This is a genomic window from Mycobacteroides sp. H003, from assembly GCF_001440135.1.
Lineage (GTDB): Bacteria > Actinomycetota > Actinomycetes > Mycobacteriales > Mycobacteriaceae > Mycobacterium > Mycobacterium gwanakae.
Map to the genome: position 1 here is coordinate 342,495 of NZ_LJYL01000010.1, position 112,029 is coordinate 454,523.

Annotated in this window: 116 protein-coding genes, 35 tRNA genes and 2 pseudogenes (2 of these 153 running past the window's edge); 98 read left to right on the top strand and 55 right to left on the bottom strand. The window is 63.0% G+C overall.

All coding sequences use genetic code 11. The features are described 5' to 3' along the window. Positions 1-942, bottom strand: the 5' portion of a protein-coding gene (gene tcmP / locus AOT87_RS07550) for a three-Cys-motif partner protein TcmP (protein WP_157859005.1). Its footprint begins 180 nt before the window's first position; only the first 942 of its 1,122 coding nucleotides appear in the window; its start codon is at positions 940-942; its stop codon lies beyond the left edge, outside the window. A gap of 383 nt (positions 943-1,325) precedes the next feature. Continuing rightward, a complete protein-coding gene (locus AOT87_RS07555; protein ID WP_057969940.1) occupies positions 1,326-1,586 on the bottom strand; it encodes a helix-turn-helix domain-containing protein in 261 nt (86 codons plus the stop codon). 370 nt (positions 1,587-1,956) lie between these two features. On the opposite strand from AOT87_RS07555, the gene AOT87_RS07560 reads away from it, so the two are divergent. The 4 genes from AOT87_RS07560 (at position 1,957) to AOT87_RS07570 (ending at position 6,107) form a co-directional block, all read left to right on the top strand. Continuing rightward, on the top strand, positions 1,957-2,937 hold the full coding sequence (locus tag AOT87_RS07560; RefSeq protein WP_240483281.1) for a tyrosine-type recombinase/integrase: 981 nt from the start codon (positions 1,957-1,959) through the stop codon (positions 2,935-2,937). 1,120 nt (positions 2,938-4,057) lie between these two features. Next, positions 4,058-4,354 carry a helix-turn-helix domain-containing protein gene (locus AOT87_RS27640; RefSeq protein ID WP_074323850.1) on the top strand — a complete coding sequence of 99 codons (297 nt, stop codon included), beginning with the start codon at positions 4,058-4,060 and terminating at the stop codon, positions 4,352-4,354. A gap of 140 nt (positions 4,355-4,494) precedes the next feature. Beyond that, a complete protein-coding gene (locus tag AOT87_RS07565) occupies positions 4,495-5,487 on the top strand; it encodes an RNase H family protein (RefSeq protein ID WP_237085097.1) in 993 nt (330 codons plus the stop codon). A gap of 11 nt (positions 5,488-5,498) precedes the next feature. Further along, entirely contained in the window at positions 5,499-6,107 is a 609-nt protein-coding gene (locus AOT87_RS07570) for a hypothetical protein (protein WP_057969939.1), read from the top strand. A gap of 94 nt (positions 6,108-6,201) precedes the next feature. Here AOT87_RS07570 and AOT87_RS07575 read toward each other — a convergent pair whose 3' ends face one another. Together AOT87_RS07575 and AOT87_RS07585 are read right to left on the bottom strand one after the other, a co-directional pair. After that, positions 6,202-6,774 carry a hypothetical protein gene (locus AOT87_RS07575; protein WP_074246150.1) on the bottom strand — a complete coding sequence of 191 codons (573 nt, stop codon included), beginning with the start codon at positions 6,772-6,774 and terminating at the stop codon, positions 6,202-6,204. A 785-nt stretch (positions 6,775-7,559) separates the two neighbouring features. Beyond that, positions 7,560-7,742 carry a hypothetical protein gene (locus AOT87_RS07585; protein WP_052525678.1) on the bottom strand — a complete coding sequence of 61 codons (183 nt, stop codon included), beginning with the start codon at positions 7,740-7,742 and terminating at the stop codon, positions 7,560-7,562. A 312-nt stretch (positions 7,743-8,054) separates the two neighbouring features. Here AOT87_RS07585 and AOT87_RS07590 point away from each other — a divergent pair, with 312 nt between their 5' ends. Beyond that, entirely contained in the window at positions 8,055-9,416 is a 1,362-nt protein-coding gene (locus AOT87_RS07590) for an ATP-binding protein (RefSeq protein WP_057969937.1), read from the top strand. A 45-nt stretch (positions 9,417-9,461) separates the two neighbouring features. On the opposite strand, the gene AOT87_RS07595 is transcribed toward AOT87_RS07590, so the two are convergent. From AOT87_RS07595 to AOT87_RS07640, 8 genes are all read right to left on the bottom strand, one after another. Next, entirely contained in the window at positions 9,462-10,223 is a 762-nt protein-coding gene (locus AOT87_RS07595; protein ID WP_131727638.1) for a hypothetical protein, read from the bottom strand. Between the two features lie 223 nt (positions 10,224-10,446). Beyond that, on the bottom strand, positions 10,447-10,734 hold the full coding sequence (locus AOT87_RS07600) for a hypothetical protein (protein ID WP_057970363.1): 288 nt from the start codon (positions 10,732-10,734) through the stop codon (positions 10,447-10,449). 701 nt (positions 10,735-11,435) lie between these two features. Continuing rightward, complete coding sequence (locus AOT87_RS07610; RefSeq protein ID WP_057969934.1) at positions 11,436-12,149, bottom strand: hypothetical protein; 714 nt, start codon at positions 12,147-12,149, stop codon at positions 11,436-11,438. A gap of 112 nt (positions 12,150-12,261) precedes the next feature. Beyond that, positions 12,262-12,504, bottom strand: coding sequence for a hypothetical protein (locus AOT87_RS07615; RefSeq protein WP_057969933.1), 243 nt, complete (start codon positions 12,502-12,504; stop codon positions 12,262-12,264). Continuing rightward, entirely contained in the window at positions 12,501-13,352 is an 852-nt protein-coding gene (locus tag AOT87_RS07620; protein WP_057969932.1) for a hypothetical protein, read from the bottom strand. The genes AOT87_RS07615 and AOT87_RS07620 overlap by 4 nt, the downstream gene beginning before the upstream one ends. A 723-nt stretch (positions 13,353-14,075) precedes the next feature. Then, on the bottom strand, positions 14,076-14,807 hold the full coding sequence (locus tag AOT87_RS07630; protein WP_131727302.1) for a hypothetical protein: 732 nt from the start codon (positions 14,805-14,807) through the stop codon (positions 14,076-14,078). After that, positions 14,804-15,124 (bottom strand): hypothetical protein, encoded by a 321-nt coding sequence (locus AOT87_RS07635; RefSeq protein ID WP_131727301.1) that lies wholly within the window; start codon positions 15,122-15,124, stop codon positions 14,804-14,806. Before AOT87_RS07635 ends, AOT87_RS07630 begins: the two co-directional genes overlap by 4 nt. Positions 15,125-15,138: 14 nt before the next feature. After that, the gene (locus AOT87_RS07640) at positions 15,139-15,960 is read right to left on the bottom strand and encodes an SPFH domain-containing protein (RefSeq protein ID WP_237085099.1); all 822 of its coding nucleotides are present in this window, start codon (positions 15,958-15,960) and stop codon (positions 15,139-15,141) included. A gap of 751 nt (positions 15,961-16,711) precedes the next feature. Here AOT87_RS07640 and AOT87_RS07645 point away from each other — a divergent pair. Both AOT87_RS07645 and AOT87_RS07650 read left to right on the top strand, forming a co-directional pair. Then, positions 16,712-18,418 carry an FtsK/SpoIIIE domain-containing protein gene (locus tag AOT87_RS07645; RefSeq protein WP_237085100.1) on the top strand — a complete coding sequence of 569 codons (1,707 nt, stop codon included), beginning with the start codon at positions 16,712-16,714 and terminating at the stop codon, positions 18,416-18,418. Between the two features lie 154 nt (positions 18,419-18,572). Beyond that, the gene (locus AOT87_RS07650) at positions 18,573-18,770 is read left to right on the top strand and encodes a hypothetical protein (protein WP_049233005.1); all 198 of its coding nucleotides are present in this window, start codon (positions 18,573-18,575) and stop codon (positions 18,768-18,770) included. 147 nt (positions 18,771-18,917) lie between these two features. On the opposite strand, the gene AOT87_RS07655 is transcribed toward AOT87_RS07650, so the two are convergent. The 3 genes from AOT87_RS07655 to AOT87_RS29240 form a co-directional block, all read right to left on the bottom strand. Continuing rightward, on the bottom strand, positions 18,918-19,616 hold the full coding sequence (locus AOT87_RS07655) for an exonuclease (RefSeq protein ID WP_052539044.1): 699 nt from the start codon (positions 19,614-19,616) through the stop codon (positions 18,918-18,920). Between the two features lie 62 nt (positions 19,617-19,678). Beyond that, on the bottom strand, positions 19,679-20,311 hold the full coding sequence (locus AOT87_RS07660; protein WP_057969927.1) for a hypothetical protein: 633 nt from the start codon (positions 20,309-20,311) through the stop codon (positions 19,679-19,681). Beyond that, positions 20,308-21,141 carry a S1 family peptidase gene (locus AOT87_RS29240; RefSeq protein WP_235624467.1) on the bottom strand — a complete coding sequence of 278 codons (834 nt, stop codon included), beginning with the start codon at positions 21,139-21,141 and terminating at the stop codon, positions 20,308-20,310. The genes AOT87_RS07660 and AOT87_RS29240 overlap by 4 nt, the downstream gene beginning before the upstream one ends. A gap of 197 nt (positions 21,142-21,338) precedes the next feature. Between AOT87_RS29240 and AOT87_RS07675 the strand changes: the two genes are divergently transcribed. The 5 genes from AOT87_RS07675 to AOT87_RS07695 all read left to right on the top strand — a co-directional run bounded on the left by AOT87_RS07675 (position 21,339) and on the right by AOT87_RS07695 (position 26,568). Then, the gene (locus AOT87_RS07675; RefSeq protein WP_057969926.1) at positions 21,339-22,166 is read left to right on the top strand and encodes a transglycosylase SLT domain-containing protein; all 828 of its coding nucleotides are present in this window, start codon (positions 21,339-21,341) and stop codon (positions 22,164-22,166) included. Positions 22,167-22,202: 36 nt separating this feature from the next. After that, entirely contained in the window at positions 22,203-24,440 is a 2,238-nt protein-coding gene (locus AOT87_RS07680) for a hypothetical protein (protein WP_057969925.1), read from the top strand. 47 nt (positions 24,441-24,487) lie between these two features. Then, the gene (locus AOT87_RS07685) at positions 24,488-25,858 is read left to right on the top strand and encodes a hypothetical protein (protein ID WP_057969924.1); all 1,371 of its coding nucleotides are present in this window, start codon (positions 24,488-24,490) and stop codon (positions 25,856-25,858) included. 63 nt (positions 25,859-25,921) lie between these two features. Continuing rightward, positions 25,922-26,230, top strand: a complete 309-nt coding sequence (locus AOT87_RS07690) for a hypothetical protein (RefSeq protein WP_005102726.1) — start codon at positions 25,922-25,924, stop codon at positions 26,228-26,230. 38 nt (positions 26,231-26,268) lie between these two features. Beyond that, positions 26,269-26,568: a hypothetical protein gene (locus tag AOT87_RS07695; RefSeq protein ID WP_005102806.1), complete on the top strand. Its 300-nt coding sequence runs from the start codon at positions 26,269-26,271 to the stop codon at positions 26,566-26,568. 80 nt (positions 26,569-26,648) lie between these two features. On the opposite strand, the gene AOT87_RS07700 is transcribed toward AOT87_RS07695, so the two are convergent. The 3 genes and pseudogenes from AOT87_RS07700 to AOT87_RS07710 all read right to left on the bottom strand — a co-directional run bounded on the left by AOT87_RS07700 (position 26,649) and on the right by AOT87_RS07710 (position 30,598). After that, the gene (locus tag AOT87_RS07700) at positions 26,649-27,440 is read right to left on the bottom strand and encodes a hypothetical protein (protein WP_057969955.1); all 792 of its coding nucleotides are present in this window, start codon (positions 27,438-27,440) and stop codon (positions 26,649-26,651) included. Between the two features lie 165 nt (positions 27,441-27,605). Further along, positions 27,606-27,749 (bottom strand): annotated as a pseudogene (locus AOT87_RS29245) (PPE domain-containing protein); the annotation flags it as partial. Positions 27,750-27,814: 65 nt separating this feature from the next. After that, complete coding sequence (locus tag AOT87_RS07710) at positions 27,815-30,598, bottom strand: DNA polymerase (RefSeq protein ID WP_057969922.1); 2,784 nt, start codon at positions 30,596-30,598, stop codon at positions 27,815-27,817. Positions 30,599-31,758: 1,160 nt separating this feature from the next. Between AOT87_RS07710 and AOT87_RS07715 the strand changes: the two genes are divergently transcribed. The 19 genes from AOT87_RS07715 to AOT87_RS07810 all read left to right on the top strand — a co-directional run bounded on the left by AOT87_RS07715 (position 31,759) and on the right by AOT87_RS07810 (position 45,593). Further along, entirely contained in the window at positions 31,759-32,082 is a 324-nt protein-coding gene (locus AOT87_RS07715) for a hypothetical protein (protein WP_005102454.1), read from the top strand. A 41-nt stretch (positions 32,083-32,123) separates the two neighbouring features. Continuing rightward, entirely contained in the window at positions 32,124-33,278 is a 1,155-nt protein-coding gene (locus tag AOT87_RS07720; RefSeq protein WP_057969918.1) for an E3 binding domain-containing protein, read from the top strand. After that, positions 33,275-34,072, top strand: coding sequence for a hypothetical protein (locus tag AOT87_RS07725; RefSeq protein WP_057969917.1), 798 nt, complete (start codon positions 33,275-33,277; stop codon positions 34,070-34,072). The genes AOT87_RS07720 and AOT87_RS07725 overlap by 4 nt, the downstream gene beginning before the upstream one ends. Further along, positions 34,069-34,839 carry a hypothetical protein gene (locus AOT87_RS07730; RefSeq protein WP_057969916.1) on the top strand — a complete coding sequence of 257 codons (771 nt, stop codon included), beginning with the start codon at positions 34,069-34,071 and terminating at the stop codon, positions 34,837-34,839. The genes AOT87_RS07725 and AOT87_RS07730 overlap by 4 nt, the downstream gene beginning before the upstream one ends. Beyond that, the gene (locus AOT87_RS07735) at positions 34,836-36,809 is read left to right on the top strand and encodes a DEAD/DEAH box helicase (protein WP_057969915.1); all 1,974 of its coding nucleotides are present in this window, start codon (positions 34,836-34,838) and stop codon (positions 36,807-36,809) included. Before AOT87_RS07730 ends, AOT87_RS07735 begins: the two co-directional genes overlap by 4 nt. Positions 36,810-36,841: 32 nt before the next feature. Beyond that, on the top strand, positions 36,842-37,837 hold the full coding sequence (whiA, locus tag AOT87_RS07740) for a DNA-binding protein WhiA (protein WP_057969914.1): 996 nt from the start codon (positions 36,842-36,844) through the stop codon (positions 37,835-37,837). Positions 37,838-37,840: 3 nt separating this feature from the next. Continuing rightward, entirely contained in the window at positions 37,841-38,083 is a 243-nt protein-coding gene (locus tag AOT87_RS07745; RefSeq protein WP_049233034.1) for a hypothetical protein, read from the top strand. A gap of 40 nt (positions 38,084-38,123) precedes the next feature. After that, the gene (locus AOT87_RS07750) at positions 38,124-38,342 is read left to right on the top strand and encodes a hypothetical protein (protein WP_237085101.1); all 219 of its coding nucleotides are present in this window, start codon (positions 38,124-38,126) and stop codon (positions 38,340-38,342) included. Positions 38,343-38,984: 642 nt separating this feature from the next. Further along, complete coding sequence (locus tag AOT87_RS07760; protein WP_057969912.1) at positions 38,985-39,434, top strand: hypothetical protein; 450 nt, start codon at positions 38,985-38,987, stop codon at positions 39,432-39,434. Beyond that, complete coding sequence (locus tag AOT87_RS07765) at positions 39,431-39,727, top strand: hypothetical protein (RefSeq protein ID WP_057969911.1); 297 nt, start codon at positions 39,431-39,433, stop codon at positions 39,725-39,727. Before AOT87_RS07760 ends, AOT87_RS07765 begins: the two co-directional genes overlap by 4 nt. A 9-nt stretch (positions 39,728-39,736) precedes the next feature. Next, positions 39,737-40,690, top strand: coding sequence for a DNA-binding protein WhiA (gene whiA, locus AOT87_RS07770; protein ID WP_057969910.1), 954 nt, complete (start codon positions 39,737-39,739; stop codon positions 40,688-40,690). A 55-nt stretch (positions 40,691-40,745) separates the two neighbouring features. Then, positions 40,746-41,588 (top strand): hypothetical protein, encoded by an 843-nt coding sequence (locus AOT87_RS07775; protein WP_057969909.1) that lies wholly within the window; start codon positions 40,746-40,748, stop codon positions 41,586-41,588. Further along, positions 41,585-42,217 (top strand): molecular chaperone DnaJ, encoded by a 633-nt coding sequence (locus AOT87_RS29250; protein ID WP_236738170.1) that lies wholly within the window; start codon positions 41,585-41,587, stop codon positions 42,215-42,217. The genes AOT87_RS07775 and AOT87_RS29250 overlap by 4 nt, the downstream gene beginning before the upstream one ends. A gap of 111 nt (positions 42,218-42,328) precedes the next feature. Next, on the top strand, positions 42,329-42,670 hold the full coding sequence (locus tag AOT87_RS07785) for a hypothetical protein (RefSeq protein WP_057969908.1): 342 nt from the start codon (positions 42,329-42,331) through the stop codon (positions 42,668-42,670). Positions 42,671-42,692: 22 nt separating this feature from the next. Next, complete coding sequence (locus AOT87_RS07790; RefSeq protein WP_052539022.1) at positions 42,693-43,523, top strand: DUF2786 domain-containing protein; 831 nt, start codon at positions 42,693-42,695, stop codon at positions 43,521-43,523. A 1-nt stretch (position 43,524) separates the two neighbouring features. Next, the gene (locus AOT87_RS07795) at positions 43,525-44,055 is read left to right on the top strand and encodes a TIGR04338 family metallohydrolase (RefSeq protein WP_057969907.1); all 531 of its coding nucleotides are present in this window, start codon (positions 43,525-43,527) and stop codon (positions 44,053-44,055) included. Further along, entirely contained in the window at positions 44,052-44,363 is a 312-nt protein-coding gene (locus AOT87_RS07800) for a hypothetical protein (protein ID WP_005100747.1), read from the top strand. The genes AOT87_RS07795 and AOT87_RS07800 overlap by 4 nt, the downstream gene beginning before the upstream one ends. 494 nt (positions 44,364-44,857) lie before the next feature. Next, positions 44,858-45,319: a hypothetical protein gene (locus tag AOT87_RS07805; RefSeq protein WP_234801072.1), complete on the top strand. Its 462-nt coding sequence runs from the start codon at positions 44,858-44,860 to the stop codon at positions 45,317-45,319. Then, positions 45,306-45,593 (top strand): DUF4926 domain-containing protein, encoded by a 288-nt coding sequence (locus AOT87_RS07810; protein ID WP_052525024.1) that lies wholly within the window; start codon positions 45,306-45,308, stop codon positions 45,591-45,593. Before AOT87_RS07805 ends, AOT87_RS07810 begins: the two co-directional genes overlap by 14 nt. A 5-nt stretch (positions 45,594-45,598) precedes the next feature. On the opposite strand, the gene AOT87_RS07815 is transcribed toward AOT87_RS07810, so the two are convergent. The 16 genes and pseudogenes from AOT87_RS07815 to AOT87_RS07890 all read right to left on the bottom strand — a co-directional run bounded on the left by AOT87_RS07815 (position 45,599) and on the right by AOT87_RS07890 (position 56,654). Then, complete coding sequence (locus AOT87_RS07815) at positions 45,599-46,516, bottom strand: hypothetical protein (RefSeq protein ID WP_052525022.1); 918 nt, start codon at positions 46,514-46,516, stop codon at positions 45,599-45,601. A gap of 115 nt (positions 46,517-46,631) precedes the next feature. Then, the gene (locus AOT87_RS07820; RefSeq protein WP_052525021.1) at positions 46,632-46,811 is read right to left on the bottom strand and encodes a hypothetical protein; all 180 of its coding nucleotides are present in this window, start codon (positions 46,809-46,811) and stop codon (positions 46,632-46,634) included. A 1-nt stretch (position 46,812) separates the two neighbouring features. Beyond that, positions 46,813-47,376: a hypothetical protein gene (locus AOT87_RS07825; protein WP_057969906.1), complete on the bottom strand. Its 564-nt coding sequence runs from the start codon at positions 47,374-47,376 to the stop codon at positions 46,813-46,815. Beyond that, positions 47,373-47,780: an SLOG family protein gene (locus AOT87_RS07830; protein WP_057969905.1), complete on the bottom strand. Its 408-nt coding sequence runs from the start codon at positions 47,778-47,780 to the stop codon at positions 47,373-47,375. Before AOT87_RS07830 ends, AOT87_RS07825 begins: the two co-directional genes overlap by 4 nt. Then, positions 47,780-48,082: a hypothetical protein gene (locus AOT87_RS07835; RefSeq protein WP_052525013.1), complete on the bottom strand. Its 303-nt coding sequence runs from the start codon at positions 48,080-48,082 to the stop codon at positions 47,780-47,782. Before AOT87_RS07835 ends, AOT87_RS07830 begins: the two co-directional genes overlap by 1 nt. A gap of 343 nt (positions 48,083-48,425) precedes the next feature. Beyond that, complete coding sequence (locus AOT87_RS07840) at positions 48,426-48,764, bottom strand: hypothetical protein (protein ID WP_005102926.1); 339 nt, start codon at positions 48,762-48,764, stop codon at positions 48,426-48,428. Between the two features lie 112 nt (positions 48,765-48,876). After that, complete coding sequence (locus AOT87_RS07845; RefSeq protein WP_005101637.1) at positions 48,877-49,185, bottom strand: hypothetical protein; 309 nt, start codon at positions 49,183-49,185, stop codon at positions 48,877-48,879. A gap of 408 nt (positions 49,186-49,593) precedes the next feature. Further along, positions 49,594-50,160, bottom strand: a complete 567-nt coding sequence (locus AOT87_RS07850; RefSeq protein WP_016886757.1) for a hypothetical protein — start codon at positions 50,158-50,160, stop codon at positions 49,594-49,596. A gap of 151 nt (positions 50,161-50,311) precedes the next feature. Then, complete coding sequence (locus tag AOT87_RS07855) at positions 50,312-50,950, bottom strand: hypothetical protein (RefSeq protein ID WP_236738174.1); 639 nt, start codon at positions 50,948-50,950, stop codon at positions 50,312-50,314. A gap of 398 nt (positions 50,951-51,348) precedes the next feature. After that, positions 51,349-52,002: an NUDIX domain-containing protein gene (locus tag AOT87_RS07860; RefSeq protein WP_057969319.1), complete on the bottom strand. Its 654-nt coding sequence runs from the start codon at positions 52,000-52,002 to the stop codon at positions 51,349-51,351. Next, positions 51,999-53,574, bottom strand: a pseudogene (locus AOT87_RS07865) (nicotinate phosphoribosyltransferase). Before AOT87_RS07865 ends, AOT87_RS07860 begins: the two are co-directional and overlap by 4 nt. After that, positions 53,571-53,981, bottom strand: coding sequence for a RyR domain-containing protein (locus AOT87_RS07870; protein ID WP_057969904.1), 411 nt, complete (start codon positions 53,979-53,981; stop codon positions 53,571-53,573). Before AOT87_RS07870 ends, AOT87_RS07865 begins: the two are co-directional and overlap by 4 nt. Then, entirely contained in the window at positions 53,978-54,865 is an 888-nt protein-coding gene (locus tag AOT87_RS07875; RefSeq protein WP_057969903.1) for a hypothetical protein, read from the bottom strand. Before AOT87_RS07875 ends, AOT87_RS07870 begins: the two co-directional genes overlap by 4 nt. Before the next feature lie 60 nt (positions 54,866-54,925). After that, positions 54,926-55,381: a macro domain-containing protein gene (locus AOT87_RS07880; RefSeq protein WP_052539034.1), complete on the bottom strand. Its 456-nt coding sequence runs from the start codon at positions 55,379-55,381 to the stop codon at positions 54,926-54,928. Positions 55,382-55,426: 45 nt separating this feature from the next. Further along, complete coding sequence (locus AOT87_RS07885; RefSeq protein WP_075356729.1) at positions 55,427-56,218, bottom strand: hypothetical protein; 792 nt, start codon at positions 56,216-56,218, stop codon at positions 55,427-55,429. A 148-nt stretch (positions 56,219-56,366) separates the two neighbouring features. Then, entirely contained in the window at positions 56,367-56,654 is a 288-nt protein-coding gene (locus AOT87_RS07890) for a hypothetical protein (RefSeq protein WP_005102545.1), read from the bottom strand. A gap of 181 nt (positions 56,655-56,835) precedes the next feature. Between AOT87_RS07890 and AOT87_RS07895 the strand changes: the two genes are divergently transcribed. Together AOT87_RS07895 and AOT87_RS07900 are read left to right on the top strand one after the other, a co-directional pair. Beyond that, positions 56,836-57,612 carry an HNH endonuclease family protein gene (locus AOT87_RS07895; RefSeq protein WP_052539036.1) on the top strand — a complete coding sequence of 259 codons (777 nt, stop codon included), beginning with the start codon at positions 56,836-56,838 and terminating at the stop codon, positions 57,610-57,612. Between the two features lie 56 nt (positions 57,613-57,668). Further along, a complete protein-coding gene (locus AOT87_RS07900; protein ID WP_057969901.1) occupies positions 57,669-58,403 on the top strand; it encodes an LppX_LprAFG lipoprotein in 735 nt (244 codons plus the stop codon). Positions 58,404-58,474: 71 nt separating this feature from the next. Here AOT87_RS07900 and AOT87_RS07905 read toward each other — a convergent pair whose 3' ends face one another. Both AOT87_RS07905 and eccB read right to left on the bottom strand, forming a co-directional pair. Further along, complete coding sequence (locus AOT87_RS07905; RefSeq protein WP_052568964.1) at positions 58,475-62,755, bottom strand: FtsK/SpoIIIE domain-containing protein; 4,281 nt, start codon at positions 62,753-62,755, stop codon at positions 58,475-58,477. A gap of 20 nt (positions 62,756-62,775) precedes the next feature. Continuing rightward, on the bottom strand, positions 62,776-64,506 hold the full coding sequence (gene eccB / locus AOT87_RS07910) for a type VII secretion protein EccB (RefSeq protein WP_057969900.1): 1,731 nt from the start codon (positions 64,504-64,506) through the stop codon (positions 62,776-62,778). A gap of 199 nt (positions 64,507-64,705) precedes the next feature. Between eccB and AOT87_RS07915 the strand changes: the two genes are divergently transcribed. The 53 genes from AOT87_RS07915 to AOT87_RS08170 all read left to right on the top strand — a co-directional run bounded on the left by AOT87_RS07915 (position 64,706) and on the right by AOT87_RS08170 (position 83,120). After that, on the top strand, positions 64,706-65,008 hold the full coding sequence (locus tag AOT87_RS07915; RefSeq protein WP_005102441.1) for a helix-turn-helix domain-containing protein: 303 nt from the start codon (positions 64,706-64,708) through the stop codon (positions 65,006-65,008). Between the two features lie 34 nt (positions 65,009-65,042). Further along, positions 65,043-65,627, top strand: coding sequence for a hypothetical protein (locus AOT87_RS07920; RefSeq protein WP_237085105.1), 585 nt, complete (start codon positions 65,043-65,045; stop codon positions 65,625-65,627). A 103-nt stretch (positions 65,628-65,730) separates the two neighbouring features. Then, positions 65,731-66,087, top strand: a complete 357-nt coding sequence (locus AOT87_RS07925) for a hypothetical protein (protein ID WP_211171317.1) — start codon at positions 65,731-65,733, stop codon at positions 66,085-66,087. A gap of 45 nt (positions 66,088-66,132) precedes the next feature. Then, the gene (locus tag AOT87_RS07930) at positions 66,133-66,390 is read left to right on the top strand and encodes a hypothetical protein (protein WP_057969899.1); all 258 of its coding nucleotides are present in this window, start codon (positions 66,133-66,135) and stop codon (positions 66,388-66,390) included. After that, positions 66,383-66,859, top strand: coding sequence for a hypothetical protein (locus AOT87_RS07935; RefSeq protein WP_237085106.1), 477 nt, complete (start codon positions 66,383-66,385; stop codon positions 66,857-66,859). Before AOT87_RS07930 ends, AOT87_RS07935 begins: the two co-directional genes overlap by 8 nt. Positions 66,860-66,905: 46 nt before the next feature. Next, positions 66,906-67,298: a hypothetical protein gene (locus AOT87_RS07940; RefSeq protein WP_052525000.1), complete on the top strand. Its 393-nt coding sequence runs from the start codon at positions 66,906-66,908 to the stop codon at positions 67,296-67,298. Next, the gene (locus AOT87_RS07945) at positions 67,295-67,933 is read left to right on the top strand and encodes a vWA domain-containing protein (RefSeq protein WP_052524999.1); all 639 of its coding nucleotides are present in this window, start codon (positions 67,295-67,297) and stop codon (positions 67,931-67,933) included. The genes AOT87_RS07940 and AOT87_RS07945 overlap by 4 nt, the downstream gene beginning before the upstream one ends. Before the next feature lie 241 nt (positions 67,934-68,174). Next, positions 68,175-68,450, top strand: a complete 276-nt coding sequence (locus AOT87_RS07950; protein WP_005102200.1) for a helix-turn-helix transcriptional regulator — start codon at positions 68,175-68,177, stop codon at positions 68,448-68,450. A gap of 936 nt (positions 68,451-69,386) precedes the next feature. Continuing rightward, positions 69,387-69,460, top strand: a tRNA-Lys gene (locus AOT87_RS07955). 490 nt (positions 69,461-69,950) lie between these two features. Then, positions 69,951-70,022 (top strand) — tRNA-Gly (locus AOT87_RS07960). 153 nt (positions 70,023-70,175) lie between these two features. After that, positions 70,176-70,260 (top strand) — tRNA-Leu (locus AOT87_RS07965). Between the two features lie 18 nt (positions 70,261-70,278). Further along, positions 70,279-70,350, top strand: a tRNA-Gln gene (locus AOT87_RS07970). 26 nt (positions 70,351-70,376) lie between these two features. After that, positions 70,377-70,448 (top strand) — tRNA-Gln (locus AOT87_RS07975). A gap of 113 nt (positions 70,449-70,561) precedes the next feature. Next, positions 70,562-70,638: transfer RNA gene (locus AOT87_RS07980), tRNA-Thr, on the top strand. A gap of 20 nt (positions 70,639-70,658) precedes the next feature. Further along, positions 70,659-70,733 (top strand) — tRNA-Thr (locus AOT87_RS07985). Between the two features lie 140 nt (positions 70,734-70,873). Then, a tRNA-Gly gene (locus tag AOT87_RS07990) sits at positions 70,874-70,949 on the top strand. A 134-nt stretch (positions 70,950-71,083) separates the two neighbouring features. After that, a tRNA-Leu gene (locus tag AOT87_RS07995) sits at positions 71,084-71,157 on the top strand. Between the two features lie 412 nt (positions 71,158-71,569). Continuing rightward, positions 71,570-71,645: transfer RNA gene (locus AOT87_RS08000), tRNA-Gln, on the top strand. A gap of 297 nt (positions 71,646-71,942) precedes the next feature. Next, positions 71,943-72,017, top strand: a tRNA-Asn gene (locus AOT87_RS08005). 12 nt (positions 72,018-72,029) lie between these two features. Further along, a tRNA-Ala gene (locus AOT87_RS08010) sits at positions 72,030-72,100 on the top strand. 56 nt (positions 72,101-72,156) lie between these two features. After that, a complete protein-coding gene (locus tag AOT87_RS08015) occupies positions 72,157-72,624 on the top strand; it encodes an HNH endonuclease (protein ID WP_052524998.1) in 468 nt (155 codons plus the stop codon). A 44-nt stretch (positions 72,625-72,668) separates the two neighbouring features. After that, a tRNA-Glu gene (locus AOT87_RS08020) sits at positions 72,669-72,739 on the top strand. 137 nt (positions 72,740-72,876) lie between these two features. Continuing rightward, a tRNA-Phe gene (locus tag AOT87_RS08025) sits at positions 72,877-72,949 on the top strand. 6 nt (positions 72,950-72,955) lie between these two features. After that, a tRNA-Leu gene (locus AOT87_RS08030) sits at positions 72,956-73,043 on the top strand. Between the two features lies 1 nt (position 73,044). After that, positions 73,045-73,117 (top strand) — tRNA-Arg (locus AOT87_RS08035). A 30-nt stretch (positions 73,118-73,147) separates the two neighbouring features. Further along, a tRNA-Ile gene (locus AOT87_RS08040) sits at positions 73,148-73,224 on the top strand. 20 nt (positions 73,225-73,244) lie between these two features. After that, positions 73,245-73,318 (top strand) — tRNA-Asp (locus tag AOT87_RS08045). 25 nt (positions 73,319-73,343) lie between these two features. Then, positions 73,344-73,420, top strand: a tRNA-Val gene (locus AOT87_RS08050). Position 73,421: 1 nt separating this feature from the next. After that, a tRNA-Tyr gene (locus tag AOT87_RS08055) sits at positions 73,422-73,502 on the top strand. Positions 73,503-73,533: 31 nt separating this feature from the next. Then, positions 73,534-73,607: transfer RNA gene (locus AOT87_RS08060), tRNA-Pro, on the top strand. Between the two features lie 14 nt (positions 73,608-73,621). Beyond that, positions 73,622-73,694 (top strand) — tRNA-Arg (locus tag AOT87_RS08065). Positions 73,695-73,698: 4 nt separating this feature from the next. After that, positions 73,699-73,777, top strand: a tRNA-Lys gene (locus AOT87_RS08070). A 129-nt stretch (positions 73,778-73,906) separates the two neighbouring features. Continuing rightward, a tRNA-Trp gene (locus tag AOT87_RS08075) sits at positions 73,907-73,979 on the top strand. Positions 73,980-74,045: 66 nt separating this feature from the next. Next, a tRNA-Glu gene (locus AOT87_RS08080) sits at positions 74,046-74,118 on the top strand. Positions 74,119-74,292: 174 nt separating this feature from the next. Beyond that, positions 74,293-74,368 (top strand) — tRNA-Arg (locus tag AOT87_RS08085). Between the two features lie 28 nt (positions 74,369-74,396). Further along, positions 74,397-75,005: a hypothetical protein gene (locus AOT87_RS27670; RefSeq protein WP_082635005.1), complete on the top strand. Its 609-nt coding sequence runs from the start codon at positions 74,397-74,399 to the stop codon at positions 75,003-75,005. A 2-nt stretch (positions 75,006-75,007) separates the two neighbouring features. Then, entirely contained in the window at positions 75,008-75,253 is a 246-nt protein-coding gene (locus AOT87_RS08090; RefSeq protein WP_057969897.1) for a hypothetical protein, read from the top strand. A gap of 388 nt (positions 75,254-75,641) precedes the next feature. Further along, positions 75,642-75,716, top strand: a tRNA-Met gene (locus tag AOT87_RS08095). Between the two features lie 297 nt (positions 75,717-76,013). Next, positions 76,014-76,087: transfer RNA gene (locus AOT87_RS08105), tRNA-Ile, on the top strand. A 250-nt stretch (positions 76,088-76,337) separates the two neighbouring features. Next, positions 76,338-76,412: transfer RNA gene (locus AOT87_RS08110), tRNA-His, on the top strand. Positions 76,413-76,472: 60 nt separating this feature from the next. Further along, positions 76,473-76,721, top strand: coding sequence for a hypothetical protein (locus AOT87_RS27675; protein WP_234809230.1), 249 nt, complete (start codon positions 76,473-76,475; stop codon positions 76,719-76,721). A gap of 124 nt (positions 76,722-76,845) precedes the next feature. Continuing rightward, a tRNA-Arg gene (locus AOT87_RS08115) sits at positions 76,846-76,918 on the top strand. Positions 76,919-76,940: 22 nt separating this feature from the next. Then, positions 76,941-77,018 (top strand) — tRNA-Pro (locus tag AOT87_RS08120). Between the two features lie 46 nt (positions 77,019-77,064). Next, positions 77,065-78,255: an RtcB family protein gene (locus tag AOT87_RS27680; protein WP_082635007.1), complete on the top strand. Its 1,191-nt coding sequence runs from the start codon at positions 77,065-77,067 to the stop codon at positions 78,253-78,255. Positions 78,256-78,761: 506 nt separating this feature from the next. Continuing rightward, positions 78,762-79,949 carry an IS30 family transposase gene (locus AOT87_RS08125; RefSeq protein WP_046191195.1) on the top strand — a complete coding sequence of 396 codons (1,188 nt, stop codon included), beginning with the start codon at positions 78,762-78,764 and terminating at the stop codon, positions 79,947-79,949. Positions 79,950-80,087: 138 nt separating this feature from the next. After that, entirely contained in the window at positions 80,088-80,327 is a 240-nt protein-coding gene (locus AOT87_RS08130) for a hypothetical protein (RefSeq protein WP_052568975.1), read from the top strand. A gap of 42 nt (positions 80,328-80,369) precedes the next feature. Further along, positions 80,370-80,443 (top strand) — tRNA-Cys (locus AOT87_RS08135). Between the two features lie 22 nt (positions 80,444-80,465). Further along, positions 80,466-80,539, top strand: a tRNA-Thr gene (locus AOT87_RS08140). A gap of 26 nt (positions 80,540-80,565) precedes the next feature. After that, positions 80,566-80,639, top strand: a tRNA-Pro gene (locus AOT87_RS08145). 78 nt (positions 80,640-80,717) lie between these two features. Further along, on the top strand, positions 80,718-81,353 hold the full coding sequence (locus AOT87_RS08150; RefSeq protein ID WP_052568977.1) for a helix-turn-helix transcriptional regulator: 636 nt from the start codon (positions 80,718-80,720) through the stop codon (positions 81,351-81,353). 45 nt (positions 81,354-81,398) lie between these two features. After that, a tRNA-Ser gene (locus tag AOT87_RS08155) sits at positions 81,399-81,483 on the top strand. A 361-nt stretch (positions 81,484-81,844) separates the two neighbouring features. Beyond that, positions 81,845-82,246, top strand: a complete 402-nt coding sequence (locus tag AOT87_RS08165) for a hypothetical protein (RefSeq protein WP_049233104.1) — start codon at positions 81,845-81,847, stop codon at positions 82,244-82,246. Between the two features lie 196 nt (positions 82,247-82,442). Continuing rightward, positions 82,443-83,120 carry a hypothetical protein gene (locus AOT87_RS08170; protein ID WP_131727299.1) on the top strand — a complete coding sequence of 226 codons (678 nt, stop codon included), beginning with the start codon at positions 82,443-82,445 and terminating at the stop codon, positions 83,118-83,120. Between the two features lie 314 nt (positions 83,121-83,434). Here AOT87_RS08170 and AOT87_RS08175 read toward each other — a convergent pair whose 3' ends face one another. The 4 genes from AOT87_RS08175 to AOT87_RS08190 all read right to left on the bottom strand — a co-directional run bounded on the left by AOT87_RS08175 (position 83,435) and on the right by AOT87_RS08190 (position 87,274). After that, positions 83,435-84,178: a hypothetical protein gene (locus AOT87_RS08175; RefSeq protein WP_236739329.1), complete on the bottom strand. Its 744-nt coding sequence runs from the start codon at positions 84,176-84,178 to the stop codon at positions 83,435-83,437. Between the two features lie 123 nt (positions 84,179-84,301). After that, positions 84,302-85,528: a helix-turn-helix domain-containing protein gene (locus tag AOT87_RS08180; protein ID WP_052568986.1), complete on the bottom strand. Its 1,227-nt coding sequence runs from the start codon at positions 85,526-85,528 to the stop codon at positions 84,302-84,304. 190 nt (positions 85,529-85,718) lie between these two features. Beyond that, the gene (locus AOT87_RS08185; protein WP_057970287.1) at positions 85,719-86,753 is read right to left on the bottom strand and encodes a hypothetical protein; all 1,035 of its coding nucleotides are present in this window, start codon (positions 86,751-86,753) and stop codon (positions 85,719-85,721) included. Continuing rightward, a complete protein-coding gene (locus AOT87_RS08190) occupies positions 86,753-87,274 on the bottom strand; it encodes an ImmA/IrrE family metallo-endopeptidase (RefSeq protein ID WP_042789470.1) in 522 nt (173 codons plus the stop codon). Before AOT87_RS08190 ends, AOT87_RS08185 begins: the two co-directional genes overlap by 1 nt. 487 nt (positions 87,275-87,761) lie before the next feature. Between AOT87_RS08190 and AOT87_RS08195 the strand changes: the two genes are divergently transcribed. Next, on the top strand, positions 87,762-88,448 hold the full coding sequence (locus tag AOT87_RS08195) for a hypothetical protein (RefSeq protein WP_052524985.1): 687 nt from the start codon (positions 87,762-87,764) through the stop codon (positions 88,446-88,448). 48 nt (positions 88,449-88,496) lie between these two features. Next, positions 88,497-89,837 (top strand): hypothetical protein, encoded by a 1,341-nt coding sequence (locus tag AOT87_RS08200; RefSeq protein ID WP_057970288.1) that lies wholly within the window; start codon positions 88,497-88,499, stop codon positions 89,835-89,837. Positions 89,838-89,950: 113 nt separating this feature from the next. On the opposite strand, the gene AOT87_RS08205 is transcribed toward AOT87_RS08200, so the two are convergent. After that, on the bottom strand, positions 89,951-90,580 hold the full coding sequence (locus tag AOT87_RS08205; protein ID WP_079670060.1) for a hypothetical protein: 630 nt from the start codon (positions 90,578-90,580) through the stop codon (positions 89,951-89,953). A gap of 400 nt (positions 90,581-90,980) precedes the next feature. On the opposite strand from AOT87_RS08205, the gene AOT87_RS08210 reads away from it, so the two are divergent. Continuing rightward, positions 90,981-91,250, top strand: coding sequence for a DUF1778 domain-containing protein (locus tag AOT87_RS08210; RefSeq protein ID WP_053082894.1), 270 nt, complete (start codon positions 90,981-90,983; stop codon positions 91,248-91,250). Further along, positions 91,247-91,744, top strand: coding sequence for a GNAT family N-acetyltransferase (locus AOT87_RS08215; RefSeq protein WP_023363547.1), 498 nt, complete (start codon positions 91,247-91,249; stop codon positions 91,742-91,744). The genes AOT87_RS08210 and AOT87_RS08215 overlap by 4 nt, the downstream gene beginning before the upstream one ends. Before the next feature lie 395 nt (positions 91,745-92,139). On the opposite strand, the gene AOT87_RS08220 is transcribed toward AOT87_RS08215, so the two are convergent. Together AOT87_RS08220 and AOT87_RS08225 are read right to left on the bottom strand one after the other, a co-directional pair. Further along, on the bottom strand, positions 92,140-93,036 hold the full coding sequence (locus tag AOT87_RS08220; RefSeq protein ID WP_046191501.1) for a pyridoxamine 5'-phosphate oxidase family protein: 897 nt from the start codon (positions 93,034-93,036) through the stop codon (positions 92,140-92,142). An 8-nt stretch (positions 93,037-93,044) separates the two neighbouring features. Then, complete coding sequence (locus AOT87_RS08225; RefSeq protein WP_023363549.1) at positions 93,045-93,614, bottom strand: TIGR03086 family metal-binding protein; 570 nt, start codon at positions 93,612-93,614, stop codon at positions 93,045-93,047. A 100-nt stretch (positions 93,615-93,714) separates the two neighbouring features. Here AOT87_RS08225 and AOT87_RS08230 point away from each other — a divergent pair, with 100 nt between their 5' ends. After that, entirely contained in the window at positions 93,715-94,311 is a 597-nt protein-coding gene (locus AOT87_RS08230; protein WP_023363551.1) for an ABATE domain-containing protein, read from the top strand. Between the two features lie 189 nt (positions 94,312-94,500). Here AOT87_RS08230 and AOT87_RS08235 read toward each other — a convergent pair whose 3' ends face one another. The 5 genes from AOT87_RS08235 to AOT87_RS08255 all read right to left on the bottom strand — a co-directional run bounded on the left by AOT87_RS08235 (position 94,501) and on the right by AOT87_RS08255 (position 101,428). Continuing rightward, complete coding sequence (locus tag AOT87_RS08235) at positions 94,501-95,133, bottom strand: class I SAM-dependent methyltransferase (protein WP_023363553.1); 633 nt, start codon at positions 95,131-95,133, stop codon at positions 94,501-94,503. 212 nt (positions 95,134-95,345) lie between these two features. After that, a complete protein-coding gene (locus tag AOT87_RS08240) occupies positions 95,346-98,321 on the bottom strand; it encodes an arabinosyltransferase domain-containing protein (RefSeq protein WP_023363415.1) in 2,976 nt (991 codons plus the stop codon). 329 nt (positions 98,322-98,650) lie between these two features. After that, positions 98,651-99,691 carry a hypothetical protein gene (locus AOT87_RS08245; protein WP_225337107.1) on the bottom strand — a complete coding sequence of 347 codons (1,041 nt, stop codon included), beginning with the start codon at positions 99,689-99,691 and terminating at the stop codon, positions 98,651-98,653. 50 nt (positions 99,692-99,741) lie between these two features. After that, entirely contained in the window at positions 99,742-100,656 is a 915-nt protein-coding gene (locus AOT87_RS08250; RefSeq protein ID WP_023363419.1) for a cytochrome c biogenesis CcdA family protein, read from the bottom strand. 1 nt (position 100,657) lies between these two features. Next, entirely contained in the window at positions 100,658-101,428 is a 771-nt protein-coding gene (locus tag AOT87_RS08255) for a thioredoxin domain-containing protein (RefSeq protein WP_046188139.1), read from the bottom strand. Positions 101,429-101,780: 352 nt separating this feature from the next. Between AOT87_RS08255 and AOT87_RS08260 the strand changes: the two genes are divergently transcribed. The 5 genes from AOT87_RS08260 (at position 101,781) to AOT87_RS08280 (ending at position 105,295) form a co-directional block, all read left to right on the top strand. Further along, the gene (locus tag AOT87_RS08260) at positions 101,781-102,029 is read left to right on the top strand and encodes a hypothetical protein (protein WP_023363423.1); all 249 of its coding nucleotides are present in this window, start codon (positions 101,781-101,783) and stop codon (positions 102,027-102,029) included. A gap of 103 nt (positions 102,030-102,132) precedes the next feature. Continuing rightward, complete coding sequence (locus AOT87_RS08265; protein WP_023363425.1) at positions 102,133-103,023, top strand: alpha/beta fold hydrolase; 891 nt, start codon at positions 102,133-102,135, stop codon at positions 103,021-103,023. A 226-nt stretch (positions 103,024-103,249) separates the two neighbouring features. Beyond that, complete coding sequence (locus AOT87_RS08270; RefSeq protein WP_023363427.1) at positions 103,250-103,723, top strand: DUF417 family protein; 474 nt, start codon at positions 103,250-103,252, stop codon at positions 103,721-103,723. A gap of 233 nt (positions 103,724-103,956) precedes the next feature. Next, a complete protein-coding gene (locus tag AOT87_RS08275; protein WP_023363428.1) occupies positions 103,957-104,520 on the top strand; it encodes a peroxiredoxin-like family protein in 564 nt (187 codons plus the stop codon). A 58-nt stretch (positions 104,521-104,578) separates the two neighbouring features. Continuing rightward, positions 104,579-105,295, top strand: coding sequence for a TetR/AcrR family transcriptional regulator (locus tag AOT87_RS08280; protein WP_307188177.1), 717 nt, complete (start codon positions 104,579-104,581; stop codon positions 105,293-105,295). On the opposite strand, the gene AOT87_RS08285 is transcribed toward AOT87_RS08280, so the two are convergent. The 3 genes from AOT87_RS08285 to AOT87_RS08295 form a co-directional block, all read right to left on the bottom strand. Next, a complete protein-coding gene (locus AOT87_RS08285) occupies positions 105,265-105,900 on the bottom strand; it encodes an RNA polymerase sigma factor (RefSeq protein ID WP_023363431.1) in 636 nt (211 codons plus the stop codon). The genes AOT87_RS08280 and AOT87_RS08285 overlap by 31 nt on opposite strands. Beyond that, positions 105,894-106,193, bottom strand: coding sequence for a zf-HC2 domain-containing protein (locus AOT87_RS08290; RefSeq protein ID WP_306341108.1), 300 nt, complete (start codon positions 106,191-106,193; stop codon positions 105,894-105,896). Before AOT87_RS08290 ends, AOT87_RS08285 begins: the two co-directional genes overlap by 7 nt. Before the next feature lie 118 nt (positions 106,194-106,311). After that, positions 106,312-107,205: a haloalkane dehalogenase gene (locus AOT87_RS08295; protein WP_033718784.1), complete on the bottom strand. Its 894-nt coding sequence runs from the start codon at positions 107,203-107,205 to the stop codon at positions 106,312-106,314. 82 nt (positions 107,206-107,287) lie between these two features. On the opposite strand from AOT87_RS08295, the gene AOT87_RS08300 reads away from it, so the two are divergent. Next, the gene (locus tag AOT87_RS08300) at positions 107,288-108,232 is read left to right on the top strand and encodes an SDR family NAD(P)-dependent oxidoreductase (protein WP_023363435.1); all 945 of its coding nucleotides are present in this window, start codon (positions 107,288-107,290) and stop codon (positions 108,230-108,232) included. On the opposite strand, the gene AOT87_RS29260 is transcribed toward AOT87_RS08300, so the two are convergent. From AOT87_RS29260 to AOT87_RS08320, 3 genes are all read right to left on the bottom strand, one after another. Then, positions 108,233-109,402, bottom strand: coding sequence for a redoxin family protein (locus tag AOT87_RS29260; protein ID WP_023363437.1), 1,170 nt, complete (start codon positions 109,400-109,402; stop codon positions 108,233-108,235). 228 nt (positions 109,403-109,630) lie between these two features. Beyond that, positions 109,631-109,900, bottom strand: coding sequence for a zf-HC2 domain-containing protein (locus tag AOT87_RS08315; protein WP_023363439.1), 270 nt, complete (start codon positions 109,898-109,900; stop codon positions 109,631-109,633). Next, positions 109,893-110,543 (bottom strand): sigma-70 family RNA polymerase sigma factor, encoded by a 651-nt coding sequence (locus AOT87_RS08320; protein ID WP_023363441.1) that lies wholly within the window; start codon positions 110,541-110,543, stop codon positions 109,893-109,895. Before AOT87_RS08320 ends, AOT87_RS08315 begins: the two co-directional genes overlap by 8 nt. A 132-nt stretch (positions 110,544-110,675) precedes the next feature. On the opposite strand from AOT87_RS08320, the gene AOT87_RS08325 reads away from it, so the two are divergent. After that, positions 110,676-111,212 carry a carboxymuconolactone decarboxylase family protein gene (locus AOT87_RS08325; RefSeq protein WP_023363443.1) on the top strand — a complete coding sequence of 179 codons (537 nt, stop codon included), beginning with the start codon at positions 110,676-110,678 and terminating at the stop codon, positions 111,210-111,212. 314 nt (positions 111,213-111,526) lie between these two features. Here AOT87_RS08325 and ssuD read toward each other — a convergent pair whose 3' ends face one another. Next, positions 111,527-112,029, bottom strand: the 3' end of a protein-coding gene (gene ssuD / locus AOT87_RS08330) for an FMNH2-dependent alkanesulfonate monooxygenase (RefSeq protein ID WP_023363445.1). 595 nt of this gene lie beyond the right edge of the window; the window shows 503 of its 1,098 coding nt (coding positions 596-1,098); the start codon falls outside the window, past its right edge; the stop codon is at positions 111,527-111,529.

Below are 112,029 nucleotides of genomic sequence, written 5' to 3' on the forward strand. Positions count from 1 at the left end.
CTGCGCATGGCTGACCAGCGCTGTGAAATCGTGAACGCCGATCTGCTCGCGGAAGTCATCGATCAGGTTGTCGATGTCCGGATCGAGCAGACTCGGCTGAAATGCCGTAGCTGCACTGGCTCCGCGGCCACTTGTGGGATCCGCTGACCACTTGGCGGAGTTCCAGCATTCCAGGCCACCCTGGTGATGTGTAGCAAAAATCAAGGAGTAACGCGTGTACCGACGCGCTACATCGACATCGAACGATGACGTGTGACACCCAAGCGACTCGAGCTTCTCGCAGTAGAGCTTGACGAGCGCGGCCTTCGACTGTGCGGTGGTGAGACCATCGGGGATGCTCTTCCAGGTGTCGTCTCCGTAGAGGTTGTTCATCACCGACGTCATCGCGGAATTAGCGCGGTACCGATGCGCTTCATCGGCCATGAAGGTGATCACGACTTCGTTCTTGGGGACCTTCGCAATCTCGGCGACGATAGACCACGGGATCTGCTTGAGTCCGTACGGGTCGATGATCCACAGCGCCAGCTTTCCCAGCGGAGCGTGCGTCTGGCGCACCTCACCCACGATGTCCTCGAACCTTTTCGGCCCGACAGCGACGTGGCTAATCCTGTCATCTGCCGGAAGAGCCTTCATACGTCCGTCCAGGGCCTCGCATCGCCTCGGATCCAGGTCGTTCGTCACGTAGGTGAGAGGCTGGAAGTTCGGCCGGCAGATGTGTTCTCGGAACAGCTTCGCAATCATGATCGCGCTACCGTCGAGACCGTCGGAATACATCCCCGAACCGGCGAACCCGTCGATGATCGTCCCCGGCTTCGCCCACTTGCCCTGCAGCACCTTTCCCATCCAGCACGCTATGTACCGCCGGTAGAAAGCGTGCTTGAGGCGAGTGTGCGGGTCGGACTCATAGTCCACCTGTTTACGCAGGTCATCCTTGCGCGTCACCAGAGAACCCACATCTCATCGGTGGCCCGTCGTGCATTGATGTACGTCACCCGGCACTCCTCCCCGTTCTCACGCAGCGTATCGGCCAAGACGGACGGGACCGGTCAGCCGCGCCGCGGCGTTTGGCTACCCGAGTCCGACGCTCTGGAGAACATGGTTTTCGCCCGAACGCACCCGCCCCAGGACTCTGCCTATCTGCTCAGGAAGTGTCGAAGACCGGGTTTGTGGCGTTTACTCGCTTCACAGTCCTTGATCCCGAAGCCCGGCCGGTTCTGCGCGATAGTCCCGCCGCGGATCACCCAGGCTCGCAGGTGTTCTCGGTGTGGTGCGCCCGCTGGCCGGGATACCAACGACTGTGAGACGGCGAGGTGGGAGGTCGTAGCTCAGGCGGCATTACGTTCCACGAACTCCTGAAGAGCCACAGTAGAGATAAGTCGGCGGCGCCCCAGCTTCACCGAGGAGATGTCCCCACTTTGGATCCGCGTGTACAGAAACGCACGAGAACAGCACAGCATCGCCGCCGCCTCGTTCACGGAGAGCAGCCTCCTTGGCTCAGGGCTGGGTACCTCCTGCCCCTTTGCGATCGCAGTGATATACACCGCAAGCGCAGCCGCCAAACCGTCTACAGAGTTCGATTCATTCATGCATCTAGCGTGTCAGTTGGTTTCCGGAAGCCGAGCCCACAGTCACGACACGCCGAAATCTGGCAGTTTTTAATGATCGAGATAACTCCACAACGCTGAAACGCTCCAGTGCATGCCAAGACCACCGAAATGGGTAGTTCTCGTCGAGACCCGAGCGGGCAAGAGATACGAGGTACGAACGCACTGCACACGACCAGACGGCACACGCTTCCAGCACAAGCGCAGATTCAAGACTCTCAAGGCCGCAGTTGAGTGGCGTGCCACTTTCCTATCCGAGTTTATGCACGGTAGGCGCATAGCACCTGAAACCTTAACCGTGCGGCAAGCCGTCGACGCGTGGCTCTCAGGACAACGAATTCGTCAGACAACTATGGCCGCATATGTCGCCAGCCTTCGCCCCCTCGTAGACATGCTGGGCGACAGAGCAATTCAGTCGATCACCAAAAATGATATCGAGTCCGTGGTTCAAGCGTTGCGTTCGGGCACCTCGGTGATGGGAGCGTGGCACGGGCCAGAGAAGTTCAAGGCCAAACGGGTGCGGTCGCCCTGGGCCGCAACAAGCATCAACCCTATGCTGGCCCGGATACGGGCTATCATGGCCGACCTTGTCGACCAGGGCGTTTTGACTCGCAACCCCGCCTCACGGGTGAAGTCTCTGCCGACCCAGAGAAAAACGATAAGGACATTGTCAGCAGAGCAGATCTCAACCTTTCTGCAAGCCACAGAGGAATACCCGTTCGGCATAGCCTGGCGGCTGGCACTTTTGGGTTTGCGCCGCAGCGAAATCCTCGCACTGACATGGGATGCGATCGACTTCGAGAAGGACGTCCTAAGTATCAGCGCTGCGCGCCTTGCTGTTTCGGGCGGCTCCCGCATCGGGCCGACCAAGACGCCCTCCAGCACTCGTGACCTGCCGATGCCTACCGATCTCGCCTCAGCCCTGCGCCGAGCTAAGGACCGGAGGGCTAAGACGCAAGAAGCTCTCGGTAGTGGCTGGCCGACCTCAAACATGATCATCCTCGACGAGCACGGAGCTCCCCCACATCCGAACACACTGACGCACGCTTGGAGAGCGGCGCTGGAAGCAGCCAATCTCCCCCGTGTGCGCCTTCATGATGCGCGGCATTCGTGCGCCACGCTGATGCACCTAAACGGCATCCCAGCCGTAGTGATCGCCGCCTGGCTAGGTCACCGGGACGCTGCGTTCACCTTGCGAACGTATGCGCACTCAAACCCAAGCGAGCTGTCCGCTGCAGCCAAGTTCCACGAGAGGCTGACTCAGCTGAGACCGCCTCATCGAAAACTGATGACACCGATAGCCGCGTATCTCAGCAACTCGACGGATCGATAGCGGTAGGTGTAGCCACTACACGAAAAAGCCAATGACAGAGCCGTAATAAGCAACTCTGCAAATAGCGCCACAGGCGAGTATCCCCGCTCGTAGCAATGACCCATAAAAATGGCTAACTCACCTGATCCCAGGGTGGGGAGCTGCAGCCTCACTGCCGCCGCTCCACCAACGCGATCAGTTTCCGTACGCCGAGAGGGTTTAGGTAGCAAACTCATCTGCATCTTGAACGTGAACACGTGTATCCGATCGAGCTGCAACGGAGTTCCGCGCCCAACCGAGATATCGAGCACCTAACCGAGAGAGTCGAATGATCGTGGGTTTGAACTCCCGCGACGATGAACTCAAGGGTGGAACCCCAAGTTCCACAACCTAATTAGCCTAATCTCATCGGTCAGCCAGCGCCTACTCGGGAACTGGCTAGCCAGTTTTCTGACACACACTCGACGCAGGCACATCTAGGCCGGTCTCCTAGGCGATCAATCCACACGGCCGCAAGAGAGCAATCAGTACCTCCCACCGGAATCAGACAGCAAACCTAACACCTCACTTCAAAAGCAAGGGTGGCGAGTCCAGCGCACAGGAAGGTCACCCTAAGACAGCGGACACCGAGTCCCACGCCGTGCCAACAGCCTCGATGCCAAAGTGACGGGACAGACTCCATGGACAACCATGGATAGACAGAATTGGGTCAATTGTGGGTCAAATTCCGAAGCTCAGGAAGGGCAAAATACTCTTTGACCTGCGCTTTCTGGTGGTCCCGGCTGGGTTCGAACCAGCGACCCCTCGCGTGTGAGGCGGCTTGCATGCAGTCTACGCTCGTCCATTCCGAACGTGCTGGTACAAAGCGTATCACCATTTGTCCAGGTAGAACAGGTTTGTCTAACCCTTACGGGTCATCGGTGGGTCAACGGGGGTTGAGCAGGGGCACCCGAAAAATGGGTCATCGGCGGGTCAACGACGCTGGCGCGCGGATTCTCCAGCCATGAGTCGCGAACGAGAGCTTCCCGGCTGCCGACTCGAACCTGAGTCACTGAGAACACCAAGATCCGAATCAGCTGTTTCTCGGCGTGTCGGAACCGCTCACTGGAGACCACCACACTCGCCCTAGACGATCAGAGTCATGAGCAACAACGACCCCATTTCCGAGGCGCTAGGTACTTTGATGCGCTCGGCCTCGCCTGAACAGGTTGAGCAGCTGGCGGCAATATTCCCCACAGCCAACGCGGCACAAGCTGTGTCGGCCACCGATCGTCCGAAGCTGTATCGCGTGGAAGAAGCAGCCAAACAGCTTTGCATCAGCCGAGCCCATCTCTATGCATTGATTCGGTCAGGGGAAGTTAACGCGGTGAAACTCGGACGATCCCGACGAATCCCCACGGCTGAAGTTGAACGGCTCCTTAAAGGCAACGCGGCATAACGGGCAATCGTCAGCGCTAATCCGCGCCGCCTCTCCACTCAAGAGCCGCACGCCGGCGCTCAGATCCGAGTTCCACCGCTGTATCGGCGTGTCGTCTCGGTCGCGGAGAGCGTAGGGCTGATCACTCGAATACTACTGTCATGACGATCCGAGATGGCGTCCAAAGTCGGCGCACAGCAGGCGAATCTGCCTCCCTGGCAGCATCGACCGGAGCTACCTCTGTCGTGATCGCGTTCCGCGGTGTCGGATCGCGCCGCGGATACGCCTATTGCGCGAAATCAGCCACCGGCGTTTGGTCGGGCATCGCGAAGTCCCCGAATCTGCAGACTGCACTGTTCGATGTCATTGCGACTCTGCGGGTTACGCAGCCGACCCATTGTCACCTACAGGTGATGGTCCCACCCCGGGTCGTTTGGGCAGCACGGGCACAACTGACCGCTATCCAATCGGCCTTGAACGTCACCGTAATCAGCGCCGCCGAGAGGTACGTGAGACTGCTGATGGGCGAGGCCGCCCAGGTGCTCGACGAAATCGCCCCCGTTGCGCCTGAAAAGAAGAAATCCCCCAAACCACGCCCACCTGAGACCTTGCTACCGCCGGTCACAGTGGCCACCGATGGGTCGGTCCGCAAAACGTCCCTCGGTTGTGGATGGTTGGCAGACAGCGGCGCTTTCGGGTTGCGCGGATTCCAGCATTCGAATCGTATGCATGGAGGATCGAAAGTCTTGATATCGGAGCTTCGTGGAATCGATGAGGCGTTGCGGCGTCTGGGACGACATGAGCACATCACGCTGTTCACCGACTGCCAAGCAGCGATCGCGATGGCCAATGCCTGGCAGAGAGGAGAGCAGGTAATGCCTGGCGGCTACATCACCGAGCTTGGAGAAGGCGAAGAGGCGGAACTGGTCTCAGCGTTTCGACGTATCCACCGACTCCGGGAACGCGTCGAGATCCGTTGGGTGCGCTCTCACAGCGGGGAACCACTGAACGAAGGTGCTGATGCGTTGGCGCGCCTTGCTTCCCGGTATATGCGTGGAGACAGCGGACTGTCTCGACAGGAATACCGCCAGCGCGCCGCGGCGTTGGCCGAAGCCTTCGCCGGCGCATTCTGTGCCACGACCGCCGCAGCCTGAAAGGACCACGCATGAGCATCAAGACGCACGAGATCTCCAATCGACTCCGACAGCTCGGCGATGCTCCGATCCGAAAGCTGGTGCCAGCAGCCACGGCGGTAGCCGTGTTCTCCCTCGGCGCGATTAGCGGTGCGGCCTACATGCAGCTCCGTGATGACCGTGTCGCGCATTCGTCATCGGTGACGAGCACGGTGTCAGATGGGGAATTGAAATACGCATTTCTGGTGAATGGGTTGCGGAGCCGTGATCTTGGTGAGAAGCGCGATCGGGCAGTGACCAATCTGCGCGCGGCTCGCACACAGACATCGAAATCGCTCTCCGCTGCCTGCCGCGATCCACGCGCGCTACAAGAGCCAGTCACCGGGACCACCACCGCGGCAGAGAGCGCGCTGTACGACGTCGAACGCTACAACGCGGCTCTGCACGAATACGGCACGTCAGCAGACCAGTTCCCTCTCATGACCTATCGCCCGGTAGGGCTCTACACCCGTGACGGTGCGAAGCTGGCCTACTTCACCGATGGATCCGGCCGAGTACAACGAGATCCTGCACTCGACGGAAAATCGTCGCTATACCAACTGGATTGGTGCCGGTCCCTGCGCGACTTCAACGCGGGATAGTTCTATCCCTACTGCTGGCTCTGACCTGATTCCCGACAAACAGCGGAACCTCCTGGCGAATATGGTTACCGCGACCTCGATAAGCGCCTGAATGTCACGTCCCTCTCCGCTGCATCGACGTCCAGTAGCTCGCCGGAACCATCTTGGCTGAGGCCACTGCCCTCAACAGAACAGTGCGGTGTTTGGCGGGATCGAAGTCGGACTCGCCGATCACGACGTCGTTAGGCCCCAGCGCCTGAGTGCCAGCAATGCGCACCCGGATCACGCGCAGACCACGTCGCGCATAGAACCGGTTGCGCATGATGTCCTCTGCGACTTTCTCCGGCGCTCCATGCCAGTGCGCCGGATCGACTTCCACCACCGCGAACGGCTTGCGCAGCAAGATGTCCGGCGTGAAAAAGCGGTTCTTGCCGGCGCTGTCACGTCCCATACACATCAGCGTCCCCTGCGGATAGGTGCGATACCCGGCATTTTCGAGCACCTTGCGCACACGCATCTCGGTCTTGGATGTCGCCGTGGAGCCGCCAAGCGAAAGGTCACCCGGGCGCGCGTTGACGCGGTCCATCTTCGGTAGAACCGGCGGCGTTTTGCGCTGGTGCCACCACATCATCGTCCAGACCGCCAGCAGCGCCATCGGCACCACCGGGTGCAGCAGAAACTCTTTCATGACCGAGACCGTAGGTAGACCCAGCACACACGGGCCGACCGCGGCGCGCACGTTGGGTGGTCGCGCGGCCTAACTGAGCATCGAGCTGCCTCGACTACAGAGCGTGGCGAGCTTGTTCGGCACATATCACCAGGGAGGAGCCGTCTCAATGCACCGGCGAGAAGTCCGAATTCACTCCACCAGTCAGTACGAGCGCCACTGCCGCGCACTCGGATACAAACCAGCCGAGATCACCTTGCTCGTGATCGGATTCCACACCGGATGGGAACAGGGGTTTGCGACAAGTCAGAGTGAATTGCCGACATCGCAACTAGGCGCCGCAGACCACTAGCGCGCGGTTCACCAGCACTCCCCTCGTGCGTCCTCCCGATCCCCGCACATCCCCAAATCCGCATCGGGGTGCATAGCGGCACGGTCCATCTCGGACATCGAAGCTCGAGCTGCTCGCGCCTCTTCGCGCTCAGCGGCATACGGGTCGTCCATCTTGTTCTCCTGTTGTTCGGTCGAATTGCGGTCGTTGAGCCGCAGCGTCTCGGCGTTTGGGGCGAGTTCGGGTTATCCCCCACCTCCGGCCTCATAAGCGAGGCCGAGAGCCTTAAGCGCAGTGAGCGCTTGACCTTCGTCTTTCACTACGAAGTCCTCAAGATGTTCAGCGATACCGTGCGGCCGAACACGCCACCCTTCCGATCCGCCTACAACGGTTTCACTCTTGGCATACGCGAGGCAGGTGCCGGAACCCGCAACATAGAGGCGATACTCGTTGTCCGCCTGGGTGATGAGGTGACTCATGCCGCACCGGCCTGTTCAGTGCGGAGCTGACGCTGAAGACGCATCAGCGACCTGGTCGTGTCATACACAGACTCTGGGTAGCCGCGCTCGTCCACCAACTTGCCCGCGATGGAAACGACTTCTCGCGGTGTCGAGGTCGCGGTGAAGCCAAGTTCGACAGCGTTCTCACAAAGTTCCATTACCCCGCCTTTCAAGTTCTCTATTTTAGAGAATAGATGATTGGGGTGACAAGCCGTCCAGGGGCTCGCGACACGCCGAGAGCCGTCATTTCAACCGATTAGGTCCGATCGCAATTTGGAAGTACGGTGCGGCTGGGGCCAGAACTGCTCCCGCGCCTGGACTCTCGACCAGCTCCGCTCCCCGGCGGCGGCTGACGAGAATCCGCAAGGGCCGAAGAACCTCGTGAAGGTCGCGTTCTGCGTTGCTCTCCCCTTTTCGTGGCGGGCGCGGGCCGGGGACGCACCGCTCGACGGAAAGGGAGGTCTCCTCTCATGGCATCTGCCACCAATCGCACCGAAATGCTGGCCAAGGCGCTCATGCGTGCCCGGCTGGATTTCACGCTGCACAACGCCCGTGTTTTCGCTCGTGCCGTTATCGATGCTCCGGAAAGCGTGTTCGGTGCCAAGCCGTTGCGGTTCCTACCGAACGACACCGACGGTGATGGCCCCGTCCGGTTCGTACTGGACGAGTTCACGCAAGCCGCGATCCCGCATCGGGATGTCTTCGGTGCTGAAACTCTGGGCACGGTACCTCAACCTGCGCCGCGGCCGCTGCCAGATCCTTTGGGAGATTGGGCCACCAGGCAACGCGAGTTCAATCGCCACTGCATACCGGTCCCCGCCGGCGCAGCATTCTTTCGGAACGTTGAAGACGTGTCTGGGTCACTCGCCCCTGTTTCTCCAGCCGAGGCGAAGCCGGGCGACATCGTCACAGTCCTGGGCGGTGGCCACGGACTCTATGTCGGCAACGGCCAGATGCAGGCGCCCTCCATTGCAACAACGAAGTCAACCGCGGCCGAATACGACCCGTCGAAGCCCAACCACTTCTTCGTTGACGCGCTCGGCGACCCGGACACCTGCCGCGGGAATCACAACCACCCCGAGCAGACCAACGAAACCCACATCAGCATCGCGGTCCAGTTGGAACGCGAGATGAAACTTCTCTCGCCACCTTCACCGCATCCGTTACCCACCGCTCCCCCTAGTGCGCGCGAGCGCGCGGCGTTTCCACTCGGGGTGGGTGCTACCGGTGAGCCAGTCACCTACAGCCCCGCCGCGGATGGCCACTTGCTGGTATTCGGCGGCGCAGGCCGCGGTAAATCGATGTTGGTTCGAGGGTTGGTCCGGGACGCGCTAGCCACTAACTGGTGGGGTGCCAGACACCTTAATTCGCGGAAAGATCCGGACGCGGTTCTCGACCAAATCAGGGGAATTCACGCAGAGATAGAGATACGCCGTGCCAATCCGAAACTCCACAAGCCCGAGCTCTTGGCGCTCGACGACGCACTGTGGGCTTACTTCGATGCGGCACAACGCGAGGAGCTACACACCCTGGTTACAGAGCTGCTGTCCATTGGGCGCGAACTCGGTCTCCACCTGGTGCTGATCACCCTGACGCTGGATAACGATGAGAGATTCCCGTCTCGGTGGCTCGACTTGTGCTCGACGGTGCTGCTGACCTCCAAGCCAACCCACGACGACGCGGTAAAGGTCATGGGCGATGATGCGGCTCAGCTTCCGCCATCGGGATGGGACGGTTCTGGAAAGATGCTGCTGGTTCGCCGCTTGACCGGTGTATCGAGGCCGCAACCGCTGTGCGCGTACACGCAAGCCGACAAGTACCAGGGGTACTGACCTGGGAGCGCCCACAGGCGCCGTATCGGGCGCCTGTGGGCGGATTCACGCAGCTGGCCGAATTCTCTTCGCTCGCGTGATCGCCCGTCGCGAAGACGCTAGCTCAGGAGCAGGTAAACGTAGCGGCGACATCTGTTCTTGAACGGTCGCTGCTAGCGCAAGCGGGCGCAGCGCCTCCATTGCCTCATCAGCCTGGTGCATATGCTGTTCGAAATCCGACCAGGCCAGATCCGCACGGAGCCTTGGAACTACGGCCAGCGCGCCGTCTCCACCTTCTTCCGCAGTCCGCGCCGCGAGCGATGCGGCATATCCTTGTCGCATCGACAGGGCCGCACACCGCAAGTGGAAACGCACCTGCTCAGCTTCAGGACTCAGTTCGTCCTGAAACCAAAAGATCGATCGGAATTCGAACACCTGCTCACGAAGCTCGATATATTCGGCTGTGCGTGTGAGTATTTCGTTCCACTGTTCAATCCCTTCGCATTCGAGCGGCTCCGCAAGTTCCCAGGCTGTATGCGCAAGCGAGGGCCATGTGTTCCGAACTTCATTCGGGATCGACATGATCCGGAACACGCAGGCACCAAAAGTGGGAGCCAAGAAGAACAAGAGCAAGACGGCTATTCCAGCCTCAACATCAGTGTGAGCACCTAGCCCCACCACCACCTGAGCCATCAACATGGCAGCTAGCGAGATCCACATCAGCCGCCAGGCATGGGGCCGTGCTCTCGATATTCCATCCGCCGTCTTACCTGAATGGTGTAGACGAACCTGCACTTCGGGTTGCGCCCACAACCGCATCAGAGTCATTGCACGCTGTCCCTTGGGAACCAGACCCCGCACCTGCGGATGCAGATGATCCCTCACGGCTCGCTCAGTTGTGGTCTCGAAACTTCGAGCCCTTTGCATCAATCGCACCGTCGCTGGATCCATCACTATTGCCTTCCGGGAGTCTGCTCGATTTGGTGAAGGATCGGCCACCCGAAGCAGACGACAAGTCAGCGACACGAAAACTGAGCGCCGGGAATGACTGTCACGTCCCCATGGCACTAGCCCACCCCGACCTGTTTGAGCTCGCCCGCTTCGGGCGCTCTTCCCGCGCGATAGCTTCGGGGACCCCCTGCCTGCGCATCGCTTCGACACGATGGTGGCCATTGCGCAGCTGCGCCGGCTCGCCGGGGTTGCGGACGATCTTGATCGGGTGGCGCCAGAATGACTCGACAGCGCGCGGAACATCCGCGGTTGTGGGGCGCCCCGTGGTGAGCGAATCGAGCGCAACGGACATGGCTTGACCCCAGTCGACGCGCATAAATTCGGTCATGTCACGAGAAGGATCACTCGGCGGCAGTTCCGCGACGGGCAGCCGTCGGAGGACCAGAACTATTTTGATTTCGCATGCATCAAGCTCAGCATGGAACTCCACGCACGTGTGCGTCATCGACTTTCGGCGTGGCGGAGCCTCGCGCTAACGCGGATGAAGCAGTCTCCGCATCCGGGCGAGCCACGACCCGCGATGTTGTTGATCTTCTGGTGGCGTGGTCTCTGCGTCGACCGAAAACCTTTGGCGTGAAGCATGGCCATCACCCACAGCCAAGACCTGATCCATGGGAGAGTCGTACCTACTGATGATCACCATCGGATCCGACGCGCCGGCGCGGCTAGCCATCTCCTCGGCCATTCGGTGCACGTCATCAATGAATTGGCGCATAGCCGACTCAGGATCGTCCACGGGTGGGCCCGCCGCAAAGGTGCTCGGAATAACCTGCATCGGGCCGTGACTCGCGCGCAACTCGTAGTGCTCGTCGATGTAAATCTCTCCGGCGGGTTCCTCCGATGGTTCGCGTTCCCCTACCGCGTGGCTTCCAGGGCAGCCTCCGCGGGGCAGGCCGTGCCAGGGCGCACCACATCGGCATGCCGGTACACGCCCCGGCCTAGTCTCGCCCGCGGCTAGCTGACTGTCGATCAAATCGTTGGCTTCCAGCGCGTTGATCTCGGCGATCACAGCGTCTTCAGGATTTCCTTTCAACGGCCCGCATCTCCCGCGTCGCCGCGCTCAATCACCGTGATCTTCGGCCGCTGCAACACGGTCTGCAACTGGCCGCGGTACATGCCGGTTCCGCATACTGTTCCGGTGAGCTTCACACGATCGCCGCGACCGACGTCGTACAGGCAGCCGGCGGTTCCCTTGCACATGAGTACCTGACCGGTCTCCAGCGTGAACACAACGATCTTCACGTACTCGGTATGGCCGGTGTAACCGGTGCGTTCGAAGCCGGCCGAGACAGTCACCGAGGCCTCCAGATCGCGTAGGCGCTCCCCTTCTGTTCCGGCCGGAGTGTTGTTCAGGCCGGCGCGACGCTCCTGCTCGGCATGCGCCGCCTCCCACGCCCAGTCGAATTCGGCGGCACGTCGCGTGGTTTCAGCCGCCTGTGCAGCCGCCGCTGCTTCGTCGGCCAGCTGCTGTCCGTGCTCACGGAACAGCGCCTCCAGGCGTGCATCGCGACGGAACATCGACACAGCACGACTGCGCGACACGCGTCCGGCTCCGTCGCAGCCGAAGCAGGTTCCACCCGCCTGGCCGGTGCTGGTCCACCAGGTGAAGATTCCGCTACCGCCGCACCGGCCACATGCCTCGGTCCAGCAGATGCGATCTGTCGCCGCCTTGCCCGGGTAGGGGTCGACATAGGTTTCCACCGTGAATCGGCGCCCCTGGTGAGTGACGACAGCAGTACTCATACGTCTCACTCTATTCTCTGTTTTAGAGAATTTCAACGGAGAAGGGCGTGCCCCCGTGTCATCACCTATCGAGATGAGCACCACGCGCACCCGTTGGGCTTACACATCGGAGCTATCCGATGACCTGCTGCGTCGACTTGGCCGCCAAAAGCGACAGCTGCGCGATCTGAGCAAGAAGTGCGTCAGAGGCTCCTCGGCTGAGCTTGGTCGGATTGAGGTGCAGACTCAGTCCCACCGAACCGGCTTGTCCGAAATCGAATCGCAAGCGGCCTTCTGCCGGTCCAGAAGCGGTCATCACCTCCAGCGCCGTCGCCAACGGCTGCGAATCCCACCGCGCGGGCAGCCGATCGGTCACTGCACTACTCCTTCAGCCCGCCGGTCCTTCTCGGCCTTCTGGGCTGCAGTGTCGGCTTCGATCGCGTCGAAGGCCGTAAGTAGCCCGAGATGTGACGGCTTATGAAAAGTCTCCGGATCGAGCATGAGCCACCAGCTCGCGTCGGGCCGGCGCTCCTCCAGAAGTGCGCTGATGGAGCGGTCCCACTGCTCTGCCCCTGAAAGGGCGTCGAAGGCTTTTTCGGCGGCCCAACGCTCTTGGTCGCTTTGGCCGTCGGCATAGAAGCCGGCTGCAGCGCCTTGCAGCCAGGAAACGGACACGCCTTGACTGGTGGTGATGAGCGCGGGGCTGCGACTGTCCGACCGGAGCAGTTCGGCGGCGCTCCCCCACCCGGGCTTGTCGCGCAGGATGTGTGCCTGCAGTCCGGCGTCAATGATTCCCGCGAGCCAGGATCGGTCCGGTCCCGTGACCAGCAGCCCCTCCTCTGAGTAGGCGTGAATTCGGGTCAGAAGTGCGATCGGGTCGCTGCCTGCAACCACCGCGGTGTTGATGACGAACCCATCGGGGCGCTCGGTCTTATCTCCGATACGAATGTCTGCCGAACCGTCCTCGTACATCATCCCGGCCATCGGCGCCCAATAGGTGAAGGTTTCGGTTAATGAGGCTGCGTGACCGTGCATTTGGGCGTTGAACTCTGCTTGCCGAAAGAAGATGTCCGGCAAAATACGACGATTGCTCTCTTGCGTGTGCTGGCCGTCCAGTTCCAGAACCGCCGCCGTGAGTCGCGCAGCCAGCGCAGCGCCATATGGTCGTTCGGCGCCTCGGACGGACGCGCTGCCGTCCCGGGTTGTGAAGTCGATACCGCTCATAATTAATCTCCTTGCGCTACTGGGTGATCGGTGTTAAGTGCCCAGGGCTCTGCTGGGTTATGGCAAGCGATCGGTTCCGGTGTGATGTCGAAGCGGCAGCACTGGGTGCATTCGGTTGTCCTGCACAGCTCTTCATGTGGGCACGCACACCCGACATCGGGATCACAGGCATGTTCTCGCGCAGCGGACTCTGCTTCCGGTCTACCCCCGCTGCCCTTGGCGCCGCAGTCGCGGCAGTACCACCCCGCGACACCCACCCAGATGTCCGCGTTCCACCCGATGTCAGCCATGTGTGCACCATTCGTTCGGACATCTCAGCGGCCGTCACCGGGGTATCGGCAGACACGGAATCCGTCGCTGTTGTAGCGCCAGTCCCCGTCAATGAGGATGGTCTTCCCATCAGCAACAGTCCGAAGCACTCGCGTACATGGGACCGAGTCAGCGCCGAATCCACTGACGGGCCGCGTAACTTCGACGGACCACCAATCAGTCCCCTGCCGCACGCGCGTACCCGACCGGCGCGACATGAAATCGTTCAGCTGCTCGGCTGATTTGAACTCAGACCACTCGATACGTTTCGGCGGTTCCCCGTCGATGAAGTGCCGCAGTCCCGGCGCTATGGCGAACACCGCAATGCAGGCCAAGGCTGTGACACCCACCAACTTCGCGACCACTCGAGAATGTTCGGTGGTCAGAACGCGGATTAACATCGAACGCTTCCGTTCATCGTTCACGTTCAGCTCCCCTTTCGCGCAGCTCGACATTGAGGGCCTCTGTGATGGCGGCCCACGTGATTGGATCTAGTTCGGAGACCATCACGTTGAATGCCTCGAACCACTGTGCTCCGTGAATCGTGCGCACCGAGTAGGTCGCATTTCCGAGGACGCAACTGTCAACGGGCTCAACATGCTCAGCCTCCGGGAACATCTCAGCTGGATTGAACGTCCGGTCAGAGACGAAGCTCATGAACACGATGCCGTGTAGGCACATGTTTCGGCCGATCAGTTCGCGGCGTAACGCCACAGCGTGTTGGTCGCGCGCCGGAGACGACAGTGGGGCGATCGCACGTAGCGATTGATTGAACCAGTGGGCGCCCACGTACCCAGAGCTTCCCAGATGCAGTCCGTCGTCGTGGCGACCCGTCAACTCTGAAATCAACCGTGCCAGCAGCGGAGTCGTACCGCGGACTCGTCCACCAATCCACCAGTTTGGGTGGCCTAGCCTCAAGCGCCACACATGGAAGACCTCGTCGTCGGAGACCAGGCGAGCAAGATCGGCGAGTCGATCCGATCCTCCAGTCAATGCAGCGGTGACAGGATCGGCCGAATCCATATGGAGGTGATAGTCAAACCCCGGATTGCCATGTGTGAGCTCGCCGTACCGGACGTACAGCATTTCGGCCCGCCGGCGCGCCTCCACACTTGGAGCTGCGTCAGATCTGCCCAGACGCGTCACTGGCCTCCCTCCGCTGCCTCGACATGCTTCGCCATGAGTTGACCGAGTTGGACTAGATCGCGGTCTTTCTGAGTGGGTAGTGCCGCTATAGCGCGAATGTGCTCGGATGTCAGTTCCTCGCGACTTCTGCGAAGGTGCTGAACACGCAGCTTGATCGGATCTGTTTCCGGTGGAAGGTGCTGATCCTCGGAGATGTCTTTCTCAGATTTATAGATCTGTGGACACATCGTCGCTGCTCGGAGACAGCCGCGCGCGGCCTCGATCTGCTCATCGGCCCACTCGTCGTCATCATCAGCAGCAGCTGCGTCAGCATTCACGACTACCTGGCTAGTCACTTCTGCCCCGGAATCGCGACGACTGCGCCCGCACTACCCGGCCAGCAACCGGCGGGGCTGCCGCCCTTCTCGCGCACCAGATCCAGGCACTTGCTCACCAAGACGTTCGGGTCGTGACTCACCGACTGGGACAGGATGCGGTTCGCTTCAGCCTCTGCCTCCGCGGTCTTCTGCCGCTGCAGCGCGATCTTGGTGTTGGCGATTTCGGTCTGTAGGTTGTTGATCGACAGCTGGGTGCGGTCATCGAAGTGAATGACTGGGATGTTGACGCCGATCACCTCGATGCGGTTGCCTACCTTGGCCTTGAGCTTGTCAAGCACCATGGTGGCCAGCTTGCCGTTGATGGCTCCGTCGCCCTCGCCGACTTGAGTCAGTGGGTTGTACCCGGCGAGTACATCGTTGATCGCGGCAGTGAACTCACGGGTCACGAGGTTGTCGCGAATCGCGTCGAAGCCCCGGTAATCCTGGAACAGGCTGGGCGCTGCCTCCGGCTTCAGGCGCCACACCACGGTCGAGTCGACGCGTGCGGTCGAGTTGTTGCCCAATCGCGCGTCAATGGCGGTCTTCTTATCGCCTTCGTCGATGTGGTTGTCCGTCTGGATCGCGCCATCCAGTTCAGTGACTTCCTGCCAGGGCGCGGTGAGATGCAGTCCGTTGTCGAGGAACTGACTCGGCCGGCCGAAGGTCGTGACCACACCGATGTTCTTGGTGCTTACCAGCGTGATGCTCGACAAGACCAGACTCAGGACCGCCACAAAACCGACGACGGCGCTCACGCACCACGCCCAGAAGCTCGTGTCCGCTTTCTTCTCGTACACGCTCTGGGCTCCCTTCCGTTCTGCGAGCCTGGCCTGTCGGCCCGACTTGACAGCTACAGCGAAAGCGCCGATTGCGGTTAGAAACAGAATGGCGATGAAGATCGTGGTCCCCACGAGAGAACTCCCTTTCGGTTTTCGCCGCGTACATCGCGACGTATCGACCCGATCGTATTCTCTGTTTTAGAGAAGTCAATCATGATATGACTCGCTTTCCTTCGGCGTGCCGCGCAGTCGTGTCGCATTCGTCGGCCCCGGATCTGTGCCCGTAGCTTGCCCGTCAATCGCCGCGCCACGTGGCGGGAGCCGTGACGGCCGGGCCGCGACCCCGGTCATCCCGGCGGTCAGCCCCCATAGGAGCCGTGGCACCGAATGAACCCTGTCCTCTGCGGATGTGGCAGGTGGTCGCGGCGCCAGTAGCCCACTTCCGCGTGAAGCAGGAGGTACATCTCTCATGGTCGATTCAGCACGCCTCAAGAAGAGCGCCCGCGAGTACATGGCAGCGCACCCGGGAGTCAAATATCAGCAGGCTCTCGAAATCGTTCGAGATCAAGACCTAGTTCCGATCGCAGCAGCGTCAGATACGCCGGCAGGCCCGCCGCCATCGGTGGCGGCAACCTCCCAGGCCGGTGGCGGTGATCCGGCCGGCCCGGAGGCTTGGCTGAACGCACTCGGCGGCACCCCAACCGCCGACGAACTCGCAGCCCGCTGGGCCAATTCCGACACCGAACAGAGCCTGCGAGTTCCTCTCGGAATGAGCGTCGATGACAATTTCAAGTTCAGCGATTCCCCAGAACCGGTCTGGCTAGATCTCGCCGAGGCCAAACTGGGCGGCAACGGCCCCCACGTGTTGATCACTGGACGCACCGGCAGCGGCAGGTCGGTTGCAAGCGAAGTTTTGCTCACCGGCCTTGCAGCCCTATACAGCCCCGACCGCCTACAGTTCGTCCTCATCGGCGGCGGTGTGCACCACCCGTATTTCGATCGACTTGCACAGCTGCCCCATACCGCGGCCTGGCTCTCAGATTCATCAACAGATCGAGTAGGTCTGACGGCCCTGTTGGACCAGTTGGATGCCGAGATCGCCCGCCGCGATGATCGAATCACCAGACACGGAGTAAAGGACATAGGCGAGTATCGCCAACTGGTGGAAGCCGGCAGCGCCGATCCGTTGCCGGATCTTCTAGTTGCGATCGAAGAAGTACGTACCGTTGTGCGCAATACCGAGTCGCTCGAAAAGCGCATCTTGCGCGTGCTCAGGGTCGGCCGGTCACTGGGCATACACGTTCTGCTCATCGATCAAGGTAATTTTGATTCCGAACTAAGCCAGCACGTCACTGCGAGCCTGAGTCTGGTTACGGGCTCGCCAACGCGCAGCCGGACATTGTTCGGCGCCGATGCCTCGACTCTTCACGGCCAGCCGATCGGATCTGCCCTCCTCCACACGCTCCCCGCTGTCGGAGCTGACGCCCTTACGTCACTGCGGATCTTCTGGATCTCCTCGCCAGCTGAATATGTACAGGAACTACTCAGAGTCTTGGTATCCATGCCGCGCCCGAGCTATCAGATCGTTCAACTCCCGAAGCGCCGCTGGGGTTTCGACACGTTGATCGGCTTGGACGATTTCAAGGATCAGAGCCGCGCCCTGATCGCCTCAGCACGCATCGAGGCAGAGCTCGTGCGGCGCGGTATGCCGCGCTCCCCTCGTGCCATGAACTTCGCATTCACCGGGCCGTCGGGAACAGGGAAAACACTGGCGGCAAAGGCACTTTCACACGAGCTGTTCCGGGGCGGTGTCACCACAAGGGATAGCTTCGTGCAGGCGAACCGGTCTTCATTGGTCGGCACCGTCGAGGGTGAATCGGCAGTAAAGACACGGAAAGTCCTGGAAGAAGCGCGGGGCGGAGTCATCCTCTTGGAGAACGCGCATGAACTCATACAGCAGCGAGGATTTGGAGGAGACCCCTTCGGCGCAGACGCCTTGAGCGCCTTGCTGGACTTCATGGACGGCAACAAAGGCGAACTTGTAGTGATATTCAGCGGCGATGAACCATCCCTCGAGCGGTTCTTCAACGACAATCCCGGTGTCCGCACTCGTCTGCAGCACCAGATTCGTTTCGCCCCCGCAGATTCCGAACAACTTTGGGAAATTCTCGTTCGGCATGCAGAACAGAGCGGCCGAGTAATCGACGCCGGGGCACGTGAGAGGTTCCTTGAGACCGCTACGAAGCTCCGCGCCACGCTCAACGGTCGTGGATCATCGATGCTCGACGTACTCGGCAACGGGCGCTTCGCTTCCAGCATCTGTGAGCGCGCGCAACATCGTGCTGCGAGTCGACTCGCTGGCGCGGAATTGTTGACCCTGACTGATTTGGATCTACTGCTGCTCACGACTGACGATGTCAACGGCGCCATCGACGAACTGATCCACACATTCAAGATCGATCTCGCCGTTAGCTGACGAAGGACGCTCCCGGTGTCAGGTCCCCTCGGATTTGACACCGGGAGCATTAACTCCCGCTCGGCTGCTATGCGTCAGCTAGCCCAGATGTTGCCCTGCATGCAATCTCGCGCCGGACAGCTGTTTTGGGCCCTGGAGATGCGACTGTGCGGCCATGGCCACATATACCGTCGCTCATCCGGATCTGCCAGCGGATCTGAAAGAGACCACCATCAGCACGCTCAGCGGCCACGACGTCGCGCGGTCACTGGCAGCTGTGCATGTCGCGGGAATTCTGTGGCGCCGCGGTGATGGCACCGCTGTCCACGCGGCTGACCTACTCCCTGGAATCACCATCACGGAGGTGGCATAGCAATGCAGTTCAAGGCGATACACCCGGACTCGGCACACACTGTTCACGTCGAGGCCGAGGATGCGGTAACGGCACGCGCAATAGCCGCTACTGAATTCGGCGAAAGACTCGGCCGCACAGCCGACGCCGTGCTAGATCAGGTGTTTGTCAGCTGATAGGTGTTTCTTGCCCCGAAACTCTGGACAGGGAGCCGATTCCGTACCGCTGGGCGAAAGCCTGGATGATCCCGATGGAGCGTCGACAGTCCTCCACGGTGCGATGACCGGACTCCGGTGTCGCCGCGGCCAACGCCTCATACCCCTGTGGGTCTATAAACCGTGCGAGTTCAGTGAGTGCCGAGGCATCGATCGTGCGATGCGTGAAGCGAGAGAACAGCTTCGGCATATACCGCTCCAGGAACGGCCCATCAAGTGACCTCACGGAGCTGCCCACTAGCGGTACAGGTTCGAGGATCCCTTGCTCGTCGAGGAAGGCACAGAGCAGCGCCGTCGCCTGCTGATATCCCGCGACAACCGTTCGGGTTCCGTCTGCATGGCTTTGCGCGAAGCTCATCGGCCGGTGTAGGTCACGGATTAGCCAGTTGTTCAGGTGCATGGTCTGCGCCACCGATAGCTGCGCTGATCTATCCCATTGCGCATAGGTATGTTTCGCCCAGGCCACATTCGACGGCGATGCGATCAAGACACAGAGGTGCGCAATCTCGTGCAACCTTGCATCGACGATCACGATGCCGACTTCGAGGATTAGATCGGAATCGGGGTCAAGCCCGGTTGTCTCGATGTCGAGTACAGCTAGCCGATCGAAAGCGGGTGTGCCTTGTTCAGCGGTGCCATGTTTTCCACACATGGCAGACAGCCTGCACGAGAGCGTCACTGGCACAAGGCGCCCGTAAGCGACACGCCGAGCCGCTACGGCAAAAGTGCGCGCCAGGCATCGCGATCGATTCCGCGGGTGCGGCGATAAATCTGGTCCCGGGGCATGCCAAGGGTTCGGGCTACCCAGACCATGGGCACGGTCAACTCAACGGCAGCAGCGATGAGGCTCAACAGTGGTTGTGCATCATCACCGTTCAGCCCTCCTTCGCGGAGCTTGACCAGGGCATCGTCGAGGCCAGCGCCGGCCACCCACGCAAGTTCCAGCGTGGCGGCATCCGGGGAGTCGAAGCCTTCGACGAATTGGCGCACTGTGCGCGTCAGTTCAGTCGCCGTACTCGGATGTGGGTGCAACAACCACCTTTCCATCGAGAGGGCCAGTGCCGGCGCCGCGCCGGTGTCGTCGGATTGCGCCGCCAGAACGTCAGCCACCAGGGATGACAACGCCCCCGCACGCCGCCGTGAGCCAGCGCCGTCACCTGCGGAATGGATCAAGGGGTACACCCGGCGCGAGGTCTGGGACCGCACCGGATCTGCTGATGTGAGCGCAGCCACGACCAGCGCGGTTGTCGCCGCGCGCTCGACGGTGTCAAACAGCTGCGTTCGGCGTTGCCCGCTGATCCGTCGCTGGTGACTCGTCACACCATCTGATTCGATCGTTGTCGTCACGAGATGCCCTTCTTGTCGTCGACAATCAGCCGCACCTTGAGCCGCTCCAAGACCGGCGCCAGGTAAGTCGCGAAATTGTCGGTATCGCTCGGCCCGCCGTGCAGCATGCCGATCGCCTGTGCGTCGCCGCTGCTGTTGACGACGAACACCGGCGCACCCGAGTCCCCCTGTACTGCGGCACCACCCCACTCGAGCTGATCGTCTCCAGCAGCGATCAACGGCCCGCATGTCAGACCTGAACGAGAACCATTCATGCACACCGGAGTTCCCGCAGGAAGAGCCTTGGCCGACGGGACCGACATCACGCCACGCAGCCGTATCCCGTCGTTTATCACGGTTCCGTACGCCGCTTCTTGTTGTGCTGGAGACAAGAAGAACAGGGCCGCGTCATACCTGCGGCCGGCGTCATCGACTCCGCGTTCGGCGTTCTGCAGCGGTGAGAGGTTCAGGCGACCAGCGCCTTCAGCGTCGGTGTACATCCACAGGGGCGCACCTTCTTTGCGATCGCAGTGCCCGGCTGTCAGGTACCCGATGTCGCTGCGAGTGCTGACAATCGGCCATGAAATGGTGCATTCAGACACCTGGGTGGGATCGAACTGCTGGACCAAACTCACCCCGGGTCGTGGGTACGCGGCGGCAGTGAATGCCACCGGCGGCCGTGAGCCGCGGACACCGGCGATCGATATCCACGCATCACTGCCGGGCGCCGGTTCGGCATTGGCCGTCGGCTCTGCGACCCAGCTGGTCGCCGTTGCAAGTACGAGCGCGACCGCCCAACCTGCGGCGCGCGCGGCACACCTTCTCCCGCGCCGGGAGCTGGCAGATCTCATGGCCTCTCCTCGCTCGCGAATCTCTGCGTTCCAACGCGCGCAGAATACACAGATGCCGCTTTGGATTCGCTGGCATCACACGCGGTAACAGAACTCCCCGGGGCGCACGCGCCGCAGCCCGGGCGCCTGGTCTGCAGGCCCTATTCTCCGCCGCAATATCGCGTCATCTCGACCGAGATCTTTCAGGAGACCGACTTATGTCCACAGGTAAGCGTCCAGTTCTGTCGGCGATAGTAGCCGCGGCGGCAATCGCTGCGATCGGAGGCGGCGTCGCGCATGCTGACCCCGCATCGGATCCGACTTCGGATGTGGCGACAATCACCTGCGATATGCCGGATTGCGGAACCGAACCGGCAACCGAACCGATTGTCGAGCACCATCTCGTCGACGAAGAGCCTGCGCCTGAGCCGGTCATCGAGGCGACAGACGAAGAGGCCGCCGCCGAACCTATCGACGAAGCACCGCCAGTCGACGATGCAGCACGCGACGAAGAACCGATCACGGTAGAGGAACCGATACCCGGCGCTGCTCCGTCACGTCCCCTGGTGCTCGTGCCGGTTGCTTCGACCAGGCCTGTCACCGAGGCAGCCGCGATCGATAAGTCCAAGATCATCTACACCGCACACCCTGTCCCCCATGTCACCGATGCGGACATCTCGGCTGGGTTGCAGGCCGCCGGCGTAAACCCACGGCTATTTGGGCAATTCGACACCGCCACACGCACGATCATGGGCGGGGAATCCGGTGGCGCAACCAACGCCGTGAACCGCGGAGATTCCAATGCCTGGGGCGCCCGGCAGCCTGACGGCGCACCAGCTGGAAGCTCGCGCGGCCTTATGCAGACTGTCCCAGGGACTTTCGCAGCCAATCATGCCCCGGGCACCTCCACGTTCATCTACGACCCGGTGGCCAATATCGCCGCGGCATGGCGCTACATCGCCGTGCGCTACCACGTTGATCTGCACACCGGCACCGGTTTGGTCACCTTCATGGCGCGCGGCGTCGGCCACGGCGTCGGTTACTGAGTTTCTGGCCCAGTCCCTGCCACGAGTGGAGCGCATATGACCGACCCCATCGAGCAAGCGATCGACCGCTACAACGCAGTCCTGACCCAACCAACCGGCAGACTGTGGGCGCCGGTGTGCCTCAGGCAAATCGAAGACGCTGTCGATGCGAAGTACGGTGCGGGCGCCTGGAAGCGGGACCTCGCACCCGAACTCAGTTCCGAGCTCGTCGCTGGCAAGCGCCTGGATCCGGCCATACTGGTCGCGCGGCTCAAGGACGCGGGATCCCACACTGACCGCACGCCACCAGACTCGAGTTCGCCGGCGCCAGCTGGGACCACACCGGCAATCTCGACGCTGCTGTCGGGACCACCGGACGGTGAACGTAAATGGCTCCAGGGCAACGCAGTTCTCCCCGCATTGGATCCGAGCGACAACACCGCGCTCAACGCGCTCGACGCAGGTATCGAGGCACTCAATCAGTCCTGGTTTGTCGTCGACCCGGCTCAAGCCTGGTTTCCGGACGGCGCGCGTTTCCCCGGCTCTGGCACGAACATCTCCCCTCTGGGCGCAACGTACGATCTGGCCAAGAACCTGATCCCGCAATGGCGCATCGCAATCGATACTCTGCTGAAGGCATTCGAGGGTTCGGGTGAGCAACTGATCGAACAGCAGCTGGTGAAGATCCGAGCTTCGCTCACCACGTTGGCCACCGACGCCGAGTCGTCGAGCGATCTGCACAATCAGATTGCGCGCTACGGGATCGCGGCAAACGACAGTTTTCAGCAGCTGCGCGGCGAGGAGCTGGCGAAACGAAAAGACATCGCCGACACCGCCAGAGAGGTGGCACGCGCGAAGATGAACGTGAGCCTCCCTCAGGGCATCCATGTCACCGACGAAGCAGTGGACAAGGCAGACGTCACCGCCTACAGCTCACGCGGCGAGTTCGTGAAGATCGCCCCCGCCGCGACCACGCTGAGCAAGACCGACGAAGTGACACGCCACGGCGCCGCAATCGCTGCCATCGCCAAACAGATCACCGTCCCGGCAGCCGTGGCACCGGAGCTGATTAGTGCTGGAGCGACCGGCGCAGACAATGGCACCGCGCATGGGACTACGCAGGCTGGTCGCCCCGGATCCTCTGTCGCCGCACCTGGCGGTCGGCCCGGGGCTTCGACTCCAGCCGGAGCGGGCAAGGGCGCCACTTCCGATCTGTCCAAACTGCTCTCTGCACTGGGCACCGGAGGACTCGGTCAACAGCTTCCGGGCGCTATCGCGCCCGCTCAACAAGCCGCTCAACAAGCCGCTCAACCCCTCAATCAGGCTGCCCAACAAGCCGCACAACAGGCAGGGAAGGTTCCCGAAGAGCTGCTCAAGTCATTGAAAAGCGCAGCTCCGGACAACCAGCGCCACACCGGTCTGGACACCGCGGCGGCCAAGGCCGCGGGCAAGGATCGCTCAGCGGCGACCACAGCGACATTCAGCCCGCCCGGGCCGGCCACGCCGAAGTCTGTGGGCATGCCGGGCAGTGACGCGCGTCCGCACCAGCTCGATGCCACCGGGAAGCCAGTGGACAAGGAACACACGGGGAAAGTCGACAAAGACGCTGTCCCCCTGTCCAAGAAGTCGATCAAGCCGTTCGATCTCGCCGTTCCGGCCAACGGACACAACGTGCAGGTGAAGAACATCCCGGACCCCCGCCTGGGCGAGATGATGCTGAACATGGCCGACGCCACCGCAGACAAGCCTTGTTCGGTGCTCGATGCTGCGAAGGCCTCCGGGATGGATCTGACCTCCCTGGGCGATCCCATCGACCCCGAAGACGTTCACGTGGGTGACGCGGTGATCGGTGCCTATCAGTCCGGAATGTACCTCGGTGAGGGGCTGGTGATGACTTCGACTGGATTGATCGAGGACCTCGCAGAGGTGCTCGGCGACAACGGTTTCATCTCCGAGATCCCGCTTCCGGATCTCCCCGATGATGCACCGCTGCCAGACGCCAAGGGCGAAGCACCGGTGGCCAATCCGGCACCTGCTCCGTCTGACTCTGCGGCTAGGGACATGACACCGCTTCCGCCGAATCCCGCGCCGGCCGTACCGAACGCGGCGCCGGCGCCCGCCGCAACACCGGCCAAGCCCGCGGCGGCAGCACCACCACAAGTCGCGCCCACTCCTCCCCCGCCTCCGCCGGTGCAACCCTCTGCACCACCCGCACCGCCGGCAGCCGCACCAGAGGTAGCACCCACGGGCCCGATGCCCCAACAGGTGAACTACCAAGGGCACGCATTGGGATGACGCGCCTCTGGCCATAATTCGGCCCGTGTCCGGGCACCCTGCGCCCCGTGATCAATGAGCAACTTCAGGCGATCCTCGAATCTGGACTGAGCACCACAACCGACGAACAGCCACCCACGTCAGATGCGCTAGCACAGCAAGATCCACCGCTGTCGGAGTTCGGAGACAGTCGTGGTGAATCTGCCCAGGACACAAACGAAGACGGCCAGGCTCGGCCCACCGAGGCGGATAGGCCCAAAGACACGGTTCAAGCGCGCATCCAGGCGGCCTTGACCGCCTATCCAGAGATGGCGCCGATCGCCGAGTCTGCCGGGGCCGATATTCGCATGAACCCTGACGGCACCATCAAAGTCTCCGACGCCATGCGCGCTGCGATGCGTGCGCTGGTTCCGGGACGTGACAAGGCCCCAGCTGACGCGCCCTATCGCAGCATCAACAGCTGGCTCACTGCTGACAACACCGTCACACCGGTGACCGAGACGTCACCGTACTTCACGGTCTCCCACTGGCATTGGCTGGCTGCCAAGTCGATGGTGCGCCAGATCCCGATCGAGTTGGGGCCGACTTTTCCGCATCTATCCACCTCAGAGGCGCAGATTAGTCACGACCTCACGGCGTGGCAGGCCCTCGACGAACACGGCCACTTGACCGACGAGGCCAAGCAGATGTTCGACGCAGTGACAGGTCACGCCGAACTGACTGTGTACTGCACGGTGCTTCTTTACGCACAGCGACGGGCGCCTGTAGAGGTTCCTGCCGAATTGAAGCCGTACGGCGTTCAGGCCGCGGTACGTGATGTCCCCCGTGTGACTTTCGTGATCGGCGTGGGCAAGCGCGAAGTGGTCTCAGCGCTGATCAACAACACCACCGTGGTGTTCAGCCGCCGACTGCGCCGCGATGGAGCCAGCGCCGACGCCGCGGCTGCTGTTCTTGACCTCTTGGACCCTGAAGGCCAATGGCCAGCCTATCCGCTCAAGACCCCGATCGTCCTGCCGGGGGCTGTGGTCGATCAACTCCACTCGGACTCGGATGCCTCGAAACTCTTCGACAGCGAACCCGAGCCGGACGCTGATGAGAAGATTCGTGCCGAAGCTGATGCGGTACGTGAGCGTGCGCGCAAGGCAGCCCGCAACGTACTGAAAGCAGCCAAGACGCCCGCAGGAGCTCAGGCAGCAATTGCGGAAATCGCGGGGTGCACAACCCACGCGCTGGCGACGGTGACGGTCAGCACGAATGATGTCGATGTGTCACGAGGCGAGCCCGGCGCTCTGGCCTTGGCCTTCATGCGGGGCCGGGGAATTATCGCCTCATACCCAAGCGGCTCGGGCATGTTCAAACGCATCACGTTCAAATCCGGCAACATAGACGGCATCAAAAACGGCATCGACGCGCTCAGCAATGCCTTCAGAGGGGCTTAGCGCGGATTTTTGCGCTACCATCTGCCTTGGAATCACCCATCGGCTACGACCATCGGAGAAAACATGGGTACAAGCGGCAGCGTTGCGATCGCTCCCGAAGACGCACTCAAGATCTGCGACAACCTGCAGAACGAGACCGACACTATGCGCCAGGCACTGGGACGGATCGGCAACACCATTGGCGATCTGCAGGCCCACAGCTACATCTCGGACACCATGGACGCGTTCCAGGGCAAGTTTGAGAGTGAGTCCAGCCCCCAGCTGCTGAAGGTCCTTAACCGGGCGGACGCCGCTGTAGCCGGCACGCGTGAAGTGATCCGGGTCCAGCTGGAGCGCCAGGCCAGCGGCGCCCAAGCGGTGCAGCGAGCGTAATCGGCCTCGGACAACCGACTCAGGAAAGGACCTAAACCATGACCAAGCAACTTCACCTCGACATCCCCGGAGCCCAGGGCGACGTCCACAAGCTCGACACGGATCTGAAGATCCTCGACGAAGCCGCGGGCCGGCAGCTTCAGGCATACCAGCAGCTTGCTGGCTCCGTTAAGGGCGTCGGCATGGACACCGCCACCGACTTCTCGCGTGAGCAGAACTCGGCGATCACCAGCGTTCACAGTGTCGTCGAGCATTGCCGGACCTCGACACAGGGCGCCATCAACGAGACGATCGGTTACGACCACAGCGTCGCCGGCGGCAAGATGACCGGGCAGTAAGCCGGATTTCCGGCGCAACAAGAAGGCCCCGCTCACCGAAATGGTGGCGGGGCCTTCTGCTTTGATGAAACAAAATGACTTCACGCGGCCGACAGCGGCACGCTCTGGGAGCCGTGTTCCCGGAGTGCTGCGTCCAGCCAGGCTGGCAGCTTCCGGCATGGGCCCAGGCGCATCACCGGCGCTCCGCCCATCCGCGTAGGAGGGATCGGCACCGTCACCTGGCCGGCGCTGACGATGCTGTCCCCGATCGCTAAGTTCAGTCCGGTAACCGGTGCGTATCCGATGGCGGCGGGGTGCTGGTGATCAGCACCGGTGTCCGGTGTGGTGAACAGGTACACACCACCACCGGGCAGCCCGGGCACCAGTAGCGTTGGCGCGGTGTGAAGCTCGAAGCGGTCACCGCTTGTTTCGGCCGCCCACCTACGCCAATGCGCCAGCGCGGTCCCGTCGGGAACGGCGACGGCGACCATGTGCGAAAACGGTATGTAGATCCCGGCGCTTGGCGTAATCACTCCAGCATCAAGCAAGGCTGGCGCGCGCTGAGCTCCAACGATTTTGGTGATGTGCCGGTAGTAGGTGGTCACACGTGCGTTGATCTGCTCGCCGGTTCTATCCACCTGGCCTTGGCCCGAGAGCTTGCCAGTGGACTCCTCCGGCATCGCAGCCTGCGAAGGGAAGCGCTGAGTCAGTTCCGCCAGCACAGTCAGAGTTTCGTCATCAAGACCGTCGGGAACTACGACGTCCGGACCGAGCATGGTCACTGCACAACCCGCGGCTGCGAGCTTGCGCAGGTATCCCTTCCACACCACCTGCGGTGAACGCGCGTCGAGCCCGGCGCCGAGTAGCGCTGCGATCGGGTCAGATCCGAGCATCATTGCCTCCCTGCTGATTGGAGGGGACGGGTTCGATATAGCGCGGAAGTCCAGGCGTATCTTCGTCACACCAGCTGATGACGCGTGCGTAGCTGCCACTCATGACGTCTCCTCTATCCACTGCTCGTGATGCGTCGTGTCGCTGACAGTGCGCTCTCGGTTCCTGGCCGCGGCCCGTACCCACATACGCACGTAGTCGGACTCGTTGAGCGCAATGGGGACGGTGTTGATCCCAAAGAAGTTCGTGCCGACCAAGACGCCATGCGCGACGTGGTTGGTGGCCAACTCCGCCAGCGTCGGCATGGTCGCGGATGCCCCATGGTGTCCTCCGCGTTCGAGTGCCCCGTGCAGCCGCGCGTACGAATTCTCTTTACTCACACGTACTCCCATCGGCTGCCCATCTCATTGACGTCAACGGCCAAGAACGCCTCGATACCGTGGTACTGCGCCACCGCTTCAAGGAACGGGGGCGGCGTGGCCATGACTTCCGCCAACTCCTCGGCGATCTCCTTGTCCGCCACGATCTCGTCGTGCATCCATAGGTGGACGTGATCAGATAGCCCGCGGCGATCCAATTCGAGAATCGCGTAGTGCATGATGTCCAGCGCCGAGCCTTGGCAGAAGTGATTGGGCGCAATGCGTTGTGCCACATCGCTCACCAGACGTCCGCCCTCGTAGAAGCTGAACTTCTGATCGACCACCCTGCCAGTAAGCGTGGTCACGTGCCCGAATCGTTGCGACTGCGCCTTGAGTGCGTCGATCAGCTTGTACAGAATCGGCAGCGATCCGCGGATCGTGTTCTGAACGAACCGAGCTTGATCCAATGACCAACCATATTGCAGCGAAGCGGCTTTGAGCCCCTGCCCGTACATGTCCGCAAGCATCTTTCGCTTGGCAAGCTTGCGGTCAATACCGGCTGCTTGCCCCACCGGCTCGTACGGATCCATGCCGGCGCGCATGTCAGCGATGAACTGCCTGTCTCCGGCCGCAGTCGCCAGCACCACGGGTTCGATCGATTTCCAGTCCGCCGAAATCCAGCCCTCGGCACCCGAATCAGCGACGATGACTCCACGTGCCCGTTTGGGAAACTGTTGAATTTCCGGCTTGCTCGCACTGTTGCCCGTCAGGTACGGGCCATGTTCGCCCCATGCGGTGAATGTGCCCGAATCAGTTGTCACACACCACACATCGCCTTCTCCGGCATCACTCACAACCATGTTGGCCAGGCTGGAGCGCCCTCGATGTAGCACGACGGCGGCCCCTGCAGGCGCGTCGAAGATCAGGGATCGCAGACCGAGACGATATCCCGCCAGCGCGAAAGCCTCGGCGTAGCGTCTATTGGGTGTCGGCAGCACGGTGACACCAGCGTGACTGGCGTTTGTCGCGTAGTGGCTCGCACCCTCCAGCATGTTCCAAAGCTCATCGAGAGACTTGTCGCACACCGAGTGCAGCGCGGTGTCTCGTGGCGCATGTTCGGGTACCCAGCAGGTTTCACCTTCGGTCTGCCAGCGCTCACGCAGGCTAGTCACCGTCGCGCGCCGCGTCTCGGCTGGACCGCGCAGAGCATCGGACAACTCGCCGGTGCGTTGTCGCGCAAGCTGAACAGTGACACGCCCGATGGTGTACGCGTCGTGCTGCGGGGCGGTCATGGAGTTCCCGCCTCCGCAGACCCCGGGAGTAATAGGCGGCGTGAGACGCAGATGGTCGGATTGCCGGGCACGGTCAAGAGGCTGAACCTTGCGCTTACCGGCGGTGTTCTCGGTAACCCAGCGGTGCTCGGGTGTGCAAATCAGTTCGATTCCGTCATCGAGTGTGTAACGGCGAAGCGGCGCATCGCTGTATCGGTGCACCGCCCGCACCGTCGTCCAGCGCCCGTCTGCATCCAGGGTGCGATCGCCGGTCCGGATCTGGTTCACAGACACGATGCCCCGGCGGGTCAGCAGCCGCTGATTCTCGGGCAGGCACATGCGGCCGGTGGCGCTGGCGCCCAAGATCTTGATTTCTGGATGTAGGCGCCCTGTGGGGCCTGCATTTTCGACTACCTTCTCGACGTAACCGCGGTCCTTCTCGTTGTCGAAAACAGCACGGTGCGCCATCACCAGCGGGTTCTTCAGTGCGTCACTGATGTGCTCACCGGTGAAGACCTCCAAGGCCTTCTTATCGGCTTTCAGGCGGCCTGTGTCGGTACGTGGCCATTGCTGGTGCAGCAGACCGCGGGCATCGAGGGTGTTGACCAGGTCAGAGGCATTGCCCGGGCGGATCCCCGCCTCGGCGAGAGTCGTTGCGGCGGCCCGCGTCTGCTCAGCAGTCTCTTCCAGAAAACGCTGGGGGAACTCTTTGTCGACCGCGTATCCGCGTGCCGTCCGCTCCAGCACTATCGCGTTGACGCGCTGGATGTCCTCAACGAGTGCTTCAGCGTCAGTGGCTGTGAGAACACCATGGCCGCCGTAACCCGCTGACGGGGCCGTCAGGTAGCGAGCGGCCTTGGCCATGATGCCGTGTCCGTTAACGCCGGGGACACCCCAAAGGCGCTTTGTCGCGACGGTGTCGGACAACGCACCCACTACATAGGTCGGAGTGTCGATATCAGTTCCCCGCCAACCGTCGTCCTTCTTAAGTCCTCGAGCGGAGAACACTTCGGTCATCGACGTGCGATCGTCGTCCATCACGCGGAACACGTTCGCGAGGTCTTCGAGTGTGCGGCCGGCCTTGGCGTTGGTCCCCACCATCCGCGCGGCGACCAGCGTGTCGCCGAGCTTGCGAATATGCGCCTTCGCCATGAGCCTGTGGGCGTACAGCGGAGCGATGTCGAAGCTGGCGCCGTGGAAGACCAAGCGGTCCGCGTGATCGAAGACCCGGGCCAGCATTCCGCGGTGTTCAGCGCGGCGCAGAGGATCGAACAACAGCGCCACCATGTCTTGACCGAGTTCGAAGGCCACGGTGACACACGTGATGGTGAACTTGTTGACGTCAAGACCATGGGTCTCGATATCGACGGCCACCGCGGCTGGCGGCGCCGACCGAAGCTCGTCGATCCACCTCGCCATCTGTTTGTCAGCGGTAACTAGATGCGCCCCGACCGTGTGGTCATAGAACTGGAACTCGACCGCGTTGACACGCGGCAGATCGACCACTGGCACGTTGGGCTCATCGGACACGCGGCCAGTCAAGCATCCGATGCCGACATCATTGCCATCTATTCGCCGACACGCCGATAGGCGGCATCGAAATAGGCATATCGCCCATTCGCCTGATCTCTACATCGAAATACCCGCCACTGCTGATCTCGCCGACACCGGCCGCCGCTCGCCACTGCTGCACATTTCCGCCTCTGCGATGTGCACACCTTTTCGTGGTGCGATCGTTTCGGTGTGCACGGTTTCTCGCCGCGTTGACCTGCGTAAATGGTCAACAAGGCGTGCACTTCTCGGCCTACCAGCGGTTTTACGGAGATGCCTTGTAAGTGGGGGGTGCCTCGGCGCGGCTCTGGCTTCATAAAATTGCCCACACGGTAGGTCTATAAAGAAACCCCAGGTAGATATATGTAATTAGTTTAGCTAATTATTTGTTTTACCCGTTACGTGAGGCAAAGCCGGCCAGAACGCGTGTGTACATGTGCACGCCGAGGGCGTCTCCGAGGCACCCCCCACCTACAAGGCATCAACGCAAACACGCAGGTAGGCCAACAAGTACACGCCATGTTGACAGAAACCGCAGGTCAACAGGGAAAGTTACACACCACGACGAACAGATTCACGCCAGCCGCGGAGAGCCGGGGCTGGCGGGTGGGCTGTGAGTCGATGCCGGGCAGCCAGACATAGTTGAGGCCTGGCGCGAGTTTGACGGGAACCCGTCGACCAACCTGCCGAAACTTACTTTCGCACAATGCCCTGGGGACGTGACAGGCAACAACCGGCAACTAGCCACGCGCCGCCCATTCACTCCCCACCGACTTCCCCACACATTTCCCCTGATTGAGAGCTGGATGGCGCCCACTTGTCAGACCCCAGGCGTACAACGACACGCAGAAACAGAAGAGGTGTTGCGTAGGCATCACAACCGGCATTACGCTCACCGAGACGACGGCAATTGCCGGTGATGGAAACGTGGATGATTCGCAAATTCGATTCATCTCCTCCGGATGCCGGACATCCTCGTCACTCGGACCGACCACTTCAAGGGGACCGCACTCATGACCGCTTCACCGCCGTTAGTACCCACGGCTCCGCCTCTACACGGGGTTGCCCCTGCGGGCCTGCTCGCACCACAAGCACCTGCCCCGACTGGTGCCACATCGACTCTGTCGACAGACGAAATCGTGGCGTTCATCGAGGCGTCGGCTGACCCCGCTGCCGAACTCGCACACCTGGTCCTGCAGGTGTCCATGCGCGCAGCCACGGCGACGCGACAGGGCCAAATTCTGAGCTCCGTCAACAGCCGGTGCGCGAAGGCATTGAAGGCGGTCCGCGTCGCGCTGCTCACCGCCGTGGCCAACACCCCTGGCGTCTACGACGGATTCACGGTCACTCAGAAGGCAGGGGCGCGCTCGGTCAAGTACGACCTGTTCGAGGAGCGCTACCCCGATGTGTACGCCGAGCTGGTTTCCGTCGCCGCGCCAACGCTGAACCTCAGCTACACCTGAGGCCCGTTTCCACTCACCCACCACCCAAGGAGATATCCACCATGTCTGCACCAGTAGCCGTTCCCGCACTCAGTGACATCACACACCCGCCCGCCGCCGCTGTCGCACCGCCTGTTGTCGCTCCGGTGGCCGCTCCCGTTGCGCCCGTTGCACCGCCGGCAGCTCCGGCCACACCAACGGTCAGCCCGGTTGCACCCGTTGCGCCGGTCGTACCCTTGAACACCGCGGCGCCGATTGTTCCGGCTCCCACAGCCGTTCTAGATGCCCCGGTTACTTCGTCTGAGCCGGTCCCCGTACCTGCGCCAGCCGCTCCCGCCGTCACTCCAGTGACCGTGGCTGCCGTCGAGCCGGCACCCTCGACTTCCCCGATCGCCGGAATCGCTCCGGTCACACCGCCTCCGGTCGCGCCATCTGTCGCCCCTCCGGTGGCCCTGATCTCTGCACCAGCTGCGGCTGCTCAACCGGCACAGACCGCAGAACCCGCCCCGGCGCCTGAACCGGTCTATGCCCAGGGCACGGTCGTTGGCGCCGTTGATGTGGCACCAGTGGTTGCACCGGTTGTCGCAGCACCGAGTGTCGAATCGGTAGCTGCGCAAGCTGTCTCGGTGCCTGTGTCGGACAGCGTGCGGGCATTCGCAGCCCGGCACAACATCGACCTATCGACCGTGACAGGAACCGGCAGTCGCGGGCGTATCACCCGCAAGGATCTCGAAGCGATCGTCGCAGCAGCTGCGGCACTTAGCTCCGAGGCCCCTGTCGCAGAGCCCGAAGTCGCCGCAGCGCCGGTAGCCGAGCCTGTTGCGCCTCCGGTGGTTCCTGCGCCCTCCCCCGCCTCGGTGGCGCCGGTTATCGTTGAGCCCACCACCACACCGGTGGAACCGGCTCCCGCACCTGCTTTCTCGGCGCCGATCGTCGCCGCCCCGAGCGCCACAGAGGAGCCCGCACCTTCGGCTCTTACACCGGCAGCACCCGTTGACTCATCCCCGTCCCAGGTGGTCAGTGGCGGACTCAATCTGCGCGTGCCGATCGACCTGAGCGCCGGGAACAAATTCGCGTTCGATGCCGGAACCGACTTGGTAGCGCTTGCTCGCGATGTCCTGCCCGCTCTGAACGTGCTGTCGGCGTTCGTCGAGCTCACCGTCGAAGGTCCTGCACTTGTGGTCACCGTGGCCGCGACGACGGCGGTCAGCTTGTGACCGCTGTACCTTCAGACATCCTCGACAGCCGGGCACTGGGTGCGCAAGCACCCGGTGCGCAGCCGATCCTGTTGCCTCGCCCGGTATCTGGCCGCAGCGATGGCCTGATCCCTGTACGTGTTGCTCCCCTGGTCTCGCACGATTCCGAAGAGTCGGGCGCTGCTGCTGAGAAAGTCACCGAGACTGTCATGGACATGCAGCTGATCGTGGATTACACGAACGCGTTGGCCAAGCGAACAGCCGCCAATATCCAGGCTGACAACATCACTGAGCTCGCGCAAGCACACGAACACCCGCAGCAGGGTGCCGCGTGCCTGCGGTGCTCGGTTCTTGGTTCCTCGCGCAACCTGACACTGGGAACCACGCTGCTGGAAATTCTCGCGCGCACCAATGCCGACGAAGAGTGGAACCACAGCCAGGAGTGCACGGACACCAAAATCATCTCGCGGCTGAAGCGATTGGTAGTCAGTGCTACATCCCTGAAAGACATCTACGGCCCCCACTGGGGTCCAGTGATGCTCACATGCCTGCGTATCGAGGCTGCTGATTTCGCACTGCTGCACCATCTCACGCAGAAATACCAACACAGCAAGGTGCTGACCGTGCACACGCGCGAAGCACTGGCGGCGTACCACCTCGCTATGGTGACTTGCCCATTCACGAGCACTGTGCGCGGTACGGCCAATCCGATGCTTCGCAGCGCGGTAGCCGTGCGTCTGGCCACCGCAACCGCAATGGTCGCCGTCGGCAAGCCACCGGTCTGGCTTGATCACCTGCCTGCCCCGGTTCTGTGAACACTCACGCACAGCCGCTCGACACGGCGATACCGACCCCTGACGGATTCCGCCGCCTGGACGATCTCGTCCACGGCGACACGGTGTTTGGTTCCGATGGAACCCCGATACCGGTTCTTGCCGTCAACGACATCGGATCCGTTTCGATGGCGCGTCTGCATTTCGATGACGGCGCCAAGACCGACGTAGCCGCGCAAACTCTGTGGCAGGCTCGTGACGGCGCCACCGGCGCGATCGGCATCTATCGCACCGCTGATATCTGCGCCAATCTGGTGCTGCCGGGAGGTGCACCGCGTTGGACGATCCCGACTGCGGCAGCCGTTGCGTTCCCGGAGGCCGCTGGTCTCCCGGTCGACCCCCTAACCTTCGGGTCCGAACTGCGCAGCGGCGAGGCTACTGACGCAGGCCTTCTTTGGCGGTACCTCACCGCGGACGTCTCACAGCGGCGCGAAACGCTCGCCGGTGTACTGGGCACGCGGTCCAGCATCGGAGCGTCGGCTCCCTCCATGGCGCTGGCCGCCGCTGGCTCTCTGATCCGTTCACTGGGCGGACTGCCCACATGGGTTCGGCACGGAGCCGGATACAGCCTCGTGCCGTTGTGGGGGCGCGACGATGAACTGCGCCGCGAAATCGTTTCGTTCGAGCAGGTTCCCGATCAGCCTTGCCGCGCAATCACGGTGGCCGCAGCTGACGGGCTGTACGTCACTGGCGGTGACTTCGTTCTCACGCTCGGCGCCGCGATCGCCGAACAGCGAGGCGCCGCATGACAGTCACCGACTTGGCTCCCGCCGCAGATCAAGAGCAGATGGCTTTCCCTGTCGCAGCCCCTGCAACCAACGAGCCACGTGCACTGCGCGAGTTTCAGATCGAAGCCGCCGATGCGGTATGCGCTGCCTACAACCGTGGCGTCGTGGGACCGGCGGTCGTGCTGCCGACCGGGACGGGAAAAACGACCGTCATCGCAGAGCTGGCGCGCCGTGAGGTGACCAACAGCGGCCGGGTGCTGCTGATGGCACACCGCGACGAATTGATCAAGCAGATGGCCATTGCCGTCTCAGCGGTGAACCCGGCCGGCCCCGTCCCCTCGCTGATCGGAGGAGACAATCGCGATGACCCGACTGCTCAGATTGTCTCGGCCACAGTGCAATCACTACAGACTGAGACAGCCCTAGCCAGAATCGGGCACCGCGACCTCGTCATCGTCGACGAGGCCCACCACGCGCCCGCCCGGACCTACCGCAAGGTGCTCGACCACTTCACTGCTCTGGGCGCGCGCCGCGCCGGATTCACCGCGACGATGATCCGTCACGCCCCGAGCAGGGACGAGCCCGCCTTGAGGACCATCTGGGAAGAAGTGGTTTTCGAGCGGGACATCAACTGGGCCATCGAAAACGGCTTCTTGATCGCGCCAGAAGGCGTGACCGTTGAACTCCCGGAACTTGATGTCTCGAAGCTGTCCTCCGGTAGTGGCGGAGACATCTCCGACGAGGTCGCTGAAGAGGCGATGATGCGGGAGACCACGCTAAACGCCACTGTCGAGGCGGTGTTGACGCGCACCGAGGGCCGCTCATCCATCGTCTTTGGCGCTTCGTTGTTGCACTGCGAGCAACTAGCCAAGTCCCTTGTCGAACAGGGTGTTTCCGCCGAAGTGGTTGTCGGAGAGACCAAAACCCGCGTCCGTAACGGCATTTACAACCGATTCCGACACGGGAGCACCCAGGTGCTGGTGACGGTCGACGTGCTCACCGAGGGAGCAGACTTCCCTCGCTGCGAAGCGGTCGTGCTGGCCAGACCGACGCGCAGCCAGTCCAGGCTTGTCCAATGTGTAGGGCGCGCTCTGCGACCACACACCTTCGAAGACGGAACCGTCAAAGACACCGCTCTCGTCGTGGACCTCGTGGGCGCCGGATCCCTCGGGCTGATCGTCAAGACCCGCCTGGACCCCGAACACCGCGAGAAGCCGGAGAGCGACGAAGACGGGTTCGGTTGCTTCTGCCAGCAGCCCTGCACAAGTGACGAGTGCGACTTCTCCTGCACCGGAATAGGTTGTGAATGCAACTGCACGTGTGCGAACGAGTCGTCTGAGTCAGGCCCAGCCAGCGACCCCGTGTCCAGTGTCCCCTGCACATGCACATGCACGCTGACCTTCGGACTGTGCCGTTGCGGTTGTGAATGCGACCTGCACCGGGTAGATCCGCTGCGGACTTTCGATCCGGTTACCGGCGACGTCCTAGCCGCCGGAAAACAGCGGCGAGGCGACTCCAGCTGGTCGCAGCGCACCTCCACCATCCGCTGGGTACACCACCCTCGCGGCCTCGTGCGCTCGGTGTACCGCGCCAACGGCCACAAAGGCGTACTGATGCTCGCCGATATGCGTGGTGTCGCGGGGACCGTCGCGGGCCGTGATTGGGCCTTCGGATTCTTCGACAGCACGGTGCACCGCATGTTCTGGGTCGGCCTCGATGGGCAGTGGACCGAACCGGGTCCCAGGTGCTACCTGCAAGGGCTGAGCCTGGCAGAGGCAGACGCGCTGGCGCAGAATATCTTTCCCGATCACATGCGTGATCTCCCCCGCGCAAGGTCCTCCGATGCGCAGATCGACTTCGCGTCGCAATTGGGAGTCCCCGACGCCGGCCAGCTCGACCGCCGTGACCTTAGCGACCTGATCGCACTCGCCCAAGCCGAGAAGTGGCTCCCGGCCTTCCAGCGCCCCGGCGCCGTTGAAACCGCAGCTTGACAGACCGACCACGAAACGCAGGAGGAGGACCGATGTCGATGACGCAGGAAGTGCGTGACGAGTTGAGTCGCGCCACATCAATACACCAGGGGTGCAGGCGTGTTCAGGTCGCAGCTATCGTCCGACTCGCTGGTGAGCTTCGTGTCTCCCGTACCGGGCTGACGGTGCACATCGAGGTCGGCACCGGTGCCGTCGCGCGGTACCTGCGCCGGGAAATCGCAGCGCTGTATGGCCACAAAGCAGTAGTGATCGTGAACAGCGAAACCGGATTGCGCCGTGGTGCCCGTTACACGGTGCGCGTGAGCGAAGGTGGGCGTGATCTCGCCCTACAGACTGGTCTCATCGACCTGCGCGGCCGGCCCGTCACCGGGCTACCCGCGATGGTGGTCGGCGGATCACCGGGCGAGGTCGCCGCAGCCTGGCGCGGCGCCTTCATGGTCGCTGGATCATTGATCGGACCGAGCCGATCCAGCGCGCTGGAGATCAGCTGCCCCAACCCCGAAGTGGCATTCGCGCTGACCAGCTGCGCGCGCCGGCTGGGTGTTCAGTCGATGGTGCGCACGGCTCGTGGCATCGACCGTGTCGTGATTCACGACCATGACAGCATCGGAACGCTCTTGACCCGAATCGGTGCAGACGAGTCGCGCATCTCCTGGGAGCGGCGAATCGCTCAGCGCGCAATGCAGTCGACCGCAATCCGGCTGGTCAACCTCGATGACGCCAACGCGCGTAGATCAGCACGAGCAGCGGCAGCCACGGCGGCCAAGGTGAAGCAGGCACTAGCGATTTTGGGGGCAGAAGCACCCGAGCACCTGGTGCACACCGGACAGCTTCGCCTGGATCACCGCGAGGCATCTCTGGAAGAGCTTGGGCAGCTCGCCCAGCCGCCCATCACCAAAGACGCTGTCGCAGGCCGGTTGCGGCGGTTGCTCATCATGGCCGACCGCCGCGCCGCCGGAGAAGAGCAGGACGAGCTCGATTCAGAGCGCCCCGACGGTGGGGCCGTCCGACTCCTGGCAGGTGCGTAATCCATGGATACCACCGATGTGTGCACCTGCCCTGATGGCCGCAATCACGTGGACTGCCAAGAACATCGGTGTAGCGACATTCGCCAAGCCCTGGACACTCCCATCTGGATTGAGCTCGCCTGGGAGATGGACCTCAACTGGGCGGGCAATGCCGGTGAGTTGTTCTGGCAGCACGGCCGGATCGAGCTGTGGACGTTCGACCAGCCCCCAACCGAGAAAGCACAGGAGACTAAGCATGTTGAGTGACTGGGAATCCCACAACATTCCACCTTTCAAGTTGCCTGATATGAGCCCGCGGCATGCGCCAAAGACCTTGTTTCGGCCGCACACGGTGAACGTTCAGCGCGATCAGGACGCAGAAGTCGTGATCGTCAGCATTTCCGGCAATCGACTGTTCAACGGAACACCGCATTTCGGCTGGCTCGATACGTGGGAATGGGATCGCGATCGTGACCCTCGGGAGCCATGGATCGACGACCTTATCGCCGAGGTGGTGAATCGATGAGTCCACGAAGATGGCCCATTGCGGCCGCACTGGCACTCGTGCTCACCGCCTGCGGGAATGGACCAGCTGAAGGAAAGGTCGTAGACACCGAGTACAGCCCCGCGTGGACCCAGTACGTGCCGGGCACCCCGGGATCAACGACATGCAGTGGGAGCCCGCCACGCTGCAACACATATCCCGGCACGCCGCCACAGTGGATCCCCCACTCGGAATCTTGGCGCCTGAGATTGGACAACGGGAAAGAGATCGGCTGGCGCGAGGTCAGTCGGGAGGAATACGAGGCGTGCACGCACGATCAGCACTACCCCGAATGCGCGAAGGGCGAGACTCGATGAGCTGCCGATACGCGACGAAGCGCCTGTTTCCGACAAGCGAACTCGCCCAGGCAGGCGCACAGGATATCCGCGCGACAGTGGAATCCGCGGGCCGCACTTTCCAGACGCTCCACCCATACAAGTGCCCCGACGACGCGGGGCACTGGCACCTTTCGCACTACCCGCAGGGCTTTGCCACCTGCTCGTGGTGCCGACGTCGCGCGGAGGCCTGGTACGGCGGGAAGTTCTGGGTGATGGCAGCCCACACCAGCGGCGACGAACCTTGCCTGGGCGTTGGCGGCATGGGCAGCGACGGGGGTGACTTCCAATGAACATCGCCATGGCACCGCATGATTCAGCTCGCATGGCCTACGCAAGGGCCGCGTTCCTGCGGGCTTACCAATGGCAACTCGAACTCGACGTGATCGCCGGGCATATCCCGGAGTGGAACGCCAGCTTGAATCTCCATCAGATGCGCGAACGCTGGGCGACAGAGAACATCATCGATTGGGCCAAAAGTATGGGTTTGGCTCCGATCTGGCTTCCGTTGCCGCCCAAACTCGGGCCCGGCTTCCCTCCTCTGAAGGAAAGTCTTCGAAACTACGGCGGTACGGTATTCGCTTCGAGGCGCCACGGCCCTGGCGAGAATCAGCAACAACTGCGCGACGCCGACCCAACCTGCACGCATCTGTGGATGGTCAATATGCGGTGCGGGGTGGAGTGCAACGACTGCCGCGGGTGGTTCGACGGGTGGCGTTGGCGGAGTCAGCTGACATGAGCATCGCCCAGCAGTACCCAGCGCGCACCGACGCCAACGGAAACACCTGGTACCGGCCAGTGCGCCCCAAGGGATTTGACTTCGACCAGTGGGGGTGGACGTCCGACCCCGCGCAGGCCGACCCGAGTTACGCCGCGGCAGCCGTGGTCTGCGCGAAGACGGCACCGGGGACTTCGCTGACGCCGGAGGACCGCGCTGCTGTCTTGGAGTTTCGGCAGTACCTCGCCGGTCTGCCCCTCCCATACGTGCCGGTTCTCGTCGACGTTCCCAGCCACACCACTGATCAGGGATAGGAGTATCCGGTGAATCCACTGACGCAACAGGTCAAATACGAACTGAATCGGGTACTTCCGTCTCCCTGCGACAAGCCTTCGACCAGACGTGCGCAGGTCTCAGCGATGCTGCGCTTCGGCGGCGGGTTTTTCAGTGAGGGCCGCCGCTGCTGGATCGACGTCGAGCTCGATACGCTCGAAGCCGCGGTGTTCTTGCGCGACGAGATCACCAAGCTCTTCGACGCGGCGCCGCGCGCGTTCGAGCTCTCGGCGGGAACCTTCAAGGTGCGCCAGATACATCGCGCCCACAACCTAGCGGTGCAGGTGGGCCTGCTCAGCCCGTCGGGTCGACCGGTGGTAGGGATGGCGCCGACGGTGGTCGCCGGCACACGCGCTGACGCGGCAGCCGCACTTCGCGGTGCGTTCTTGGCACGCGGACAGATCATCACCCACGAGCTCCGCCGACCTCGCCTCGAGGTTGTGTGCCCGACTGCCCCAGCGGCGATGGCACTCGGTGGGTTCGCCCGCCGCCACGGAGTACAGAGTCAGATGCGCGAATACACCCGCGACGGAGTATCTGTCGACGTATTCGAGATTCGCAAGACCCCGGAGATGGGGAGATTCCTCATAGCCGTGGGAGCACCTGAAGCTGCGCACACCCTCATGAGCACGCACCGCGAATCGATGCGCGTCGAGAACCTCGAGGCTGCCAACAGCTCCAGGTTCATCCAGGCGGCACACGACCAAGCCGAATCAGTGGGGCGTGCGCTCCGAATCCTCGGCGATGACGTGCCACCACAGCTGGCAGAGGCGGCGCGACTACGCCTGGAGAACCCGGAAGCCCGAATGAGCGAGCTTGCAGCCAACGCCGATCCACCGATCACCAAGGACGCCTACGCCGGCCGAATCTGGCGCCTGCTGCAGCGCGCAGAAGAGCGCGCGAGGGACTCGGCAGCAGATTCCGACAGTGCCGCCGCTCGATAGACCGCAACCATCACTAGTGATATTCTCTATTTTAGAGAATATGGAAGGGCTCGTTATGCCAGCATTCACCCCTCGACTCGGGCCGTTGACACCGGCAGCTCAGGCTGTCGCTGACAGCGTCTCCGCAAGATTCGCGGGAAGCCCGACCCGGTTCTACCCGTCGATCGAGCGTGACCCCCAAGAACCATACTCGGCGGTCATCGCACAGAGCTCAGATCTGACCTGGCGCAAAGGTCGTGGAAAGTCCCGTAAGGGGTTCGGTCTCTGGATTCGCCCCAGGACCACACCCGCGGTGAAAGCCGTGCCTACCCGCATCCGCGAGAACATCGCTGCCTGCGCCGCACTTGGACTGAGCTACTGGAGCGAAGCGCCGGATCATGGGGCGTTGTGGGCGTTGGACACCGAGACCGTCATTCACATGGTGATGATCACTCGCCATTCGAATACCGCGAAGCACATCTGCGGCACCGACAAGGCGCTGCGCTACGGGGACACTCGCAGGCGTTGCACCGGTACTGGCGAAAACGCCGAGCACGCGGCTACACCTGACGACGAAGGATTGTGGGCGCTCGCCGATTTTCGACCCACCCCAGGTGCCTTCGTTGGCACGGTCGACACACCCGCACAACGGGACCCACGGAAGGCGGTGAGACTCAAGATCGACCAACAGTTGCTGCTGTTCGTTGCTGCTCAGATCCGCGAAAACAACAGCGCCATCACCACCCTTGATGCGGAGATACTTGCCGCTCTGTACTCGACCCGTCAGTATTCGAGCTCCTTAACACTCAGCGTCTCGGTCGCACGCGACCTCATGCCACTCATCGAAGCTGAGATCAAGCGCCGAGCCGAGGCCGCCAATGAATGCGCCACCAACATGCGAGAGGCCGCCATAGCATGAGCTACTATCCCGATCGAATGAAACTGCGCCCCTTAGAGAATTGGCCCGGAACGTTTCCAAGCCTGCACATCCGCTCCCCTTTCTCGGCGCCACTGCGGACGACACTCGAAGAGCTCGACCGTGAGTTATCGTTCCTCGGATCGGACGGCTCGAACGCCCCGTCCGTACTCGAGGTCGCCCTCCGAGAGCGCGATTTCCGGCTCGACGGCCTGCCACGAGCCGATGCGCGGGTGCAGCACCCTGGCGTGATCTTGCATATCGAATCCCGCGTCGGCCCGCTGTCGTACCCCGCGGCGAAATTCAATACGTGGCAGGACAATTTGCGTGCCATCACGCTCGGACTCAACGGATTGCGTCGTCTCGACCGATACGGGATCACCCCGGGAAGCGAGCAGTACACCGGGTGGAAACAGCTTCCGTCAGCGGGACAGTCCGGCGTGGTTGCGACCGCTGATGACGCAGAGCAGATCATCCGCCTGGCAGCTGGTGATCAGGATTCAGCGCTCGACAAGGCCTATCGCGCAGCACGGGGCAACTCGCATCCCGACCGCAACGACGGAGACCGCGCGAGATGGGACCTCGTCGAAGCAGCAGGCGATGTTCTTCGCCGCGCTGGACGGCTGACGTAAACAGCAGCGACAGCCTGCACCTGTGTCCCACCACCCGCCCGATACCTGCTGATACTTACCCGCCGTCGACCCCTCGTTATCGCCAATCACATCGAAAGGACTCGAGCAGCCTTGAGCGACAAAGAGGCACTACCCGCTGGTACTGAAGTCGTCATCTACGGACAACCACTTTGGCTTGGCGTGATCGTGAGTGGTCCGGACGAGAACCTACTAGGCAACGTGTCTTATCGGATCCGTTGTGAGAACGGCGAAATCGTCAAACGGGCACCGTCGATTGTCGTGCCCTGCACCGACTTCGCCACCAGCTGGCATGTCTGGAAAGACGACCAGGTCATCGCCGGCGGCCCAGAAATCTCACGCGAACGAATGGACCAGTATGCCGCTGAGCACGGTGGAGAGGTCCTCTACGGCTGGCCAGAAGGTCATCCGGAAGCGCAGGCACCGGCGCAGTGAACTGAAAGGACTATGAACCACCTTGAGTGACAAGACCATTGCGCGCATCGCCGCGCTGCTGAATAAAGCGGACAACACCGACAACGAGCACGAGGCCGACGCGTTCCTCAAGGCCGCACAGCGCATCGCCACGCTCGAATCGATCGACCTGGCCAAAGCACGGGCACACACTCGGTCCAAGGAATCGACGACGCCGGAGCAGCGGGAGATTGTCATAGGAGAGCGCCGCCAGCGAGGCTTGACCACACTCATCGAGCTGTTCTTGGAGATCGCCGCGGCCAACGATGTGCGCGTAGCCGTGGCACACAACAACACGCGGGTCTACGCCCACGGGTACCGCGATGACATCGACGTGGTGCAGGCCCTGTACGTTCGCCTGCTCCCACAGATGGCCGCGGCTAGCCGCGCGTTCCTGGCGCGCGGGAACTACCAGCGCGAGGAAGTGCCATATTCCGTTCGGGTTCGCGATCGTGGCACCGGCGCCCAGGTCTGGGAAACGCGCTACAAGCCGATGGCCACCATCACCGCGCGGCTGGAATTCCAAGCGGGTTTTGCACGGCGCATCGGCCGGCGGCTCTGGGAAGCCCGACGCGACGCCGAGGCTGAGTCTCGCGCGACCGATCCCATCGACCCTGGACAAGGTGCATCCACAGAGCTGGTTCTGGCAGACAAGCGCAAGGCAGTGGCGGACTACTACAAGAAGTACTCGAACACCGGTCGGCGAACACACCGTGGATACCGCCCCAACACCGTGAGCTTCGTCAGTCGCGACGCCGGCGACCGTGCTGGACAGCGCGCGAAGCTAGGTGCTGATACCGAGATCGCCCACGCCAAGGCCGCGTTGAGCGCCTGACATGTCGACACGCGACTTTCAACGCCAGGCCGTGTACGACGCCGAAATCATCGTGCGCCGACTGTTCGATAATGCCCGCACAGGGCAGAACCCCGTTGTCACGCTCGGGGGCGTCACCCTCACATTGCCGCCCGAAGCGTTGTTCGGTGACCTACAGCGCGCCGAGACGCATGCCAACCGAGTCCTGGCCCTGCCGCAGGTCCAAGAACGGTTCGGAGCCGCCAAAGCGGTGCGGGTGCGCCGTCGGAAAGGTCTGCATTTCGCGCACTACGAGCCACGAAGAGCTGTGATCGCGATACCCGATGAACATCATTGGGCGCTGCGTGAGCTCGTGCTGCTTCATGAGCTGGCACATCATCTCGACCCGTCCCGGAAAGATGTGAGTCACTGCATTCACGGGCCAGTGTTCGTCGACACCTACTTCACCCTCTTGGAACTGGTGATGGCACCCGAAGCCGCGCTAGCGGCACGGATCATCTTCCGCGACAACGACATTGTCCACTCAACCCCTCGGAATTCGGAGGCATCGTGAAGTATCCCGCAGATTTCGTGAGCGCCGATCTCGGCTGGTGCCGTATCCATCGTGGTCACGGTCTGGAAGTGAATGAACTACTGGCGGACCTGACAGAGTGCGGTGGGAGCGCGCGGCGCGACGGTGAGGAGACCATCGTCGAGCAAGTCCACCTGTACTACCAACCGCGCATCAAATGGTGCGGTCGCCACGGCGATCCGTGTGACAACGAAGGCGAATGGCACGGTCACTGGTTCGCGGCTCGTCCGAGCACCGACACAGCGTTCACCCTGGTCTACTGGGGCAGACCAAAGGAGGCAGCCGCGTGACATGCCGTTACAGCGCCGAGCCCGAATTCCCAACACGGAAGGCCGCAGACGCCGGCGCAGAGGCCCGCAAGCGCGAGCTGGAAGCGGAGTTTCAGGGTCGCATTCGGCAGCCGTGGTATCCCTTTCCCTGCCCAGACGGTAACCACTGGCACTTGGCCCTCTCTCCGCAAGGCCCTGCGATCTGCCCATGGTGCCGGCTTGTGAGGACTGCGTGGTACGGCGGCCTGGACCACGAGGCGTGGGTCATGGCGGATCACCGCGGAGTTGACGGGCGGCCCTGCCCAGCTGTAACGCTCCCAGCGCTGCGCATGGTCCCTTTCACGGCCGCCCGTCCTGTCTGGATTCTCGGTTTTGAGGACGTGTTGAGCCGGCATCGCTCAGGCGCTCCGGGGGCCTCCTGTGAGATCGACTTGGCGACGCAGGGTGTAACTCGGTATCTGGAGCCTTGGAGTCAGCGTTGGTCACCGGAGCTCTGCAGCTTAATCTCCAAAGCGGTGAGCGTTGGAATCGATGTGCGCTGGCTGGTTCTGTCGCACCCCGGTGTCGCGGTCCTTCGAGCCTTTACCGACGCCTTGGCAGGTGACCTGCCAGACATCCCGATCCTCACTGAGCTCGATATGCCACGCGAGTATCGACTTCCCCGTCACGGGTTCACCGGTACGGGCATTGAGCCGGGCTGGGAATCTGACGCTGTGATGGCGTTGGTTCCGCAAGCCTCTCCCCTGCTCTGGACTCCAAGCTTTCAATGCGCCTGCGATTCGGAATTTGTGTGCGGCAGTGACCGCGTGGACCGCACCACGAAAAGCGTAGTGCGCCGGCGCGAAGGATCAACCACGGTGATCACTCCGAAATCCATCCGCGGCCGGATAACGTTCATGACCGATCACGACATGAAGACGATCGCTAAATGGGTGCGCTGGAACGACCAGGAAGAAGGGGCAAGTGGGAGCTGTTGATCGTGCTGACGAAGGTCCTCCCAGTGAACTCGATGTCGTCAAACTACGACGCGAGCTCCGCGCCAAAGATGAACGTGATGAAGCCCTGGCATACGCCGATTGTCGCGATGTGACTCTGCCCGCCGGGAGCATCGGAACGGTGCTCGTGATTACCGAGTTGCCCGGTAAACCTACCGGATACCTAGTCGAGTTCTCTGACGATGAAGGCGCAGCCATCGCGATGCCTTGGCTGACTGCCGATGACTTCGAGGTCGTCAAGCCGCACCGTAAGTAGCGGACCTACATGCTGGGTAGCCCGGGCCAGCCAGGAATCGCTTTCTCAGCCTTCGGCTTGGTAACTGTCCACTGCGCTTTAGCTTTTCGAGCATCGGGACCATCGGGCATCGAGTCGCTGCACTGCTGGCGGCGGCGGCCAAACTCCGAAAAACTCTCCGAGTGATCGCTGCCGGCCAGATCCGGGTGAGATTCCCAGCCGCTGTCTGGATCGGCACCGCGGATCCGCCATGGCGTGAACACGTTTTGTGCCGGCTGCGAAGCATCACCTTCCTGATCGCGGGCCGTTACTGCCCCTTCGGCGTCGCTGATCTCGACGTGCCAGAGCCGAATGTCTTTGAGAGGCTCACTGGGTTGTCCTTCCCAGCCGGGCAGGGTCGTCACCGGGCTGTATCTATCGCCGTCATCACGAAACATCTTGTACAACCCATCGCACACGTAGGCCTGCCATCCTCCGGGAACTTTCTTCAACGACTGGATGTGAAGTAACTCATTGCCGTAGAAGCGTTTTGAGGTGTATCGCTGTTGATCACTTCGATAGATATCGCCGTAGGATTCGTCCAATGTCGGCCGTGTGCTGGTCAGCATGTACGGCGGGACCTCGCGGGGCTGTATGAAATTTTCGTAGGTGAGCTCTTGGTTCTCCGGAACTGCCGCCTCAAATCCCGGGTATGCCGCACCCATGTTCGACTCCATCAGCACAACGCGCCAGGACTCCACATACGCACGTAACGGCACCGCGGGCCCGGACGCAAGGTCTATCCCCGGCTCGGCTGTCCACCGGAATTGGAAATCTGCCAGATTCGCCCGCCAGTCCAACGGTGTATCGGGTAGCTGTCCGGGGGTTCGCCACAGCGGCACGCTCCCCACCAGAGCGGCGGCCAGCAGCGCAGCTGCCGCACCTCCAAACACCGTCCTGATCATGCACTCCCCCTCTACGCATTGGGAATGGCCCCTAATATCCGCCCCAAACCGCTCGCGCTGATCCTATCCTCGCCTTCACGACGCAGAACAGGGCCACTCAGCGCCCGGTCTTCCGCTAGTCGGTGACCAGTCGGAGGTGCCGGCCGTCACGCCCCTCACAACGCGCAAGCAGCGCGATCGCGTCGTCGCGGAGGCTGCGGCCAACCGGCGACAGCAGGCGTGGATCGCGCGCGGCAAGGCGCCGAGCTGACGCGAGCATTTGCGCCTCCAGCCAATGTGCGTCCTTGGCACTCACGTCAGCTCTCCTGCGCTCCGGGATGCCCTTCCCCGGATTCAGCCTCCTGGTTTAGATCCTTGGCGATCCGGGCAGCTGCACGTAGACCCATCACGGAGTAGGCGATCACCGACAACCCCCACAAGACCAGCATCGCGTACCGGATTGGGTCGAGGTACTCAGGGCCTGGCGTCGGGATTATCAGTGCTAGCGCGCCGATGGCGGCATATAGCGCAAACGCCAACCCGCGGGAGGTTCGCAGCCATTGCCGACTCGCGAGGAATGGTCCGGCTAGCAGCCCGATACCGAATGCGAAGACGAAGGCGGTCCAGCCGAGCACAGCTGAGAAATCATGAATCATGTCGTAGCTCGACATACCGAAGCGATCACAACCCACACGCCGCGGATCGTCGTACTCAAGTGCGCATAAGAACTCGCTTGTTCGTGTGCGCACTAACCAGCGCAGAGCCATGAACAGCCCGGTCACCGCACTGAACACCAGCGATGCGATGGCCAGGTCCGACGCGGCGGGATCTCGTCCTTCGCCGCTGGATCCGCTTGGAACAACAATGGGAATCGGAATCATTGGGTCTGCCTGCTTTCGCGTTTGGTGTAGATGTATGGGCCAGCGCCAGAATCGACGATCACAGGTATTCCCGCGGCGTCCGCCCGCCTGACGCAGTCCCAGGTACCGCGAGAATCCGCGTCAGGAAAAGCAAGGCAGACGTCGGCACCAAGGTCGACCATCTCTTGGTTTCGCAAGGGGCCAGCGGCTTTACCGTGTACTTGCCACGCCGCTGGATGAGGTTCGACCACGAACCCAAGCCTGTCGCCAATCGCGGCTGCGATGATGTCCGCCCCGCCATAGGGGCATGCACCATGCACCACCGTCACCGTTCTCGGGTGGAGATCGGCTGCAGTTTCGCGGAGGGCGGTTTCGATTGTGGCCTGATCTTTCCAGCGGCGACTGCCGGTAATCAGAATGCGCATCAGCTCTTTCCTGCAATCGCTTTGGCCCGGATAGGCTCACCGTCGTCCGGCTCGGTCACGGCGCGACACAGCAGCTCTTTGAGCACCGAGTCTGCGACGCCATCGAGAACCATTCGCACCACGAAATCAACGTCACCATGGTCGGCGCCGCAGTTCTTCTTGTGACACTCAGGAAACCGCCATTGCACATCCGCGCGGCTTAGCGCGGTCGCATAGATGGCCTGCCGAACGCGTGGCCACAACGCCATATCGCCCACGAGTGGTGGAGTTTTGACCGCCCCGCTGTCGACGCCGCCGGTCATGCTGTGTCCGCTGTGGATTCGCACACTCTGGCCACGCGACGAAGGCCACTGCGGGTCCGGTGTTGTATCACAACTTCGAACGTGAGAAAGAGGGTGCCGATAAAACTTGCCGCTAGTGGCGGAAGTGCCGTACAGGTAAAGGCCAGAAGGCCTATTTCGAGTACAAAGATGCCCGCCTGATTGGCCGCACCGATGCGGCGCCACCGTCGATAGTCCTGAGCTCCGGCGTCATTAGCTATCTGCGAAAGCGCGAGCGTCGCGCGCTCTCGTGGAGTGAGTCGGAATAGAGAAACCGCCACCGCGCCGTCCATGAAAGGCACGAGGCGTGACCGGACGCGGACGCTCACCTGTCACCACCGGCGACCGGCTGCTTATCGTTCCAATCACAGTCGGCAGCAACGCCGTTCACATGGTTGTAGCGGGGGTCGCCGTCATAGGCGTGCTCGTAACACAGCACCTTCTCCTTGCCACCAGGAAGAAGCATCCAGTAGGTGCTGAACCCGCCATCGACATTGGGGGTTTTCGTCTCTGGCGCCGGGACCGGAATCGGCCTCGTCGTTGGTGTAGCAGGGCTCTCGAACCCGGGAAGCAGGGTGTCCGTACTGCACCCCACCACTGATCCAGCCACGCCACCGAAGATCAGCGATGCCGCCACGATGCGGGGGACCAGGCGGCGGGTCACTGGCATATCCCGGCAATCAAAACAGCAGCGATCGCCACGACGATGGCGATGAGCACCGCTGCCGCAGGCCAGCCATGCAAGCTCTGCAATGGTGTGTTGAAGTCCATGTTCCTCAGCCCTTCTCGCTGCGTGGTTCGGACCCCAGACTCAGCAGCGAGGTGAGGTTGAGATCGCGCTGAATGTTCCCGCCCGTCACGGTGTCGACGACGAGCAAGGTCCCGGTCACGATGATGGCGATCAGGGCGACGTGCAGGAGCTTTCTCACGATACCGCTGACAGCAGTGACCACGGCGACAACAACGGCCACCGACGCGGTCGGCCAGTGATTCATGCCAGGCACAAGGGTTGTAGCGGTACCGCCGACACCCGTCGTCAACGCTCCCGCCAACGCCATGCGGCGAAAAGCTGCCGTTCTGAACATGACTACCACCTATTCCAATTTCTCTAAAATGGAGAATAGGTCAGTTGCGTTGCGTAGACAACACTCGGCGCGCGACACGCGCAAACATGGCGGGACACGTTGCCCCCTCCCCTCTCGTCGACTCCCGAGAGCCGCCGGTCACGTCCCCGACAAGTTGCCTGGCTCGCGTTCGAAGCTCATGGGCCTCAGCATGTTTACCCATCCCCTCCAACTTCTTGGCACGGGTCAGGAAGACATCCGCAGCGATTCGATCGGGGGTTCTCGCAGCAGGGTCGACAGTGCGCTTCACAGCGGCAACACCTTTCCGCCCGCGCGATTTGAGGCCGGGCAATGGGGACACAGACCTATGACATGAACAAGGCCGGAGACGGGGGCGCTTCCTGCACCCGCCTCCGGCCTTCCGGTAGCTCAGTCGAACAGGTTTCTCATGTCCCCGATCACTTCGGAGTCGAAGGGATTGGCACCCGCCTTGGCATATTTCTCAGCAGCTGCAGCCCTTTCAGAGTCCGCCTTCGCGGTGTACCGGCGCGCCGCTTCTGCGTTGGTGCGCTCTTCCTCCTGCAGCGCGGCTTCGCTGGCGGTCGTGGGGATTTCGAACTCAACATGGGCATCGACTCGTTCTCCGAAAAATCCCTCGGCCAACGCGGACAGTCGCGGGTCGTCCGGTTCAGCGTCGGTGAGATAGGCGATCACCGTGGAGAACACCATCGGTGTCTGATTCACGCCGCTCTCGTCGGGCTCAATCTCCTGCATGATGCGGATGCGGCCATGCGTGATCGTTGGGCGAATACCGATTCCAAGACGGTCCAGCTCATCGCGTACGTCAGCTGCGAGCTCATCAGTTTGTTTGGCGAGGTCGTACTCGTGAGCGCGCAGGATGTCGAACAGCGCAGCTGTGAAGTACACCGCCAACGTCGGGGCTCCCGTATCGGCATTGATCGGCCGGAGGTAGGTAGTGCTATCGAGGGCAGTCATGATTCAAAGTGCCTTTCATTGGCAGTGATATTCATGCGAGATGCTAGGTCTAATGCGTGGTGCATGCAGAGCGCAACACCTATGACGACAGAAGACCCGCACCCAGTTGCGAGTGCGGGTCTTCATATGCCGTCACACAGCGGTTCGCCGATTAGGCGGCGGACGTCGTCCACCACTGGAATTGGCTGATGGCGGCTTCACGAAGGAAGCCGATCACCTGCTCGACGCTGTATCCAACGGCGGCGTATCCCGAGTTCTGATCGTCCAGCGCTCGCAGAACCTTCGCGTCGTTGTCATTGTTGGTAGGGACCTTGATCGCGACACCGGTAACCGCCTGTTCGCCGCGCTGGAAGCAGGTCACCAGTTCATTGCGGATGTTCTTCTGCATGATCGTGATGTTCTTGGCCTCCGTGAACTGACCGGTGGCCGGATCAAGCACGATGTAGTCGACGGTCGGAGCCATGACCTGCTCCTTCTCGTACTTGCTGGTGCGCTGAGCGATGCCCAGAAGCCGGAAAAGGATCGGCTTGTTGAAGTGCTCTTCCGGAATTCCGCCTCCGCCACTATTCGGGATAACGCCGATGTTGGGTGCGACAGAACTGACGCCCGCGTAACCCGCCGGCAGACCGACAGGAGCGGCGGTCGGCACGGCTGCAGCTGCCACAGGCGCCGCAGCGACGGGGGCAGCGGCCGGTGCTGGAGCTGCGGCCACCGGAGCGGCTGCCACTGGAGCGGGGGCTGCTGGAGCGGCTGCCACAGGAACAGCGGCAGGAGCGATAGGAGCGGTCATGGTAGTGCCTCTTTTCTGGTGCTGTTGAGTTGCTGTTGCTGATCTATGCCGGTGTGGATGCATCGTCGACGGGCTTCCCTACCTGTCGAAGATGCATGCATTCGTGCCGACTGCCTAACTATTTACACCCCATGACCGACAAGCAACCGAGACGGCAAATGCCGGTTTTCTCGGCGTGTCGCGGCTTCAGTAATGCCCCTTACACCGCGCGAAGACCGCTGTGATTTAGGGATCGTTGACGTAACGCACGCGGTGGTCATCGGCCTGGCTGTGCGCCGTTTCAGGATCAGACAAAGTCAGCTCGTGCAACTGGTGAAGCTTCTGCAGCCGTTGCGGTTTGGTCGCAGGTGTGCGCCGTCTATGCGCATCGGCGACCGTGGCCTTGCTCGGCGCAGCACCTACACCAGGAATCGGTATACGTGCCCTGGCCGGCCGGTTGGCGCTGGCTTACGTAGCTCCTCGGTTCGGCGGTATAGCGGTGAGCGGTCCAGGCGCTTGCGGGCTGCGCCTGCGGTTGTCGGGCCGCAGACACCGAGCAGCGCGCGAACTTGGGCGAGGGTGGTCTCGTCGCCGAGCATGGCGCGTGTGGTGTCGCGGTCGACCAGCAGGCGCTCCTCTAGACGCCGGATGGCCGACCTTGCGATCGCCGTGTGGCCGAATGGCATTGCCTCCGGTATCTGGGTCACTGGCACTGCGCCCCTGACCTCGGCGGGGACGCGGGCCACCACGACGATCGATACGGTGTGTCCCCGTTCGTCGCGACCCGGGTCACTGACGACGTCGACGACAGCGATGCCGCCGGTCAACTCAGTGCCGGCTTTGTCGCGCACGATGCGCTGCGCGCACTGCTCGACGGTCTCGCCGTCCCAGGCCGCCAGCAGCCCACCAGGCAAGGTGATTTCGCCTTTGTGTGGTGCACCGGCACGTTCGATCAGCACGATCTTCGGTTCGGGGTCATCGGTGAGGGCAACGACATCCACGCTGAGCCAGGTGCCGTGCACCGGATGATCCCCTGGGCGTACGGCTAGGTTGGATTCACTCATCGATCTCATGATCGCTGCCTCCTCGAGTGGCTGTAACGCTGATAGACACCGGTCTCACGGGTCAACGTTTCGCGCACTTCGGTGAAGCTGTATTGCCGCAACAGCTTTCCATCCTCGAACACCAGCTTCAGTTCGTTGTCGGCTTCCTGATCGGCATCGGCGTGCTCGATCAAGTACGGCTCTCCGCTCATCCAGCGGCGCACCGCCAACCGCCCGGTAGCCGACTTCTTCGATCCGTCATCGGTGACCGGGTCTTTGAGGATGTCCCGGCCGACACCGTCCACCTGAACCCATGTCGCCTTGACGGCCATCTTGAAAGTGTCGCGGGTCTGGTACTGGTAGGTGTAGGAACCGAACCCGAAAACCACAGCGGTAGAGGCGTATCCCTGCACCATCAGGTTCCGGGTGATGGCGTCGGCGCGCTCAAAGGTGATCGAGTCCCCATAGATCGCTCCGACATGCGGGTTCAGCTCGCGGTACCCCTTGGCGTTGGTAACGGTGCCGAACGTCTCGGCCAACAGACTCACCACACCCTTGCGCGCCGGGCTACCTTCGGGCGCACTCGGATCCCCGCACAGGATCAGCTCGGGGTCACCGCTGTCTGCCCGAATCACGAGCTTGCCGTCACGGGCCATGATCTGTTCCTTGCGCGCGGGCAGATACTCGGTGAGCACCCGCCACAGATCCCAGGTGTCGGAGACAACCGACAGAATTCCTTCGGGATACAGGCTCAGCAGCCGATCGAAGGTCGCCAGCTCGCCGTCTTGTCCGCCGGCGCACATCACCGAATGCTCGGTGGCCGGAACTGATGCGCCGATCAACGCGGCTCCGTTGCCGGAGTAGAACCTTTCAACGAAGCGGATGGCGGGCAATCCGTCGGTGCCCGTGAAGCTGATCAGGTGGCCCGCACCTGATGCGGCCGCCGCTGCGTCTCCAGCCATGCCCCGATACGAGAAGTCATGGCCCTGGAACTGCACCGCGGCTTCATCGCCAGACTCAGCAGCGCACTCGTCGAGCAGCTTGCGGTTGTTCCAGGCGATGGTGGCACTGGTGATCGGCTGCCACAGCTCAGCCGACAACTGCGTCTCGAAGTAGTTGGTCAGCCAGAAGAACCGGGGATCGGTGTTCTCCACGGTTAGATACGGAACCCGCAAAGGGTACTAGCGATCCTTCCCGCACCGCCCGCACACGCAGTGGCAGGTAGCCCAACGTGTGCAGGTCGCGGAAGTGCTGAACGCCAACCGTGTTCGGTCCCAGCAGCGCGGTCACAAACCGCTCATATCCGGCCAGCACCGGTTCGAGTTCGTCGGCGGTCAGGTCGAAGAACACCTGCCAGTCTTCGATCAACCGCTGTAGATACGCCTGCAGCCCGAAGAAGACCGTCGCATTAATACCTGGCACCCGCGTGCCGCGCGCGGTGAGGTTGGAGTAGACGAACTCGGTTCCGTCCGGGTACTGGCGCCGGTGATCGAGCTTGTAGGCGTCTGTGGCCAGCAGAGTGTCCAGCGCACGGTTCTGCTTGTCGTTCATCGGTTCCCCCTGGATGTTGGTGTTGTCGGCAGTCCTGGCCTGCGTGTTCATCGTTGGTCCTCTGCTATCCATTGACGGGCGATCTCGCAGAGCGCGATCCACACGGCATCTTTCACACGCTCTTCCCAGCCCAGTTCGTTGAACGGGACCATGTCCGGATGTGTCTTCGCAGCTACATCGCGCACAGGCCTGTATGTCCACCCCAGCTGCTCGTACGCATGCCACCAGCTGTCGTGTGCCTGTTCAGGCGTCGTATACCGGTCGGGGCCCATCATCTTCTCGGTGATTTCCAGGAACTGCGCCCGGAAATGCTCCTCGCGCGCCGACCAGGGCTCCGGTACGACGGGCGCATTCACCGCGGCTGCCTGTAGCCGCGCGGCCTCGTAGATGAAGATGGCTTGTCGCTCAAGCAGAGTGCCTTTGGTCGGCCATTCGATGGCAGAAAAATTCTGAGTCATTTCGGTTCCTCGCTGATGTTGTGCAGGACGTCGATCACGTAGTGGCCAAGTGGGTGGATCTGTACTGCCGCGCCCTCGGGTGATGTCACGGCGGCCGCTACTGCCGAGCGCAGCGAGTCGGTGGTGTGGACGCTGCTGTAGTTGTCGGTGAGCACGTTGGCGCCTTTGGTGAATCCGCCGTGGGTGACCCACAAGTCCAGGTCGAACCCGTCACCCAGTCCCTGAGCCAGCAGCGCGAACGTTCCACCGCCGTCGCAGATGTCATCGACCACCAAGTACCGGCCCGGTCGATCCTGCACCTCGGCGGGGGCTTTGTAGCCCAGAAGTTGTCCGGTGGCGGGATCGCGCTTCTTGTCGGCCACCGACACCGGCAGCTCTAGCTGCGCGGCGACTGTGCTCGCGCGCCGCAGCGAGCCGGCATCCGGACCGATCACCCCGAGGTAGTCGCCAGCGTCAACCGCCGCAGCCACAACCTCGGCCAAGGAGATCATGTGAACGGAAACAGTGGGGTTGACGGCGCGCAGCGTGTCCAGCCACACCGGCGAGTGCGGGTCGATGGTGACGATCCCGGTGATTCCTGATAGCGCGGCCAGGCGCGCGTTGGTGTGCGCCGGGCAGGGCGTGTCTTTGTCGCCGCGGGCGCTGGGCAGGAACGGCATCCCCAAGATTCGGTGCGGGTACTGCGCCGTCAACGCCGCCCAGTTGAACACGACCGTCCAGTCCGGCGCCGCGGTGTGCACCCAGAGCACCTGCACACCCGGGACGAGATCTGCCCCATCGATGGAGCGCACCGTCAGATCACCCATCGGGTAGGCGAATATCTCTATCGCGGCCGCTTTGAGCTGTCCCCCGTCGTAGGCGAAGAACTCGTAGTCGTTCGTCATAGCAGAGAACCTACACCACTTTCGTACAGTTTGTACGTAAGTGGTGTAGGGCTCGGACGATCAGCCGAACAGAACCAGCGTCACAGCGACCGGCGAAGCCTCTGCGACCTCCCGAATAATCCGCTCGGCCACCCCAGGGTCGAGTCCTCCGATGCCGCCGCCGATCAGCGGCAGCGCCACGGAGCTGATCCCCTGCTTATGCGCAAGGTCTAGCCCCTGAGTCAGAGATGCGCGCAGCCACTGCTCGGTCGCATCGGGACCCGGCTGATTCTGACTCGCACAGTGGATGATGGGGCGGCCCAGCCCGGCGTCACGACCCGTGTTACGGGTGAACACAGCCGAGCCGGGAGTGATCCGCCCCTGCTGCGCAAGGATGACGTACTGAGTCATCGCGTCGGGATAGCGGTCCGCCATCACCGAGGCCAGGCCCCCGGTGACGCCCTGGCAATTCACTCCGTGCGCCAATGCCTCAGCTGGATGGGCGAACAAGTCGCCGGTCTCGACGGTGAAGCTCATCGATGCCTCCTTCGACAGAGGGACGTGACGTGACATTCAACCTGATCATGCGGCATCGTGATCCTCATCGTCCTCTTCATCCATTCCGAGGGAGACGGCTACGGGGACTTCCGGGTCGTCAACGTCCAGATCCGGGTGATACGTGTGCGCAGACAGCACCGCTCGAAACACCCCGGCACACGTGAGAGTGACAATCGATGCTGGGTGCTCTCGCGTGTACAGCTCGACGGGTTCCTTGAATACCGCGGCGATGGCGCTCATCTTCTTGATCACGTCCGAGCCGAACGCCTGGACCTTGCCGACCTTCAGCGGTGCCGTCATCTGGTCGTCACCAAGACCGCGCGTGCTCAGAATTTCCTTGGCGCCGCGGGCCGACAGTCGCGAGATCGTCGATGCGATCGGGAAGTCGTCGACGTCTTGCAACGGGATGTAGTGCCGCGAGTCCGCTTCTCCCGGGGCTCCGTCGGTGAGTGTGCGCATGAGCAGCGTGGAGCCGTTATCGACGACCGACAACTCGACATCACACTGGGATTCCTTGTCGATCTTCTTGACGGCCGACGCCGCGTTCTTGGCTGCCGACAGCAACTGGGAAGCCTGATCGGTCGAGAACTTCACCAGAGGCAGCGTTCCGTCACAGCCGAAGATCGCTTGGCCCGGACTGTTTCCGTCCGAGGCGATGAACGCCAAGCTGTTCTGCGTCCCAACTTCGCCGGTCTCGACGCGCGTGGAGCCCAGTACGACAGCAGCATGCGTGGGGTCATCGTTGCCTGCATACGCCATGACCTTGGCTGCTGAGAGTCCTTGCACGAATAGTTGGTTGTCGATAACAACGGTCATGTCCCGTCGTCCTTTCCCTTGATCGAACAGCGCCTGGTTGTTCACGCGTTGTGTCCGCGCTAGATGAAGCGAGCCGCAATCTAGGGCTGATCGACCGACGATCCAGACAGCGGCGCGTTGCCGGAAATGCCCGAGAGCACACCCACGATCACGCATCGCTCAAATCGCCCCTATCAATTGCCCCGCTGACCGGTTTCATCAGCAGATCCGATCCAATGCGGATCCGGGTCGTGGAGTTGTCTCCAACGCGCGTGCGTACGCGCAAGACTGCCGTTGCCCCGGATTCGCTCAATGTCACGCTCAGAGGTGCGCTCAGTGCGTCGATCAGCACCTCGCTCACACGACCAGTCAGAAGCCCGCTCAAATCTGCAGTCAATGCTGCGATACGGACTAAACCGCCACGGCGGAACAGCTTTTCGCGCTCCTGCACGATCACCGCTCAGATGTCCGCCCAGGCTTTACATCGCTCAGCTGCATGCTCAATTCGACGATACGAAACCTCCAGCCGCGGCCCGGCGCACGAAGACCGTGAATCGGGGACGTGACATGCATAGCGACGCGGCCACTGTCGTGTCGCGTGCGATCCGTTTCCGGGTTCCGCCGCACACTGCGCCACCATGAGCTCGCTGAAATCTCCACCCGAAAACGACAAGCTGCTGAGTCAGCTCCTACAGACGCTGTTCGCGCTGGCCGCCGTGGCGGTCATTGTGGTGCTGATCGTGAACGGCACCTTGTTCGGCAAGGACAACCCGATATCGTCGGAGCTCAGCAAAATCACCGGCCAGGAACAACGCGATGACGGAGCGCCACCGAGCGCATCGACGATAAGCGGTACCGGAACTCCCAGTCCTGATCCATCGACACTGACCGTCGCTGCGCCCGGATCCAAAGATGGATACGCCCGAGCACGATTCGGACAACCGTGGACAGATGACGTCGACATCGAAGGTGGGCACAACGGATGCAGCACCCGGGACGATATTTTGCAGCGCGACCTGACCGGCATAACCCTTTCCGGCTCATGCAAAGTCATGTCCGGAACACTTGCCGACCCGTACACCGGGCAGGTCATTTCATTCGTCTACGGCAAGAAGACATCCGCTCTCGTACAGATCGATCATCTGGTGAGTTTGGCGAACGTCTGGGTCTCCGGCGCAGCGACCTGGGACTTGCCCGAACTCAAGAAGATCGCGAATGATCCACTGAATCTGCTTGCCGTCAACGGATCTTCAAACGAGAGCAAGGGCGAGAAATCAGCCGATCAGTGGCTGCCGGAAAACACAGCTTTCGACTGCACGTACGTCAAGCGGCAGGTGATGGTGAAGAACAAGTACCGGCTGACAGTGACGGCTGCCGAGAAAGCCACCATGCAGCAGTTCTACGGCGCCTGCTGAACGGCTCGACGTGCCGTACCCTTCGGCCTCATTGACCGGGATCTACGGTGCCCGCCATGACAAACACACTTACGCGTTTAGCCGCTGTCGGGTTCAGCGCCGCCGTCGCGCTCCCGGCTGTCGGATGCCAACAACAGCGGCCCAGCGAGAACACGGCGGCCAGCGCTTATGTTTCCGCGACGGCAGGAGCCGAAACCCACCTTGATGTGAACCAATTGATGAATGCTGCGATAGCAACAGCCCGGGCGATGCGGTCCGCACACCTGATGTTCTCCAGTACTGGAGTTACAGATCTGCTGGCGAAGGCCTACGCCGCTGACGTGACCCTCACCCCGACCGTTGCAGCGCGGGGAAACGCCACGCTGAAGATCAACGGAGACTACAGCCAGACGCAGTTCCAGACCGTAGAGGCGGATTTGTGGATCCAGGACGCCAACGGCACATTCGTCGATACCGGGCCGGCGCAGGGCACTCTGAACCCTGCGGCCCTCTTGGACCCACAACACGGAGTCGCCAGTGTGCTCGCCGCCGTGGCATCTCCTGTAATTGTCGATCCCAAGGCACACGCCGGTCCGGACGAGGCTGTGAAAGTCGCTGGGACTTTGTCCGCAGCGGCAGCCAGCGTGCTGGTGCCGCGGTCCTCGCTGGGAGCGGCTACAGAGTTTCCGGTGGCCGTATGGTTGGCTCCAGTCGACCCGCATCCCCTTCTCCAGATAATCGTCACCGTCGGTGAAGGATCACTGACCCTCAGAGCCGATAGGGCCGAGCCTTTCGCCGTTGCGGTTCCATAGACGGATCCGAACGACACAGCGCCCCGGGGCCTTTCACAGGTACCGGGGCGCTGCGCTGAGCAACATCGATGCTATGCAGACTGCCGAAGCGCCTGCTGCTCTTGCTGCAATCGCCGGGCCACCGCGTCGACGTCGATTCGTGCGGTCTGCACCATCACGTAGTCGTCGGCGTCGACGATGATCCGCCCCTGTCCGGCACGCCAGCGCATCGGCTTGAGGTGATACGCCTGACCGATGGGATCGCCGGACGACGGCGGGCTGGCCAGCTGCAGGATTGGCGCCATCATGTTCTCGCGCAACGCCACCAGGAACTCAGATGACTTCACCCTGCCCGCGAACCCGCTGCTGCTATCCGAGACGATGAAGTGCACGCCGAGGTCCGTTCCGGTAGCGAGCAGTTCACTGACGCTCACGCCGCCGTATCGCACCTCATCGAACACCGACTTGGCCGAGTGCCCCTTGGACATGTTGGCGAAGTTGTCGACAAACACGTATACCTCGGGTCCGGTGAAGAACGTCCGCGAGCTCAGTTGCTCGGCGGTCGCATCATCGGTGGGACGGCGCGACCCCATCAGCTTGACCAACATCTCCGCCGTGTCAGCGATGTCCTCGGCGCTGGTGACATATCCCGGTGGACGTATCCGCTCGCGAACCATCGCTCCGTCGCGCTCCACTTCCCGGAACTTGGCGGGCTTGACGAATCCTCGCTCGTACAGACGATCTCGTTCTCCAAGGTGCTGTCGCAGCGGATCGATCACAATGATGATCGCGTCCTTCGGGGTGAATTGACGCATCACCGACTCCATGACGCTACGCAGCAAGTTGGTCTTGCCGGCGCCCTTCTCGCTGTAGACCAACAGGTTCTGCGAGAAGTTCGGGACCGGAGCCAAGGACAACGTGTCCATCCGCACGCCCAGCGGGATGATCGTGTTCACAGGGTGGCGGTCCTTGTCGCTGAGCGGAGCGAAGGCAGACCACACCTGCTCGTAGTCGATCACCGGGTCTGCCGGCAGCACCCTGACCACGCGCTGCTCGGCCAGTTCAGCTGACAGATGCAGGCACAAGTTCCGAATCTCTTCACCATGATCGTGGATCTTGAAATCCTTCATACCCTTGACATAACCGTCCTCTTCGATCTCCCGGAAGATCGGAACAGCGGTGCGGCACTGCAGCAGTGTCAGCGGGTCCAAAGACCGACCAGGCTGATCCACCGGAATACGCTCGCTCAGGGTGAAGCGCACTTCGGAAGAAACCTTGGCCCCGGCGTAGTCCGTCGACGGCAGCTGAACACCGCCGTTGACCTCCGCGGTGTAGTGAGTCACGTTGCCCGCGTTACCCGACCCTCCCGAGTCCGCGGTGTACACCAGGTGCACACCCACAGCGGCACCCTTATCGAGGATCGGGCGCAGCAGCTGCGCACGCACAGCGCGGTCATCCTTCTCACCGAGGAATCCACCAATGCCGTCAATGGCCACAATCACGTACCCATACGGGTCATCTGCCACAGGGGCATTGGCCTTGGACGCCAAATATGCGTCAACCGAGGATGCTTGGCGGTCAACCATCTCGCGGCGTCGCACTTCGATCAAGCGTGAAGCCTCACCGAGAATGCGCGCGGTGGTTTCGTCGTCTTCCGGTCGCGCGTACGCCGCGACATTGGGGCTGTCTTTGACCTCTCCGAGCTTGCCGGTGCCGTAGTCGGCGAGCATGAATGCCAAACGCTCCGGTCCGTGTTGAATGCAGCCGCACACGACCAGTGTCTGAAGCAGCGTGGTACGCCCCGACTTGCCTGCACCGGCGATCACCTGGTGCGGGATGTTCCCGCCGAAGTCCATGAACCACGGCAGTCGCGTGTGCTTCTCGGGGGCATCGAGGTCGCCCACCCTGATCTTCAGCCCCTTGACTTCTCGGGTCAGATTGAGCGTCGGCAGCGACAAAGGCTCGCGCAGCGATGGCTTCCACAGGTCCAAGGTGCGCATATCGGACAGTCGCGAGGCCTTCTCCAGGAGCACGTCGGCCATCTTCTCGCCGAATTGTTCCTCGGTGACCTCCACCGTGTCTTCTTCGACCTCCGGAGTGAATCCCCGGGTAGTGAACAGCGTGAACGGAACTACAGGCTCTGCAACTGCACCTGAGCCGTCCGCCCGGGAGCGGGCACGCTCTGTCACGGTTCGTCGGATGTAGGGGGCCTCGTGGTGGAATGCAGCCACTTCGACGGGAGCTGCGTCAGTGGTGAACTTGCGCAGGATCTTTCCCTTGAGTCCACCCTTCTTGCCCACCATCGTCGCTGCGTCGTCGGTACCGAGCATCGCGATGGAATAGCTCGCACTGTTGACCGACAGCGAGTAGCGGAAACTCAAGTGCTCAAAGAGGTCACCGATCACGTCCTTGTTGATGAACTGGCTGCACATCACCAGGTGCATGCCCAGCGAGCGACCAACGCGACCAACACGGATCAACAGATCCAAGTAGCCGGGACGCTCCTTGAGGAACTCACCGAACTCGTCGATGATGACGATCAAGTCCGGAAGCGGAGGCCAGCTTGGATCGTTCGGGTGCTTCTTCTGCTGCTCCCGGTAGTCGAAGATGTCCTTGCAACCCTTTTCGGTGGTGATGAACTCCTCGCGGCGATTCACTTCGCCGTTGATCACCGCACCGAGTCGGTCGACCAGCTCCATCGTGTTCTCAAGGTTGGAGATGGATGCCACGACATGTGGCAGCCCGTCCATTCCCAGGAACGTTGCGCCGCCCTTGAAGTCGGCCAGGATCAGTGCGACTTTGTCCGGGCCGTACATGGCGATGAGCGCCAGCACTATCGCGCGCAGGAAGTACGACTTACCCGATCCGGTACGTCCGGCCACCGCGCCGTGCGGGCCGTTGCCGTCGCGGTTCTCCTCGTAGAAGTTCAGGTAGGTCAGCTCTGAGGTAAGTTCGTCGCCCTTGCGGTAGTAGCCGAACGGAACCTTGATTTCATCGGTGTAGGCGTTGCGCTTCCACACTTCGATCAAGTCGTGGGTCTCGATATCGCCGATCTCGAGTACTTCGAAGAAGTCCGGAATGTGGTCGGGGCGATCGTCAACCACAGCTCCGTTGACGCCGTAGTTGCGTGGGCGCCACTTGTACATGGCCCGCGCGAATACTTCGGCTTGCGCGATCGTCACCGAGTCCGCGGCAGCCGCGTCGTAGTCGTCGACTGTTGAGACGCGACCGTCCTTGAGCAGAATGCGGCTCTTCATCTTGACGGGGTCGGTGACCAGGTCTTGGCCGTAGCGCACCACGAACCAGGTCATGCCGTTGACTCCGCCGGAGATGTTCGCCGGCCAGGACACCATCGCGTCGGGCAGATCGATGATTAGCAGCAGGTGTGGTGGGCGCTCGTCGCTGTCCTCGTTGCGCATCCGCTCGATCTGCGCCGCGTGCATCGCTGCGAATTCGTCGAGGCTGCGCCATGTGAGCAGCCGCGCGCCCAGCCCCTTTTCAACCCGCGTCACATCTTCGGTGTGTGGCAGCCACTTCACCCATTCCCACGTCTTGGGGTCGTTGGTCACCACGCCGATGTTCAGATCACTGGGCCGATGGTTGAATGCCAGCGACATAAGCATGGCCCGTACAAGCCCTAGCCTGCCTTCCTCGTCACCGCGCATCGCATAGGCAGGAAACTCGTTGAGCCGCACATCGATCGGAAGGTTTGCCACTACAGACAACGTTTTGGTGGCGCGGTCGTAGCGCACCATTGTTGCTGGTTCCTGCATCTCGGGGACGACGTCGTCCGCCTGGATCAGCTTGGGATACAAGGGCGCCACACCGATCCCGACACGGGCACGCAGGTATGGGTTGGACGTCAGATTCTTGACGTCCGGGTCCGATTCATCGGCTGGCGCAACTACCCGGCCTATGTCGAGATTACGGTCGGCCTGCCACATCTCGTGAGTGCCGACCAGCGACAGAAGGTCAGCCGGATGCGGGAAGCACATGGTACGTAGGTCGTGCATAGCGCGGCCCTGGTCGTAGATCTCGAAACGCCTCTCGCGCAGTTCGAGATCGTATTCCTCTATCTCTTGGTCGATGTCGCCCCCGCTGCTGCTGCCCTGGTTGCGCATCTGCATGGCGTACATCAGCGGCATCATGAGCATGAGCGGCATGCTGGAGAGCATGGTGACGATGGCGCGCTGACCGGTGACCAGTGACATCACCACCATGCCGATCATCGCGGCGACCATGATCAAAGGCATTGCGCGAAGCCAAATGGGCCGCTTGTCCGGAGCGGGCAAGCCGAGCGGTTCCTTGATCTGCACACCGGTGGGCGACAGCTGAACTGACTCTCGCGGCGGTGCCCGGAAAACGGTAAACATGAGTGTTCCTTCCTTGGCGGTCAGCGACCGGCAGTTGAGGGATCGTTGACGGCGGGCACAGGCGTGGCGGTCTCACCGCTTGCATTGGCCGCGGGATCAGCGGTGGGCGGGCCCGGTTGTTGTGGGGACGAGGGTTCTTGCTCTTCTTCTTCGGAAGGCGGGGGCGGCGGCGGTTGCCCTTGCGTAGAAGGCGGATTCGGAACCTGGGATGAGGGGTTGATGGTTCCTTGCATGACTTGGGCGTTCTTGATCGACAAGGTCGCGCCAGGGGCATAGAGCTTGGCAACAGCCGCCGGAATCGGTGTGGGCGAAATCGAATCGAATCCCAGCGCTTTGACGGTTGGGTCATACGAGACTCCGCCGTTGCGCGCGATTACCACGTCGATGGGGAATCGAGTTCCGTTGGGGTCGATCCACAGCAGTTGCTCCGCTGCAACTGAATCGGTGCTGTCGCCGGTGATGCGCGCGTACCAGCCGTAACCGGGACGGGTGATTGAATCGGTCGCCTGATCAGTGGTTCCGTTGTTCGGCAGTAGGTGTACTGCCGCCACCCGACCCGACTCGGTAACTGGCATCCGCGAATTGGTGAAAATCCGGGTATGAGCTGTGAGCTCACCAACTGTCTTGGTCCAGCTCCAGCACAGAGCGGGCTCACTGACCAGCGTCGGCACCTGCGCGGGGAAACGTGAATCGTCCACGATTGCGATCCGCGGCATCGCCTGCACCGAGGCCGGGTCGTCGACGAGCTTCTGTGCGGCTCCGGTGTTGATCATCATCTGCGCGAGAACAGGACTGACTTGCTGTACTCCCCCAGACCCGACCAGGTAAAAGGCCCGCGCCCCTGAGGCGGTTGTCACTGTCAGCACATCGCCGATGGCTGAACCGTTCACTGTCGGGCTGGGCTGGCCCTGGTTGACGAGCCTTGGCGCGGTGAGCACCGGCGAGGGAGCGATCGTGGCGAGCAGCGAGGGAGAGACGGTCACTGCGGATTCGATCAGCGATGGTGTCAGGCCCAGCGCGGCCTGGGCGGCATAGTCGCCGCGACCGACTTCTGCCCGAGTGTCCCGATACAGCAGCCACAACCGCGTCGGGTCACCAGCGGGTTTAACCAACACCGCGCGGGTGTTTCCCAGATCAGTTCCACCATCGAGCATGTCGTCTCCGGCGATCACAGCTGTGGTGATGTCGCCGGTCTTGAGCAGCGAGAGCGGTACCGCGGTGTCACGCCAGTCGCACACGGTCCACACCGCTGTTTCATCAGTTCGGGGCGACAACAGATTCGGCGCGCTGGGGATGCCCATGAGCGGGCCGGTGGGCAGCGAACGCAGCGCTGCGTCGGTGGCCACTTTGGCTTCCTCTGGCTTGCCGACGATCAGGCGTGCCGAAGCCAGGTTGGTTACTGGGTGCAGCCGGCCGTTGAACTGAACGAAGATGCCGCCGGAACGAGTTGTCATGATCGCGGCGACGCCCGAATCGGGCTTGGGGTTGATCAGCGAGACGATGAAGGCTGCCACGAGAACAAGCACGCCGCCCACGAGGCTGACCGACAGTGACCCTCGCAGACGAGTCAGGGGCGAGCCGACACCGCGCACATCCTGACGCGACAGTGCTTCGTCGATGCGATTGAGTTCACGCTTGTACCCTTTGATCTGGCGACCGGTGGTCACGTACCAAGGCACTGCTGTATCGGTGCGATTGCGTGCATGCTTGGGCCCCTCGGCCTGTCGGCCATCGGCAGAATTCCCGGCCACCGCAACTCCTTCTTCGCCAAGCCAGCCGGCCAGGCGGCCGGTCTCGATGCGTGGGGAGGGTGGCAAAAACCAGCGGCTACAGCAGCCCGCGGCGCGAGGTGCGACAAAAGGGCAGCCGCGTCTGGCACCGCTGTTCAGACAAGCCGTGGTGTATTCTCCGTTTTAGAGAACTTGCGTTGTATACCAGGAGGCATGCCTTATGCGCACCGACTCCGCCACACCCAAGAGGGCAGGCGGCCCACTATTGCTGACGGATTCAGCCATCGGCGCAGCAATCCGCAGCCGCCGGGGCGAGGTTCAACAAGGTGAAGTGGCTAGACGCGCAGGGCTCAATCTCAGCGTGTACTCCCGCATCGAGCGTGGCGAACGGCCCTGCCGCGTATCAGAAATGGTGAGCATCGCCAAGGCGCTCAACACCCCTGAAGACGAGATGCTCAAACTGATCAGGGAGCACGTCGCCGAGCAAGAGGCAGCGAAAAGCCTCAGGAAAAGCAACGGCTGACAGCGCACTACACATCGGGATCGACATCGACGGAGTGCTGGCCGACTATATGGCCGGAGTCGCCGCCGTTGGCCAGAGCATGGGGCTGACGATGGACGGATCGGCGAGCGGACCCACCAAATACGGCCTAGTGGAGCTCGGTTGGTTTCCTGACGATGAATCCGCGTCGAAGGCAATGGCCCAGTTGCGCGACAGCGGAGGCCTGCGCAAACTAGCGCTGCTTGACGCCGGAGCCGCCGCGGCTATCAGGCGCTTGCGCATTGCCGGCCATCGCGTATCGATCGTGACCGCCCGGCATTCCGGCGGACGCTACTCACAGTCGCGCGACGAGCAGCGCATCGCGCGCGAAACCATCGACTGGCTGACAGAACACGAAATCTTGCCCGACGACCTGAGATTTGAGCGGCGCAAGAGCGTGGTCGGCTGCCAGATCTACATCGATGACGCACCACACATCATCGAGGAACTGCGCCAGAACGGTCGCCGCGCCGTTGTCTACGACCAGCCGTACAACCGACACCTGCCAGGTGAGCGCGTATCCAATATGACTGAATTCGCCGAATTGGTCCTGGCCGCAGCCGATGATTCCAAAACCGCAGGTGCGAAAGCATCGTTCTAGGCCCACGAACGAGTCTGCTGCCCCTAATCGCTGGCGAGCCCATCGGCCAGAGATGTCAGAGTGTCCCGATATTCTCTAAAATAGAGAACTCGATGAGGTGGTCATGAAGCAACTAGCTCGCCAAGAGAGCAGCACTGAGAACACGACAACTCAGCCCTCCTTCATATGTGGGTTCGACGACGGAGCGAGGTCCACTGCGTGCACCAATCCGGCTCCCGACGATGCCAGTTATTGCAGCCAGCACGACCCTGAGGTAGTCACTATCGAACGCAGCTACCTGGTCCGAGTGGTACAGACCTACACCGGCAGACTCCCCGAAAGCCGGGAGGAACGTACTGACGATGTCGACCAGTTCATTTGCGACAACTTTCTTTTGGTCAGCGACGAAACCGAGACCGTCGACGAGGACGAACTTCAGGTGATCCTGCGACACCCCGATGGATCAGCCGAAGCACTCTGAAATCTCCATTGACGCCACATCCACAACCCGAGAGGAATTCGGCTCATGGCCAACGCAACGCACACGGTTCGGACAATCACTGAGCACCGGTTCACCGTGCCATGCGAATCGCCTCACGGCGGGAACTGGCAGGACTTCGACGTCGCACGCGCGATGGCCGAGAACGTCGCACGTGAGCAGGGCATCAACACCGAGACCGACGGTTGGTCTCGGCTGCGCTGCGAAGATGATCAGTTGGTGATCGTCCTGACCATTGAAGGGCCGGACGAACTACCACCAGCTCATAGGCCTGGCAATGTCTGAGCCCCCAACACTGCCCCCGTTCAGCGGTTATCCGCTGGATATGTTTGCGCCCATTGACATGGAGTGCCCCGGCCTCCAGCCACCGGACACTCCCCTGGTTCGCATCCTGCGCCGCGGCCGCTCCGCCTACGAAGGTGGAGCTGTCAACTGGTTACATGAGGCCCGCGACGAGGTGAGCCGCCACAGTGAGACGGACTTCTTCGAACGATCGACTCAGCAGTGGGCACACCCACCCGACCCCGATGGTTGGTTCTACAGCTACTGGAGCTATCCGGTACACAGTTGCGATCACGGCTGCGACGAGGAGCCCTTCGTCGATGTACGTGCCGTGCGCTGGGTGAACGCCGACCAGATCCCCGAGGGCGAACGCCACGTCGCGGGTCGACCGCTGAACCCAGATGGAACGCCGCATCAGCGCGGGCCCCAATCGACTCGTCGCCGCGGCTTCGCCCAAATCGCAGTCAACTAGACCCGCATTTTCTGCGTATCCGCAATTTCTGCGGTATTGTATCGCCATGGATGACAGATACGACCAGATTCGCGAGGAGCTGCGCCAGGCCGAAAGCGCCACCGCTGCCGGCTCTCTGCCGCATCTTCGCGTTGCGGTCGATTTGGCGAGCCAGCTGATCGACGAGCACATGGCCGAAGCTGTTATCGACGGGAAACTCAGCATTCGCGCTGCCGGCGCCCAGGTCGGGCTGACCGAGAACTCGGTGGGACCGCGGCTGGCGCGAACCCCACAACTGAATCCCTACGCACGCGGTGACGGGCGGGTCACCGCGTCGGAGATCAATCGGGCCCGCTACGACCGCGAGGCCGGAATCCCCGCGCCGACACCAGCGGAGCAGCCCGAACCACTGCGATTCAAACCGCGCCGCAACAACACTCAACCCAAGGAGACGAAATGACCAACCCTGACCTCACCTGGATTCTGTTCCTACTCGACCGCTCCGGATCGATGAGGCGGATCAAAAAGGCCACCGAAGAGGGTTTCGATGCCTTTATCGCCGAGCAGCGCAAGGCGCCCGGCCAGTGCGCGGTAACACTGGCCCAGTTCGATACCGAATACGAGGTTGTCTACTCCCAGAGGCCACTCGATGAGGTTCCGCCGCTGACTCTGGTACCGCGCAACAGCACGGCTCTGCTCGACTCGATGGCCAACCTGATTGTGGAATCTGGGCTTCAGCTCGCAGAGCTGCCCGAAGCAGAGCGTCCAGGCACAGTGATCGTGGCGATCATGACCGACGGGCTGGAGAACGCAAGTCGCGAGTGGACGCACCCCATGCTCAAGGAGCTAGTTCAGCAGCAGACCGAGCAGTACGGCTGGCAGTTCCTGTACATGGGAGCCAACCAAGACGCGATCGAGGAAGGCGCCAAGCTTGGAGTGTCTGGTGACTACTCACTCGATTTCGCCGGGGCCAACGTGGGGCAGGCGATGACTGTCACCTCGCAGAATGTCGTGTCATATCGATCGGCGCGGTCTACCGATCTGACCGCGTCGATGCCGACATACACCGCCGAACAGCGGCGCTCGTCAAAGTAGGCACACACAGCGACCGGCGTCTGGGGGTAGACCCCAGGCCCGGTCGCTTCTGCATGGTCAGACATGGCTCCTGGGCACAGCATCTGCTGCGAATTGATCCAGCTGCGACCTCGCTGCTCCAGGTGTGAATAACAGCAAGAGACATCACGATGTTGTCACGTCCCTGGCGTGGTTCCCTTGGCTAGCGCGCTACCAGGGGATATTCTCCGCATTAGAGAATTTCTGGCCCCGAAAGGACCCTATGCCTGTCTCTCCGCAGCGGAAGTTCGAGCTACAGGATTCAGCTGTCGGTGACGCCCTCAACGCGGCGCGCCGGAAGGCTCAGCTCGAGTTGCAGGACGCGGGCCCGCTCGCCGGCCTTGATTGGCGAGTCCTTTCACGCATCGAGCGCGGCGAGCGACCCTGCCGTGTGACCGAGCTCGTGGCTCTCGCTGCCGCCTATTCACGCCCGCCGGAAACGATCCTGCTCGCAGCGACCGGGGACCCAGAAGCATGGAAAGAGCTTCTCAACCCGTAGCAGTCCGATTCCCCGGAACACGGCACTAACCCAATCTCGCCGATCACATCGTCGATGGTTCCAATTAAATCGCCTGCAATCTCGTTCGATATCTCTATAACCGAGAACGCATCGATTGCACCAACATCTTTAGCGGTGACCAGACGCTACACCGCCTGATCAGCTGAAACCACACTCTGCGGCCAAACGCAGCGCCTCACCTCCCCGAATTTAGCTGGGCAATGTCGCTGACCAGTGATACCGTCAGCTCGTGACTTTGATACGCCTCGACCAGCGAGTTGCCGGGATGCAGACAGCATCACCGGCGGCTTTGTCGTGGCTGGAATCGGTCATCAAGACCCAAGAGCTCTCCACGGCCACGAGCCACGATTTCGGCCAGCCCAGATGCTTCCGGTCACCCCGATATGACCTATCCGCCCTCCCTGTGGGCGAGCGCCCCGATCGGAAGCAAGGGCCAGGGAACAAATCTCATAAAAATCTCAATATTTGCGTTTCTGCTGCTAGGGATGTCCGCTGACACTCCCTTAGTTCAGCACGCTTTGAATTACCTTGCTGCACAGCCGATTTAGATAAACTGTGCTTTACAAGACTCGTATTCCGTAGCACCATCATGTTCAGCACGAACGAGAAGATCGCTCGATTCGCTGTCGCACGCGGGACGCTAAGGCGTTCTCCTGCCAGGACTTTGAAAACTCCAAAGTGTGTGATGCACCGCCCCTCACGAGGGTCGATGAACAAGCCGTCTCGGCGCCCGGGGCTCCCAAGAGAGTCAATGACCGGTCAGCCAGTCGAGCATGCTCATCCTCAATCCTCCTGTCGGGGCGGTCCGCCGGGCGCCGCCATGCGCCCGGCCCTCATGCCAGCTTTCCGTTAGGAAGCAGGTATGAGTTCCGTTTGGTTGGATTGGTGTCAAATCCATTGCAACCAAACGGATATGCGCCTCTAGCTCATCTGGCCAGAGCACCTGACTCTTAATCAGGGGGTACGGGGTTCGAGACCCCGGGGGCGTACGTACGTAGCGTGACGTGCGGTGGAGTAGACCGCACACGTACCAGCGGGTGGTGCCGGGTACTGGGTACGCGGCCAAGGTGCCGCAACCGACCACCAATCGGCTCCTACCCGCTCGCAAATTCTTCCGGTGTCAGAACCGGTTGGGGTGTCGCGGCGGCACCGATAGGCGCGAGATATACCGCCAACCGTCCACGGCTCGATTGCTCCGATCCCACTCCTCCTTCGCAAGGCGGAGCGGCGCGGCATCTCACCGCGAAACGACAACCCGTTCACCCAGTAGGGGCACCCGACGGTGAGCGGCACGGTGCAGGGTAAGACACCTTCGAGTGGGTCGAATCAGAGAGGGACACCGGCACACCGGTGTGGCGCCGTGGACAGACACGGGGGCGATAATGCAGCCCTTGACGGAGCAGGAGCCGCCTCGTTCTGGCGGCAGGCTAGAAATCCGAACACCGAGTGGTCCCGTCGGGCGCAACAATCCGGGACGCTGCGAGCGTGGTCCAATGGCTACGACCTCAGACTTCCAATCTGATGATGCGGGTTCGATTCCCGTCGCTCGCTCTTGGTGCCCACGACGGTGGGTAGGGACAGAGGACGGTCCCTTCGCCACGGGGTTCGATTCCCCGCGTTGGCTTCGGCCCGCGGTGCGGAACTGGTGATGCCAGCTGGTCGGTGCCAGGTACCGGATCACTGCCGACCTTCTCCAAACATCTTGGCCCTGTGGCGAAACATGGCAGCCGCGCCGGATTCAAACTCCGGTGTCCGACAGGACGTGTGGGTTCGATTCCCTCCAGGGCTACCGCGTCCGAATGAACAATGCCTTGTGGGGTAATCGGCAGCCCACTGGATTTTGGCTCCGGGAGTTCAGGTTCGAGCCCTGGCGAGGCAGCAGGTCGGCGGACCCGAAACGCACATTGCCCGGTGGTCTAACGGCAGGACTCCTGATTCTGGATCAGGTCGGTGGAGGTTCGAATCCTCCCTGGGCAGCATCGCGAATTCCACTGTGCGGAGTTAATCGCCCGCGTGGCAGTGGTCTTCGCAGGTGGCGTTCCAGGAGCATGTTCGACGCTATGGCCCCATTCCAGGATCGCCGCCACAACGCCCTGATAGCTCAGTCCGGCCAGAGCGGCTGCCTTGTAAGCAGTGTCCGTCGCCGGTTCGAATCCGGCTTGGGGCTCTCCTGCGCCTTCGGGTGTTGCCGCCATAGCTCAGTGGCAGAGCGCTTTCTTGGTGAGAAAGAGGTCTCGGGTTCAACCCCCGATGGTGGCTCCACGGTTGTCGGTGACCAGCCCGCTGCGCGAGCGGCACGCGGAACCGTCAGACTCGGCACTCCTCTGCCCACGCAGGGGTCATTGGCTGGCTAAGCCGCACCGAGCAAGTCAGCTGCAGCTGGCCGAAAGGCGTGGGTGTCTGTGGATGTAGCGCAGCTGGTAGCGCGTCTCGTTGCCAACGAGAAGGCCGCGGGTTCGAATCCCGTCTTCCACTCCAGCACTTCTCCCCTTCGCGGGAGGTGTGGGGGCTGGTTCCGGCCCCGGCGTCAACGGAGGGTTCGCGTGGACCCTGTACCGCCCGATTGAGGTTGGCGGACGCAGAGCGCAGGTAACCCCTGCGGCAGGACACATGCCCCTCTGGCCCAACTGGCAGAGGCGTCGGCTTCAGGTGCCGAAGGTTCCCGGTTCGAATCCGGGGAGGGGTACAACGAGGCATGGCTCGATAACCGGAGGTGACTCCGGGAAAGGTGGGTGTGACACCCCGCCGCCACATCTCTACGGGGATGTGGCACACCATGCACGGCTCCCGCAAGGAGTACCTGGGCAACCGGGTGCCACAGCGGTCCGAGTTCGGCGACAGAAGGGACGGCGAGTGCTCACCTTCGCGCCGGCGCCACGCAGCGCCGGCACCGCCACGTGAACGAGGACTGCCAGCGGGGTGCGGGGGAACACCAGTCCGAGCTCGCCAGGCGAGGGCGGTTCCCATGACCTCGGAATCCGGTGGGCGCATCGGTGCACGACGAAGAGCGCAGCGGCTTGGCGGCCAAGCGCGAGGGTGTGAAGCATTCTGTGGCTCAAAAGGTTACGGAACTTCGCGGGAAAGCACATCCTCAGTCACAAGCACTAGCTCAATTGGCAGAGCAATCGTTTCTGGAACGGTAGGTCGCCGGTTCAAATCCGGCGTGTTTATCCAAGCGAAAGACTTTCCCTGCCACGGCTCGAAAGCGCCGTAATCCTCGGCCCTGCACAGGGAATCGAGGCAACCGTGAACTCGCAAGGTGATCGGATGTCCGTGAGGCAGTAGAGCAATACAGGGGTTAGCTCCCCCTGTGCGAATCGAAACCTGCGGAGTAGATCGTGGCATGACGAGTGGCTGCCGCAAGCAGCCCGGCGTGACGGTTACCAGGGGAACCTGGATGGATAAATCGGGAAACCATAATCCGATGAGAGACCGTTGCTTTGGGGCCTAATCTCAGCCCCAAATAACCAATAGCTCGTAGCTCAATTGTGGCAGAGCGCGCGACTGTTAATCGCGTAGTTGGAGGTTCGACTCCTCCCGGGCTAGCGCTTCATATTTGGGGCTGTAGTTCAACGGTAGAACAGGGCTTTTGCACGGCTCTGATCGGGGTTCGATTCCTCGTAGCTCCACGGGCGCATCCGCGCCATTCCGGCCCGCCCACAACACGGAAAGGAGGCGCGGCGCCATGACGACGATCGTGCCCGCGCCTTCCGTGCGGGTGTTCAACGCCGACTATTCGTTCCTCGACACCGTACGCTGGCAAGACGCGGTCGGCATGCTTCTACGTGACGTGGCATACGCGCTGGAGGCGCACGTGCCCCCGCGCATCGTCCGCTCGCCAAGCGCCGAGGTGGAGGTGCCCAAGTCGCTTCTGCTGACTCGGTACGCCCCTGTCCCCTACCGGCGTGATCCGGAGTTCGCCTCGCGTGCCGAGATTCTGCGCAGGGACAACTACCTGTGCCAGTACGTCGGCTGTGGGGCCAAGGCCACCACGATCGATCACGTGTTCCCGCGTTCGCGCGGCGGCGCACCGTCAACGTGGACGAACCAGGTAGGCGCGTGCGAGCCGTGCAACGGCCGCAAGGCAGACCGTACACCGGAGGAAGCGGGTATGAAGCTGATCCGCGAGCCTTTCCGGCCAGCGCACATCTGACGACGGGGAACAGACCCGTGACGGTTCGGAGAGACGAGCTTCATGGTCCGTTCGGTTAGTGGTAGGCCCCGGGATTCTCAGTCCCGTTACGCGGGTTCGATTCCCGCACGGACTACGTTGAGTGGCGTTGAAATCGGTTTGATTCCCGCAGGCCGACAGTGTGCCTTGGTTGGTGTGGTGCCGCGCGTCATGTGAGAGCCGTGCGAATCGGCGAAAACTCTACCGCTGCCGAGGAATCGGCAAGTAGAGCATGGTCCCGAAGCTGAACTGGTTCAAGCGCTCGGTTGAAGCCCAAGAGAGGTCGGTTCGATTCCGGCCGGGACCACGCAATGTCGGTGTGGCGGAACGGCAGACGCACCAGCTTGAGGGGCTGGCGCCCATTACAGGGTGTGCAGGTTCGACTCCTGTCATCGACACCAAGCCGCGGTAGCTCAGTGGAGAGAGCACCTGCCTACGAAGCAGGGGGCCGGGGGTTCAAATCCCTCTCGCGGTACAACGGTCCAGAAGACCGAAGATCTCAAAACGACCTGTAGCTCATCTGGTTAGAGCGCCGCCCTGATAAGGCGGAGGCAGTTGGTTCAAATCCATCCAGGTCGACCACGCGGCAATCCGCCGCGAATGCCGGTGTAGAGCAGCTGGTTAGCTCGCCACCCTGTCAAGGTGGAGGCCGCGGGTTCAAGTCCCGTCACTGGCGCAAGCGGTGCATTGGGCACCGTCTCAGTCTCGTAGCTCAGTTGGAAGAGCACCTGGTTTACACCCAGGGTTGTCGGGGGTTCGAATCCCTCCGGGACTACCATGCCGGCACGGCGCAGAGGCGAGGCGCAGCGGCCTGTAAAGCCGTTCTTTCGGGTGAGTGGGTTCAATTCCTTCTGCCGGCACCGGGCCCGCGGCGGCCTCAACGACGCGAAACGGGATGTGGCGCAGCTTGGTAGCGCATCTGCTTTGGGAGCAGAGGGTCGCACGTTCAAATCGTGTCATCCCGACAAACAAGATTTCAGCCCGCGTAGCTCAGTGGATAGAGCGCCTGCCTCCGAAGCAGGAGGCCCCGAGTTCAACTCTCGGCGTGGGTACTTCGCCTCCATAGCTCAGTCTGGTCCAGAGCCACCGACTTTTAATCGGAGGGTCGCAGGTTCAAATCCTGCTGGGGGTACCAGGCCGCACCGCCGGCCGAATCTTGGAAGATGAACGCGCCCGGCGCGCGCACGGCTTCGAACACCGTTGGTCGCTTCGGCGATGGGGATCAGGGCCTCCGTCTTCCGCTTTACGGGTATCTATCCCCTATGCGTCCGTGGTCTAGCGGCTAAGACGCCGGTCTCCAAAACCGGAAGACGCAGGTTCAAGTCCTGCCGGGCGTGCAAGTACCCGACCATCGAACGGTGGTCGGATCCAGAGGTCGCGACGACAGTCGCGGTCTCGTCCATGGCGCTGTGCTGTGATGGCTAGGCACCCGGGCTTTCATCTCGGGACGCGCGGGTTCAATTCCCGTCGGCGCTACTCGATTTTTCGGCGTGTCGCGACGCCTGGCTGGCCCTTGACGCCGACGTCGAACAAGCTGAATGCGCGAGATCCCGTGTCAACGCCAACCCCCCGTTATCACCTGGCGAAGGCATCTCCACGACGCCGCATAGTCTCGGACGAGAGGTGACCTGCACGGGATCTCGCGTATATGCCCCTGTAGCTCAGAGGACAGAGCGACGCGGTCCTAACGCGACGGCCGGCGGTTCGAATACGTCCGGGGGCACCATGGCATCAATCGCAAAGGAGCAGCAACCGTGGACAGCTCTCCCCGCCTGTTACCGGCCGGAATCGGGTCCGTGTTCATCGTCGACGTCGAGGCCACCTCGCGCAAACCGTTCAGTGGTGTGATGACGGAGTTCGCCGTGGTCCATCTGGTTTCGGGCACTTCGTTCTACGGGCACACCTACCGCAACCATCCACATCCGGACAATCCCGCGATCCCTGTTGCAGATCTCGACGGCGGGGGTGACTACATCAGCGAGGCGTACTGGATTATGGACGGCAAGGACGTCGCAAACTCGGTGGCAGGTTCGGAACCGGCCGATGTCGCTAGCGCACTGCGCACATGGCTCGACGGATTCGGTTTACCACGCCGGGTACTGGTCAGCGACAACAACGGCTACGACGCGATGTGGCTGAACTGCTTCACTGACCTCTGGACGGGTGAGGTCTTTTTCGGCCACTCGTCGCGGCGCATCGGTGACTTCTACGCAGGCACTCGGCAGAAGTGGGCTGATCACTCCTCATGGAAGAGTCTGCGCCGCACACGACACACCCACCATCCACTCGACGACGCACGGGGTAACGCTGAGGCTCTGCGCACGCTGCTGGGCATTGATGTCGATCGCAAAGGCGAGGATTAACCATGCCGACGATGACCCTGTACACCCTGTGGTGCGAGAGATACGCCGCCACCGGAGAGCATGGACGCGCGCGTTCACTGGGTACCTGGGCCGCGGAGTCATTCGACTCTGCTGTGGAACTGTGGAATGCGACCAAGAACCGAAATTCGATGTACGGAAACCTCGTTCACCACGAGAACGGTTCCTGGACCTTGTGGGGCTGCCGGTTATTCGACAACGAGGCCGATGCCCGCCGAGCGTTCGGATGAACGGCTCCAGCTGACAACTAGCGGTGTCGGCGTGTCGCGCGGTCACAGTGGATTCGAGAGTTCTTGCAGCAGAGGCTATATGCCAGTGCTCGAACCGCACCAATCGCCGAACCTTGGAGGGCATATGAAACTCTGCGTCACCGCTGTGATCGCGGCGGCACCCTTGTTGATCTTCGCTCCATTCGCCAGCGCGGGGCCGCGCTGCCTCCCAGACCAAACAGCCTGCTGCCCCAGCGGCTACATAGTGGCCGAACACTCCAGCGGTGCGATGACGTGCTCTCCTGACGTCGATGTCCACTCCGCCGCCCGAAACAGCATCCCGATCTGATCGGTAGACACTCCACCTCCGCAGTGTGCGCCGCTGCGATTCAGAGGTGTCAGGCGCAGGAGCGGAGTAGGGCAGCTTGGTCAGCCCGCGTGGCTCATAACCACGAAGTCGCAGGTTCGAATCCTGCCTCCGCCACAATCTTTGGACCGATGTGCTGGAGCTGTGCCCGTGAAAGGTGTATCAATGCGGATCATTGATATGGTCGACAGCCCGGGCTTCAACCCTGCCACGCAACAGGATCGCGGAGATTGGTCACTACGTGACGTGTCCGCCGCGCAGGTCGGGTTGGCTGACGACGGAAAGCCTGCATGCATCGATCACGGCGCAATGAATTGCGTAAACATCGAGCGCTCGATATGGCGTTGCCTGATGTGTGGACGATCCTGCTACGCGATCTGGTGAGACCCCCGGCCAGCACTGCGGAAAAATCATTGCTGTGTAGCTCAGTTGGCAAGAGCCCCGAACTCATAATTCGGTAGTCGCGGGTTCGAGTCCCGCCACAGCTACGACGCGCCATTCCAGCCGGAACGGCGCATTTGGAAGGTACGCGGCCGGCGCCGCACCCCGCCTTGAAAGCGGGTGGCCGCATCAGCGGTGGGGATCGACACCTCTACCTTCCGCGCAACCCAACCGGCTCACAACTGGAAGGGAACCGCTCGGCTGAGATGCCGGGTGCGGATGGCTCCGCCTGCGTGACTGTGGACAGACGGCGCGCAGATAGCGGCCCGGGCTGGGCCTGTCCCCCGGCTCGACATGGCGTCGTTAGCTCAGCGGTAGAGCCCCGGTTTGTGGAACCGGTAGTCGTCGGTTCGATCCCGACACGTCGCCCCATCGGCTGCGGCACCGCGTCGCGTTCGTCCGGACGCGGTGCCGCGGCCCAACATCGTCGACATGAGTGACACTCGTAATGACCCACTCGACCTTCGTCTTGCCGCGGCTGGCGGGTCATGGGATCCGCGGCTTCCTGAGCATCACGGTCCGGACCAGGACTACATCGCACCCGGGCGACGAGTAGCGCACCTGCCCGGTTTCAGCTGGCCGAATACCCCAGAGAAGTGCATTGCGGGCCACCTCGACACAGTTTGGGTTCTCGACGGGCAGCTTCTCCTCTGCACGGGTTGCGGGCTGGACGGAACCTGATGCTGAACGTTGTCGACCTCGCGGTAACGACCAGGGTTAGTGCGCTAGGCGAGGATCGGGCGCAGTGCTGCTGGGTGGCCCTGGTGACAATCTCCAGCTCAACATGACAGTTCTGCACGAACATGCCTCCGTGGCGCAATGGATAGCGCACCGGTTTTCTACTCCGATGGTTGCCGGTTCGAATCCGGCCGGGGGCACCGACAAGCTTCGAAAGATCCACGGGCTGTGGGAAAGTTTGGTCAATCCGCCTGGCTGGGGGCCAGGAAATCGCGCGTTCGAATCGCGCCAGCCCGACCACCGTGGCGGAAAGCCCGTCGCGCGAAAACACACGAAGGGAGGAGCCGTGAGCACACAATTCCCCGTCACGATGCGCGGGGCAGACAACGTCGCACTCTGGGCGTACGAGCATGAGATCGAGCCGGCCGCCCTGAACCAGTTGCGCAACATCGCCGCTCTCGGGCCGGTTGCTAAGGTGGCAGTGATGCCAGATGTCCACTTGGGCAAGGGCGCCACGGTCGGATCCGTCATCGCGATGCGAGATGCGGTCTCCCCCTCGGCGGTCGGCGTCGATATCGGTTGTGGTGTCTGCGGCGTCCGAACGTCTCTTTCAGCCCACGATCTCCCGGATGATCTGTCCGGGCTGCGCTCCGCGGTGGAGGCAGCGATTCCGGTCGGATTCAACTCGCACGAGCGGGCCGTGAACGTCCAGCGTCTCGGGCTGCGTACTGCTGACCACGATCGACTCTGGCAGTCGGCCAAGGCGATTCACGCCAACGTTGACCCGTTCGGTGGTCGTGCCCCGCGCCAGCTCGGCACGCTCGGTGGCGGCAACCATTTCCTCGAGGTGTGCCTGGACGGCGAGGACCGCGTATGGCTTACCCTCCATTCAGGATCGCGTAACGTCGGCAAGGAGCTGGCTGAGCGACACATCACGGTCGCAAAGGGCCTGCCGCACAACGCAGATCTACCGGATCGAGACCTGGCGTTCTTCTACGCGAACACCCCGGAGATGGACGCTTACCTCTACGACCTGACGTGGGCGCAGCAGTACGCCGCGCTGTCGCGGCAGGTGATGATGGCGCTGTTCCGCACCGTACTCAGTGAGGCCTTCGCAGGAGTGCGGTTCACCGACGAGATCAACGTGCACCACAACTACGTGCGCCGCGAGACTGTTGGCGGTGAGGAGTTCATCGTCACCCGCAAGGGGGCTATTCGCGCAGGATCTGACGAACTGGCGCTGATCCCCGGCAGCATGGGTACGGGCTCGTACGTGGTGCGCGGTTTGGGTAACCCTGAGTCGTTGTTCTCAGCCTCGCACGGGGCGGGTCGCAAGATGAGCCGCTCCGCCGCCAAACGGACATTCACCGTCGAGGATCTGGCAGAACAGACCGCCGGCATCGAGTGCCGAAAGGACGCTGGTGTCGTCGACGAGATTCCCGGGGCCTACAAGGACATCCACGGTGTCATCGCCGCTCAGGACAACCTCGTCGCCGTAGTGGCGCACCTGCGCACCATCCTCTGTGTGAAGGGCTAAGTCGCATAGCGGAAACCCCTGATGGGTTGAGACAGCATGCGCGAGGTGCGGCACGTCGATGCCAGCGTGTCGTACCTCGTGCTTGGCGACAGTGCGGCGGCATGGCACCGTTGTGACAAGCACAGGCGCGTGCCTCGTCATCTGATGCAGACCCACGACAGGAGAGCCGATCGTGAATATGCCATCCAGCAACAAGGTCATCGAAGAGCTCGGGGACTATGTCAACGACCCGGCCAATGCTTCAGTTATGGATGTCTTCCGGGAGATCGGCGAGCGGGGACGGATGTTGCACACCGCGGAGATCGCTTCTGATCCGGAGTGGTTCGCACGGAGATTCGTTGCGTGGATTCGAGCAGGGGCGCCGACATGCAGCAGACAAGCTCTCAACCCGGTGGTTTCGAGGCGTCGTCGCAACACTCTAGATTCTGGAGGTTGTGTTGGCATCGTCGCGTCGGGTGAAGAAGGGGCCGGGGCGTCGTCCGCTGTCGGCCAAGCGTCAAAGGTTCATGGAGTTGCGGGCCCGCGGGTGGAGCGTCCGTGCCGCGGCCCGTGAAGTCGGCGTATCGCGGTCGTCCGGGACCAGCTGGGCCAGCGGTCATAAGACCTACCGAAACGGCGTCGTGGTCGGGTTCGTCCCGCCACTGGATCCGCTGGCCGTACGTCAGATCAGCGCTCGCTACCTGTCCCAGGACGAACGCATTGAGATCGCTGATCTGTGCCGTGCTGGGCTGAGCATGCGCGCCATTGCCGACAAGCTCGGGCGTGCGCCCTCGACCATCTCGCGCGAGCTCGGGCGCAACGCCGCGCCGGCCGGTCGCGGATATCAACCCTTCGAGGCTCATCGGCGGGCTACCGTGCGCCGAGCACGTCATCACCGACGACGGGTCGACACCAATGAACAGCTCGGTGTCCTGGTCGCTGAGCTGCTTGGTCGGCGGTGGAGCCCGCAGCAGATCAGCCGCCACCTCCGGGTGCTTTTCCCTGGAGATCGGTCGATGTGGTTGTGTCATGAAAGTATCTATCAGGCTGTCTACCAACCGAATTCACGTTTCCTGCGACCTACGCGATTGGCACCGCATCGGCGTTCGCCGCTGCGTACCGGCCGAGATCACCGCCGCGCCCATCAGTGCCAGCGGCGCCGCCGACCGCGATTCCAGCAGCCCATGCTCACCATCCACGACCGCCCTTTCCCACCCGTTGACCGGTCCCAAGCCGGACATTGGGAGGGCGACCTCATCATCGGTGACAACCACCTCTCAGCGATCGGCACGCTGGTCGAACGCCAGACCCGGACACTGCGCCTGGTGCATCTGCCTCGCGCGGATTCTGACTCGCTGCACACCGCTCTGGTCGACCGGATGCAGGACCTGCCGCCGGAGCTGATGCGATCGATAACCTGGGACCAGGGCACCGAGATGGCCCGCCATCTCGCGACTGCCGACAAGCTCGGGGCGCCGGTGTACTTCTGCGACTCTCGATCACCGTGGCAGCGGGGCACCAACGAGAACACGAATGGGCTGCTGCGTGACTACTTTCCCAAGGGCGTCACCCTCGCCAACTATTCGCTGGAGCACCTGTTGGCAGTCGAGGAGGAACTCAATCAACGTCCCCGGATGGTCCTCCAAGACCGTTGCCCCGCGGATCTATTCGCGGCCCTGCTAGCGTCAAGCAGTCCATCAGTGTTGCAACGTTGACTAGAACCCACCCCCGGACAACTAGCTCAACAGTCCAACTGACGAGTTGTGTGCTGTGCCACCACGCCGTGTACCAGCGTGGGCACGGAATCACTTCAATGTGCGGAGACAAGAATGCGGAAACCCGTTGGTCGATCAATGGCGGCCCTCAAGAAACTTGAGCAGCAGAACAACCGACTCAAGTCCTCCTATCACACCGCGAGCGAGAAGCGTGCGATGAAGGCCGCACGCGAGAAGCGGCAAGCTACGCGAGCCGAAGCTAGTGCGGAAGAGCTTCAGGAGATGTTGGACGCCGATATGCGTTGGCTCGACAGTCTTGGCCCCAGGCTCAGCCAAAAAGGTCTGACACTTAGCCTTCGGCAACACTTCCCAACTTGAACATTGAGCTGGCCCAGCTCCACCCCCGCTAGCGCGGGTTCTGTCTCCGTGGCCGAGTGGTTAGGCAGCGGCCTGCAAAGCCGTCTACGCCGGTTCAAGTCCGGCCGGAGACTCCACACTGGTCCACCCGCCAGCAGCGCCCCCATAGCTCAGTTGGCCAGAGCGGCTCACTCGTAATGAGCAGGTCACCGGTTCGATTCCGGTTGAGGGCTCAAACGGACACGTGCAGTGTCTGATTCGGGGTATGGGAAAGCTTGGCAATCCGCCTCGTTCGGGACGAGGAGACCGGCGGTTCAAATCCGTCTACCCCGACGTTGGTTTTGCACACTACCTGGCAGTATCTTTTGGATAGATGATAGTATCTGTCAAACAGATACCGCAGGAGTGGACATGACCTACCCCGACACGAGCATCGCGCACCCCACCGATATCGTCCGCGAGGCTGATGCGCCTTGGCATACGGGCGACGTGTTCAGCCTTCGCGGCTTGGTCGACGCCACAGTGCTGATCCGCCCCTTGTCCAGACACGTTTACGCATCGCGATGGAGCCACGACGGTAAAGCAACGGCGATCGTCGCCGATATAGCGGTGCTAGAGGACAACAACCATGCCGCCAGCCTCTACAGCCAAGTCACCATTTTTCAGCCGAACGTTGTCAAGGCGCTGTGCGCGGTCCTGGACAATCCACATGTTTTCACCGTCGCCGGTGTGGTGTCCGTGATCGGCGACATTGGGCGACGCGCCTGGGTGCTCGCTCCGTTGCCAGAGGCCCTGATCCCTGTAGCAGCGGCAGAAGCAGCAGCGCGGGACTGGGACTATCCCCCGGACTACGACGCAATCGTGGGCCGCAAGATCGCCGCTCTGCGCAACGATAAAGGACTTCCGCAGGCCGCCCTAGCGGGTGTATTGGGTGTCATGCAGTCGGGCGTATCCGACATCGAATCCGGACGACGGTCATTAGACCTCAAGAAGTTGTATGCCATCGCATCTGCACTGAGCGTGCCAGTGCACGAGCTGTTGCCCTGACGCGCGCAACAATGACATCCGATTGCATTGCGATAAAACAAATTTGGAGACGTGGCAGAGCGGCGAATGCAGCGCGTTGCTAGCGCGTAGTCGACTATATCGGCCGAGGGTTCGAGTCCCTCCGTCTCCGCGGGGCATCACACACTTTGGGGTTCTTGTTCGCCAGCTACCCTCCCCGTACTGTTTGGCCCATGGCTAAGGGACTCGGAGGACGGCGGTGATGGGTCGACCGTTTCCTGAGGCGGAACGGGCGTTGGCGTTGGATACGTCGGTGCTGGCGCCGCTGGCTGCTGAGCGGTTGGGGCGCACAGTGGGCAGCGTCCGTACTTTCGTTGCGGCCGCAAGATCCTGAACGATCGCGATAACGGGTTCACCGTCGAGGATCGCCGCCGTACCGACAAGATTGCTGTTGCGCCTGCTGCCCCAGAGACCCATCAAGTGCCGTACTGACGAACACGACAAACAATTCACTCAGAGACAAAGGTCAAGTAATGCGTCGATTTGAAAGGTACTGGGCATGGCTCACCGCCATCGGGGCGCAGATACTAATCGTGGCCAACGTCATTGATCATGACTGGTTCGGTGTTGTGATCGGGGTCTTGGCGCTGCCGGTGGGTCTGTGGTGGGTGTACGACAACCGGAACTCGGAGAGAACCGCCGCCGAACAAGAACAGCTGGCCGCTGAATGGACCGACGCCAAGGTGCAGGATGTGATCGCAGGTCATCATGATCAAGTCAGCGCGGTGAAGGCGATGCGAGCAGCTGATCCCCGACTCGGGTTGGTCACCGCCACTCGACTTGTACGGCGGGCCAGAGCGCCACAAGAAACCACCCATGATCCCAATGCCCAGCGAGGCGGTAGCAACTCTCGGCCCGATGCTGACCGGCGTTGACGCCGGCAACAACACACCGCATCTTCGCGCATTTTCGGCACTGAACACCACCTGTCTACACCCGAACGAAACACGTATCGGCAAGCAACCGCCAGTTTCTGGAGGGTCGAGGAGGTTTCGAGTCCCTCCGGCTCCGCGCGACATCACACACTCTGGGGTTCTTGTTCGCCAGCTACCGTGCCCGTACCGTCTTGCCATGACTGCTGCATGGTCCGCGGGGGACTTCAATAACAGGATTTCCAACTACAGTTACGTGGCTTCACGCTGTCGACATCTCATGGAGCAGCTGCGCCAGGCGCGTTTCGGACGGCTCGACCCGAATTGGCGTTCCAACCTGCAGTCAACATCAGCCCAATTCGCTGCTACGGGGGTGCAGGCGGACGCAGAATCAACAGCCATTGCAGAGTTGCAGAACTTGCCGCTCATGCCGTGGGAACCGAATCAGGCACCATGGCGGAGGTCTCTCGATAGCTGGTATGCCGTTGCGCACAAGACACTTGCACTCGATTATGTGAACCAAGCTCAGATCCACTTGAACTCCATGCGCGATGCCGACATGGTCGGGCCCTTGGCACTAACCGGCATATTGGCCGAGAAAATACTCGACACGGTGTCCCCGCACGACAATCGCGGAGATGACACCCGCCGCACCCGCGAGTGGACCTACATCGGCCAGAGGACCAGCCTGACCGGCTCTTACCTGGCAGGACTATCCGCCGGAGGTGTAAATGTCAATTGGCGCGGGTGGTACAACGAGCAAATTTCGAGATGGCCTCAAGACCATCCGATTCTTGGACGGTTCAGGGCCGAAATCCAACATGGCAGATACGAGTTCCTGCCCGAGTATTGGATGAACGAACAGCCCCTTAGCTGACGGAATTATCCAGCTGAGCCTGAAGGCCGGCCAGTCTCCCAGTCCCACACAGGGTCCGGAACCGGCAATGGAATGTATTCGCCGCCTTCGCGTTCGGTCTGCTCGCGTGCGGCATCTTCTTCATCTGCGGTGTACGTGACAAACGTGGCCGGACGCCCCGGAAGTCGAACCATCGACGTAATGTCCGCGAGCGTGACACCGCGACGTTTCGGCGTTTCACGAGTGCGCACTGGGGTGGGTTCGCTCACGGTGAGTCAGTATCGCAGTCGCCGGCGACAATGCCGCGCACCACGCTGGAGCTCTGTCCGTGTCCGCTACTTGGGCGCTGGCGGAGCAGGCTCAGCGACGGTCCACGCTCCCGACGACCCGATGAGCCTTCCGCCCCCGGCCGTTTCGGCGCGCGCACCAGCGATAGGGCCGGCCACATCGGCAGCACCAGAAGTGATCTTGGCGGTGCGCCCATTGAGCGTGATCGAAATGACCCCAGCTGCGGTGAACACCGCAGTCGCCTTCTCGGCGCGATACACGGTCTGGGTGCTGCCGGGAACTGTGTTCTCCACGCGAGCCTGCGGGCCGGGCAGCAGCGCGGCTGTCGCGGTGCGCAACGGGAAGGCGATGTCGCCGAACAGCGCTCCGACGTTCACCCATCCCTCGAAAGCGGTCGGTACACCGATCGAGGCCCAGAACGAGGAGTTTCCACGCAGGTACACCAAGTTCGCCGCGACCAGCAGGTCCGCCGATTCCGCTCCGGATCGCACCTTGCCGATCGAGTCGCCGGTGGCGGCCTGGACGGTCTCGGTCACTTCGAAGCGGGCCACCGCGGTGGTCACCTGGCTCTCGACGTGGACATAGCCGTTGCTGAGCTCGGAGCGTGCGTCGGCTACCGCGGCAAGCTCCATCACGGACAGCTCACGTTCGGGCGGGGGTGGTGGTAGCACCGGATCTCGCAGCACCAGCCAGGCGACGAGCGGCACAGCTGCCAGCGCCCACACGAGCGCGATCACTAGCCCGCTACGTGCGGCCTTCTGCTTCAGAGTCAGTCCGGGCAGTTCCCACATCTCACGCACAGTTGCTTCTCCCTTGTCGCTGTCCCCTGCGTGGGGTCGCGGCGGAAGTTATCCCTTGTGCACCAGGAGTCCCGACAGCGGCGCGGGCATGTGAGCCAGATGGCGGCGCTGCGGTCAAGGAGATGGCGTTCTTACTCGTCGGGCGGCGTTAATCACCGCAGTACGTACGGCACTGTCTGTGGGGTTTCCGGCCCGTATCAGGGCGGTGAGCGCCCGCTCGTACTCTTCTCCCGGGTCAGAGGCTACTTCCTTCGACAAGATGGCGATCGTAGCGTTGAGGGTTAGCACATCTAGCGATTGACCGAAGCTCCACATGCTGTCAGCCCACGGTTCCCCGTAGACATCTGCCAGCTGCTTGTTGATGTCTACTAATGCGTGGCGCAGAGACAGTTCATGTGCTTTATCGACAGTCAACGTGGTTTCGTCTTCGGGCCAATTGAAGAAAGCTTCGAACGCTGGCTTACCCCGATAGCGTCCGCGACCTCCGTCGGCATTGGCCACGAGGTATTGGGTGGCGCGGTGGCGATGTTCGTGCGGGAAGGCATACACCCTGAGGTCTTGAACGATCCAGCGTCCCCAAAGTTCGCGGCTTACGGCGTTGGCGATGCGCTGCGCGGTCTCGGGCTTGAGTGCTGACAAGGCACGATCGGCTTCAGTGAATAAGCCGACGCCGCCGGCAGTTGATGAACGCAGCTTCCGCGGCGGGCGAATAAGGCGGCCGCGCTCATCCGGTGTGGGATTGCTGCCGTACTTAGCCACAATCCGCGCCAGCTGGCCTCGCGTGTGGTCTTCCCCCAAGATCGGCCTGGACCAACGCGGATGTTCCATCTCAAGCCGCACCCTCAGATAGGCAGGTGAATACTCGCATAGTTCAAGCAATGCCGGGGACGCGGGGTCGCGCTCCTCTAAAATCTCGCGTATCTGAGATGGTATGTCAGAGAACAAGATTGAACCGCCATTGGCGAGTAGAGCCGCGTACTGCCGGATGAGGTGAGCTGCCCGGGCTTCGACGAGACCGTCAGGGAGCTGGCGCGGCAGCCGTTCGCCGTAAATTCCGCGGGCGAGCACCGCCTCACGGCTCGTACGGTCGCTATTTCCGCGGAATTTCTCGATCAGGCCCATACGATCACCCCTTCTCTCCTGAACCGTCAGCTGGAGACCAAGTGCGTCGGCGATGTCAGCGACGATTCCTATTTCGCCGCGTGGATGCCCGGCCTCGATCTTGGAGATGGACTGGCGCGTAACTCCGGACCGCTCCGCCAGATCGACAAGGCTCCAGTTCTTCGCCGTTCGCGCCGCCTCCAAGGCGCGTCCGATGCGCCACACATCATCCTTGGTCACTTGAGGTAGCGTACGCGCACTGATTCCAAACGGTCAACGTACGTTAACGCGGCGCGGTCGGGCCACGGCTAAAGCGGTAGCTAGGACTTGCCTGTATCTGACACCAACTGCGGGTCGCTCACACACCGCTACACATCACGACGGTCAGACCGGGCGCGACTATCAATTCTTCAGGGGCTGGTAAACCTACTCAGTAGCGAGGCATCTCGTCACCGAGTGAGTTCTTCTCCCCAGGATCGTCCGAGGTGTTCAGGAAGTCCTCTGATGTGTCGATCAGGTTGTCGAGATATTGGCGAGCGTCGATGACCGCCTGATGCTTCTGAAAGTCCGGCTCATGCGCCCACGGAGCGTGCACGGCTCCCTGCCATGCGTCGGCGGCGCGGTACGCCTCGATCGCAGCTAGCACTTCATGTGGACTGCGGCTGGGATACTCGTCGGTCACCAGTCTGCATTCGCCGCCGCTCTCAAATGCCTTGGCGAGCTTCTGCTCCGGTGTTTCCGATTCCAACTTCCGTGCAATCGCGAACACCGGATACGGCCTTCCACCCCACACCCCCTTTAACGAGTGGGTTCCGAGGAGATATGCCTTGCGTTCGCGCTTGTCCTTGCCGTCGTTGTAGTGCTTGAACAGAAGGTGGGCCACTTCGACGGTAAGGACGAAATAGCCGCGCGCGGCGAACTTGAGGACGCGAAAGCCTGTGTCGATGCTCGGCCCGACGAAGTCCATCGCGAAATTGACCACGAACTTGCCCTCGGTGTCGGCCTCGTTCAACATCGTCTCGTTGATCTGCTCTGGATCGAGCTGTGATCCGCTCTCGGAAATCTGCACTGTGCGAGGGATCGCGACGCGCCGATCGGGCGCCGGAACCGTTGCCAGGAAGGCCCCGCCTTTGAGGGTCATCGACGTCTTGACGAGTAGATGTTGGGATTCGAACTCGAGCATGGTGTCAGTCCATGCGTCGACGGCGTCGCTGCAGTCCTTCTCCGACTTGATCCGGATCGAGAAGATCAGCTCGTCACCGATGGCCTTCCACAGCGAGAGCCGGCCCTGCAAATCCGGATACAACTCGACGATCCTTGTCGCCAGCAGCGACGGGAACTCTGTATAGAAGGCCAGGAACGTCGCAACCCACCTGGCCTCGCTCTTCTGCTTGAACTGCGTGGAGTTCTGTAGGTCGCAAGAGAGAAAGAGAATGGAACCGTCTTCGTTGAGACCAGCGGCCATCAGGTGAGCAGGCCGAGAAATTCGGCACGGACCCTCGCCGCTGGAACAGACACCTCGAAGTGCCGGGCGACTGTCGCCAAGTTGTGGTTCGACTCGGCGAACACCTTGCTGAACGCGGGCGCGGGCATCAAGAGATTCGATGCGAATACATTCGCTTGCGTCTCAGCGGGATTGCGGCCCAGCCGGGTAAACCTGGAGACCCGCTCACCGGTGAGATGTGTGTCAGGGGCCCGGTTGTGCAGGAAGTAGTGCCCGAGCTCATGGGCGATCGTGAATCTGTCGCGCAGCCGTGAGGTGTGAGTAGGGATGATCACGGTGAAGTCGCGGGGGCTGCGAATTTCGAGCGACTCGACACGTTCATCAACAACGATGTCGCCGCCGAGCTTGTTCAGCAGAGCATGCACGTCAACGTGGCCGCTCTCGTCGATGACCTCGTGCTGGCACGCGATTTCCTCGGCATAGGCCGCGATCGCGGAGTACGACAACTTCGACAGCGGTGCCTGGACCGCAGCTTGAGTCATCACGCTCACCTCCACCCCAATCATCCTCCAACTAGTGGGGATCGGAAACCTCCCCAGGCTGCGAGCTACATCGCACAGCTTGCCTTGCCGTGACCTGGCGAAGGGGGTGATTCACCAGATTCAACCGCAGCGTAGCGCCCCGGATCCGCCTGCGACTCTCGACACTCTGCACACAGCTGTTTGTGCACAATCGGTGAGAATCACCCAAAATCCGGGGACGTGACGTGAATTCGCGACCTTCATCATTTCCGCAGGTCAGGCGATTTCATGTCGACCAGATCCGACGCACGAACACGCGTGCAGCTACCTGAAATGTGCGGTGACGTGCCACGATGTGTTTGTGGCAAAGAGATACCGGCTCGTTTGCGCGCTGGCTGCCGCTGCTGCAGCGGTGTCAGCGTGCTCTACAGCCGTGTCCGGAACACCGGTCTCTGATACGCCAAATGCGCCGGCCGCCGGCGCCGCTGTTTCGGTTACACCCAGTGGGGTGACCACCCGCTGGATCGATGTGTCCGGACAGGGCGTCATAGTGAAGGATTCCCGCGGTACACAGTTTGGTGCGCTCCCCTACCCGGGAGCCGTCATCGCCCAGCGCCAAACCAATGGATCCACGAAGGAATGCACACTGGGGCCCGCTGTTGCGGACAAGAGCACGAAACGGACCGGGTTTGTCGGCGCCGGACACTGCGACAACTCCCCCGGTGGTCAAACCTTCGTCTTCGCAGACTCCGAAGGTGCTGAACCGGTCCCTGTTGGGGTGTACGCCAACTCCAAGGATGGGCCAACTCCGCTGGGCTACAGCGATTCAGCGGTGATTTGGTCCAAGATCCTGGATCCTCGGTCCACCCTCATTGCAGGCACCTGGCCAGTGGCTGGCGTCATGCCATCTAGCGACGTGCGCAAGCTGCGCGCAGGGACACCGATCTGCATCGACGGAGCAGTTTCCGGCGTCGTCTGCAGTCCGCTGATCGCGGCCGATGACTCATACATCCGCTCGGTGCCTATCACCCAGCACGGAGACAGCGGAGCCCCTGTGTTCGTCGTCGACGAGCAGAACCGCCACGCGACGCTGATCGGCATTGTCAGCGGCACCGAGAATGGCCAAGACGAATCGACCTTTCTCGAAGCTGAGCTGAGCAGGCTTGGCGCCACTGCACTCACCGCGACCCCTTAATCCGCGCCGCGGCCTTCACCTGCGCGTTTTCGCTGGCATCCTGAACCCATGCCACAAACGACAGACAGCGGCTTCGATATGTCGTTCCTCGATAGCGGGGAGACCGCCGGGGTTTTGTCGGACATCGCCTCCGCGACAGACACGTGGAACACGCAGTTGGGTACGCACATCGACGAGCTCGCGCAACTCTCCGACAGCGAGACAATCTCGGCGGCGATCAACCAACTAGGCAGGGCCCGTGAAGGACTCAGCGCCGGCGGTTACGCCCTGGCGGCCAGCAGCGCGGCGCTGGCGGCACAGAAGAGCGCCGATGATCACTGGCGCAGGGCTCCACAGGACGACGAGCTCGAGGAAGCACGCCGCGCCGTCACCGAAGCCAGCAAGGAGCTGGCGGCAGCTGCCGACAGCCAAGCGGCAATCGCGGCCGAAGCCAAACTGAAAGCCGCCATCGAGCATTCGCGTGACCTGAATGAGCGCCGCAGGCAAGCCGACAAGGATTTCGTCGACGCCTCCGGAAAGGTTCAAGGGCGTCTACGCGAGTTCAACCCTGATGAGGGGAAGAACAAGAAACAGAAGGACAAGAAAGACAACGAAAACGGCCGAGCGGTGCCGGGCAAGAAGCCTGAGCTCAAGGCCAACGCCTCTCCTGCTCCGTCGAATCATCGCGCTCCTGCTACGCCCGGAGCGCCGGTTGCCGCTCCCTCCTCGCCGGGCGCACCCTCTGGATCCACCAGCTCCGGGTCGCCCGCGTCAGACGCCGCACTGACCGCGCTACTGCAGAGCACCGGTCAGCTTCCGCCTGCCCAACCGGCTCAGCAGCAGCCGCCGCAGCAACAGCCTCAAACTGCACCGGCCGCCGCGGCTGGACCGTCCTCGGCGCCTTCACCGGTCAGCAACCCAAAGAGCAAGGTAGAAGGTGCGATCAACGCCGACGACATTCCGGGCATCGCCGCTGCACCTGTCCCCCTGGCTATGGGACCTGCGGCCGGCCCTGCGCCCGCCGCGGCGGCATCGCCCGCCCCGACACCTGCGACCAGCGGTAACTCCGCAGCGGACCTGTCCACTGACAGCAATGTCAGTGGCCGTCCCGATGGCCAGCGCGGCGCCTTCAATCAGCCCCACACGTCTGCCTCTGGAGCCACCGGTACCGCAACCGGCGCAGGAACCGGGACCAGCACCAGCCTGAACCAGAAAGGCATGCAGGCCGCGGGCATGCCCGCCACCGGTATGCCCATGGCCGGCATGCCGATGGCACCCGGGGCCGCTGGCAGCCGTGGCGGAACCGTCAAGCCGGTGCAAGCGCACCAGGACAGCGACGTCTACGAAGAGGGCGTTGTACGCGGCGGCACGATCGCGCAGAACCGCCCCGACTTCACTGAAAAGGGCTAGCCGGTCAACACACGAGGCTGAACTGTTGTGCGGGTGGTATCTCGCTCCAGGTCCTCGGTCTGCCACCCGAGCATCCCGCGGGCTTGATTTCGCGCTCGCCTGGCTCGGACTGGTCAGTGCGTGTAGGCGTCGAAAACCGCGCGGAGACGTCTCAACGCCTCCTCCTTCTCCCCGACCTCCTCATACCAGCCGTTCGCAACCTGTTCGGCGATCACGGCCTCGGGAGTGAACTCCCTCCCGAACAGGCAGTCGCCCACCGCGTAGTCGAACCCCACATCGTGGCTAAAGCCGGTGCCGCCCAAGAGGGCGATGCCGTTCCTCTCGCAGTAGGTCAACAGGCCGTCCGCTATGTGCCAGGAGGCGCCGTCGAACCAGAAAACACCACTGGCGTGCGGAAGCGTCTGGCCAGTGGACGTCTCCGTCACGTTGTGAAATTCGTAACTCTCCGGCCTGTTCGCCACGAGTGCCACCAACTCTGCGGGCACACCTTTGAACACTTCGAGCTGTGCGGCGTAGTCGCCGTCGTAGAAGTTCAGGACGCTCTCGTGCTCATAGGTCAGCAAGAGAACCTTGCCGTCATCAGCGAAGAACCAGCCTGACGATTGTCCACCGCCGTCGTTCCACGCGTACCGCGTGCCGCCCGGGACTTCGACCGATTCGATGTCATTCCACTGGTCAACGATCGCCGCCCGGCGCCGCACCTCGTCGATCGGTGTCTGCTTAAGAGCCTCCCACGCACTCATGCGCCGAATCCTGTCACAGGACGGCATCGCGATCGCCTTCGTATTGGGTCGCAACACCGTCGCCCATTCCCGTCCCCTGGTCTGACTGGGCCCCGGTCTACCCGCCGGATCGTCAGACGAGTCCCACTGCCCCCAACTGCGCCACCGGCAACACCCCTTGACCCACCGCCAGCCGCCGTCCGAAGCAGCCCCGCGGACCCGGTAGGGTTTTTACACACCTACTCGCACAGGTCCCACGCCCTCGGGGACCTGACGAAAATTGGTTGAGGCCTGGTCTCTTATGGTGACGTCCGATGGCCGAGAACGCGCTGCCGCGGATTTGGGAACGCCGCCGCGCGCCGAACTGCATCGTTCCGCGCTTGCCGACGGTATGTACACCAATTCGGCGTACACTTCTGGTGTGGAGACGAAGAGTGGTCGCTGGCACCTGCGCGTGACCGCGGCGCAAGATGCGGTGGTGCGACGTGTGCTCGACGTCACGGGCGAGTCGCTCAACGACTATGTGGTGCGTCACGCCGTTCAGGCCGCCGAGGCCGACCTCGCTGATCGGAGAGTGTTCGTCCTCGATGACGCCGCCTGGACCGATCTTCAGGCGCTGCTCGACCGTCCGCCAAGCCCCAAGCCCGAGTTGGCGCGCCTGCTGGCGAATCCGTCGATTTTGGAACGGTGAGCTACGAGGGGCCCGTCCTCTTCGGTGCCGATCACATCGTCGACGACTTCGACTGCGGCAACGACGTGCTCAACGAGTGGCTGCGGACGAAGGCTCTGCACAATCAGCGCGAAGGAGGCAGCCGCACCTGGGTGGTGCTGGACGGGCGACGGGTGGTGGCCTTCTATGCCTCCAGCACGGCGGTGCTCATGCGCAGCCGGGCGACGAAACGCGCTGCTCGCAATCAGCCGGACCCGTTACCTGCGGTCCTGCTCGGCCGGCTGGCCGTCGACGCGAACCATCAAGGGCGTGGTCTCGCTGCAGCACTTCTCAAACATTTCATCCTCAAGTCACTTGAGGTCGCGGAGCTGACGGGGGTTCGGCTGCTGCTGGTCCACGCAAACAACGACACCGCCCGGCGCTTCTACTTGCGCTACGGTTTTGAGCCTTCTCCTGTCGACGACCTAACACTGATGCTCCTCGTAAAGGACGTCCGGCCCAGCCCATCTGCGTAACGAAGCCGAGACGGTGCTGGATCGCGTCGACACGGCCGTCGCCGCCCGGCTTGATCATCGCGAGCAATAAAACTCGCGCTGAGCGCAGACCTCCCCTGGGCGGTGGCGAACCGGTAGCGATATCGGGATGTCCGTGGCGCTGACGAAAATTGGTTGAGGCCTGGTCTGTGGCGGTGGGCTCGAGGGTTGGGAAACGTGACCTAGCGGATTTGGGAACGTGCACACTGTCGGCTGGGGAATCAGCTCGCGGATAGTGCAACTTTTGGGCGCGTCAGGACGACGCAGAGTCCAGTTCGTGCAATTCGGGCCCGGACGGGTCCCACAACGCAGCCGGTACTGAGCGTTCGTCGGGTGTCCCTCAGGTAACGGATTGGAACGGATGCCGTGCACTGTCGTCAGTGCTCGGCACGCAACGCCGCGATGCCGGTCACGACGACGCGCTGGGGTGTGAAGGTGACTCGTCGTCCGGTTTGACTTTCGTCGCGCGGCCTTTCGTCCTCCCACACTAACGTGGCTGTGCCGGTTAGTTGCAGCGTTGTCCCCGTGGGGAAGTCGATGAAGAGCAAGGCTGTGGTCGGGTCGACCGTCACATTGCCCAGGCTGTTGAACAGGTTGTTGCCCGGGTAGTCCGGCCACCAGAGGCGATCGTGCTCGATGTGGACGAAGCCGGTCGGCCCGCCTCGATGGGAGGCGTCGTTGCCTGACGTCGGATGGCTGGTGCCCAGGAAGAATGTGTCGGCGTGTTCGATCAGCCGACCGTCCTCCGGTCGCAGAAGTTCGCCGGTGAAAACCGGTGTGCGGTCTGGGCCGGAAGCGTTGGCGGGGAGGCGCAGGTGGCGGTTCCGGATGAATTTCGGGCAGTTGCCGTATGCCTGGTCGACATCGATTGTCAGACCGCCGGAATCAGCCTGGGCGAGAACGCCGTTGATGCGCACTCGGCGGCGGGTGGCGAAGTCGATCACGATAAGCCCCGCGGGCTGGCGGGCCGGTAGGTCGTGGAGCGGGTCGGCGTCGAGAAAGGGGTCCTCGATGTGCAGTGTGGTCGGTGTCGCCGCCCGGAGGAAGCCGGGTTGTCCCAGCAGCGGTGAGGTCCACAGTCGGCCTGCGGCGTCGCGTGCGGTCAGGACCGCCAGCTGCGCCGCCGCCACGAAGTCAGCTGTGGCGGTGCGGAGCTGGCCGCGGGCCGCCATCGGGGCCAGCCGCTCGGCACGCGTGCGCACTCCGGCGCGTGTCTGGACGGCCAGCTCGCCGCTGTGGAATCCCACAGCGGCGGGCCGGTTTTCGTTCGTCATCTGCAGGGTCACAGGGGGTTACGACCGGCGAAGGCGACGACTCGCTGGGTGGGGGTCGCGTCCGCGCCGGCCGCGACCTCCGGACCGAAGAGATCTTGAGGTCGCAGCGCCGGGACGAGCTGCGATCCGACCGCTTCGGCCAGGGTGGCCTCGGCCTCGTCGAAGTGGATCGGCTTGCCGATGGCCACCGCCAGGTCCCAGCTGTGGATCAGCGTCGAGTAGGTGATGATGCCGATGGCCTGGCGGGCCGGCATCTCCCCGATGACGGTCAGGATGGGACGCTCCCAGTCGGTGATGGTGGTCCACGCTTGCTGTGAGCGGTCGACGGACTTCTCGACGACCGTGAGCGGCGCTGAACCGAGGATGTCGGCCCCGCTGAAAAGTTCCTGCTCGGTCGGGCCGCCCTGTCCGTCGAGGGCCGCCGCAAAGGCGTCGATCGTGGCGACAGTGTGGCTGAGCAGCGACCGCACGCTCCACCCTGAGCACGGACTGGGGGCGTCCAGATTCGACACGCTCAGAGTGGAGACCAGGTCGACCAGGCGCTTATCGGCCTGTTGCAGCAGGTCCAACGAGTTCATCCGAGTTCCTTTCGTCAACTAACGTTTGACAGCAATGTTTACCGTTAGATTTTGTACTCGCGCTGCCTAACGTTGTCAACATCTTGATAGCATTAGTTAAATGAATACCGGGTCACGGCTCCAAAGGGCGCAGGCGGCGGGATTCGTCGTGGCGGGAGAGCCCTTGGCTGTGGACTTGGCCGACACGATCATCACCAGTCGGGATCCAGTCGTCGATCTGCTTGCCGACGAGGCGGCGTGTCGGTTCTGGTGGGGCCTGCAGCAGGATCGACTACCCGACGGGACGCCGGCTCCGTCACTTGCGCTCACCATTGAGCTGCGTCAAGCAGTTCGCGAGATACTCGACGCACACATCGCCGGGATCAGTCCCAGCGCAGCGGTCGTCAATCGCGTCAACGACATCGCATCAAGCGTGGCCTGCACCCGGCAGCTGGTGCAGACCCCAGCCGGGTGGGCCGCCCTGACCACTCGCCATCCACCGGCCGACCGGTTGTACGAACTCGCGCTAGCTGCCGTCGCCGAGAGCCTTATCGATCTGCTGGTCGGGCCTGCGCACAATCGCCTGCGCAGATGTGAGAACCCGACCTGCAGCATGCTCTTCGTCGCCTCCGACCCCCGCCGCAAGTTCTGCACCCAGAACATCTGCGCCAACAGGACACGAGTGGCCCGGCACTACCACCGCCACCACCGCAACTGACCCGGGCCCCGGCCAACCGCGCCGATGCCAACTTCGCCGGCCGCGCATGCCGAGACGCCACCGCGAACACACTGCTTGTGCTCAACACGAAGTCTCGATGACTCATCGGGCGGCCGATAGCAACCATATCGTGAGAACCCGCGATGTCCGCCCGCGCCGGTCTTTCGTCCGTCGCGGGTTGTGGGCCGATCATCGCGGCTTGGACACCTGCGCCACCCATCGTGCGCCCACGCGGTGGGTATGGGTCAAGGTCAGGCCCGCTCGCTCGGTCAGCTCCGAGGCGCTGTCGAGGCCGACCGAGGCCCAGTCAAACCAGCGACCCATCCCGCTGTCGGATTCCAGGCGAACCCGTCGCTGCTTGACACCCGATGTCGCCGGGTCGAACTCGACAAGGCATTGCCCGCCGGGAGCGAGCAACCGCGCGGCGCGGGCCAACACCCGCACGGGATCGCCAGCGAGGCCGATGTTGCCATCGACAAGTAGCACGGTGCCCCAACCACCCTCGCCGGGCAACGCACTGAACACGTCGCCGCGCAGGGCAGGCGCGCCACGCTGGTTGGCGATCCGCACGGCGGTCGCGGATTGATCGATTCCCAGTGCGGGTAGCCCGCGTCGAATCAGTTGTGCGACCAGACGTCCAGGTCCGCAGCCGAGGTCGATCGTCGGACCCGTGCACAAAGACACCACCGTTTCGTCGAAGGAGTGGTCCGCGCCGTGATGGCCGAGCCAGAGATCCACCGGCAGCTCTACGCGTTCACCGTCGTCGTGGCGAAGCCAGCAGCGCTCCCCCAGAAGCGCGCGCTCGTACTGCGGTCCCAGCATCCACCCTCCAGGTACGAGTAGAGGGCGTGGCACGCCCGTGGTGTTGAGTCGCCGATCGGTCGTCGGCTCGGGATGCGTCTGCACCCAATCGCGGTGCCTGACGCGCACGGTCATTGTTATGTCCGGGTGGCGTTGGTTGCCTGGCGAGCGCCGGGCATGTGAGGATTCCGTCAGCAACGGTCGGTATCGCGCGCGGGCGGCAGTCTGCGCGCTCAGCGTTCGGGTCGTTGATGCGCGACACCTCCGCTGCCGGGGACGATCACCTCGGTGACGGTGCGTTGGTAGGCGTCGCGGCTGGCTGTGTCCCCTGAAACCTTCACCGTTCCCCAGTCGACCTCTGGGTGCCCGACCAGACGGCTGGGGATCTCGTAGAGGTTCCCGAACTGGGCGAGCTCGGTGAAGGTGCCCCCGACGTCGGGGTCTCTGTCCTCGGTGAGCCAGGGTCGTGGTGACTCGATCACCACGACGGGTGTCTGGGCGACGCCGCCAGAGATCGTGGCGATGTCGCGCACGCACGGAAACACGAACGACTGCGGCCAGCTGAGCAGAACCGGTCCGTGGCCGGCAAGAAACCGGTTCAAGGGCACGATCGAACGCAGCCGCGGTCCGGTGAACGCCAGCCAACCGAAGGCGTCGGTGCGGGCGTCGACCGCCCGGATCCGTACCCGGTCAGCGCCGCGGGGCACCTCGGCGGCATCGACACCGATCGTGCGCCACAGTGGATGGTCGGGATCCTCGCCGGCGGCCGGCCGGTCGTTCGGGGCGCGGTCGCTGAGCACACTGACCTCCGCCCCCTGGCTGCGGCCGAATTCGAAGGCGAGCGCGTTGCCGCCGTTGGTGCGCCCCGAGACCGACACCGCGATGCCGGCGTCGGGCGAGAGCACCGGCAACACGAACCAGGGGCTGGTCATGGCTGCCGTGGCTGCGACACCGGCCGCGCGGCTACCCCACAGGAAAGTCGACGTGCCTCGCCCCGGGGGGTCGGGCGGCGGGGCGCCGGGCACGAAGCCGCCGTGGGCGGTGAATCCGGCGATCGCGCCGCCGGGGTCGGGCGCGGTGTCCAGGATCGCGCCGTCGGGCAACACTTCGATGTCATCGGCCAACCCGCACGACCGGCTGCCGCCGATCCAGTGCGTGTTCATCAGGGCCAGTGAACCGGCCGGACGGCGGATGGGCGCCGCGACAAACGAGCCAACCAGCAGGGCGAGCGCCATACCGACAGCGGTCACGGCGATCATGGCGGGACCCGCGACCACCACCCGCAGGGCACCCGGCCGTCGAGCGGCGATCCCCGCTGCAGCCGACAGCGCCGCGACCAGCCCAAGCCACAACACCGGATGAGCCAGCGGCAGGCCGAGCGGTCGGGGCGCCGTGTCGGCCCACGGGACGTCATAGACCGCAGGCAGCCACCAAGCGTTCGGCCCGGCGAAGGCCAGCGCCGCCGCTCCGGCGGCCAGCGCCGATCCCACAACCCCGGCAAGAACGCCGTAACGATCGGCCGCAGCGACTCGCTGGACGAGCATCACGACGCCCACAGTGAGCAGCGCGGCGAGTAGTCCCGCCGCTGACCCCAGGTGGTAGGACCACTTCGACGGTGACAGCGCCAGCAACGCAAGCGCCGTCGCCACCACCCCCGCCAGCCGAGCACCGGGCCGGCCGATCCGATCGCCGCGGCGCAGCCCCGCCCACAAGGTGATCGGCACCATCGCGACGGACAACAAGACGGGCAGCCGCTTGGCGAAGCTGCCCTGCTGGTCGGACCCCAACAGGTACCGATAGCGCAGTGGCTCCTCGTGCCACCGCAGCGACGGCCCGAAAAAGTTGTGCCAGTCGGTGGCCACCACCACGCCATCCCAGGTTTGATCGGCGAAGACGACGGTAAGAGCCACAGCCGCGACGCAGCACAGCATCGCGACAACCGCCGACAGGTGCATGCGAGCGGATGCCGCGCGCACTGCCGCGATCAGCCGCGGGGCGAACACCATCATCGGGGCCACGACCAGAAGGCCGTTGGCACTGATCGGCACCGTGACTGCGACGACCAGCAGCAGCCAGCCCACACCGGCCGGACTGCGAGCGCGTATTGCCAGCGCAAGAACCGCCGTAACACCCAGCGCCACATACGGTTCCGGACGGGTACCGAGGTTGAACGGCAGCCAGGTCGCCAGCAGGAACAACGCCGCCAAACTGCGGACCCGCATGCTCGCCGCGACCCCGGGCAAAGCCGCGCGTAGTACCCCCCGCGTCAACACAAACCAGGTCGCGATCGCCAATGCGGTGCTGGGGCCCCGCAGCCAAAACGGCGCCACGCTGACCCCAGTCAGCGGTGCCAGCAGCTGCTGGCTCAACGCGAACGGCGCCTCGGCGGCGTTCCACCATCGATAGTAATTACCCGGGTTGCCCGTCTCGGCCTGGTTGCGCGCGATCATGGCGGCCCAGCCGTCGTCGACGGCCAGCGGACCGATCACCGCCCACCCGGCCAGCACCGCCACCACCGCGACGTCGACCCACCACAGTCGATCCCGCTGCCGCAGCCACCGTCGACGCGGCGCGGTGGGTCGCGGCAACAACCACAGCGCCGCGGCAGCCGCGATCAGCTGCACCCCGATCAGGGCGTTCTTCAGTGGACCGGGAGACGTGGTGAAGGAATCACCGACCTCGAGGCGCACCTGCATCCCGGTCGCATCGGCCGCGTCGAGGTCCGTACGGAACCCGAACACCTCAGGAACCGGGTGGCCGGGCAGCTCGATCGTGCGCCCGGAGTCGGCGTCGCGCACCGACATCCCGGCCGGTCCGGCTGCGACGTGCACGTCACATGCGACGTCGTGGCGCGCGACCGGCAAATGCACGCTGCGCCCGTCGGCGGCAACACTGATCCCGGTGCGATCACCGCCGACGGTCAGGCCTGCAGGCCCGGTACCGGTGCTCAGCGCAATGACACGTACGGCAGATGCGGTCGCGGCGCGCAGGGCCGCGCAGGGGATCGTCGCCTGCAGGTGCAGCGGTCGGTAGGGCACCACGATCGCGCTGCTGGAGACGACCGGCTGGCCGGGCACCGGCCAGGTCAGCGTCGTCGTTTGGGCCCGCACCGGACAGAATGGCAGCGCGAGGCCGGCAACGATGCCCACGAGGCCGACAAGCAGAGCCAGCCAGCCGGGAGTCGCCTCGCGTGCACGCTGTGACTCCAAGTCTGCAGTCCCTTCGGGATCGGGCCGACAGGGTTTACACACAAGGGTGTCGGTCCGTCGTGGTGGCTCGCTCGCACACCGCTTCGACGTCACGGTGCGGTCACCATTGAGCATCACGCCCGCCATCGGTCCCCCACCACAACGCCTGCACCCCGGCGCGGCAGCTGATGCAAACCCCTGATGACCTTCTGGCCATCGGCGAGGCAGGACCGCGGCAGTGAATGTTCTGCCGGCCAACAGCAAGACTCGATGAGCGAGCCGCGCGTCGGCCACAGCGGCGCGATACGTTCACCCGGTGATCGGCTCTGGACCTGCCGAAAATCGGTCGGCTAGCCGGCAGGCAGCCGGTCGGGCGACACGATCTGCAAGTTGTCCTGGCCGACGGGGTGGCTGCCGGTGATCAGCACGGTGCCTGAAGATGGATCCACTGCAACAGAATTGGGCTGTTGGACGGTGGGGACGTCAGCGATGATGCGCGGCGTCGCGGCGTCGGTCGTGTCGATCACGCGCATCAGGTTCGATGCGGTCAGGGTGACATAAAGGCGGGCACGGCGCGCATCGTAGGCCAGCCCGTACGGGTTGCCGGGACCCTCGATCCTGGAGACCTGCGAGATCTGCGGCTCGATTCGCTCGATCAGTACCGCACCACCGTCGGTGTCGGCGAGTGCAACCAGATCGGTGGACAACCCCACCACGTGGGTCAGTTTCACACCGGCCGGGCCGTGCGCGGCCAGCCGCTGCGCGGCGCCGTCGTAGACCCATAATCCGTTTCCCCGCACATCGGCGACGGCCGCGTACTTGCCCACGCCCGCAACGCCTCCCGGCTGCACCGGGCCGCCAGGAGCCGAACCGATGACCTGGCCGTCGCGGACGAAAACGACACCGCCGCCGAGTTCGTTGGTGACCACGATGGTTCCATCCGCGGTCTGAGCGGCGTCGTGCGGCTGGTGGCCGACTCCGGTCGTCCTGGCAACAACCGCGCCCTGCGAAAGCGACACCTGCAGCAGCTCGTTGGACCCCTCCATCGGCACCAGGACCGGCCCGTCCGGTCCGGCCAGACTTAGGTGCCGCGCCGCTGCGGTGGTCGAGATCCGTCGACGCACCACACCTGTCGCAGCGGTGAACAACACCACGCCATCGGGATTGCGCACCGCCACGGCCCCGACTCCGGACCGCCCGACCACGATTCCTTCCGGCGCAGCTCCGATCGACACCACCCGGCCCGCGGGCGGAGTGCGCAACTGACCCGCGGTCGCGGGCTCAGCCGGCCGCGCCGCGCCCGATGTCGGAGGCGGACTCGACGTGGACACCGGCGAGCCGGCATCGCGGCCACACCCGACCGTCACACCGACGGCCAGGCCGACGGTCAATGCGATAGATGCTATGTCCAGCGAAACCCGCATTCGTCGAGCCCGCGGCCTCAGTCGGGGTCTGCCACCGCGGTGTGCCGGACCGAGTGCTCGACACCACCGACGATCGCGGGCCTGCCGTCCGGCGGCTGTGTCGAGTCGGCGGCCCCCGCCCGCGGGTGTCGCCGCCGGCACCGCAGCGTGAGCACCGCGACGGCCAGCACGACCAGCACCACGACGGTGTCGGGAACGTGAGCGGCCAGAGCCGCGGCGGCCGTCTCGCCCCGCAGTGCGATCCTGGGATCGACGGCGGGGATGCCGGTGCTGCCACCGAAGAAGACGAATACCGCCCCGGTCGCGACAAACAGCAGCCCACCGATGGCAGACGTGGTGTGCAGGTGCAGCCGACCGACCTGAAATGCCCTCCCACGCAACCATTTCCGATGCCCGAGGTCGAACCGCTGCCACGCCGCAGTCAATAGGAACAGCGGCGCGGTCATACCGGCGGCGTAGACGGCCAGCAGCACGCCACCGCGCACTGGGGCCGCGCCGGCGGCCGCCACCGTGAGTACCGCACCCAGGATTGGGCCGGAACAGAAGCCGGCCAGGCCGTATGCCGCTCCCAGGCCGGCGGTCGATATCCAGGTGCTGCGCTGGGCCATTCGCGCCTGAAGGCGAACCACCGGCGCCAGAGTCCACCCGCCGCCGAGGATCTGAACCAGGCCGAAAACGATGACCACCGTCCCGGCAGCAACGATCAACACCCTCCGATGCTCGGTGAGGATGGCCGCCAGTCCGCCTGTGCCCGCACCCAACGGGACCAGGACCGCGGCCAGGCCGAGATAGAAGACACCGGTGCGCGCCACCATCATCGTCGGACTAGAAAAGGCGTACGCGAAGAACGACGGCAACAGCAGCGCGTTGCACGGGTTGAGCAGCGCCAGCACCCCACCCAGAAACGCAGCCAGGTAGCCGATGTCGAGCACGTCAAGGCGCCTTCACCGCGGCGGCATCGATGACCCGACGAAGCGTGTCCAAGGATTGCGCACCGATGAGCAGCTCGTCGTTGACCAGGAAGGAGGGCACGTGGGTGATGCCGAGCTGCCGTGCGTCGCTGCGGTCGCGCTCGACCGCGTCGGCGATGGCGGGGTCAGCCAAGTCGGCGACGAACCTGTCAACGTCGAGTCCCGCGTTGCGCGCCATCGCCATCAGCGATTGCTCGGTCACCGCCCCGCTGTTTTCCGGGGCCTGGTCGCGGTAAAACGCGTCGTGAAACGCCCAGAACGCCCCTTGGCGCGCTGCTGCGCGCGCGCCGCGCGCGGCCAGCACCGACTCCGGACCCAACTTGGCCAGGTCATGCCATTCGAAGCGCACCTTGCCGGTCTGCACGTAATCGCCGATCAGCACCGGCTGGCTGTCCAGATCGAACGCCCGGCAAAACGGACACTGGAAATCACCCCACTCCGCCACCACGACCGGCGCCGACACCGATCCCCTCGCGAGGGCATCGCCCTCGGACGGCTGATGCGCGCCGCGCCACGTCTGAATCGCCGAGGACGCGGCGGTGGATCGTGACGCACCGTGCTGCGTCTGTGGTTCGGACGAATGGTGGATACCGGCCACAGCAAGCACCACCACAACCGCGACCACACTCAACGCACCCAGCCACCACCGTGCACGCCCGGCCAGCCGGCGCCCAAGGGTGCCCGAGGCTCGCGGGCGTCGCGCAGCGGAAGCGCCCGACGAGTCGTTCATCATCAGATCATCCATGGTTCACCGATCGGTCAAAGTTGGATGTCGGCTGAGGCAGAACGTCTTTCGGGCATCGCGAGCACACTCGTCTTGGAGCAAGCGATGCTGACGCGAGGGTATGCATGTCCGTAACTCCTTGCAGCCGAAGGAATCTGATCAACTCACTGATTCGAAAATCGTGCTGTCTTGAATCGAACCCTACGCGCTCACCACCGGTCGAGACTTGGCGGTCACCGTTCCGTCACAATTGGCGTGATCCAATTGCTTTGCCGCGGTGCGACAATCAGGGCTGCTGCCGAAGGCGCCGGCCCCAGCGCATGCCAACCAACCAACGCATGCCAACCAAGGAGGTTCCCTCATGAATCGAATCGCATTCTCCATCGTCGGCGCCAGCCTGCTGGCCGTGGCCGGTGTTGCCACAGCCGGACCCGCGGGGGCGACGGCCGACGACACCGTCAACTCGTTGAAATCCGAGGGCTACAACGTGCAAATCAACGGGACACCAAGCGCCAACCTCTCGGCGTGCACCGTCACCGGCGTCAAGAAGGACGCTGGGGGCGCCAACCCGACCGCCTACGTCGACATTTCTTGCCCGACCGGCTGCTGACGAGGCCGCCAACCGCACCGGACGCTACGGTGCGACGGTATGCAGCGCCCGGTAGTGTACTGTCCAGTACAGGGTAGGCTGAGATGAACGGATCCACAGGATAATGTCGCTTGCCGTCGAGCAATTATTGGCCGGGTACCGGGCATCGGGCAGAGAGTTCACCGCCGCCGGGGTGCGCTCCTTTGCCCTCGATGCCGGTGCGCCGGACGCCGAGCCGGTGGTGTGCGTGCACGGGGTTCCCGCGTCGAGCTATCTCTACCGCAAGGTCGTAGCGGCCGTGGCGCACCGGGGTCTGCGCGGTATTGCCGTCGACCTGCCCGGGCTGGGTTACGCCGAACGTCCGGCGGACTTCGACTACACCTGGACCGGCCTTGGCCGCTGGTTGCTCGCGGCCGTCGACGCGTTGGAGCTCGAACGTTTCCACCTGGTGGTGCACGACATCGGAGGGCCGATCGGGTTCGAAGTCGCCGCAGCACAGCCTGACCGGATCCGGTCGTTGACCATGCTCAACACCACTGTGGCCGTTGAGAGCTTTCAGCGCCCGTGGATGATGGAGCCGTTTGCACACACGGGCGTGGGCGAGGCGTGGCTGGCGTCGCTGCAGTTGCCCGGTGTGTTCCTGTCGTTGATGCGCTACACGGGTGTCAGCCGCAAGGTTCCGGCGGCCGAAATCGCCGCGTATGTCCCGCTGTTGCTCGGCGACGACGGCGGGCGGGCGTTCCTGAAGATCATGCGAGGCTTCGAGCCGACCGCCGACAAGCAACGGCGCTACGTGTCCGCCGTACGGAACACCCCGTATCCGGTGCAGATCGTCTGGGGCGCCCGAGACCACGCCCTGACATTGCGCCACGACGGCATTCACGCGCAACTGGCATCAGGCATCGACGACCCGATCCTGTTGCCCGCCAAACATTTCCTCCAAGAGGACTACCCAGAACAGATCGCCGACGCCGTCTGCCGTCTCGCTTCGGCCGTTGACGGACAGCGTCGGTAAACCCGACACCGTTGCGAACCTGACAGTCGCCACGAACAGCCGTTACGGCGCCCGCGTCCACTCCTTGTCAAACACACAGGCAGCGACCACGCGGACAGGCGCCTCGCGCCTGAGTCGTAGTTGACCATTCGGTCAACTTGGAGCCGAAACCCTGTTCTGTGTAACGGAAGCCGGGTTGGCCGACACCACACCAACGACAGCAGACTCCCGTTTGGAGGTTAAACTCGTGGCTACCAACAATGTCCTGACCAATCCGGGCATCCACGCGAGGCTCGAAGGCCTCGCGTCTTTCGTCGCCCGCTACGGCCTGGTCGTCGTGATCGCCTGGATCGGTGCGCTGAAGTTCACCGCCTACGAGGCCGAGGGCATCCAGCCACTGGTCGCCAACAGCCCACTGTTGAGCTGGCTCTACAACCTGTTCTCGGTGCAGACCTTCTCCAATCTGCTGGGGGTTTTCGAGATCCTCACCGCGATCCTGCTGGCCGCCAAACCCATCGCGCCCAAACTCTCGGTGCTCGGCAGCGTCCTGGCGACGCTGTTGTTCCTGACGACGATCAGCTTCCTGTTCAGCACCCCCGGCGTCGCCGAAGCGGCCGGCGGCGGATTCCCCGCATTGTCGTCGACCGGTCAGTTCCTGCTCAAGGACGTCGTCCTACTCGGGGTGTCGCTGTGGACCCTGGCCGACACCCTACGTGGGTGACCCCCACGCGATCGACGATGGGCGCCATGGTCGACGCCGACTCGGCACGCCACCACCGAAGTGCGATTCGGCCCTGGGCGGCAAGCATTGTCGTACACCGTCAGGTCATGGTGACGAAACGCCGACAGCCGCGAAATCGCCCATTACCCACCGCAGCCTCGACTGTACTGTTTAGTACACTATCTTTGTCACTTGCGGGCCCGCCACGAACTTTCTGAAAGGCAGTACTTCTCATGAGAAAAGCCAACGTCGTCGGCCCGGGCACTGTGGTGGCACCCCGGGAACTGGTCACCGTATCCGGAGAGACGGTGCGCATCCCGGATCCCGACCGCCTTGTCCATCTGCAGTTGCGTCGCTTCGCGGGCTGCCCGATCTGCAACGTGCACCTTCAGTCGATGGCGCGGCGTTACGACGAGATCGCCGCGGCCGGCATCCGTGAGGTGGTGGTGTTCCACTCCAGCGATGACGAACTGCGCCGCCACGGGGTCGAGCTGCCGTTCGCGGTCATCGGCGATCCGGCCAAGCTGCTCTACGACGAGTTCGGTGTGGGTTCCTCGCGGCGGGCCATCCTCGACCCCCGCGCCCTCGCCCCGGTCGTGGCCCAGCGGATTCGCCAACTCCTCAAGCGGGGCGACCCGACCCCGACACCGGTCTACAACAACGACCCGATCGGAGGCACCCTGGGGCTGCCGGGAGACTTCCTGATCGGCTCGGACGGCAAAGTGGTCGCCGCCAAACGCGGAATCCACGCCTACGACCAGTGGTCGGTCGACGAACTGCTGGCCCACGTGCGGTGACACCGGCCGCGGTCGCGCCGTGCCGGTCGGCCAGGGTTGCTTCTATATCCTTTTCGGGATGTCCGCATTGCGACCGACCGGCACGGCGCGCCCGCTCCCAGCGACCGCGCGCGGTCAGCGTGCGCGCGCACAGATCGTGGACGCCGCGGCCACGTTGATGTATCACAACGGCGTGAGCACCACCAGCCTCGACGACGTGCTGACCGCCGCGGGCGCCGGCAAGGGCCAGATGTATCACTATTTCGACGGCAAGGCCGACCTGGTGGCCGCGGTGATCGAGCGGCAACTGGAGTTGGTGCTCGCCGCGCAGCAACCCGAACTCGACCACACCGACTCCTGGCAGGGCATCGACGCGTGGATGGCCCGCATCGTGCGCGAGCAATCCCGAAGGGGCGGCCCGTTCGGGTGTCCGTTGGGAACGATCGCGGCCGAGTTGAAAAACGATGACACGTTTGGCCCCAGCCTGGATGCCGCGTTCGCTCGGTGGGAAGCCCCCCCTGGCGCGCGGGCTGAAGGCGATGAAGGATCGCGGCGACCTGGTGCACACGGCGAAACCGGCGCGCCTGGCCGCCATGGTCATCGCCGCCCTGCAGGGCGGGATGTTGCTCGCCCGTGTGCGCGGAAACGTCACCGTGCTACGCGACACCCTCGACGGCGCGGTCACCGAACTTCACCGCTGGGCGGCTACTTCAGCACCCGCCAAACCCGGATCGGCCCGCCGCAAGCGCCAAACCCGTTGAGCCGTCAGAACTCTCGCTGGCCTGCGCTGAGGTAATCCTCAAGACTTTGACGGATCGCTGCGCGTCCGCGGTGCAGCAGCACCCGTTGATTGCCCGCGGTGATGTCGAGCACCTCGCAGACCTCCGCGGCGTCGAACCCGAGAAGGTCGCGCAGGGTCACCACGGCGCGTTGTCCCTCGGGTAACTTGTCCAGCTCACGCCGGGCAACCTCCAACAACTCGCGATGCAGAACCGAGCCCTCCGGGCTGTCCGGGAACGGCGCCGGCGGCTGTTTCCACGAGCCGGCGCCGGGCTCGCCGGGACGGTGAAAGCGCGCTGGATCCACGGTGGCCGCACCGAAGTCGGTGAGGGTCTCGTTGCGCCGATGATCGCGAACCCCGCGCTGCTTGGCGATGTTTGTCAACACCGCAAAGAGCCACGTCTTGAGCGAGGATCGGCCCTCAAAACCCCTAATGCCCTTCACCACGGCGATCCAAGTCTCTTGCACCACGTCCTCGGCTGTCGGGTGATCGGAGACGTAGGCGCGTGCGACACGCAACAGGGCGGGCGTGTGCTCGTCGACCAGTTGAGCAAAGGCACGCTGATCACCCGCGCGAAGCCCCGTGACCAACGCCTGCTCACCGGCGATCCGGGTTACCATGAGCCCGCCGTCTCGGCGAAGGCGGCCAGCAGCCGGGCGCGGTAGACCGGATCGAGGTGCTCCTCACGGATGCCGCCCAGAGTGCCGACCGTGGCGTGCAACTGGTCCAAATAAGCGGCGCAGCCCTCACATCCGTGCAGATGCGTCTCAAAGCGCGCGCGATCGTCGGCATCGAGCGCGTCCTCCAGATACGCCGTGACCAGCTCGACCATCTCCTCGCACCGCAGCGGGCGCGACCGCATCACCCCGCGCCGCCGCCACCACCACCGCATCCGGCCAGCCTTAGACGTCATTTCTCGCCCTCGACAATCATCGGGTCCCCAGATCCCCGGTCGGCGCGGCGGAATGCCGGGCCGATGAATTCAGCGTGACACGGCCAACGGGTCGTTGCCACCAGCCGTCACACTTTCGTCACGGCGCCACCTTGAGCACCTCGTGGGCGAGGAGCTCGCCGCGATCCTCCTGCAGGAAGTGCGATGCGCCTTCGATGCGCACCTGATCGATGGCGCCGGGGATGAGGTCACAGAACACCTGACCAGCTCGGGGGAAGGGGAAGATGGGGTCCTGGTCGGAGAACGCCACCAGGGCCGGCTTCTGCCACCGCGACAGCTGGTCGATGACCGCCCGCATCTCGTTGGCCCCGACGTCGTCGCCCGTGATGGGGACAAGCAGCGGGAAGCGGGCCGCCCCGGCTTTGGACTCGGGCGTGGGGAAGGGCGCGTCGTAGGCGGCGACGACGTCGTCGGCCAGGTCGGTGGCCGTCGCACCCTGGATCACCATTCCGACCGGGAGGTCGGGGTTCTTCTCGGCGAACTCGCGCCAGGACAGGAACCCTTTGGACACCCGCCCCGTGAACAGCCCGGTGTTGAAGATCGCCAGTGCAGCCACGCGATCGGAGTGCTCGACGGCCCAGCGCAGGCCGATCGGGCCGCCCCAGTCCTGCACCACGGCCGTCGCCTGCTGCACGTCGAGGCGATCGAGCACCGCGCTGACGATCTGCACGTGCCGGTCGAAGGTGTACCAGTTCGGGTCAGTCGGCTTGTCCGAGCGCCCGAAGCCGGCGTAGTCCGGCGCAATGACACGGTGGCCCGCGGCCACCAGCGGGCCGATCATCTTGCGGTACAGGTAAACCCAACTCGGCTCGCCGTGAAAACACACGATCGGCGTGCCCTCGCGCGGGCCCTCGTCGAGGTAATGGATCCGCAGACCGTCAACGTCGACATAGTGCGGCGTGAAGTCATAGCCAGGCAGGTGGGCGAATCGGCCCTCCGGGGTCCGAAAAACTTCAGGCAGGCCAACGCTCATCGGGCAGCTCCAGGTGTGAGGCAGGTGATCGTGATGTAGTGTACCGAACGGTAAAGTCAGACTTTCGGCGGTCGGAGCGGCGATGACACGGACGGATCGGGCCATTCTCATCACGGGCGCGAATTCCGGGATCGGCAAGGAGATCGCACGGCAACTGGCACTGCGCGGCGCATTTTCGACAATCTTCCTCGCGTGTCGCAACCTCACGCGAGCCGCGTCGGCACGATCCGACCTCGAGCGCGCCACGAACACCGCGCTGTTCGAAATCCTGCACATGGACGTCGCCGATCCCGGATCTGTGCAATCGGCCCTCGACACGATCACCAAACCGCTGCACACCGTCGTCTTGAACGCTGGCGGCCTCGGCGGGCCAAAACCATTGGCGCTCAACGACCATGGTGTCACCGAGGTCTTCGCCGCAAACGTGCTGGGGCACGTGATGCTGCTGGAGGCGCTGATCCAGCGTGAAATGTTAACCGCCGCCGCCGTGCTGACCGGCAGCGAGGCTGCCCGTGGTGTTGTTCAATTGCGCATCCCACCCCCAACCTTCGCCCACCATTCCGCCGACGAGTTCGCCGGCGTCATCGACGGATCCTTCTACACCGGCAGGCGCGCCACCGCGATGCTGGCTTACGCCCACGCGAAATATCTTGGTGCACTGTGGATATCGGCCCTGGCACGCCGCCATCCCGACCTTCGTCTGCTCACCGTGAGCCCGGGCAACACCGCAGGCACCAACGCGTTCGAGCACACCAACCCGATAGTGAGGACCGTCATGAGCCGCGTCGTGATGCCCTACATCGCACCGCTGTTCGGCCTTGCGCACAAGCTCGACGTCGGCGCGCGACGTCTGGTTGACGCAATCGTCGATGACTCGTACCGCAGCGGAGTGTTCTACGCCAGTGGCGCCGGGAAGCTCACCGGGCCCGTCGTCGACCAGGCGACGATCCTGGCAGACTTCGCCGACACCACGATCCAAGATCGCGCCGACGAAGCCATCCACCGATTTGTCGCCGCCGCTCGCTGACTACCGATCATCGGTGACAAGCGCCGACGGGTCGGCTGCCACGATCGCCTCCACCTCGATGCGCAGCGCGTCGAGGTGGTCGCGGGCGGCCCCGTCATAGTCGCGTGCGTGGTCATCAAGAACACACACCGTCCCCACCACGTGCCCGCCGGCGTCTCGGACCGGCATCCCGAGGTAATTACTCAAGCCGAACTCGGTCTCATCCTCGTTGCCCGCGAAGGTGTCATCGAGGCGGGAGTCACGCACGAAGATCGCCTCCCCGCCGTCGACCACCCGTTCGCAATACAGCGGCACCCGATCCGGTGCGGCGCCGGCCTTGGAGCCTGCGGCGCCCACCCGATAGAAGGCGGTGCCCGGGCCCGCCGTCGCCGCGACGACCATGGAATCGGGGTCCGAGCGCATGACCAGAACGGACTTGACACCGAGTTCGTCGGCCAGTTCTTCCAGGCGGGGCGCCACCGGGGCAAGAGAAGGTGTGGTCGCCGCTGACGTGGCCGCGCGGCCAAGAACACGGTCGACCGCCGCCAAGATGTCTTCAGGCTCGGTGCGCGTGGCGTAATTAGGATGCACGTCGATCCACCGCAACACCGACTCGGCATCGACGATCGCCACCGTGGGCATCGGCAGCGCAACGGTGCCGTCGGCGTTCACCGCCGCAAGATCAAGCCCCAGCTGCTTCTGCGCGGCCTGCGCTTCGTCGCTGGGCGCGATAACGATGCCCAACGCGGCGGCGATGCGGTTGCCCGGATCGGAGAGCACCGCGAAGCTCAGCTCATTGGCCTGCTGCATCGACACCGAACCATCCGGGCTCTGCGGGCTGATGGCCACCAGACGAACGCCGCGGGCCTCCAGCGCCGGCACCAAATCCTGTTCGTAAACGCGCAGCGCGATGTTGCAATACGGGCACCACGCCCCCCGATAGAAGACCACGACCGTGGGTGCTCCGGCCAGCACGTCGGCCGACGAGACTGACGTCCCGTCCGCCCCAATGAGCTCAGCGATCGGGAATCGCGTCCCAGGCACGGCCACCGACGCCGGCACCCCGGCCGCCTGGAGCTCGCGCTGGTCGGCGGCGAAGACCTCGAGCACCTCAGGCGGAGCCACGCCGGCCAACTGCTCCGCCAATTCTGCGACCTTCTCGCTGAAAGTGGTGAACTTAGAGCTTGTCATAGCACGCCTTCCCCGTCGGTGGTGTCATCGAGCCTGTCGACAGCGATCTCGCCTAGTGTACCAAACAGTACAGACGATGAACTCGCTTGAGCACCAAGCCCTGTCGGGTCCGAACGCACAACTGGCGGGGACTCGAGTTTCGTTGTCCCCCGCGCAGCCATGGGCCATCATCGGCGGCATGCGACGTTCGGGGGCATCGAGTTCGGCGTGGATTTGCACACGATGGCCCTAGCTACGGCCCCGCCGTCGCAGCTCGGCGACCAGAGCGTCGAAGTTCGCCGGGCGCACCTGCACCGCGTCGTCGCGCGCGGCGGCAGTGATCTTGACGGTGCGGCGAATCTGGTCGATGAAGACTCGGCAGGCTTCGCAGCCGCGTCGGTGTTGTTCGAACCGGCGCAGGTCTGTGTTACTCAGTGCGTCATCGAGATACGTCGTGACCAGCTCGATCACGTCGCTGCACGCCAGTTGCAGTTCGTTGGTGATGAATTCGTCAGTCATCGAGATACTCCTCCAGCGCAGCCCGCAGGGCGGCGCGCCCACGATGCAGCAGCACGCGTTGATTGACCGCCGAGATCCCCAACGCGTCGCAGATTTCCTCGCTCGTCCAGCCCTCGACGTCGCGCATCGAGACCACCTCGCGTTGCGCGTCTGGCAGTTTGGCCAAGGCGTGCGAGATCAAGGTGCGCACTTCGCGAGAAAGCAGTCGTTGCTCTGGCAACAGGTCCCACCTTGCGGGCACGTCAGACCAGTGGTGGGCACCCAGTTCGGCGTGAACCATCCGGTTGGGATCTACCGACGGGTACGGATCCGCCTCCGGACCTGCGACGGCAAATGGCACGGTGCGCCCCTGTGTTCGGGCCAGCGTCCGTATTCGGTTGAGCATGATGCGGAACACCCACGTCTTGACCGTCGAACGACCTTCGAAGCTCCCGATCGTGCGAACCACCGACGTCCACGTGTCTTGCACGGCATCTTCTGCAATGGACGCCGACAGGTAGATCCGCGCCATGCGGACCAGGGGTGCATGCATCGTGTCGACCAGTAGGCGGAATGCTTCGGTGTCCCCGGCCCGCAACGCGTCGACGAACTCGTCCTCGCTAGCCCACCGGTCGTCGACGACCGTGCGGATGTGTTCGCCCATTACCCAGCACCGCTCCCCAGCCGAAATTGCGGCCCGTGTAACAGATCAGCTGCACGGGCGTCTAACCAGTGGCCTCATCGATCTGGCATGCGGTGTAAGGCCATCAACCCGAACAATACTGGAGGAGAACCAATGAGCACGCTGTCCCTTGTCACCGACGCCGACGCGACCAACGACCAGGCCGAGGCGTTGGCCTCCGTGCAGCAGGCATTGGGCACGATTCCCAACCTCACCCGCGCGATGGTGCACAGTCCGGCGCTGCTGCGCGGATATCTCGGTTTGGCCGGCGCTCTCGACCGCGGAACGCTGCCGGGCTCCACCCGCGAACGCCTCGCCATCGCCATCGCACAGGCCAATGGGTGCTCGTATTGCCTGTCCGCACACAGCTACCTGGGTGAAAAGGCGGCGGGACTCAGCGCCGATCAAATCGGGTCGGCGCGCAAAGCAGATGCGGACGACCCCAAAACCGCCGCGATCCTTGCATTCGCGGTGGCCGTCAACGAACACCGCGGCCACATCGATGACGCCGATCTGGAAAACGCGCGCCGCGCAGGTCTGACCGACGCCGAGATCGCCGAAGTCATTGGCCACGTGGGCCTTAACGTGCTGACGAACTACTTCAACAACGTCGCGCACACCGAAATCGACTTCCCAATCGTGCAGCCGTGAACCGCACGGCCTGGCGGGTCACGCGACCGCGGCCCGCCAGGCCAGCCGTCACACGACACGTGCGGTGCCGGGGTCATCCTCGAAGACCGCGGCAGGGCGGCCTCTCCGATGTGAAACGGAGAGGCGCCAGAATCCGAGCCCGATACTTGACGGCGACGGCTATCACGCCCACGTCGTCACACGTCCATCGTGTCGCGGCGAGTGGGCCTGAATACCCGCTCCATGACGGAAGCGACTGCAGCTGAGGCGATTTCCGGTCAACCTGGCGGGCGCCGCTGTGGTCAGCGAGGCCAACACCTTGTCCTGACAGTCGATCACCAGCCGCCGGGGATCACCTTCGGCTGTAGGCTGTTCACCTTCGGTTCGAAGGGCAGCTGCGGGAACAGCGTCTCAGCGACCCGGTAGCACTCCTCGAGGTGCGGATACCCGGAGAGGATGAACGTGTCGATGCCGATGTCGTGGTACTCCATGATCCGGTCACGGACCTCCTCGACACTGCCCACCAGCGCGGTGCCGGCCCCGCCGGTGACCAGACCGACGCCTGCCCAGAGGTTGGGGCTCACCTCGAGGTGCTCCCTCGAGCCACGGTGCAGGGCCACCATGCGGCGTTGGCCTTCCGACTCAGAGCGGGCCAGCGCCGCCTGGGAGGCGGCGACGTCCTCGTCGCGCACGTAGCGGATCAAGTCATCGGCGGCCGCCCACGCTTCTCTGCTCGTTTCCCGCACAATGGTGTGTAGCCGGATGCCGAAGGTGACTCGTCGCCCGGCAGCGTGTGCCTTGGCCCGCATCTCGTCGAGTTTCGGCTGCACCTGCTCCG

Coding starts and splice junctions, on each gene's coding strand:
- AOT87_RS08320 (WP_023363441.1), bottom strand. CDS start 110,543: ATGGGCGAACACATCCGCACGGTCGTCGACGACCGGTGGGCTAGCGAG.
- AOT87_RS07875 (WP_057969903.1), bottom strand. CDS start 54,865: ATGACGAACGACTACGAGTTCTTCGCCTACGACGGGGGACAGCTCAAA.
- AOT87_RS29250 (WP_236738170.1), top strand. CDS start 41,585: ATGAGCTACTATCCCGATCGAATGAAACTGCGCCCCTTAGAGAATTGG.
- AOT87_RS07690 (WP_005102726.1), top strand. CDS start 25,922: ATGGGTACAAGCGGCAGCGTTGCGATCGCTCCCGAAGACGCACTCAAG.
- AOT87_RS07675 (WP_057969926.1), top strand. CDS start 21,339: ATGTCCACAGGTAAGCGTCCAGTTCTGTCGGCGATAGTAGCCGCGGCG.
- AOT87_RS08190 (WP_042789470.1), bottom strand. CDS start 87,274: ATGACTCAAGCTGCGGTCCAGGCACCGCTGTCGAAGTTGTCGTACTCC.
- AOT87_RS07655 (WP_052539044.1), bottom strand. CDS start 19,616: ATGTGTGGAAAACATGGCACCGCTGAACAAGGCACACCCGCTTTCGAT.
- AOT87_RS08150 (WP_052568977.1), top strand. CDS start 80,718: ATGACCTACCCCGACACGAGCATCGCGCACCCCACCGATATCGTCCGC.
- AOT87_RS08300 (WP_023363435.1), top strand. CDS start 107,288: ATGACACGGACGGATCGGGCCATTCTCATCACGGGCGCGAATTCCGGG.
- AOT87_RS08205 (WP_079670060.1), bottom strand. CDS start 90,580: ATGAGTGCGTGGGAGGCTCTTAAGCAGACACCGATCGACGAGGTGCGG.
- AOT87_RS07700 (WP_057969955.1), bottom strand. CDS start 27,440: ATGCTCGGATCTGACCCGATCGCAGCGCTACTCGGCGCCGGGCTCGAC.
- AOT87_RS08230 (WP_023363551.1), top strand. CDS start 93,715: ATGAATACCGGGTCACGGCTCCAAAGGGCGCAGGCGGCGGGATTCGTC.
- AOT87_RS07850 (WP_016886757.1), bottom strand. CDS start 50,160: ATGACTGCCCTCGATAGCACTACCTACCTCCGGCCGATCAATGCCGAT.
- AOT87_RS29260 (WP_023363437.1), bottom strand. CDS start 109,402: ATGACAAGCTCTAAGTTCACCACTTTCAGCGAGAAGGTCGCAGAATTG.
- AOT87_RS08290 (WP_306341108.1), bottom strand. CDS start 106,193: ATGACGTCTAAGGCTGGCCGGATGCGGTGGTGGTGGCGGCGGCGCGGG.
- AOT87_RS08015 (WP_052524998.1), top strand. CDS start 72,157: ATGACGACGATCGTGCCCGCGCCTTCCGTGCGGGTGTTCAACGCCGAC.
- AOT87_RS08260 (WP_023363423.1), top strand. CDS start 101,781: ATGAATCGAATCGCATTCTCCATCGTCGGCGCCAGCCTGCTGGCCGTG.
- AOT87_RS07600 (WP_057970363.1), bottom strand. CDS start 10,734: ATGACCGAATTTATGCGCGTCGACTGGGGTCAAGCCATGTCCGTTGCG.
- AOT87_RS07750 (WP_237085101.1), top strand. CDS start 38,124: ATGAGCCCGCGGCATGCGCCAAAGACCTTGTTTCGGCCGCACACGGTG.
- AOT87_RS07945 (WP_052524999.1), top strand. CDS start 67,295: ATGACCAACCCTGACCTCACCTGGATTCTGTTCCTACTCGACCGCTCC.
- AOT87_RS08125 (WP_046191195.1), top strand. CDS start 78,762: ATGGAGTTGCGGGCCCGCGGGTGGAGCGTCCGTGCCGCGGCCCGTGAA.
- AOT87_RS07555 (WP_057969940.1), bottom strand. CDS start 1,586: ATGAATGAATCGAACTCTGTAGACGGTTTGGCGGCTGCGCTTGCGGTG.
- AOT87_RS08225 (WP_023363549.1), bottom strand. CDS start 93,614: ATGAACTCGTTGGACCTGCTGCAACAGGCCGATAAGCGCCTGGTCGAC.
- AOT87_RS07905 (WP_052568964.1), bottom strand. CDS start 62,755: ATGTTTACCGTTTTCCGGGCACCGCCGCGAGAGTCAGTTCAGCTGTCG.
- AOT87_RS07645 (WP_237085100.1), top strand. CDS start 16,712: ATGAGCGTCGATGACAATTTCAAGTTCAGCGATTCCCCAGAACCGGTC.
- AOT87_RS08165 (WP_049233104.1), top strand. CDS start 81,845: ATGCGTCGATTTGAAAGGTACTGGGCATGGCTCACCGCCATCGGGGCG.
- AOT87_RS07935 (WP_237085106.1), top strand. CDS start 66,383: ATGTCTGAGCCCCCAACACTGCCCCCGTTCAGCGGTTATCCGCTGGAT.
- AOT87_RS07765 (WP_057969911.1), top strand. CDS start 39,431: ATGAGCATCGCCCAGCAGTACCCAGCGCGCACCGACGCCAACGGAAAC.
- AOT87_RS07855 (WP_236738174.1), bottom strand. CDS start 50,950: ATGACCGCTCCTATCGCTCCTGCCGCTGTTCCTGTGGCAGCCGCTCCA.
- AOT87_RS07650 (WP_049233005.1), top strand. CDS start 18,573: ATGGCCACATATACCGTCGCTCATCCGGATCTGCCAGCGGATCTGAAA.
- AOT87_RS07585 (WP_052525678.1), bottom strand. CDS start 7,742: ATGGAACTTTGTGAGAACGCTGTCGAACTTGGCTTCACCGCGACCTCG.
- AOT87_RS08200 (WP_057970288.1), top strand. CDS start 88,497: ATGCCACAAACGACAGACAGCGGCTTCGATATGTCGTTCCTCGATAGC.
- AOT87_RS07925 (WP_211171317.1), top strand. CDS start 65,731: ATGAAGCAACTAGCTCGCCAAGAGAGCAGCACTGAGAACACGACAACT.
- AOT87_RS07590 (WP_057969937.1), top strand. CDS start 8,055: ATGGCATCTGCCACCAATCGCACCGAAATGCTGGCCAAGGCGCTCATG.
- whiA (WP_057969914.1), top strand. CDS start 36,842: ATGTCGATGACGCAGGAAGTGCGTGACGAGTTGAGTCGCGCCACATCA.
- AOT87_RS07680 (WP_057969925.1), top strand. CDS start 22,203: ATGACCGACCCCATCGAGCAAGCGATCGACCGCTACAACGCAGTCCTG.
- AOT87_RS08275 (WP_023363428.1), top strand. CDS start 103,957: ATGAGAAAAGCCAACGTCGTCGGCCCGGGCACTGTGGTGGCACCCCGG.
- AOT87_RS07880 (WP_052539034.1), bottom strand. CDS start 55,381: ATGAGCTTCACCGTCGAGACCGGCGACTTGTTCGCCCATCCAGCTGAG.
- AOT87_RS07565 (WP_237085097.1), top strand. CDS start 4,495: ATGACGATCCGAGATGGCGTCCAAAGTCGGCGCACAGCAGGCGAATCT.
- AOT87_RS07595 (WP_131727638.1), bottom strand. CDS start 10,223: ATGACTCTGATGCGGTTGTGGGCGCAACCCGAAGTGCAGGTTCGTCTA.
- AOT87_RS07860 (WP_057969319.1), bottom strand. CDS start 52,002: ATGAGATCGATGAGTGAATCCAACCTAGCCGTACGCCCAGGGGATCAT.
- AOT87_RS07930 (WP_057969899.1), top strand. CDS start 66,133: ATGGCCAACGCAACGCACACGGTTCGGACAATCACTGAGCACCGGTTC.
- AOT87_RS08175 (WP_236739329.1), bottom strand. CDS start 84,178: ATGTGGGAACTGCCCGGACTGACTCTGAAGCAGAAGGCCGCACGTAGC.
- AOT87_RS29240 (WP_235624467.1), bottom strand. CDS start 21,141: ATGAGATCTGCCAGCTCCCGGCGCGGGAGAAGGTGTGCCGCGCGCGCC.
- AOT87_RS08325 (WP_023363443.1), top strand. CDS start 110,676: ATGAGCACGCTGTCCCTTGTCACCGACGCCGACGCGACCAACGACCAG.
- AOT87_RS07575 (WP_074246150.1), bottom strand. CDS start 6,774: ATGAAAGAGTTTCTGCTGCACCCGGTGGTGCCGATGGCGCTGCTGGCG.
- AOT87_RS07825 (WP_057969906.1), bottom strand. CDS start 47,376: ATGATTCCGATTCCCATTGTTGTTCCAAGCGGATCCAGCGGCGAAGGA.
- AOT87_RS07815 (WP_052525022.1), bottom strand. CDS start 46,516: ATGATCAGGACGGTGTTTGGAGGTGCGGCAGCTGCGCTGCTGGCCGCC.
- AOT87_RS07695 (WP_005102806.1), top strand. CDS start 26,269: ATGACCAAGCAACTTCACCTCGACATCCCCGGAGCCCAGGGCGACGTC.
- AOT87_RS08185 (WP_057970287.1), bottom strand. CDS start 86,753: ATGGCCGCTGGTCTCAACGAAGACGGTTCCATTCTCTTTCTCTCTTGC.
- AOT87_RS07900 (WP_057969901.1), top strand. CDS start 57,669: ATGACAAACACACTTACGCGTTTAGCCGCTGTCGGGTTCAGCGCCGCC.
- AOT87_RS07940 (WP_052525000.1), top strand. CDS start 66,906: ATGGATGACAGATACGACCAGATTCGCGAGGAGCTGCGCCAGGCCGAA.
- AOT87_RS07870 (WP_057969904.1), bottom strand. CDS start 53,981: ATGACTCAGAATTTTTCTGCCATCGAATGGCCGACCAAAGGCACTCTG.
- AOT87_RS08255 (WP_046188139.1), bottom strand. CDS start 101,428: ATGATGAACGACTCGTCGGGCGCTTCCGCTGCGCGACGCCCGCGAGCC.
- AOT87_RS07735 (WP_057969915.1), top strand. CDS start 34,836: ATGACAGTCACCGACTTGGCTCCCGCCGCAGATCAAGAGCAGATGGCT.
- AOT87_RS07560 (WP_240483281.1), top strand. CDS start 1,957: ATGGCCGCATATGTCGCCAGCCTTCGCCCCCTCGTAGACATGCTGGGC.
- AOT87_RS07570 (WP_057969939.1), top strand. CDS start 5,499: ATGAGCATCAAGACGCACGAGATCTCCAATCGACTCCGACAGCTCGGC.
- AOT87_RS08090 (WP_057969897.1), top strand. CDS start 75,008: ATGCCGACGATGACCCTGTACACCCTGTGGTGCGAGAGATACGCCGCC.
- AOT87_RS08280 (WP_307188177.1), top strand. CDS start 104,579: ATGTCCGCATTGCGACCGACCGGCACGGCGCGCCCGCTCCCAGCGACC.
- AOT87_RS08170 (WP_131727299.1), top strand. CDS start 82,443: ATGACTGCTGCATGGTCCGCGGGGGACTTCAATAACAGGATTTCCAAC.
- AOT87_RS07775 (WP_057969909.1), top strand. CDS start 40,746: ATGCCAGCATTCACCCCTCGACTCGGGCCGTTGACACCGGCAGCTCAG.
- AOT87_RS07745 (WP_049233034.1), top strand. CDS start 37,841: ATGGATACCACCGATGTGTGCACCTGCCCTGATGGCCGCAATCACGTG.
- AOT87_RS08285 (WP_023363431.1), bottom strand. CDS start 105,900: ATGGTAACCCGGATCGCCGGTGAGCAGGCGTTGGTCACGGGGCTTCGC.
- AOT87_RS27675 (WP_234809230.1), top strand. CDS start 76,473: ATGAGTGACACTCGTAATGACCCACTCGACCTTCGTCTTGCCGCGGCT.
- AOT87_RS07885 (WP_075356729.1), bottom strand. CDS start 56,218: ATGACCGTTGTTATCGACAACCAACTATTCGTGCAAGGACTCTCAGCA.
- AOT87_RS07620 (WP_057969932.1), bottom strand. CDS start 13,352: ATGAGCGGTATCGACTTCACAACCCGGGACGGCAGCGCGTCCGTCCGA.
- AOT87_RS07895 (WP_052539036.1), top strand. CDS start 56,836: ATGAGCTCGCTGAAATCTCCACCCGAAAACGACAAGCTGCTGAGTCAG.
- AOT87_RS08235 (WP_023363553.1), bottom strand. CDS start 95,133: ATGCTGGGACCGCAGTACGAGCGCGCGCTTCTGGGGGAGCGCTGCTGG.
- AOT87_RS07835 (WP_052525013.1), bottom strand. CDS start 48,082: ATGACCGGCGGCGTCGACAGCGGGGCGGTCAAAACTCCACCACTCGTG.
- AOT87_RS27640 (WP_074323850.1), top strand. CDS start 4,058: ATGAGCAACAACGACCCCATTTCCGAGGCGCTAGGTACTTTGATGCGC.
- AOT87_RS07795 (WP_057969907.1), top strand. CDS start 43,525: ATGTCGACACGCGACTTTCAACGCCAGGCCGTGTACGACGCCGAAATC.
- AOT87_RS07845 (WP_005101637.1), bottom strand. CDS start 49,185: ATGTTCAGAACGGCAGCTTTTCGCCGCATGGCGTTGGCGGGAGCGTTG.
- AOT87_RS07760 (WP_057969912.1), top strand. CDS start 38,985: ATGAACATCGCCATGGCACCGCATGATTCAGCTCGCATGGCCTACGCA.
- AOT87_RS07950 (WP_005102200.1), top strand. CDS start 68,175: ATGCCTGTCTCTCCGCAGCGGAAGTTCGAGCTACAGGATTCAGCTGTC.
- AOT87_RS07830 (WP_057969905.1), bottom strand. CDS start 47,780: ATGCGCATTCTGATTACCGGCAGTCGCCGCTGGAAAGATCAGGCCACA.
- AOT87_RS08265 (WP_023363425.1), top strand. CDS start 102,133: ATGTCGCTTGCCGTCGAGCAATTATTGGCCGGGTACCGGGCATCGGGC.
- AOT87_RS08295 (WP_033718784.1), bottom strand. CDS start 107,205: ATGAGCGTTGGCCTGCCTGAAGTTTTTCGGACCCCGGAGGGCCGATTC.
- AOT87_RS08130 (WP_052568975.1), top strand. CDS start 80,088: ATGGCGGCCCTCAAGAAACTTGAGCAGCAGAACAACCGACTCAAGTCC.
- AOT87_RS07610 (WP_057969934.1), bottom strand. CDS start 12,149: ATGAGTACTGCTGTCGTCACTCACCAGGGGCGCCGATTCACGGTGGAA.
- AOT87_RS08220 (WP_046191501.1), bottom strand. CDS start 93,036: ATGACGAACGAAAACCGGCCCGCCGCTGTGGGATTCCACAGCGGCGAG.
- AOT87_RS08315 (WP_023363439.1), bottom strand. CDS start 109,900: ATGACTGACGAATTCATCACCAACGAACTGCAACTGGCGTGCAGCGAC.
- AOT87_RS07720 (WP_057969918.1), top strand. CDS start 32,124: ATGTCTGCACCAGTAGCCGTTCCCGCACTCAGTGACATCACACACCCG.
- AOT87_RS07915 (WP_005102441.1), top strand. CDS start 64,706: ATGCGCACCGACTCCGCCACACCCAAGAGGGCAGGCGGCCCACTATTG.